The 93276-nt window shown below is 65.6% G+C and carries 94 protein-coding genes, 1 tRNA gene and 1 pseudogene (1 of these 96 only partly in view); 37 read left to right on the top strand and 59 right to left on the bottom strand.

Translation table 11 applies throughout. The features are described 5' to 3' along the window. The first annotated feature begins 49 nt into the window (after positions 1-49). Positions 50-126 (top strand) — tRNA-Met (locus tag EN846_RS09710). 285 nt (positions 127-411) lie between these two features. Beyond that, positions 412-1680 carry a DUF763 domain-containing protein gene (locus EN846_RS09705; RefSeq protein ID WP_127392040.1) on the top strand — a complete coding sequence of 423 codons (1269 nt, stop codon included), beginning with the start codon at positions 412-414 and terminating at the stop codon, positions 1678-1680. Positions 1681-1686: 6 nt separating this feature from the next. Here the strand turns inward: EN846_RS09705 and EN846_RS09700 are convergent, their stop codons facing one another. Beyond that, positions 1687-2130, bottom strand: a complete 444-nt coding sequence (locus EN846_RS09700) for a PPC domain-containing DNA-binding protein (protein ID WP_127392041.1) — start codon at positions 2128-2130, stop codon at positions 1687-1689. Between the two features lie 82 nt (positions 2131-2212). Then, a complete protein-coding gene (locus EN846_RS09695; protein WP_127309404.1) occupies positions 2213-3925 on the bottom strand; it encodes an HAD family hydrolase in 1713 nt (570 codons plus the stop codon). Between the two features lie 158 nt (positions 3926-4083). Here EN846_RS09695 and EN846_RS09690 point away from each other — a divergent pair, with 158 nt between their 5' ends. Further along, positions 4084-4491: a DUF427 domain-containing protein gene (locus EN846_RS09690; RefSeq protein WP_127392042.1), complete on the top strand. Its 408-nt coding sequence runs from the start codon at positions 4084-4086 to the stop codon at positions 4489-4491. Positions 4492-4516: 25 nt separating this feature from the next. On the opposite strand, the gene EN846_RS09685 is transcribed toward EN846_RS09690, so the two are convergent. The 3 genes from EN846_RS09685 to ftsZ all read right to left on the bottom strand — a co-directional run bounded on the left by EN846_RS09685 (position 4517) and on the right by ftsZ (position 7177). Beyond that, positions 4517-5731, bottom strand: a complete 1215-nt coding sequence (locus EN846_RS09685; protein ID WP_127392043.1) for an FAD-binding oxidoreductase — start codon at positions 5729-5731, stop codon at positions 4517-4519. 94 nt (positions 5732-5825) lie between these two features. Next, on the bottom strand, positions 5826-5990 hold the full coding sequence (locus tag EN846_RS09680) for a DUF3309 family protein (RefSeq protein WP_127283184.1): 165 nt from the start codon (positions 5988-5990) through the stop codon (positions 5826-5828). A 206-nt stretch (positions 5991-6196) separates the two neighbouring features. Then, positions 6197-7177, bottom strand: a complete 981-nt coding sequence (gene ftsZ / locus EN846_RS09675; protein WP_127283183.1) for a cell division protein FtsZ — start codon at positions 7175-7177, stop codon at positions 6197-6199. A gap of 268 nt (positions 7178-7445) precedes the next feature. Here ftsZ and EN846_RS09670 point away from each other — a divergent pair, with 268 nt between their 5' ends. Beyond that, on the top strand, positions 7446-8087 hold the full coding sequence (locus EN846_RS09670) for a ThuA domain-containing protein (protein WP_127392044.1): 642 nt from the start codon (positions 7446-7448) through the stop codon (positions 8085-8087). A gap of 120 nt (positions 8088-8207) precedes the next feature. Here EN846_RS09670 and EN846_RS09665 read toward each other — a convergent pair whose 3' ends face one another. Both EN846_RS09665 and EN846_RS09660 read right to left on the bottom strand, forming a co-directional pair. Continuing rightward, complete coding sequence (locus EN846_RS09665) at positions 8208-8558, bottom strand: hypothetical protein (protein ID WP_127311161.1); 351 nt, start codon at positions 8556-8558, stop codon at positions 8208-8210. Positions 8559-8849: 291 nt separating this feature from the next. Beyond that, positions 8850-9719 carry an aldose 1-epimerase gene (locus tag EN846_RS09660; RefSeq protein WP_127392045.1) on the bottom strand — a complete coding sequence of 290 codons (870 nt, stop codon included), beginning with the start codon at positions 9717-9719 and terminating at the stop codon, positions 8850-8852. 98 nt (positions 9720-9817) lie between these two features. On the opposite strand from EN846_RS09660, the gene EN846_RS09655 reads away from it, so the two are divergent. The 6 genes from EN846_RS09655 to EN846_RS09630 all read left to right on the top strand — a co-directional run bounded on the left by EN846_RS09655 (position 9818) and on the right by EN846_RS09630 (position 16236). Next, a complete protein-coding gene (locus tag EN846_RS09655; protein WP_127283179.1) occupies positions 9818-10561 on the top strand; it encodes a FadR/GntR family transcriptional regulator in 744 nt (247 codons plus the stop codon). Positions 10562-10650: 89 nt separating this feature from the next. Next, positions 10651-11814 carry a galactonate dehydratase gene (dgoD, locus tag EN846_RS09650; protein WP_245493395.1) on the top strand — a complete coding sequence of 388 codons (1164 nt, stop codon included), beginning with the start codon at positions 10651-10653 and terminating at the stop codon, positions 11812-11814. Positions 11815-11816: 2 nt separating this feature from the next. Next, positions 11817-12593: an SDR family oxidoreductase gene (locus EN846_RS09645; RefSeq protein WP_135858333.1), complete on the top strand. Its 777-nt coding sequence runs from the start codon at positions 11817-11819 to the stop codon at positions 12591-12593. Positions 12594-12675: 82 nt separating this feature from the next. Next, complete coding sequence (locus tag EN846_RS09640) at positions 12676-13668, top strand: substrate-binding domain-containing protein (RefSeq protein WP_245478385.1); 993 nt, start codon at positions 12676-12678, stop codon at positions 13666-13668. A 61-nt stretch (positions 13669-13729) separates the two neighbouring features. Continuing rightward, entirely contained in the window at positions 13730-15250 is a 1521-nt protein-coding gene (locus EN846_RS09635) for a sugar ABC transporter ATP-binding protein (protein WP_135913833.1), read from the top strand. Beyond that, positions 15247-16236 carry an ABC transporter permease gene (locus EN846_RS09630; protein ID WP_245493525.1) on the top strand — a complete coding sequence of 330 codons (990 nt, stop codon included), beginning with the start codon at positions 15247-15249 and terminating at the stop codon, positions 16234-16236. The genes EN846_RS09635 and EN846_RS09630 overlap by 4 nt, the downstream gene beginning before the upstream one ends. A gap of 131 nt (positions 16237-16367) precedes the next feature. Here the strand turns inward: EN846_RS09630 and EN846_RS09625 are convergent, their stop codons facing one another. From EN846_RS09625 to EN846_RS09615, 3 genes are all read right to left on the bottom strand, one after another. After that, positions 16368-17723: a glutamine synthetase family protein gene (locus EN846_RS09625; RefSeq protein WP_127286170.1), complete on the bottom strand. Its 1356-nt coding sequence runs from the start codon at positions 17721-17723 to the stop codon at positions 16368-16370. Positions 17724-17977: 254 nt separating this feature from the next. Further along, positions 17978-18676, bottom strand: a complete 699-nt coding sequence (locus tag EN846_RS09620; RefSeq protein WP_127286171.1) for a GntR family transcriptional regulator — start codon at positions 18674-18676, stop codon at positions 17978-17980. Positions 18677-18827: 151 nt separating this feature from the next. Further along, entirely contained in the window at positions 18828-19610 is a 783-nt protein-coding gene (locus EN846_RS09615; protein WP_127392734.1) for an SDR family oxidoreductase, read from the bottom strand. 175 nt (positions 19611-19785) lie between these two features. On the opposite strand from EN846_RS09615, the gene uxuA reads away from it, so the two are divergent. Beyond that, the gene (gene uxuA, locus EN846_RS09610) at positions 19786-20970 is read left to right on the top strand and encodes a mannonate dehydratase (protein WP_127392735.1); all 1185 of its coding nucleotides are present in this window, start codon (positions 19786-19788) and stop codon (positions 20968-20970) included. Positions 20971-21036: 66 nt separating this feature from the next. Here uxuA and atzF read toward each other — a convergent pair whose 3' ends face one another. The 8 genes from atzF to EN846_RS09570 all read right to left on the bottom strand — a co-directional run bounded on the left by atzF (position 21037) and on the right by EN846_RS09570 (position 29414). Next, positions 21037-22869 (bottom strand): allophanate hydrolase, encoded by a 1833-nt coding sequence (gene atzF / locus EN846_RS09605; protein ID WP_127392736.1) that lies wholly within the window; start codon positions 22867-22869, stop codon positions 21037-21039. Continuing rightward, positions 22866-23216: a cupin domain-containing protein gene (locus tag EN846_RS09600; RefSeq protein WP_127311056.1), complete on the bottom strand. Its 351-nt coding sequence runs from the start codon at positions 23214-23216 to the stop codon at positions 22866-22868. Before EN846_RS09600 ends, atzF begins: the two co-directional genes overlap by 4 nt. Next, positions 23209-23877 carry an isochorismatase family cysteine hydrolase gene (locus EN846_RS09595; protein ID WP_127392737.1) on the bottom strand — a complete coding sequence of 223 codons (669 nt, stop codon included), beginning with the start codon at positions 23875-23877 and terminating at the stop codon, positions 23209-23211. Before EN846_RS09595 ends, EN846_RS09600 begins: the two co-directional genes overlap by 8 nt. After that, positions 23877-25406, bottom strand: a complete 1530-nt coding sequence (locus EN846_RS09590) for an ABC transporter ATP-binding protein (RefSeq protein WP_128347026.1) — start codon at positions 25404-25406, stop codon at positions 23877-23879. Before EN846_RS09590 ends, EN846_RS09595 begins: the two co-directional genes overlap by 1 nt. Before the next feature lie 10 nt (positions 25407-25416). After that, the gene (locus tag EN846_RS09585) at positions 25417-26118 is read right to left on the bottom strand and encodes an isochorismatase family cysteine hydrolase (RefSeq protein WP_127285559.1); all 702 of its coding nucleotides are present in this window, start codon (positions 26116-26118) and stop codon (positions 25417-25419) included. 40 nt (positions 26119-26158) lie between these two features. Continuing rightward, the gene (locus EN846_RS09580) at positions 26159-27085 is read right to left on the bottom strand and encodes an ABC transporter permease (RefSeq protein ID WP_128275141.1); all 927 of its coding nucleotides are present in this window, start codon (positions 27083-27085) and stop codon (positions 26159-26161) included. Continuing rightward, a complete protein-coding gene (locus EN846_RS09575; RefSeq protein ID WP_127310459.1) occupies positions 27085-28209 on the bottom strand; it encodes an ABC transporter permease in 1125 nt (374 codons plus the stop codon). Before EN846_RS09575 ends, EN846_RS09580 begins: the two co-directional genes overlap by 1 nt. A gap of 77 nt (positions 28210-28286) precedes the next feature. Beyond that, positions 28287-29414, bottom strand: a complete 1128-nt coding sequence (locus EN846_RS09570; RefSeq protein ID WP_127393703.1) for a BMP family ABC transporter substrate-binding protein — start codon at positions 29412-29414, stop codon at positions 28287-28289. A gap of 306 nt (positions 29415-29720) precedes the next feature. Between EN846_RS09570 and EN846_RS09565 the strand changes: the two genes are divergently transcribed. Continuing rightward, complete coding sequence (locus EN846_RS09565; protein ID WP_127285555.1) at positions 29721-30404, top strand: GntR family transcriptional regulator; 684 nt, start codon at positions 29721-29723, stop codon at positions 30402-30404. On the opposite strand, the gene EN846_RS09560 is transcribed toward EN846_RS09565, so the two are convergent. Further along, positions 30382-31194 (bottom strand): LuxR C-terminal-related transcriptional regulator, encoded by an 813-nt coding sequence (locus EN846_RS09560; protein ID WP_127393704.1) that lies wholly within the window; start codon positions 31192-31194, stop codon positions 30382-30384. The two genes, EN846_RS09565 and EN846_RS09560, sit on opposite strands and share 23 nt — an antisense overlap. A gap of 110 nt (positions 31195-31304) precedes the next feature. On the opposite strand from EN846_RS09560, the gene EN846_RS09555 reads away from it, so the two are divergent. The 5 genes from EN846_RS09555 to EN846_RS09535 all read left to right on the top strand — a co-directional run bounded on the left by EN846_RS09555 (position 31305) and on the right by EN846_RS09535 (position 36104). Next, positions 31305-32441 (top strand): ABC transporter ATP-binding protein, encoded by a 1137-nt coding sequence (locus EN846_RS09555; protein ID WP_128276124.1) that lies wholly within the window; start codon positions 31305-31307, stop codon positions 32439-32441. After that, a complete protein-coding gene (locus EN846_RS09550; RefSeq protein WP_127394019.1) occupies positions 32422-33585 on the top strand; it encodes a spermidine/putrescine ABC transporter substrate-binding protein in 1164 nt (387 codons plus the stop codon). The genes EN846_RS09555 and EN846_RS09550 overlap by 20 nt, the downstream gene beginning before the upstream one ends. A 77-nt stretch (positions 33586-33662) precedes the next feature. Further along, positions 33663-34526 (top strand): ABC transporter permease, encoded by an 864-nt coding sequence (locus tag EN846_RS09545; RefSeq protein ID WP_127310467.1) that lies wholly within the window; start codon positions 33663-33665, stop codon positions 34524-34526. Beyond that, positions 34526-35332, top strand: a complete 807-nt coding sequence (locus EN846_RS09540) for an ABC transporter permease (protein WP_127310464.1) — start codon at positions 34526-34528, stop codon at positions 35330-35332. The genes EN846_RS09545 and EN846_RS09540 overlap by 1 nt, the downstream gene beginning before the upstream one ends. 10 nt (positions 35333-35342) lie before the next feature. After that, on the top strand, positions 35343-36104 hold the full coding sequence (locus tag EN846_RS09535) for a glucose 1-dehydrogenase (protein ID WP_127393755.1): 762 nt from the start codon (positions 35343-35345) through the stop codon (positions 36102-36104). Between the two features lie 23 nt (positions 36105-36127). On the opposite strand, the gene EN846_RS09530 is transcribed toward EN846_RS09535, so the two are convergent. The 9 genes from EN846_RS09530 to EN846_RS09485 form a co-directional block, all read right to left on the bottom strand. Then, positions 36128-37636, bottom strand: a complete 1509-nt coding sequence (locus EN846_RS09530; RefSeq protein ID WP_127393754.1) for an aldehyde dehydrogenase family protein — start codon at positions 37634-37636, stop codon at positions 36128-36130. Positions 37637-37657: 21 nt separating this feature from the next. Next, positions 37658-38002 carry a cupin domain-containing protein gene (locus EN846_RS09525; protein WP_127285932.1) on the bottom strand — a complete coding sequence of 115 codons (345 nt, stop codon included), beginning with the start codon at positions 38000-38002 and terminating at the stop codon, positions 37658-37660. 28 nt (positions 38003-38030) lie between these two features. Beyond that, on the bottom strand, positions 38031-38372 hold the full coding sequence (locus EN846_RS09520) for a cupin domain-containing protein (protein ID WP_127393753.1): 342 nt from the start codon (positions 38370-38372) through the stop codon (positions 38031-38033). A gap of 14 nt (positions 38373-38386) precedes the next feature. Next, the gene (locus tag EN846_RS09515; RefSeq protein WP_127393752.1) at positions 38387-38737 is read right to left on the bottom strand and encodes a cupin domain-containing protein; all 351 of its coding nucleotides are present in this window, start codon (positions 38735-38737) and stop codon (positions 38387-38389) included. Next, positions 38734-40008: a glycosyltransferase gene (locus tag EN846_RS09510; RefSeq protein WP_128346506.1), complete on the bottom strand. Its 1275-nt coding sequence runs from the start codon at positions 40006-40008 to the stop codon at positions 38734-38736. The genes EN846_RS09515 and EN846_RS09510 overlap by 4 nt, the downstream gene beginning before the upstream one ends. A 14-nt stretch (positions 40009-40022) precedes the next feature. Next, positions 40023-41096, bottom strand: coding sequence for an ABC transporter ATP-binding protein (locus tag EN846_RS09505; protein ID WP_127394251.1), 1074 nt, complete (start codon positions 41094-41096; stop codon positions 40023-40025). Beyond that, the gene (locus EN846_RS09500) at positions 41093-41884 is read right to left on the bottom strand and encodes an ABC transporter permease (protein ID WP_127394250.1); all 792 of its coding nucleotides are present in this window, start codon (positions 41882-41884) and stop codon (positions 41093-41095) included. The genes EN846_RS09505 and EN846_RS09500 overlap by 4 nt, the downstream gene beginning before the upstream one ends. A gap of 183 nt (positions 41885-42067) precedes the next feature. Next, a complete protein-coding gene (locus EN846_RS09490; protein ID WP_127312151.1) occupies positions 42068-42910 on the bottom strand; it encodes an ABC transporter permease in 843 nt (280 codons plus the stop codon). Between the two features lie 101 nt (positions 42911-43011). Continuing rightward, entirely contained in the window at positions 43012-44073 is a 1062-nt protein-coding gene (locus tag EN846_RS09485) for a spermidine/putrescine ABC transporter substrate-binding protein (protein WP_127285925.1), read from the bottom strand. 228 nt (positions 44074-44301) lie between these two features. Between EN846_RS09485 and EN846_RS09480 the strand changes: the two genes are divergently transcribed. The 4 genes from EN846_RS09480 to EN846_RS09465 are packed head-to-tail and all read left to right on the top strand — an operon-like array spanning position 44302 to position 49230. After that, entirely contained in the window at positions 44302-45240 is a 939-nt protein-coding gene (locus EN846_RS09480; RefSeq protein ID WP_127285924.1) for a GntR family transcriptional regulator, read from the top strand. 12 nt (positions 45241-45252) lie between these two features. Then, the gene (locus tag EN846_RS09475) at positions 45253-46536 is read left to right on the top strand and encodes a glycosyltransferase (RefSeq protein ID WP_127393280.1); all 1284 of its coding nucleotides are present in this window, start codon (positions 45253-45255) and stop codon (positions 46534-46536) included. 4 nt (positions 46537-46540) lie between these two features. Beyond that, entirely contained in the window at positions 46541-47926 is a 1386-nt protein-coding gene (locus EN846_RS09470) for a glutamine synthetase family protein (RefSeq protein WP_127311873.1), read from the top strand. Between the two features lie 2 nt (positions 47927-47928). Next, complete coding sequence (locus EN846_RS09465) at positions 47929-49230, top strand: FAD-binding oxidoreductase (RefSeq protein ID WP_128274196.1); 1302 nt, start codon at positions 47929-47931, stop codon at positions 49228-49230. Positions 49231-49254: 24 nt separating this feature from the next. Here EN846_RS09465 and EN846_RS09460 read toward each other — a convergent pair whose 3' ends face one another. The 6 genes from EN846_RS09460 to EN846_RS09430 all read right to left on the bottom strand — a co-directional run bounded on the left by EN846_RS09460 (position 49255) and on the right by EN846_RS09430 (position 55223). Continuing rightward, positions 49255-49761 (bottom strand): L-2-amino-thiazoline-4-carboxylic acid hydrolase, encoded by a 507-nt coding sequence (locus tag EN846_RS09460; protein ID WP_127393018.1) that lies wholly within the window; start codon positions 49759-49761, stop codon positions 49255-49257. Beyond that, positions 49758-50537: an ATP-binding cassette domain-containing protein gene (locus EN846_RS09455; RefSeq protein WP_127312005.1), complete on the bottom strand. Its 780-nt coding sequence runs from the start codon at positions 50535-50537 to the stop codon at positions 49758-49760. Before EN846_RS09455 ends, EN846_RS09460 begins: the two co-directional genes overlap by 4 nt. Further along, positions 50534-51541: an ABC transporter ATP-binding protein gene (locus EN846_RS09450; RefSeq protein WP_187331320.1), complete on the bottom strand. Its 1008-nt coding sequence runs from the start codon at positions 51539-51541 to the stop codon at positions 50534-50536. Before EN846_RS09450 ends, EN846_RS09455 begins: the two co-directional genes overlap by 4 nt. Continuing rightward, positions 51538-52368 carry an ABC transporter permease gene (locus tag EN846_RS09445; protein WP_127393017.1) on the bottom strand — a complete coding sequence of 277 codons (831 nt, stop codon included), beginning with the start codon at positions 52366-52368 and terminating at the stop codon, positions 51538-51540. Before EN846_RS09445 ends, EN846_RS09450 begins: the two co-directional genes overlap by 4 nt. Beyond that, positions 52365-53351 carry an ABC transporter permease gene (locus EN846_RS09440; RefSeq protein WP_127393016.1) on the bottom strand — a complete coding sequence of 329 codons (987 nt, stop codon included), beginning with the start codon at positions 53349-53351 and terminating at the stop codon, positions 52365-52367. The genes EN846_RS09445 and EN846_RS09440 overlap by 4 nt, the downstream gene beginning before the upstream one ends. 261 nt (positions 53352-53612) lie before the next feature. Next, a complete protein-coding gene (locus EN846_RS09430) occupies positions 53613-55223 on the bottom strand; it encodes an ABC transporter substrate-binding protein (protein ID WP_127393015.1) in 1611 nt (536 codons plus the stop codon). 382 nt (positions 55224-55605) lie between these two features. On the opposite strand from EN846_RS09430, the gene EN846_RS09425 reads away from it, so the two are divergent. Further along, positions 55606-56793 (top strand): Xaa-Pro peptidase family protein, encoded by a 1188-nt coding sequence (locus EN846_RS09425; protein WP_128346248.1) that lies wholly within the window; start codon positions 55606-55608, stop codon positions 56791-56793. Between the two features lie 173 nt (positions 56794-56966). Here the strand turns inward: EN846_RS09425 and EN846_RS09420 are convergent, their stop codons facing one another. The 3 genes from EN846_RS09420 to EN846_RS09410 are packed head-to-tail and all read right to left on the bottom strand — an operon-like array spanning position 56967 to position 59462. Continuing rightward, complete coding sequence (locus tag EN846_RS09420) at positions 56967-57383, bottom strand: cupin domain-containing protein (RefSeq protein ID WP_127393379.1); 417 nt, start codon at positions 57381-57383, stop codon at positions 56967-56969. A 4-nt stretch (positions 57384-57387) separates the two neighbouring features. Then, positions 57388-58254: a phosphoenolpyruvate hydrolase family protein gene (locus EN846_RS09415; protein ID WP_127393378.1), complete on the bottom strand. Its 867-nt coding sequence runs from the start codon at positions 58252-58254 to the stop codon at positions 57388-57390. A gap of 11 nt (positions 58255-58265) precedes the next feature. Then, positions 58266-59462 (bottom strand): Tm-1-like ATP-binding domain-containing protein, encoded by a 1197-nt coding sequence (locus EN846_RS09410; protein ID WP_127393377.1) that lies wholly within the window; start codon positions 59460-59462, stop codon positions 58266-58268. Positions 59463-59554: 92 nt separating this feature from the next. Here EN846_RS09410 and EN846_RS09405 point away from each other — a divergent pair, with 92 nt between their 5' ends. From EN846_RS09405 to EN846_RS09375, 7 genes are all read left to right on the top strand, one after another. Further along, on the top strand, positions 59555-60241 hold the full coding sequence (locus EN846_RS09405; protein WP_127393376.1) for a TetR/AcrR family transcriptional regulator: 687 nt from the start codon (positions 59555-59557) through the stop codon (positions 60239-60241). 356 nt (positions 60242-60597) lie between these two features. Next, positions 60598-61914, top strand: coding sequence for an extracellular solute-binding protein (locus EN846_RS09400; protein ID WP_127284650.1), 1317 nt, complete (start codon positions 60598-60600; stop codon positions 61912-61914). A 66-nt stretch (positions 61915-61980) separates the two neighbouring features. Then, a complete protein-coding gene (locus tag EN846_RS09395) occupies positions 61981-62886 on the top strand; it encodes a sugar ABC transporter permease (protein ID WP_127393375.1) in 906 nt (301 codons plus the stop codon). A 1-nt stretch (position 62887) separates the two neighbouring features. After that, positions 62888-63844, top strand: coding sequence for a carbohydrate ABC transporter permease (locus EN846_RS09390; RefSeq protein ID WP_127284649.1), 957 nt, complete (start codon positions 62888-62890; stop codon positions 63842-63844). Beyond that, entirely contained in the window at positions 63841-64062 is a 222-nt protein-coding gene (locus EN846_RS09385) for a hypothetical protein (protein ID WP_127284648.1), read from the top strand. The genes EN846_RS09390 and EN846_RS09385 overlap by 4 nt, the downstream gene beginning before the upstream one ends. Further along, complete coding sequence (locus EN846_RS09380) at positions 64059-65165, top strand: ABC transporter ATP-binding protein (RefSeq protein WP_127284647.1); 1107 nt, start codon at positions 64059-64061, stop codon at positions 65163-65165. The genes EN846_RS09385 and EN846_RS09380 overlap by 4 nt, the downstream gene beginning before the upstream one ends. Beyond that, positions 65165-66241 carry an ABC transporter ATP-binding protein gene (locus EN846_RS09375; RefSeq protein WP_127284646.1) on the top strand — a complete coding sequence of 359 codons (1077 nt, stop codon included), beginning with the start codon at positions 65165-65167 and terminating at the stop codon, positions 66239-66241. Before EN846_RS09380 ends, EN846_RS09375 begins: the two co-directional genes overlap by 1 nt. Positions 66242-66286: 45 nt before the next feature. On the opposite strand, the gene EN846_RS09370 is transcribed toward EN846_RS09375, so the two are convergent. Both EN846_RS09370 and EN846_RS09365 read right to left on the bottom strand, forming a co-directional pair. Next, positions 66287-66715, bottom strand: a complete 429-nt coding sequence (locus EN846_RS09370) for a DUF4437 domain-containing protein (protein ID WP_127393875.1) — start codon at positions 66713-66715, stop codon at positions 66287-66289. 105 nt (positions 66716-66820) lie between these two features. Further along, positions 66821-67798: an AraC family transcriptional regulator gene (locus tag EN846_RS09365; RefSeq protein WP_128272474.1), complete on the bottom strand. Its 978-nt coding sequence runs from the start codon at positions 67796-67798 to the stop codon at positions 66821-66823. Between the two features lie 172 nt (positions 67799-67970). Between EN846_RS09365 and EN846_RS09360 the strand changes: the two genes are divergently transcribed. Further along, positions 67971-69185, top strand: a complete 1215-nt coding sequence (locus EN846_RS09360) for an MFS transporter (RefSeq protein WP_127393344.1) — start codon at positions 67971-67973, stop codon at positions 69183-69185. A gap of 20 nt (positions 69186-69205) precedes the next feature. On the opposite strand, the gene EN846_RS09355 is transcribed toward EN846_RS09360, so the two are convergent. Beyond that, positions 69206-69796, bottom strand: coding sequence for a helix-turn-helix domain-containing protein (locus tag EN846_RS09355; RefSeq protein WP_187331321.1), 591 nt, complete (start codon positions 69794-69796; stop codon positions 69206-69208). Positions 69797-69889: 93 nt separating this feature from the next. Here EN846_RS09355 and EN846_RS09350 point away from each other — a divergent pair, with 93 nt between their 5' ends. Beyond that, complete coding sequence (locus tag EN846_RS09350; protein WP_127287323.1) at positions 69890-70798, top strand: SDR family oxidoreductase; 909 nt, start codon at positions 69890-69892, stop codon at positions 70796-70798. A 7-nt stretch (positions 70799-70805) separates the two neighbouring features. Here EN846_RS09350 and EN846_RS09345 read toward each other — a convergent pair whose 3' ends face one another. Next, on the bottom strand, positions 70806-71153 hold the full coding sequence (locus tag EN846_RS09345) for a GFA family protein (RefSeq protein WP_127393343.1): 348 nt from the start codon (positions 71151-71153) through the stop codon (positions 70806-70808). A 140-nt stretch (positions 71154-71293) separates the two neighbouring features. Here EN846_RS09345 and EN846_RS09340 point away from each other — a divergent pair, with 140 nt between their 5' ends. Then, complete coding sequence (locus tag EN846_RS09340) at positions 71294-72589, top strand: amidase (RefSeq protein ID WP_127393342.1); 1296 nt, start codon at positions 71294-71296, stop codon at positions 72587-72589. A 16-nt stretch (positions 72590-72605) separates the two neighbouring features. Here EN846_RS09340 and EN846_RS09335 read toward each other — a convergent pair whose 3' ends face one another. The 5 genes from EN846_RS09335 to EN846_RS09315 form a co-directional block, all read right to left on the bottom strand. Continuing rightward, complete coding sequence (locus EN846_RS09335) at positions 72606-72989, bottom strand: hypothetical protein (protein ID WP_135913832.1); 384 nt, start codon at positions 72987-72989, stop codon at positions 72606-72608. Positions 72990-73042: 53 nt separating this feature from the next. After that, a complete protein-coding gene (locus EN846_RS09330) occupies positions 73043-74023 on the bottom strand; it encodes a hydroxyacid dehydrogenase (protein WP_135913831.1) in 981 nt (326 codons plus the stop codon). Between the two features lie 64 nt (positions 74024-74087). Then, positions 74088-74804, bottom strand: coding sequence for a FadR/GntR family transcriptional regulator (locus EN846_RS09325; protein ID WP_127392125.1), 717 nt, complete (start codon positions 74802-74804; stop codon positions 74088-74090). Between the two features lie 2 nt (positions 74805-74806). Next, complete coding sequence (locus EN846_RS09320; protein ID WP_127392124.1) at positions 74807-75976, bottom strand: mandelate racemase/muconate lactonizing enzyme family protein; 1170 nt, start codon at positions 75974-75976, stop codon at positions 74807-74809. Between the two features lie 56 nt (positions 75977-76032). Continuing rightward, entirely contained in the window at positions 76033-76920 is an 888-nt protein-coding gene (locus EN846_RS09315) for a sugar phosphate isomerase/epimerase (RefSeq protein ID WP_127392123.1), read from the bottom strand. A 400-nt stretch (positions 76921-77320) separates the two neighbouring features. On the opposite strand from EN846_RS09315, the gene EN846_RS09310 reads away from it, so the two are divergent. The 3 genes from EN846_RS09310 to EN846_RS09300 all read left to right on the top strand — a co-directional run bounded on the left by EN846_RS09310 (position 77321) and on the right by EN846_RS09300 (position 80731). Next, positions 77321-78376: a sugar phosphate isomerase/epimerase gene (locus EN846_RS09310; RefSeq protein WP_127284120.1), complete on the top strand. Its 1056-nt coding sequence runs from the start codon at positions 77321-77323 to the stop codon at positions 78374-78376. A gap of 150 nt (positions 78377-78526) precedes the next feature. Further along, positions 78527-79714, top strand: coding sequence for a Gfo/Idh/MocA family oxidoreductase (locus EN846_RS09305; RefSeq protein WP_127392122.1), 1188 nt, complete (start codon positions 78527-78529; stop codon positions 79712-79714). A 165-nt stretch (positions 79715-79879) separates the two neighbouring features. After that, positions 79880-80731: a sugar phosphate isomerase/epimerase gene (locus tag EN846_RS09300; protein ID WP_127392121.1), complete on the top strand. Its 852-nt coding sequence runs from the start codon at positions 79880-79882 to the stop codon at positions 80729-80731. Between the two features lie 229 nt (positions 80732-80960). On the opposite strand, the gene phnE (EN846_RS09295) is transcribed toward EN846_RS09300, so the two are convergent. From phnE (EN846_RS09295) to EN846_RS09255, 9 genes and pseudogenes are all read right to left on the bottom strand, one after another. Next, a complete protein-coding gene (phnE, locus tag EN846_RS09295) occupies positions 80961-82325 on the bottom strand; it encodes a phosphonate ABC transporter, permease protein PhnE (protein WP_127392120.1) in 1365 nt (454 codons plus the stop codon). Between the two features lies 1 nt (position 82326). After that, complete coding sequence (gene phnE / locus EN846_RS09290; RefSeq protein WP_127284116.1) at positions 82327-83280, bottom strand: phosphonate ABC transporter, permease protein PhnE; 954 nt, start codon at positions 83278-83280, stop codon at positions 82327-82329. Positions 83281-83337: 57 nt separating this feature from the next. Then, complete coding sequence (phnD, locus tag EN846_RS09285) at positions 83338-84246, bottom strand: phosphonate ABC transporter substrate-binding protein (RefSeq protein ID WP_127284115.1); 909 nt, start codon at positions 84244-84246, stop codon at positions 83338-83340. A 162-nt stretch (positions 84247-84408) separates the two neighbouring features. Next, complete coding sequence (gene phnC / locus EN846_RS09280; RefSeq protein WP_127284114.1) at positions 84409-85266, bottom strand: phosphonate ABC transporter ATP-binding protein; 858 nt, start codon at positions 85264-85266, stop codon at positions 84409-84411. Between the two features lie 123 nt (positions 85267-85389). Then, positions 85390-86099: pseudogene (locus EN846_RS09275) on the bottom strand (DUF1868 domain-containing protein). A 401-nt stretch (positions 86100-86500) separates the two neighbouring features. Beyond that, positions 86501-87115, bottom strand: a complete 615-nt coding sequence (locus EN846_RS09270; RefSeq protein WP_127392118.1) for a DapH/DapD/GlmU-related protein — start codon at positions 87113-87115, stop codon at positions 86501-86503. After that, positions 87112-87819: a phosphonate C-P lyase system protein PhnL gene (phnL, locus tag EN846_RS09265; protein WP_135913830.1), complete on the bottom strand. Its 708-nt coding sequence runs from the start codon at positions 87817-87819 to the stop codon at positions 87112-87114. Before phnL ends, EN846_RS09270 begins: the two co-directional genes overlap by 4 nt. 149 nt (positions 87820-87968) lie before the next feature. Continuing rightward, positions 87969-88745 carry a phosphonate C-P lyase system protein PhnK gene (gene phnK / locus EN846_RS09260; RefSeq protein WP_126058225.1) on the bottom strand — a complete coding sequence of 259 codons (777 nt, stop codon included), beginning with the start codon at positions 88743-88745 and terminating at the stop codon, positions 87969-87971. Beyond that, positions 88742-89641 (bottom strand): alpha-D-ribose 1-methylphosphonate 5-phosphate C-P-lyase PhnJ, encoded by a 900-nt coding sequence (locus EN846_RS09255; RefSeq protein WP_127394078.1) that lies wholly within the window; start codon positions 89639-89641, stop codon positions 88742-88744. Before EN846_RS09255 ends, phnK begins: the two co-directional genes overlap by 4 nt. 65 nt (positions 89642-89706) lie before the next feature. Between EN846_RS09255 and EN846_RS09250 the strand changes: the two genes are divergently transcribed. Then, entirely contained in the window at positions 89707-89913 is a 207-nt protein-coding gene (locus tag EN846_RS09250; RefSeq protein ID WP_127394077.1) for a hypothetical protein, read from the top strand. Between the two features lie 2 nt (positions 89914-89915). On the opposite strand, the gene fosX is transcribed toward EN846_RS09250, so the two are convergent. Genes fosX through phnG form a run of 4 tightly spaced genes read right to left on the bottom strand, consistent with a single transcriptional unit; the run spans position 89916 to position 92512 of the window. Further along, entirely contained in the window at positions 89916-90335 is a 420-nt protein-coding gene (gene fosX, locus EN846_RS09245) for a FosX/FosE/FosI family fosfomycin resistance hydrolase (RefSeq protein WP_127394076.1), read from the bottom strand. Further along, positions 90332-91444, bottom strand: a complete 1113-nt coding sequence (locus tag EN846_RS09240) for a carbon-phosphorus lyase complex subunit PhnI (protein WP_128346116.1) — start codon at positions 91442-91444, stop codon at positions 90332-90334. The genes fosX and EN846_RS09240 overlap by 4 nt, the downstream gene beginning before the upstream one ends. Before the next feature lies 1 nt (position 91445). After that, a complete protein-coding gene (phnH, locus tag EN846_RS09235) occupies positions 91446-92051 on the bottom strand; it encodes a phosphonate C-P lyase system protein PhnH (protein WP_127394203.1) in 606 nt (201 codons plus the stop codon). Further along, complete coding sequence (gene phnG, locus EN846_RS09230) at positions 92051-92512, bottom strand: phosphonate C-P lyase system protein PhnG (RefSeq protein WP_127394204.1); 462 nt, start codon at positions 92510-92512, stop codon at positions 92051-92053. Before phnG ends, phnH begins: the two co-directional genes overlap by 1 nt. 134 nt (positions 92513-92646) lie before the next feature. On the opposite strand from phnG, the gene phnF reads away from it, so the two are divergent. After that, positions 92647-93276: the 5' portion of a phosphonate metabolism transcriptional regulator PhnF gene (phnF, locus tag EN846_RS09225; RefSeq protein ID WP_127394205.1), read on the top strand. 120 nt of this gene lie beyond the right edge of the window; 630 of the gene's 750 nt are visible here — the first part of the coding sequence; its start codon is at positions 92647-92649; its stop codon lies beyond the right edge, outside the window.

The raw sequence follows: 93276 nt of genomic DNA, 5'->3' as shown, positions 1-93276 counted from the left end.
CAAGCAAACGCTTGCTCGTGGTCGCAAGCAAACGCTTGCTCGTAGTTGACGCGGGGTGGAGCAGCCCGGTAGCTCGTCAGGCTCATAACCTGAAGGTCACAGGTTCAAATCCTGTCCCCGCAACCAAATCAAAAGGCCCGCTTGGCTCCTCGCCAGCGGGCCTTTTGCTTTGGCAGCCAACGATGGTCGCCCTACCCGCCAACCCGGTGAACTGCGGCGCCAAGAAAGTCGAGCGCTGAACGGCGCCGATGATCTTGACGCCGCGGGGTACCGTACCGATCTTCAGAAAGCCCTTTTGGGCTACGCGCCGTCGCCAGTTTTGCCGTCCCTTGCGTGATGATCGAACCGGCGGCTATGCATTCCTGACCGGAGCGAAGGCGCAGAAGCCTGCCGCGTATCTGGAGAAACTTGGTGGCACAGCGATCGGGAAGTGCGGATCTTCCGCTGCACGGCGGGCGCGTGCCGAAATGGCTCGGCGATCGCATGACCCGGCTTGGCGCCGTCATGTGCGAGGCGATCGTCCATCACTACGGCCGCGACGAATTGCTGCGCCGCCTGGCGCATCCGTTCTGGTTCCAGTCCTTCGGAGCCGTCATGGGCATGGACTGGCATTCGTCCGGGATCACCACCAGCGTTGTCGGCGCCCTGAAGCGCGGTCTGTCGCCGCTTTCCGGCGAGCTCGGCGTCCACGTCTGTGGCGGCCGTGGCGCGCACTCGCGCAAGACTCCGCAGGAGCTTGCCACCATCGGCGAGCGCGTCGGCTTCGATGGCGACAGGCTGGCGACCGCCAGCCGGCTGGTCGCCAAGGTCGACAGCGCCGCGGTGCAGGACGGATTCGATCTCTACCTGCACGGCTTCATCGTCACCGATGACGGCAACTGGGTCGTCGTGCAACAGGGCATGAACGGCGATAGCCGGGTGGCGCGCCGCTATCACTGGCTGGCGGAAGGCCTGAAAAGCTTCGTCGACCAGCCGCATGCCGCGATCGAGGGCGCCAACCAAGGGGAGATCGTCAACCTGACCGACCGGCGCGCCGATGCCTCGCGACAGCGGCAACTGGAGCTTCTGCACAATCTCGGACCGGACCGGATCGTGAGCGAGCTTTCGGCGCTGGAGCGTGGCACGCCGCCGCCGCCGGCGCAGCCGCTGCTGCCGCATCTGGTGATGCCGGCGCACCATGATGTGCGCGAAAGCGATGTCGTCATGCGCCGCCTGCACGGCAACATCGCGGCGGCGGCCGATCGCGGTCCGAAGGATTTTGCCGGGCTGCTGCTGGTGCCCGGCGTCGGCGCCCGCACGGTGCGGGCCCTTGCGCTGGTAGCCGAGGTTCTGCACGGCGCGCCATGCCGGTTTTCCGATCCCGGACGCTTTTCCCTGGCGCATGGCGGCAAGGACCGGCACCCGTTCCCGGTGCCGCTCAAGGTCTATGATGAAACGATCGGCGTGCTGAAGTCGGCGATGCAAAAGGCGAGGCTGGGTCGGGAGGAGGAGATCGGCGCCCTGAAGCGGCTGGACGACCAGTCCCGTCAGGTCGAACGCTACGTCACCGGTCCCAGTTTGAAAGAGATCGTCGCCGGCGAGTTCGACCAGTCGCACCTGCTTGGCGGCCGCAGCGTGTTCGGCTGGGAGAAGCCGCCAGAGGCGACGACCGGCAAGCCCGCCAAGGAAGAACAGGGCTGAAAGTCCTCATGCGTCAAGGTCGATGAGGGCGATGCCAAGTTCGGGGCGTGTCCTGCGCCGCAAGTGGCCTGGCGTTTCGACCAGCGTGACCTCCAGCGTCGGCCGCACGTGCCCGTTGAGCAGATGTCCGCCGCGCGTCGTGCCGTCCGCCAGGCCGAGCACGGCGTGGACATGGAGGCTCGGCTTGCCGTCGTCGCCCGTGGCGATATCGCCGATTGCGCTCAGCACTTCGCACTGTTCCAGCACCGGAATCCTGCGGTATTCGGTCTTTTCAAAGTCGAACCATCCGACGGTCGCCCTTTCGAAGGCGCCGATGGCGGTCAGCGAGGCGCTGCCGATATCGTGATCGGCGGCAAACGCCGTCAGTGCCGAGAAGGCCTCTTCACCCATGTCTAGGACCACAATGAAGGTCCTTTGTTCGGCACTTTCGGCAACGAGTTGGGATTTCATCCTGAGCCTCCTGGCGGCTTTCTTTTTCTGTTGGTCGACCGTGTATGACCGTTGGCGGCAACTCGGCGGTCGCGCCCCCGCGCTACTGTACCGGAGCGGTGGCGGGGGCCGTGTAGCGCCGGCGCACCGCGTCGAGCACGCGCTTGCGGCTTTCCTGCGCCGACAGCGTCTTGTCCTTCTCCGCGGTCTCGGTTTCGCGGGCGAGGTCCTTGTCCCTGATCTGATGGCGGAACCATTCCGAGTAGTCGCCGGCGCGCAGATGATGCTCCCAGGTCTTGTCGTCGATGCCCTCGGCCATCTGGGCGAAGATAATCAGATTGTGCGCCCTGAGGTTCATGGCATCGTCCGGGCCCCTGAAATAGAAGCTGCCGGCCTCGTCGAGTTGCCCCTCGGCATATTTGCGGCTGTGCCGTTTGAGCGACTGGCGCGGCTCGATCGCCTTGACCGACATCGGCTTCTTGCCATTGCGCGGCCGCCAGAACAGCACGCGGTCACCCTTTTGCGACGACATCGCGCCCGGCTCTTCAACGCCGGTCTCGTGACAGAATGTCCGCACGACGCTCTTCGCCTTTGGGCCAAGCGCGATGACCGCTGTCACCAGGCGCAAGGCATCGGTCGAGATCGCTTCCGGATGGACGGTGATGAGCACCGTGCCCGGCAATTCCAGCGACAGCACGGCGCGCGTGTCGTCGCGGCGTTTCGGCAGGAGATGATGGGCTTCGTCGATGACCAGCCAGTGCGGCCTCGCCGTGCGGTAGCGGAAGCTGCCGAGGCCTGGCAGCAGGTCGGCGAAGAAGTCGGGCCGTTCGTTGACCCGCAACGCCAGCCCATTGACCACCACATTGGTGTCCGGCTTCTCGATCAGGTCGAGCAGCTGTTCCTTCGTCGGCACACTCGACCCGTCGCCGAGCTTGACCGCACCTTGCAGGCCGTCATAGTCGCCTTCCGGGTCGAAGATGCAGAACTGATAGCCGGTCTCGACGAAGCGCTCGGTCAGGGCGGTGGCCAGCGTGGATTTGCCGATGCCGGAACTGCCGGCGATCAGGACAGTGTCGGTCGGCGACAGATAGACGTCCTTGCCGCCGGACGTACCAAGCAGGATGCCGTCGCGGGGCCTTTTGACGAGCCCGCGATCGTGCTTGATCAATTTGCCGATCAGTTCCTCCACGCCCTTGCCGCGTGCGCCGCGCGTGACGAGATCGGCGGTGTTCTTGACCGCCGGCAGCGCATTGTCGACAGCAACGCTGCAGCCACAGGCCTGCAGGAAGGCATGATCGTTTTCCGCGTCGCCGACCCCCACCGCGTTGCGCGGCGACAGGCGAAGATCGCCAAGCGCGGCGGCGAGCCCGGTCGCCTTGTTGATGCCGCTCGGCAGGATCATCACCGCGCCCTTGTTGAAGATGATCTCCAGTTCCAGCCCGAGTTCCTTGATGACGTCGAGCACCGTGGCCTGGTGCGGCTCCCAGGTGGCGACGATGGAGCGCCCGACGGAAAGCGGTTTCACGCCGCGCTTCTTCAGCCCGGCGACGAGATCGGCCGACGGCGATGGCGATATCGTGCGCTCCTCCTCGCTGGCGGGCGTGTAGACCAGCGCTCCGTTTTCGGCGACGACCTTGTCGAACAATGCAAGTTCCGGAAATACCCGCTTGAGGTCGGGCAACTCGCGTCCCGTCACCAGGATCAGCTTGCGGCCGGTCTTCTTCAGTTGCTCAAGCGCCGACAGCGTCTTTTTGGTGACGATGCCATCGTGCGCCAGTGTGCCGTCATAGTCCGTCGCCAGGGCAATGAAATACATCCTCTGAGCCTCCATTGCTCGACGTGGATGGCTGTCTGTTAGCCTGAAGAAGGAACAACGCCTGTGGGACGAAAAGGTTTTGCGCCAATTGCGCGCCGAGCCGGAACTGCCGTGGCTGAGCGACGTTTCCAACGCACATCGGGTCAAGGAGTTCGACAATGCAAACCCCAGTCGCCAGTCCAACCTATCCTGCCGCCGCCCTTGCCATCGTGCCCTTTGACGGCACGGTGACAGTCAGGTTCTCGGACGCCGTGGTGGCGTCCAGCGAGCGGGCGAAGGTGCTCCATGAAGACGGAGGCGATCCGGTCTTCTACATACCGTTCGAAGATATCTATTTCGAGCTTTTCGAGAAGACGAACACCACCACAAGCTCGCCCTTGGGCACGGCAAGTTACTGGCGCGTCCATGCCGTCGGCGGATCGGCCGATGATTTCATGTGGGCCTATGAGACGCCCGAAACAGCCGCTTTGGCCATCGCCCGTCACGGCGCCTTCGACCCGGACAAGGCGCGCATCGATGCCGACCCGGCAGAGGACGTACGGCATACGCCGCGCATCCCCGGATAATCTCCAGACGGTCCGATGGGGCCTATCAGTGCGCCGGGAATGCAAACAGATCTGAATCGACGTCCTCGAGGCCGTCAATCGCCGATGAAACCAACTCGGAAGCGATCTGCGAGAAGGTGATGCCATTGCCGCCATAGCCCATCACAGCGTGAATGCGCGGGTGGCGGGGCAGGGCGCCGATATAGGGCAGGCCGGAGGTTGTGGTTCCGAAGGAGCCGGTCCACGAGAATTCCGGCCTGGTGTCCAGCTTCGGCAACAAGCGGCCCAGCTTTGCTGCCAGGCGCTTGGACTTTTTGGCGATCAACGCATCGCGATGCTCCTCGTCGGTGAAATCCTCGTCCTCGCCGCCGCAGATGACGCGGCCATCCGCCGTCGTGCGGATGTAAAGGTAAGGCTCCGACGCCTCCCAAAGCAAAGCGGCGCCTGGCCATATGTCTTTTGGCTGGCGCGCTGTGGCGATTGCCCAGGTCGAAACGATGCTGTGCGCGGTGGCCGGGATGATGTCGGTCAACTCATAGCCGGTGGCGAGCACCAGATGTCGCGCGGTGATCGTCGGACCACCGCCGGTTTTGACAACGACCTCGTCGCGATCGCTCCTGATCTCGTCCGCCTCCACAGGGGCATAAAGGCGCGCCTTGCGCCCCACCGCGCTGAGCAGGAGCCCGGCGGTTAGCTTGCGCGGGTCGAGCGCAATGTTGTCGTGGCTGAGGATGGCAGCCGCGCGATCGATGCCGAAACTATCCGACAGAGCCCTGCGGGTAAGATAGGTCGCGGCGATCCCGGCCTGCCGGCGTGCATCGCTTTCGTCGCGCAGCTGCGCCGGCGCGAGCAGATTGCCGGCAAGATAGAGTGACGGCAAGCGTGCCAGGTTGCAGGTTATGCCGAGTTCGGCAATCCGCCCGCGAAGATTGACCACGGCCAGGCGCGAGCGCCGCCACGCGCGCACGGCGTCGATCTTGCCCTTGATCGCGGCAAGTTTGATCAGCGGTTGATCAAGTTCAAATTGCACCAGCGCCGTCGTCGCCGAGGTCGATCCCAGAAGCGGGCCGCGCCGATCGATGCAGACCACGCCATGGCCCGCGCGCGCCAGTGCGTCCGCCATCATGGCGCCGCTGATGCCCATGCCGACGACCAGCACCTCGGCCCTTATATCTCGTGTCAACTTTCCTGTGGGCACCGGCGGCGCGCGATAGGCGAACCAGACCGGCCGGCCGCTTCTGAGGTCGAGTTTGCGGACCAATGCTCCCTCCGCGCTATCCGACGGCGGTTCGCCACAGACAAAAGCCCGCCGATCGCTGCTCGATCAGCGGGCAATGCCAGGTCTGCCGGCGTCGCTACAGGCGGCCGAGGACAACCAGGATGATGACGATCAGCAAGACCAGCCCAAGGCCGCCGCCGCCGTAGTAGCCGGTGCCGTAAAACGGTCCGCCGCCAAGGCCACTGAAGCCGCCGAGCAAGATGAGAATCAGTAGAATGATAAGAATTGTGCCGAGACCCATGGGAGTTTCCTCTCCTGTTTGCGCTGCGGTGCATCCCGCAACGCCGACTGTTGATCAGAGTATCAACTCGAAGAGGGCTTTCCTGTTCCGGCAAACGCCGCCGCACGTATCGCTTGGGGCGAGCCGGGCAACAGGCCTGTTTTGACAAGAGTCGGTCGCGACAGCCAAAAAAAGGTAATAAAAACAGTCGTTTGTTATTGAAGCCGCTACATCGGCAGCTCAGGTCCCTGTCGCAATCCCGTTGCGACGACCGAGACCCTGAATTTCCCGGCGAGCGCCCGGTCGAATATGGCGCCGACGATGATGTCGGCATCAGCGTCGACCTCTTCGCGGATGCGGGTGGCGGCCTCGTCGACCTCGAACAGCGTCATGTCCGTGCCGCCCGAAATCGAGACAAGGACGCCCCTGGCACCGATCATGGACGCTTCATCGAGCAGCGGGTTTGCAATCGCCGCCTCCGCGGCGTTCTTGGCCCGCCCTTCACCGGTAGCTTCCCCGGTTCCCATCATTGCGCGGCCCATGTCGCGCATCACCGACTTCACATCGGCGAAGTCGAGATTGATCAGGCCCTCCTTGACGATGAGGTCGGTGATGCAGCCGACGCCCGAGTAAAGGACCCGATCCGCCATGGCAAAGGCGTCGGCGAACGTCGTCTTGGCGTCGGCGACCCTGAACAGGTTCTGGTTCGGGATGACGATTACCGTATCGGCGCACTCGCGAAGCCGCTCGATGCCTTCCTGGGCCGATTGCATCCGTCGCTTGCCCTCGAAGCTGAACGGTTTGGTGACGACCGCCACCGTCAGGATGCCGGCCGCGCGCGCGGCATTCGCGATGACGGGAGCCGCGCCGGTACCGGTTCCGCCTCCCATGCCCGCGGTCACAAAGCACATATGCGTTCCCGCAAGGTGATCCATGATTTCGTCGATCGATTCTTCAGCGGCTGCACGGCCGACTTCGGGCAGCGAACCAGCGCCCAGGCCCTCGGTGATACGGGCTCCCAATTGGATCAGCCTCGGTGCCTTGGACATGGTGAGCGCCTGCGCATCGGTATTGGCGACGATGAACTCGGCGCCCTGCAGGTTCTCGGCAATCATGTTGTTGATCGCGTTTCCGCCGCCGCCGCCAACACCGACGACCGTTATCTTCGGCCTCATTTCCGAGATTGCTGGCCTTGTCGCGGTGTTCATCGCCGTATCTCCTTGAAATGCACCTGGCGCTTGGATCGACGAAAAATCTTCCAGTCGGCGCGACATTCGAGCGCGCCAAAGTTCAAGAATCAGGTTCTATCGCTCCGGCAAATGGAATCAGAGCGTGGGCTTGGCCGCAAGACAAATGCGCCTATGGTCGTCGCTCACCCGCGGGCTCTGCCGTGCGCATGTGGCCTGCGGATCACTGTGCGGTCATATTGGCCGGATCCGGGGACACCCGGGCGAATTGCGAAGACAGGAGTGAAGGATGCGGCAGGCACTGATCGTTTGGGGCGGCTGGGAAGGCCACGAGCCGGAACTCGGCGCGCGCGCCGTCAAGGCGATGCTGGAGGAAGAGGGATTTGCCGTTCGCGTCGAGACCTCGATCGCGGCATTCGCCGATCCCGCAATCGCCGACCTCAGCCTGATCGTGCCAATCTACACCATGTCCAAGCTGAGCAAGGCCGAGGAGTCCAACCTCGTCAGCGCAATCGCGGGAGGCGTCGGTCTTGGCGGTTACCATGGCGGCATGGGCGATGCGTTCCGCGAATCGACCGATTACCAATTCATGTGCGGCGGCCAGTGGGTCGCCCATCCCGGCAACATCATCGACTACCAGGTCGACATCGTCCGCCGCGACGATCCGATCATGAGCGGCATCGACGATTTCCCCTACCGCTCCGAGCAGTACTACATGCATGTCGACCCGTCGAACGAGGTGCTGGCGACCACCACGTTCACGGGCGCGCACGCCCCTTGGATCGACGGCGTCGTCATGCCGGTGGTCTGGAAGCGCCGGCACGGCAAGGGCCGCGTGTTCTACTCGTCGCTGGGGCATGTGGCCAAGGAGTTCGAGGTGCCGCAGATGCGGACCATCCTGCGCCGTGGGCTGGCTTGGGCAGCGCGCTGAGACCCATGAGAGGCAGCGGGGCCGGTATGGTACGACCGGTCCCGCTTTCTTTGTCTTGCAGCCCCTGTGCCGCCGCAGGCGCGTCAGGTTGTTGACAGCCTCACGCTGCACGCAAAGGCTTCATCTTGCTGCAAATCGGACACCGCCGTCGTCGCGAAGGCGATCCACGCACAGGGCGCGAAGGACGAGCGCGGCGTCTGCATAGGTGATCGACCTTTCGCCGCCGGCGGGCAACATGCCGCCGACGGTGTCCAGGACATCGGCCTCGATGCGCCAAGGCAGGATGTCGGTGCAAGTCCGCATGCGGCCGAAGACCGAGCTGATCGGGATCAAATGGCCTTCGAACTCGACTTGCGGTTCGTCCGTGCCCGGAGTCCAGGCCTGGTAGGCTTCCAGAGCCTCGTCGAAGGCGCCATGCAACTGGATTGGGGCATGGCCCTCGTGCAGTGCGGGCAGCAGGCGTGTGGTCATCGGTCTCCTCCTCGATCGCGGCAGCAATGCCTGCCGTCCAACGCCCCCGCGCCCATGATGAGTTGATTGGTCTTCTACACCGGCCTGACGGTGGTGGGATCTGGAACGATCTCCGGAAATGTCTGCGTCATCGTCATCTCCTGATCATACGAACACGAATGGCGAAAAAGTCAGGCACTTGGATGGGCAGTATGACCTGCTCGGGAATAAATGTCTATAAAGTTTGTAGACATTCGTTAGACAGAGCTAAGATGAACGCCACCGCTTCGCTTGTCGAGGAGCCGGCGCGTGTCACTCCACGATGAACCGGCACGAGCCGGCCAACGTCTCGTCCGGCTCGAGCGCGACCAGTCCGCCGAGATCGGCTCGATGATGCGCGTCGACGCTGTGGGTCATCGGCTCGAAGCAGAACCAGTCATGGCGATAGAGCGCGTCGAAGGCTGCATGCGAAACGAAGATCATGCACCGCGAGAATTGCGCATCGGCCTCGATCCGCAGACGCGATCCGGTCTCCGGCCACATTATGGTCGCCGCGCCGTTCCAGCCTTCGAACTCGGTGTTCATCCAGGTCCCGGGCAGCCGGCGGCCGCCGGAAAAATCCATGCCGCCGCGCGCAGGATGGCTCTTCAGCGGCAGGAAAGCCGCGTCCTGCTCCCAGTAGCGCTCGGCGGTGAAGTCGACGATGGTGGCCGGCGTCATCGGCAGGAACGGATGCAGGCCGAGCCCGTAGGGCAGGCGCCGGCGCGCGCGGTTGGTCACCGAAAGGCTGACGGACAGCATGTTGTCGGAGAGGGCGAAACGCTGCTCGGCGCGGTAGGCGTAGGGTCCATCCTTGCCGGCATGATCGTAGGCGATGGTCAGCTCGTGATGGTCGTGAGCGATGGTCCGCCAATGGCCAAGCCAGGCGTCGCCGTGAATGTAGTGCGGGTCGCTCGCAGTGTTCGGTTGCAGACGATGGGTTCCTCCATCGAAGACAAAGGCGTTGCCGCGCAGCCGGTTGCCGAACGGGATCAGCGGAAAACACACATCCGCTTCCACCGCTCCACGGTGGAAAACGGGAACCGGACCGCTCGCCGCGTGGCGGTCGAAGCGATGGATCGCGCCGCCGGCAAGATCGACCGAAAGCGCCACCGTGTCATTGGAGATCTGCAGCATGCCCATTGTGGAGCCCGTTATAGATCGTATGAATGAAAGATTTACATAAGACCTAGCCTCTCATACAACAGCTTGCAACGGCGCTCTATCGGGAGAGGATCTGCGTGGAAACCATAGCTCCTTCAGATGCACTCGGCTGGATGCCATCGGTCGACCAGACCGGCGCCAGCGTGCACAACGCCGTGGTCAGCGTGCTCGGCAGCCGCATCCTGGGCGGAGAATACGCGCCGGGAGACGCCCTGCCGCGCGAAGAGGAACTGTGCGCCATGCTGGGCGTCAGCCGCACTTCGGTCCGGGAGGCGGTCAAGGTCCTGTCGGCGAAGGGCCTTGTCGAAGCGAGGCGCCGCGCCGGCGTACGTGTGCTGGCGCGCGACAATTGGCGGCTGCTCGATCCGGTCGTGCTCGGCTGGCACCCGTCCATCCAGGACGACGAAGAACTGGTTTCCGGCCTGCTCGAGGCGCGCAGGATCTTCGAGCCCGCCGCGGCGGAGCTCGCGGCCAGGCGCGCCACGGCGGCCGACCTCGCCGAAATCGAGCGCGCCGTGGTCGGCATGCGCGACAACATCCCGAATGATCTCAATGCAGTATGCCAAGCGGACCTGGCCTTCCACAAGGGCGTGATCGCCGCCAGCCACAATGTTGTGCTGAAGGGGCTGGTCGGCATGCTGGAGGCCGCCTTGCGCGCCACCTTCCTCGTCACCAATCCGCTGATGGAAGCGCAGTCGCGCGCGCTCTCGGCGCATGTCGCGGTGCTGGAAGCGATCCGCATCCGCGACACGGCCGGCGCCCGCGCCGCCATGAACCGACTGCTCGACATCGCCGCCGACGATCTTCACGCCAAGGGCTAAGATTTCCGCCTTGACGCCATTTTAGATCATATGATAACTCAATTTCATATGATCTAAGTGTCGCCTGGGAGGAGTAGCGCTTGAGAATCGTGGCGATCACCACGCGCGTCGTGAACGCGGACATGCGCAACTGGGTGTTCGTGCGCATCGAGACCGACCAGCCCGGCCTCTACGGCTGGGGCGAGGCGACGCTGGAGTGGAAGACCCAGGCCGTGGTCGGCGCCGTCAACGACCTGGCGCCGCTTCTGATCGGGCGCGATCCGCGCGACATCGAGCAGGCGGTGCGCATCCTCAAGAAGCATTCGTTCTGGCGGCTCGGCGTGATCGGCATGTCGGCCGTCTCCGGCATCGAGCTGGCGCTGTGGGATATTTTCGGCAAGTGGCTTGGCCAGCCGGTCTGGCGGCTGCTCGGCGGCAAGGTGCGCGACCGGGTCAAGGTCTACACCCATCTCGGCCTCGGCGACATGCGCGCCGTGTACGAGACGCTCGACGCCGAGCCGCTGGTGAAGCGCGCCTCCGAAGTGGTGGCCAAGGGCTATCGCGCGCTGAAGGCCGTCTTCATCCCCTACAGCCACTACCACGCGCCGCTCACCGAGGTCGAAAAGGTCGGCCGGCTGATGGAGGCGCTGCGTAAGACGGTCGGTCCCGAGGTCGAGATCATGGTCGATTTCCACGGCCGCCCCGCCTCGACCTCGACCGCGCTCGCGTATATCGACGTGCTTGCGCCCTACCGGCCGATGTTCATCGAGGAGCCGCTGCCGCCCGGCGAGACCGGCGCACTGACGCAGCTCGCCGCCAAGTCGCGCGTGCCGATCGCCACCGGCGAGCGGCTCATCGACCGTGCCGAATTCGACGATCTGTTCCGGGCAAGGGCGGTCGACATCGTGCAGCCAGACATCTGCCATTGCGGCGGCCTGCTCGAGGCGAAGAAGATCGCGGCGATGGCCGAGGCGGTGTCGGTCGGCGTGGCGCCGCACAATCCGCTCGGCCCGATCGCCGGTGCGGCGGCGCTGCATTTTGCCGTCTCCACCCCCAACCATCTGATCCAGGAAGAGATGGTCGGCGCGGTGCCCTGGTATTTCGAGGTGGTGAAAGGGCCGATCCGCATGGTCGATGGCTGCTGGCAGGTCCCGGAAGCGCCGGGGCTCGGCATCGAAGTCGACGAGGCGGTCGCTGCCCGGCATCCCTACAAGCCTGAGGTGATGCACACCACCAATGCCGTGCTCTCCGACGGCACCATCGTGGACTGGTGACCATGGCCGGGCGTCTCAAAGACAAGGTGGTGATCATCACCGGCGCCGGGCGTGGCATCGGCGAGGCGACGGCGCGCGCCATGGCCGCCGAGGGGGCGGTGATCGTCGTCGCGGAAAAGGACGCGGCGACCGGAAAGAGCGTCGCAGCGTCGCTTGCCGACAACGGCGTGAAGGCGCTGTTCGTTGAAACCGATGTCGCGGACGCCGGCTCCTGCGAAGCGATGGCCAAGCAGGTTCTCGACGCCTTCGGCCGCATCGACGTGCTGGTCGCCAATGCCGGCATCAACGTGTTCCACGAGCCGCTGGAAACCACCGAAGTGGAATGGCGGCGCTGCTTTGCCGTCGATCTCGACGGCGTCTGGTATTCGGCGCGCGCGGTGCTGCCGGCGATGCGCGACCAGAAACAGGGTTCGATCGTCGCGATCGCTTCCTGTCATTCCTTCGCGATCATCCCGTCGACCTTTCCCTATCCGGTCGCCAAGCACGGGCTGCTCGGCCTGGTGCGGTCGCTCGGCATCCAATACGCGGCCGAAGGCATCCGCGTGAACGCGATTGCACCGGGCTACATCGAGACGCAGATCGCGGTCGACTACTGGAACACGTTCCCAGACCCGCAGGCCGAGCGCCAGCGCACCTACGATTTGCATCCGCCGCGCCGCATCGGCCGGCCGGAGGAGGTGGCCATGACCGCCGTCTTCCTCGGCTCCGACGAGGCGCCGTTCATCAACGCGGCCTGCATCGTCATCGATGGCGGTCGCTCGGTTCTCTACCACGAATGAGGTTTCGCGCCGGCGGCCGGTCGCCGGGAACGTCTTCAAGCAAAATGGGATCCCGCCGGCCGGGATCCAGAGGGAGGAAACCATGAAACCAATGATCAAGGCATGCCTTGCGGTGGCCGCGACCGCAGCCGTCGCTCTGACGGTCCACGGCGCGGGCGCGCAGGACAAGATGAAATTCGGCTACATCAACAAGATGGGCGATCACCCGTGGTTCGTCCGCGAGGTGCAGGGCGCCAAGGACAAGGCCAAAGAGCTCGGCGTCGATCTCCTGGTGCAGGATGTCCAGTTCGACGCAAACCTCGCCGTCACCACCTTCGACACCTATGTCGGCGACGGTGTGAAAGGCATTGCCGTGGTGGTGCCCGACCGCTCGCTCGGCCCGGTCGTCGCCGACAAGGCCAAGGCCGCCAAGATCGGCCTGATCGCGGTGGACGACGACATCGCCTTCGCCGACGGCAGCCCGGTCGCCTATGTCGGCATGAACGCGCTCAACATCGGCAAGCAGGTCGGCGGTGAGATCGCCCGCATCGTCAAGGCCGAGGGCTGGGACAAGGACCTTTCCAAGGTGCGCGTCGGCTCGATCGAGGACCAGAAGGCCGATACCTGCATGCGCCGCAACAAGGGCGCCGAGGAAGCGCTCGTCGCGGCGATCCCGGAGATCAAGTCGCGCATCCTGTCGATCCCCTACGACAACACCATGGTCAATTCGATCGATGTGGTGTCGACGACGCTGACGGCCAATCCCGACGCCGAGAAGTGGATATTCTACTCCTGCAACGATGACGGCGTGCTCGGCGGCGTGCGCGCCACCGAGAACGCCGGCATGAAGCCGGAGAACGTCATCGGCATCGGCATCGACGGCTCGCGCTCCTGCGAGGCCTTTGGCTCCGGCAAGCCCACCGGCTTCCGCGGCACGATGTGGCTGGACAGCGCCAAGCATGGCGCCGCGGCGATCCAGGCGCTCTACGACCAAGCCACTGGCAAGGAAATGCAGAAGGACTATTTCCAGGACGCGACGCTGATCAGCGGCGAGAACTTCGCCAAGTTCAAGGACACGCTCGGTTGCAAGTCCTAGGCTTCCTTTTGGCCTCATTGTCGGCCTCGGGGCGCGCGGCCTCACAAGGAGCCGCGCGCCGATGACCGTGCCCGTCGTTTCCGTCGAGGGCGTCAGCAAGCGCTTCGGCGCGGTGCAGGCGCTGCGCGACGTCTCCGTTGCCTTCCATGCCGGCGAGATCACCGCTTTGATCGGCGAGAACGGCGCCGGCAAGTCCACGCTGATGCGCGTGCTGGAGGGCGAGCATCGCCCGGACAGCGGTCGCGTTCTGGTCGATGGTCAGCCGGTCCAGCTCAACTCGCCACGCGCAGCACACGGCTCGGGCATCCGGGTCATCCACCAGGAGCCGGAGATCATCCCGGAGCTGACGGTGGCGGAAAACATATTCATCGGCGACATCAAGGCGCGGGGCGGGATTTTTCTCGACCGCGCGGATCTGGAGCGGCGCAGCCTCGAGCTGCTCAACACCTTCGGCGTGGTCGACGTGCTGTCACCCGGGCAACGCTGCCATGGCCTGAGCCCGGCGCTCAGGCAGCTGATCGAGATCATGCGCGCGCTGCGCCCAGGGGCGCGGCTGCTCGCCTTCGACGAGCCGACCTCGTCGCTCACGGAGGATGAGGCGCAGCGGCTGTTCCGGGTCATCCGGCGGCTGAAGGCCGATGGCGTCGCGGTGATCTACATCTCGCACCGGTTGCGCGAGATCATCGAGCTTGCCGACCGTTGCGTGGTGATGCGCGACGGCAGCCGCGTCGCTGACGAGCCGATTGCAGCGCTCGACGAGCAGCGCATGGTGCGGCTGATGGTGGGCAGGCCGGTGAGCGACCTGTTCAACCGCAAGGAGCGCACGCTCGGACCGGTGCGGCTGGCGCTCGAGGATGTCACGACACGGCGTGTCCAGGGGATCAGCTTCGAGGTGAGGGCGGGCGAGATCGTCGGGCTGGGCGGGCTGGTCGGCGCCGGGCGCACGGAGGTCGCGCGCGCCATCGTCGGCCTCGACCCGCTGCTGTCGGGGCAAATGGCGGCCGGCGGCAAGCCCTACCGGCCGCGCGAGCCTTCGGATGCCGTGGCCACCGGTATCGGGCTGGTGCCGGAAGACCGGAAGCAGGAAGCGCTGCTTCTGATGCAGGCGGTGCGCGACAATGTCAGCCTCGTGGTGCCCGACAAGGTGTCGCGCTACGGCTTCTTCAGCCGCCGCCGCGAGCGCGCGCTGGTCGCCCATCACGTCGCCGAGCTCAGGGTCAAGACGCCGTCGATCGAACAGGCAGTGGGAAAACTTTCCGGCGGCAACCAGCAGAAGGTCGTGTTCGCCCGCTGGCAGGCGCGCGGGCCGGCGGTGCTCATCCTCGACGAGCCGACGCGCGGCATCGATGTCGGCGCCAAGGCGGAGATATACAGGCTGATCGAAAGCCTGGCCGACCGGGGTCTCGCCATCCTGCTCATCTCCTCCGAAATGCCGGAGCTGCTCGGCCTCGCCGACCGCGTGCTGGTCATGCAGGGCGGACGCATCAGCGGCGAGCTGCCTTGGCAGGTGGCGAGCGAGGAAGCGGTGCTGGCGCTGGCCATGCGCTCGGGGAAAGAGACAATCGAAAGGAGGGTATCGTGACCGATACCGCGACGACCGGCCGCGAGCGCGCGCCGGCAACCCTGCTTGGCCGCATCGGCGCGCAGAACATCAGCCTGCTGATCGCGCTGGTGGTGCTGCTGGCGATTTTTGGCGCGCTGAGGCCGGACGTCTTCTTCACCCCGCGCAACCTGATCAACATCGGCCTTGCGGTCACCCTCCTCGGCATCCTCGCCATGGCGCAGACCGTCGTCATCGTCTCCGGCGGGCTCGACATATCGGTCGGATCGATCGTCGGCCTGAGCACCATGGTGCTTGCCGTCGCCGCGCAGGAAACCGGTTCCATACCGATCAGCATTCTGGCCGGCCTACTTGCCGGCCTGCTGGCGGGCGCGATCAACGGGTTGATCATCGTCTACGGCCCGGTCAACGCGGTGATCGCCACGCTCGGAACGATGTCGGCCTTCCGCGGCCTCGCCTATCTGATGAACAACGGCAACTCGATCCCGATCACCGGCGACAGTCTGCGGGCGCTGGGCATCGGCACGCTCTTCGGCCTGCCCTTCGCCATCTGGCTGCTGATCGCGGCGATGGCGGCGTTCATCGTCTTCACCCGCGAGACGGTCGTCGGCCGCAACATCTACGCGCTCGGCGGCAATCCGACGGTGGCGCGGCTGGCCGGGATCCCGATCCGCCGCTACCAGATCTCCATCTATGCGATGAGCGGGTTCGCGGCGGCAGTGGCCGGCCTGGTGCTTGCCAGCCGCACCATGTCCGGCCAGCCTGCCTCCGGCAGCCAGGGGCTGGAGCTGGAAGCGATCACCGCCGCGATCCTCGGCGGCTGCGCGCTGCAGGGCGGCAAGGGCACGATCGTCGGCGCCATGCTGGGCGTGCTGATCATCGGCGTGCTCAACAACGGCATGATCCTGACCAGCGTGCCGACCTTCTATCAGCTGCTCGCCAAGGGCGCGCTGCTGATCCTGGCGGTCATCGTCCAGGAACGCCAGCGGGCGCGGACCGGAGAGTGAGCTGACCAGAGCAATTCACCGTTTCACGGAAACGGCGGCCTGCTCTAACTCTTTGTTTTGACGCAATTCCGGACGGAAGGCTACGGCGAAGTCGCCGAGCCCAACCGTTTCACACTTTTCCTGGAATTGCTCTAGACGCTCTCCAGATAGGTCTCGATCTCGAAGTCGCTGACATTGAGCGCGAAGGTGTTCAATTCCTGGCGCTTGCAGGCGACGAAGGACTGGCGCAGCGTGGCCGGGAAGATCTCGGCGACGAGCGGCCCGCTTTCGAAGCTGGCGATGGCCGAGGCCCAGTCCGGCGGCAGCTTCGCCAGCGTGAGTCCTTGTCCCTCGCCGCCGGTCGGCTCGCCGGGCGACAGTTCCTTTTCGATCCCGACGAGCGCCGCGCCAAGGATAGCGGCCAGCACCAGGTAGGGATTGGCGTCGGCGCCGGACACGCGGTGCTCGATGCGGCGCGCCGCGGCGGGGCCGCCGGGAATGCGGATCGCCACCATGCGGTTCTCGTAGCCCCACGCCACCGCGGTCGGCGCGTAGGAGCGCGGGCGCAGCCGGCGGTAGGAATTGAAATGCGGCGCGAACACCAGCGTGCTCTCGGCCATCGCCGCGAGCAGGCCGCCCACCGCGTGGCGCATGGTGTCGGAGCCCTGGTCGCTGCCGTCGTCGAAAATGTTGCGGCCGTCGCGATCGATGACGCTGAAATGGACGTGGAACCCGTTGCCGGCGCGCTCGCCATAAGGCTTGGCCATGAAGCAAGCGGCAAAGCCGTGCTTGCGGGCGATGCCCTTGACGGTGCGCTTGAAGAGCACGGCGTCGTCGGCGGCGCGCAAGGCATCCGGCACATGGTTGAGGTTGATCTCGAACTGGCCGACGCCGTTCTCGGCGATCGCGGTGTCGACGGGGATGCCCTGCATGCGGCAGGCCTCGTAGACGTCATGGATGAAGGCCTCGAAATCGTCGATCTCGTCGATCGAGAGCGCGGCATCGGAATCGAGGCGCCGGCCGGTGATCGGCGAGACAGGCCCTACGGGCCGCTGCGATGTCGGGTCGACGAGGTAGAATTCGAGCTCGGTCGCGGTGACCGGCGTCAGGCCGAGCGCGGCGTAGCGGTCGAGGATGCGGGCGAGCGCGCGGCGCGGGTCGCCGAGATAGGGCGCGCCGTTTTCATCGGCGAGCCACAGCGGCAGAAGCGCCGTCGGATGCGCCGTCCAGTTGACGGGCAGGATGCCGCGCCCGGTCCACTGGCAAAGGCCATCGGCGTCGCCGGTCGAGAAGACCTGCGCATTGCCTTCGATATCCTCGCCCCAGATGTCGAGCCCGATCAGCGAGTAGGGCATGCGCAGCTTGCCTTCGAGCGCCTTGCGCGCCTGCTCGACGGGAATGCGCTTCCCGCGCATGATGCCGTTGAGATCGCATACCGCGGCCCTCAGGCTCTGGATGTCCTCCCTGCTTTCCAGCCAGTTCAAAACGTCCGCAATTGCATCGCTCAATTTCCAACCCCTTGGTTCTTTCTGTAGCCATCGCGGCTACGATATCCATTTTTCAGCTTGTGAGTTCATGAAGGTCGCCATGGATGCTTCCAGGCAATTTTCCTTCATTTTTTCAATTTACTAGCTGGATATCGGGGGGCATTTCAGGTCCATATTGTGCGATCTGCGATCGCAACATAGCTGGATGACGCAGGAAAGCCAAGCCGGGATTTGGCGAGGCCTTCGATGCGCGCTCGAATGGCCCTGCGGTCTGCCTAGTGGCGCAGTTCCGGAAACTTCACCTGGCCGAGGATGTGTGTCGCCCCCTCGTCGATGTCGCGTACGATGGCCGCGCGGGCCCGTTCGCCGTCGCCGGCCTCGATCGCCGCGACGACTTCCTCGTGATAGTCGATGCCGAGAATGCCGGCGAGGCCGTCCTCGAAGCCGATCGCCAGGTTCCTGAGAAACGGGCCGACCTGCATCCACACCGTCTCGATCAGGAAGATCATCTGCTCGTTGCCGCAGTGGCGGTAGATCGAGAATTTGAAGTCGTGGTTCTTTCGCAGATAGTCGTCGATGTCACCGCTGCGGGCGGCTTGGGTGAGCTCGGTGCAATGGCGGCGGATGGCGCGCAGGTTGTTGCCGTTGATGCGGTTGGTGGCGAGCCCGGTGGCCGTACCTTCCAGGATCGTGCGCACGGCGGTCAGTTGCTGGAAGCGCTCGGCGGAGATCAGCGGCACCTCGACGCTGCCGTTCGGCATCGGGCTCAGCGCCCGCAGCGCCTGCAGCCGGGTGAAGGCGCTGCGCACCGGCATGTCGCTGGTGCCGAGCTCCTTGGCGAGCTTGCGCGAGGTCAGCTTCTGGCCGGGCTGCAGCTGGCCCGACATCAGTGCGCGCACGAGCTCCAGATAGACTTTCTCATGCAACGGAACGGTATCGACAGCGGTCAGCCCGAATTGCGATTTGTCGGCCATTGGCGATGCGTTGCTTCACTCGTCCTGAAAACTGCCCAGTCGCTCTGTCGGCGGGCCGGATGCGTTACGGGCTTTCGAACCACGATAGACGGTTAAAGCGCGCCGCCGCAAGTGCGGGCGGCGGCCATCCGTCCCGCTGCCGTCGATGCCCTCATCTGACGCCAATGCCGGCCAGCAGGCCGCCGTCGATCCTGTAGTCGGCGCCGGTGCAGAAGCTTGCCTTGGACGAGCACAGGAAGGCGATGAGTTCGGCCACTTCCTCCGGCTCGCCGATGCGGCCGAGCGGGTGCGCCTCGCCGAAGCGCTTGAAGGCGGCCTCGATGTCGGCGTTCGGGTCGTCGCCGCGCGCGGCCCTCTCGAGGATCGGCGTGCGGACCGACCCCGGGCTGACCGAATTCACGCGGATGCCCTGGCGGGCATAGTCGAGCGCCAGCGAGCGCGTCAGCGTGTGGATGGCGCCCTTGGTGGTGGCATAGGCGGCGACGTTCTGCTGGCAGGCAGTGCCTTGCACCGAGGCGACGTTGACGATGGCGCCGCCGCCGCGCTTGATCATCTCGGGGATGCCGTAGTGGGCGGTGAGGTAGATGGAACCGACATTGACGGACATCGCCCGGTTCCAGGTCTCGAAATCGGTGCCGGTGGCGGTGCCGTAGGGATGGACGGCTGCGGAGTTGACGATGACGTCCAGCCCGCCGAAGCGGCCGACACCGTCGGCGATCGCCTGGGCGACCTGGTCCGGCACGGACACATCGACAGTCGCCACCAGCGCGGCGGCGCCGTTGCGGTCGAATTCGGCCTGCATCGCCGCATTGGCGTGCTCGTCGATGCCGAGCGCGATGATCGCCGCCCCGCCCGCCGCCAGGCGCCTGGCGCTTGCCAGGCCGATCCCGGTCGTCCCCGTCACCAGGGCGACCTTGCCGTCGAAATCCTTCATTGCCAAACTCCGTGATTGTCCGCCGGGATTTTCTGGCGCGCGGCGCCGTTGCCGATCCTCATAATGCGCTGGATGACGGGCGACAAGAACGCGCGTCCCGTCGACTTTGGCTGCCCGATTTGACTCGCCGTCAAGGCCGACAATAAGGTCCGCCGGAATCAGGAAAGAGGCACTCATGGAACAATGCTGGCGCTGGTACGGGCCGGACGATCCGGTCACGCTCGACCATATCAAGCAGGCCGGAGCGACCGGCATCGTGACGGCCTTGCACAACATCTATGACGGCAGCGCCTGGCCGCTCGATGCCATCCTCGAGCGCAAGCGCATCGTCGAGGCGGCCGGGCTCACCTGGTCGGTGGTGGAAAGCATTCCCGTCCACAACTCGATCAAGATCGGTTCTGCGGAGCGGCAGCGCTATGCCGGCTGGTACAAGGACACGATTAGGGCGCTGGCCAAGGCCGGCATCTCCACCATCTGCTACAATTTCATGCCGGTGGTCGACTGGACCCGCACCGATCTCATGTACCGGCTGGCGACCACCGGCTACGCGTTGCGTTTCGATGCGATCGACTTCGCCGCCTATGACGTCTTCGTGCTTAAGCGCAAGAATGCCGAGGCGAGCTACAGCCCGGCGCGTCTCGAGGAAGCGGAAGCGCGGCTGAAATCGCTCAGCGACGAGCAGATCGAAAAGGTCGAGCGCAACCTGATCGCCGGCCTGCCGGCCACCGAGCGCAAGTACAATCGCGAGACGATGCGCGAGGCGCTCGCCGATTACGACGCGATCGGCCCGGCTGAACTGCGCGCCAACCTGGCCTGGTTCCTGAAGGAGATCATCCCGGTCGCCGAGGAGGTCGGGGCGCGCATGTGCATCCACCCGGACGATCCGCCCTTCTCGCTGTTCGGGCTGCCGCGGGTCGTCTCCACCGCCGCCGACGCGCGCTTCATCCTGGAGACGGTCGACAGCCCGGCCAACGGCCTGACCTTCTGCACCGGCTCCTACGGCGTGCGCGCCGACAACGATCTTGTCGCGATGATCGGGGAATTCGCGCCAAGGATCCATTTTGCGCATCTGCGCAACGTGACGCGCGAGGCGGACGGCTCCTTCTACGAGGCCGAGCATCTGGAGGGCTCGACCGACATGGCGGCGGTCATCCTGGCGCTGATGAAGGAGGGGGCGCGGCGGCGCAAGGAAGGCCGGTCCGACTGGCGCATCCCGATGCGTCCGGATCATGGCCACCTGCTTGCCGACGACATCGGCAAGACCAGGATCAACCCCGGCTATTCGCTGATCGGGCGGCTCAAGGGCCTTGCCGAATTGCGCGGCATCATGCGGGCGGTGGAGCGGTTCGAACTGGCCTGAGGCTGCTCCCCCGAACCCTTCAGCGAGGCGGGCCTTGAACCCTGCCGATCCGGCTGGCCCCTCCGTTCATCTGGAGGGAACGCTTTCCAGTTGCCGCCGCGCCTCGTGGGTCCTGGCGACGAAATTGCGCCAGCCGCCATAGGCGGAGATGTCCGTCGCAGCCAGCAGGCCGGCGGTTTCGGCCAGGAATCCTTTCGCCGATGTGCCGTCGTTGAGCTCGATGGTGCCGATGCCGAGCGGCGGCGGAATGGCGGCGACGAAACGGCCGAAGGCATCGGCGCAAAGCCGCCAGACCTCGACCTCGATCGCGGCGCCGCCGCTGCCGACCCGGATGAGCCCCGGTTTGGGTGTGGTCTGGCCGGCAAGCTCATAGAGCTTGTAAGAAGAGCTGGTCCGCGCCGCCCTGCAGAAGCGCGCGCCGGCCTCCTTCAGCTGGCCGTTGAGCGGCATTCCCGAAAGATGCGCGCCAACCACCACCAACTCGATCGTGCCGTCCTCGGCCGATGCGCCGACAGGCTGTGCGCTCGACTGCCGCCAACCGGTCGCGCCGAGGGCGAGGCCGCTCGCCGAGTGGAGGTCGCGCGCGACGGATGCCGCAAGGCCGTCTCGTCCGGCAGTCGCCAGCAGGGTCACGCTCATCGGCAGACCGTCGTCGCGCGTGCCGGTGGGCACGGCGATGCCGCACATGTCGAGCAGATTGACGAAATTGGTGTAGGTGCCGAGCCGGCTGTTGGTGGCGATCGGATCGGCAAGCACGGCATCGACGGTGTAGTGGGTCGGCGCGGTCGGCACGCAGAACAGGTCTACGGAGGCGATCACCGGGGCGAGCCGGGCCTTGTAGGCCTGCAAGGCATAGAAGCCGCGGAAGGCGTCGGCCGCCGACAGGTTTCGGGCGCCGCCGATGATCTTGCGCGTCACCGGATGGAGCGCTGCTTCATTCACCTCGAAGAAATCGCGGATCGCTGCATAGCGCTCCGTCACCCAGGCGCCTTCGTAGAGCAGATCGGCGGTGGCGTAGAAGTCGCCGAACGGGATCTCGACAAGCCGGCAACCGAGCCGCGACAGCATGGCAAGCGAGGCCTCGAAGCCGGCCTGCATCGCCGTATCGCCGAAGAATTTCAGGTCGGCTTTTACCGGGATGCCGACGTTCAGCACCGGGGCGTGCGCCACGAGCGGGTGGACGGCGACGTCACGCGAATACGGATCGGTTGCGTCGCGCGCGGCGGCGATGGAGAATACCGCGTAGGCGTCGTCGACGGTCAGCGCGAAGACCGACACGCAGTCGAGCGTCCGGCAGGCCGGCACGACGCCGGCCGTCGACAGTGCGCCGACGGTCGGCTTCAGTCCGACGATGCTGTTGAGGCCGGCCGGAATGCGGCCCGAGCCGGCGGTATCGGTGCCGAGTGCGAAGGAGACGATGCCGCGCGCCGTCGCCACCGCCGAGCCGGAGGAGGAGCCGCCCGGCACCAGCTTCAGATCGATCGCATTCCTCGGGATCGGCCATGGCGTGCGCACGCCGACGAGGCCGGTGGCGAACTGGTCGAGATTGGTCTTGCCCACGACCAGGGCGCCCGCAGCCTTGAGCCTCGCCACCACGGTTGCGTCGCTTGCGGGCGTGTAGGCAAATTCGGCGCAGGCGGCCGTGGTCGGCATGCCGGCGACATCGATATTGTCCTTGACGGCGAAGGGGATGCCCCAGAGCGGCATGGCCACGGGGTCGAACGGGCAGAGCGCTTCGGCCTCAGCCAGCATCTCGGCTCTCGTCGCAAGGTGGATGAAGATGCCGGGGTCGGCGGCCGCCGCGATGCGGGCCAGCACCGTATCGATCACCTCGGCGATGCCGATGCCGGCTTGGTAGGCCGCGTGCAGGCTGCCGATATCGAAATGGATGTCGCTCATCTCGTCTCCCCCAGAATGATCACCGGCAGGTCCCACTGGATCAGGACGACGCAACCGTCCTTCGTCCACACCGAATGCTCGGTGCCGACCGGATTGAGGATCACGCTGCCCGCCGGATAGTCGCCGTTCTCGTCGCTCTGGGTGCCTTCCAGCACGACGATGGTTTCCAGCCCGACATGACGGTGGCGTGGCACGCCGGCGCCCGGCTGGTATTTGAGGACCGCGACCGACGGCTCGACCGGCCCGCCCTTGAGCAGCCAGTGCACGCCGATGCCGTCGCGGAAAGGCTCGAACGCCAGATCGCGCCAGCCGCCGTCAAGCAGGCCGGCAAAACTGAGATTAGGCATTCGCAATCCCCTCGAGCACCTGATCGGTCGTCGCCGTCCAGCCGATGATCGCGCCTTGCGCCCTGATCATGGCGAGCGCGGCCGCCTTGAACTCGGGAAAATAGCTTTCCGTCGCATCCTCCGCGACCAGGCATTCATAGCCGCGGTCGTTGGCCTCGCGCATCGTCGTCTGCACGCAAACCTCGGTGGTGACGCCGGCAAAGACCAGTTGGCGGGCGCCTAGCCGCTTCAGGTCGTCGCCGAGGCCGGTCGCGTAGAAGGCGCCCTTGCCGGGCTTCTCGATGACGATCTCGCCGGGCAATGGCGCGAGTTCGTCGAGGATCGCCGTGCCGGGCTCGCCGGCGATCAGCACGCGTCCCATCGGTCCGACATCGCCGATGCGGATCGTCGGCTTGCCGCGGTCGCGCTTGGCGGGCGGCAGGTCCGACAAGTCGGGCCTGTGGCACTCCATGGTGTGAATCACCGGCAGGCCGGCGGCGCGAAAGCCCTCGATCAGCTTCTTCACGGTCGGCACGATCGCCACCACCCGGCCGACGTCATTGCCGAGGCTGGCGCCGAAGCCGCCCGACTCGGCGAAGTCGCGCTGCATGTCGATGACGATGAGCGCCGTCGTCTCGGGCCTGAAGGCAAAGGCGAAAGGCTGCGCCGCGATTTCCGCCATCAGTGATGCCCCGCCATGTGCTCGCCGATCGTCTGCACGCTCGCCTGCGCGATCGGCGTCTCGTAGACGAGCGCGCCGTCGGACATGACGAGGATGCGGTCGGAAAGCTCCAGCAACTCGTCGAGGTCCTCCGACATCAGCAGCACCGCGGCGCCCGCGTTGCGTGCCTTCATGATGCGGGCGCGGATCTCGGCGACGGCGGAGAAGTCGAGCCCGAAGCAGGGGTTGGAGACGATCAGCAGATCGACCTCGCCCGTCAGTTCGCGGGCGAGCACCGCGCGCTGCACGTTGCCGCCCGACAGCGAGGCGATCGGCGAGGAGAGCGATGCGGTCTTGACCTTGAACTGCTCGACCAGGCGGGCGCTGAAGGATTTGATGGCGCCAGCGCTGATCCAGCTCACCGGCCTGCCGCTGCCGTCGACGTCGAAGGTGCGGAAGGCGATGTTCTCGGCGACCGTCATCCTTGGCGCGCAGGCATTCTTCAGCGGTTCCTCCGGGATCAGGCGCACATTGAGCGCGCGCGCCTCGGCGCGCGTCGCCGCATAGGCCGTTCCTCGAACCATGACTTCGCCCTGGTCGCGGGCACGCTGGCCCGCCAGCACCTCCAGGAACTCCTTCTGGCCGTTGCCGGAGATGCCGGCGATGCCGACGATCTCGCCGGAGCGCACGCCGAGGTCGGCGATGTCGATCGATTTGAGACCGGTGCGGTCCAGTGCTTTCAGCGCTTTCACCTTGAGCACAATCTCGGCGTCCGCCCTGGGCTCGAGACGGCTGTCGAGTGCAGCGATCGGCTGGTCGCCGATCATCATCGCCGCCATCTCCCTGTGGGAAAGGTCTGACACTTTGCCGGTCCCGGTGAGCCTGCCCTTGCGCAGCACTGTGATGTCGTCGGCGAATGCAGTGACCTCGTGGAATTTGTGGGAGATCATCAGCACGGTGAGATCGCCGGCCTTCGTCATGCCGCGCACCAGGCCAAGCACTTCCTGCGCCTCGCCCGGGGTGAGCACGGATGTCGGCTCGTCCAGCACCAGGAAATTGCGGCCGAGGTAAAGCTGCTTGATGATCTCCAGCTTCTGTTTCTCGCCGGCGGCAAGCTCGGCCACCTTGACGTCGAGCGGCAGTTTGAACGGCATGCGCTCCATGAAGGCGGCGAGCGCGCCGCGCTCCTTGCGCCAGTCAATGACGCCGGGCACCTTTTCTCGCGAGATGACCAGGTTCTCGGCGCCGGTCAGCGAAGGCACCAGCGTGAAATGCTGGTAGACCATGCCGAGGCCCAGCGCCGAAGCATCCCTGGGGCTGGCGATCGCGACCTCCCGGCCGTCGACCAGCATGTCGCCCGACGTCGGGCGGTAGAAACCCATCATGCATTTGACCAGCGTCGACTTGCCGGCGCCGTTCTCGCCGAGCAGAGCATGGAAGGAACCTGCCGGCACCTTGATCGAGACGTCGTCGAGTGCAGTGAAGGCGCCGAAACGCATGGTCATGCCGATGGTCTCGACGCCGATCGCCTTTCTGTGAGTTCCGCTCATCGCCGGTTCCTCACGGCAGCTGGGCGACGAGCGCGGCGGAATTCGACACCGCGCCGAACACACCGCCCTGCATCTTGATCATCTTGATCGCCGCCAGATGGTTGCCGTGGTCGGTGGCTCCGCAGCAATCCTCCAGCATCACGCATTCGAAGCCGCGATCGTTGGCCTCGCGCATGGTGGTGTGAACGCAGACGTCGGTGGTGATGCCGGTAAGCACGATGTTGGCGATGCCGCGCTGGTTGAGGATCAGCTCGAGATCGGTTGCGCAGAACGAGCCCTTGCCCGGCTTGTCGATGATCGGCTCGCCCTCGGCCGGATAGAGGTCGGGGATGATGTCCCAGCCCGGCTCGCCGCGCACCAGGATGCGTCCGCAAGGACCGGGGTCGCCGATGCCGGCATTGATGCGGCGCGAGCGCCAGCGCTTGTTGGCGGGCAGGTCGGCGAGGTCGGGACGATGGCCCTCGCGCGTGTGGATGATGGTGTAGCCCTTGGCCCGCATCGCCGAGAGCACCGCCTTGATCGGCTCGATCGGCGCCCTGACCAGCGACAGGTCATAGCCCATGTGGTCGACATAGCCGCCCGGCCCGCAGAAATCGGTCTGCATGTCGATGATGATCAACGCCGTGTTGTCCGGCCTCAGGTCGCCATTGTAGGGCCAGGGATAGGGATCGGCGTCGATGTAGCGCTGGGTGATCTCGGCTCTGGCGTTCATGGCAAAAACTCCGGTCTCGCGAGCGGTTCCTGGGATGCGGTCACTTGGTGATCGACAGTTCGCCGGGCGCGCCGGCGAGTGTGCGGCTCGGTGACGAGGTGGCGATCATGATGACAAGGGTGAGGATGTAGGGCGCGGCGTAGAACAGGTAGTAGCCTTGCGTGACGCCCACCGACTGCAGCGCCGGCCCGAGGGCGCCGGCGCCGCCGAACAGCAGCGCGGCGGCAAAGCAGCCGAGCGGGTTCCAGCGCGCGAAGATGACCAGCGCCACCGCCATCAGCCCCTGGCCCGACGAGATGCGCTCGGTCCAGCTGCCGGGATAGTAGAGCGACAGATAGGCGCCGCCGATGCCGGCCAGCGCGCCGCCGGCGCCGGTGGCCAGCAGGCGCACCGTGTTCGGGTTGAGGCCCATGGCGCGCGCGGCATCGGCGCTGTCGCCGACGACACGCACGATCAGGCCGACACGGGTGTTGCGGAAGGCCCACCAGAGGAAGACGGCAAGCGCCGCGCCGATCAGGAACAGCACGTTGACGTTGAGCGCCGCCTGCACCTGCGGAATGCTCGACCAGGCGCCGAACGGGATCGCCGGCAGGTCGGGCGCCGAGGGCTGGATGAAAGGCTTGCCGAAGAAGAAGGCTAGCCCGGAGCCGAACAGCATCAGGGCGATGCCGATGGCGATGTCGTTGACCTTCGGGAACTTGCAGATCCAGCCGTGGAAGAGGCCGAAGCAGAGGCCGGCGAAGGCAGCGGCCAAAAGGCCGAGCCAGGGCGAACCGGTCACTACCGCCACTGCGTAGGCGCTCATGGCGCCGAACACCAGCGTGCCTTCGAGGCCGAGATTGATGCGGCCGGAACGCTCGGTGATGGCTTCGCCCAGTGAGACGAAGATGAAGGGCGTGGACACGCGGATGGCGCCGCCCAGCATGGCGAGCGGCACGCCCCACAGCCCGATGTCGGTCGTCTCCATCAGGTGCTCCTCTGCCACAGGTCGGGGTTGAAGAGCTTGAAGCGGCCGTAGAAGGTCTCGCTGAACAGGATGACGATGAAGAGCATGCCCTGCAGCACCAGCACGGTCGCGTCGGGCAGGTCCATGCGGCGCTGGATCAGGCCGCCGGAGGCGTCGATGCCGCCAAGCAGGATGGCGACCGGGATGATGGCGAGCGGATTGTGGCGGGCAAGGAAGGCGACGAGGATGCCGGTGTAGCCGTAGCCGGCGGCAAGCGAGCCATTCGCGCTGCCTTGCACGGCTGCGACCTCCAGCATGCCGGCAAGGCCGGCGAAGCCGCCGGCAAGCGCGGTGAAGCCGACGATCAGCGGCCCGACCGCAAGCCCCTGCACCTGCGCTGCCCTGACATTGCCGCCGGCGATGCGGGCGGCAAAGCCCCAGCGGGTCTTCTCGATCAGCAGCCAGGATAGCACGCAGGCGAGGATGCCGACGCCGAGCCCCCAATGCACCTCCATGCCCGGAATGTTGCCGATGCGGTAGATGTCGGCGAGCGGCTGGGTCGACGGCTTGTTGAGCGAGGCCGGATCGCGCAGCGGTCCTTCCACCAGGTGGTTCATCAGGGCGATGGCAATATAGGCCATCAGCAGGCTGGAGATGGTCTCGTTGACGGCGCGGTAATGGCGAAGCGCACCGACGGCACCAATCCAGATGCCGCCGGCGACCACACCCCCCACGCCCATGAGGAGGATGACGAGAAAAGACGGCGCGCCGTTCAGCGCCACGCCGATGGCGGCGGCCGCGACGCCGCCGAGCACGATCGCGCCCTCGCCGCCGATGACGACCAGCCCGAGGCGCGCCGGCAGCGCCACGCAGAGCGCCGCGAGCAAGAGCGGCGCGCCGCGCGACAGCGAGTTCTGGATCGAGAACCAGGAGCCGAAGCCGCCTCGCCACATCGTCTCGTAGAGCTGGAGCGGCGACTTGCCGACCAGCGCGACGAACACGCTGAACAGCACCATGCCGACGACCAGCGCCGCCAGCGGGATGACGAAGGCCTCCGCCCGCCTGGCAATCCATTCGAGCGCCGCCCGATATCCCCTGGCGCCGAGAAGGGCCGGCACGCCGGCGCTGCTCACGGTGTCCGTCATCGTCCCGTCTCCACTCGTCGTTGTTCCATGCGTGTCGCCCAAAACCGCTGCGCACTTTTGGGCGACACGCCGCCGGCTCAGGCGGTCGAGCCGACGACGCCCTCGACGAGATAGTTTATGCTTTCGAGCTCGATGGCGGTCTCGACGAAAGCCTGGCCTTCGGTGGCGACGACGACGCCCTTGTTGCTCTTCAGCGGACCCTTGATGACGGAGAAGCCGCCCTTCATCATTTCGGCCAGCGTGCCGTCGAACTGCTTGCGGGCCGCTTCGCTGACGGCTGGGCCGAGCGGGCTCATCTTGACGAAGCCGTCGGCCAGGCCGCCGCGGGTGAAATTGGGCAGCGGGGTGCCGGCGATGAGGTCGTCGACGAACATCTTGTAGACCTTGGCCCAGTTCCACTCCACTCCGGTCAGGTATTTCTCCGGCGCAAGCGGGCTCTGGTTGGCGTGATAGCCGCAGACGAAGGCGCCGCGGCCGGCGGCCGTCTCGACCACCACCTTGGGACTGTCGACATGGCAGGTGATGACGTCGGCGCCCTGGTCGACCAGCGCGTTGGTGGCCTCGGCCTCCTTGACCGCCAGCGACCATTCGCCGGTGAAGATCACCTGGCAGGTGATCGTCGGATCGACCGAGCGGGCGCCGAGCAGGAAGGAATTGATGTTGAGGAGGACCTGCGGGATCGGCTTGGCGGCGACGAAGCCGAGCTTCTTCGACTTGGAGGTGTGACCGGCGACGACGCCGTTGAGGTACTGGCCCATGCCGATATAGCCGAAATAGGAACCGGCGTTCATCGGGTGCTTGTCCTTGTTCCACATGCCGCCGCAATGGCGGAACTGCACGTCGGGGAACTTCGCGCACATGGCGAGCATATGCGGATCGAAATAGCCGAAGGAGGTCGGGAAGATCAGCGAGGCGCCGTCGAGGTTGATCATCGATTCCATGGTCTTCTGGACGTCGACCGTCTCGGGAACGTTCTCCTCCTCGACAACGGAAATGCCCTCGATGCTCTTCAGCGTGGCGGCGCCTTCGGCATGCGCCTGGTTGTAGCCGTAGTCGTCCTTGGGGCCGACATAGATGAAACCGACAGTCGCCGAGGCGGCGAACGCCCTGCGGATTGGAAAGGCCGCCGAGGCCAGACCGAGCGCCGCTCCGGCGGCAGAGGTCCTGAGCAGATCGCGGCGGCTAAGCATGAATCTCTCGGTCATATCGAATGCTCCCCTTTTTGGACCCCATCTCCGGGTCGGTTGATGTCTTCTGGAAAAGTGCATGCAATCACCGTGCCAGTTTCAAAGCTTGGTTTTTTGCAATAAAATCAATGCACGGCTTTAGACGCACTGCATAAAGGCGCGGCAAGTGCATGCACTTTTTGCCCGATAAATGATCAGTTTGACATCAAGTTCAAAATCTAGGCATACAAGGTGAAGCCTTGAGTCGAAATTCACCCGCCGGCCGTCCAACCTGCGGGTTGCCTGCATAGACTGGACGGAGGAGACGTGCCGGGAAAGCGCAGCTTGGTCAGGTCGGGCACGACCGTGGATCAGATGGTGAGGGCGATCGCCGACCGCATCGTCACCGGCTATCTGCGCCCCGGCGAGAGGCTCGACGAGGTCTCGCTCGCCGCCCGATTCGAGGTCTCCCGCACGCCCGTCCGCGAGGCGCTCGGCCATCTGAGCGCCATGGGGCTTGTCGAGAGGCGGCCCAACCGCGGCGCCATCGTCGCTGTGGTGACGCAGGAACATCTCGCCTCGATGTTCGAGAGCATGGCCGAACTGGAGGCGATCTGCGCGCGCTTCTCGGCCGAGCGCATGACTGGCGGCGAGCGCCGGGCGCTCGAGATGGAGCACCAGGCGTCGGCGCGCCTGGTGCAGCTCGGCGCGGAAGAGGATTACGAATACTTCAACACCGAGTTCCACAGCCGGCTTTATCGCGGCGCCCACAACGCGCATATCCAGGATCTGACGGTGACGACCCGCAGCCGGCTGGCGCCGTTCCGCCGCGCGCAGTTCATGCTGCCCGGCCGGTTGGCCAAATCCTGGCAGGAACACGATCTGATCGTCACCGCGATCATGCGCGGCGACGGGGCGGCGGCGGGCAAGGCGGCCAGGGATCATGTCTCGATCGTCAGCGAGGCGAGCGCGGTGTTCGCGGCCGTAGAGCCGGTGACCTCCGTGCTCAGCCGATCTGCGCGTCAATGATCTCGACGAAGCGCGCGAAGAGGCCGGCCTGCGATTTGATCTTGAGCTTGCGGTAGATGTTGCGGCGGTGGACCTTGACGGTTCCCGGCACGATCCTCAGCGCCCGCGCGATCGATTCCGTCGAGTGGCCCTGAAGCACGAGGTCGACCACCTGCTTTTCGCGTGAAGTGAGCGACAGGCTCTTCCAGATATGCGCGCGGTCGAACTCGCTGGGAACAGCCGCCGCCTCGCCGCGTGGCGAGGCCGCCGGCTCGTCGGCCGGCAGGCCAGGCCAGCGCAGCCTGACGAGGCTGATCACCGCCGGGGCCATGTCGCGCAGCAGCCTGGCGTCGGCGGTGCCGAACGGACCCGAGGCCCGGAGCCGCATCAGCGAGAGCACCAGCGCGTCCTTGCCCTGCAGCGGGACGAAGAAGCCGACCTCCTCGGCGAGCTTGGTCTGGCTGTAGTAGGAGCGGTAGTATTCGCTGGCATAGAAGCGGTCCGGCGCGAGCTCTCGCATGCGCCAGAAGCCTTCCTTGCGCTCGACCGCCGCGTGATGGAACGGGTCGAGCAGATAGGGGCCCTCCTGATAGAGCGCGACGAAGACGTGGCTCTCGGCCGGGGAGAACGTCTCGAACAGCAGCGGCGGGCGGGCAGCCCCGCGATAGCCGAAGACGACACAGTGATCGAAGCCGACATGGCCGCGCAGCCAGCCGACCATGGCGCGGCCGAAATGATCGCCGCCGGCCTCGCGCGTCGCGGCGATGACGGCGCCGAGCCCATTGTAGTCATCGCTGCGGGAAACGGCCATTCATACCCCTCTAAACGATAAAATAGATCAAATATACCACCTGCGAGGTATATACTAGCCGGCATTGGCTCTGGTAGCGTTTCGAAATCAACTCGCCCTGGAGCCCGCCTTTGACTGCAGTGCCCGATATCGAGTTTCGCGCGGTCACCAAGCGCTATGGCGCGGTTACGGCGGTCAGCGGCATCGACCTTGCCGTCCCGCCATCGGCCTTTGTCGCCTTGCTCGGGCCGTCCGGATGCGGCAAGACGACGTGCCTGCGCATGATCGGCGGCTTCGAGCAGCCGAGCGAAGGCCAGGTGCTGATCCGCGGCCGCGACATGGCCGGCACGCCGCCCTACCGGCGCCCGGTCAACATGGTGTTCCAGCAATACGCGCTGTTCCCGCATCTCGATGTCGAGGACAACATCGCCTACGGACTGCGCCAGGCGAGGCCCAGGCTGTCATCGCGCGAGATCAGCCAGAGGGCGGGCGAGGCGCTCGCCATGGTGCGGCTCGCGGGCTATGGCCGCCGCAAGATCCACGAGCTTTCCGGCGGCCAGCAGCAGCGCGTGGCGCTGGCGCGTGCGCTGGTCAACAAGCCGGCGGTGCTCTTGCTCGACGAGCCTCTGGCCGCGCTCGACAAGAAGCTGCGCACCGACATGCAGATCGAGCTGCAGAACCTGCAGCGCGAGATCGGCATCACTTTCGTTCTGGTCACGCACGACCAGGAGGAAGCGCTGTCGATGAGCGACCTCGTCTGCGTCATGAATGGCGGGCGCATCGTCCAGCTCGGACAGCCGAACGAGATCTACGACGAGCCTGCCGACCTCTTCGTCGCCGATTTCGTCGGCAAGACCAATCTGTTGAGCGGCACGGTGGCGGGCCTGTCGGGCGACCTCGTCGATGTCGCGCTGGCCGACGGCTCGGTGATTTCCGCGCGCAAGCGGGCGCCGCTCAGCCGAGGCGAGGCGGTGTCGTTGTCGCTGCGGCCCGAGACGCTCAGTCTCGGCGCGGCCGGAAGCGGCAGCCTGAAGGGCATCGTGCGTAACCGCATCTTCCTGGGCTCGACCGCCGAATATGCGATCGAGGTCGAGGGCATCGGATCACTGCTCGCCAAGGCCGATCACCAGATCGGCCGCGACAACCTCTTCAAGCCGGGCGAACCCGTCGCCATCGGCTTTGCCGCCGGGGCGCCGCTGGCGTTTCCGCAACCCAAGAACAACGGGACCAACCAGAGGGAAAACCACCATGTCGAAATCCTATCGTGACGGACTGCCGATAAGCCCCGAGAAATTCGTCGACCAGCTGATGCGCCTGAAGCGCGGCTCGATCGGCCGGCGCGAATTCCTTGGCCTCACCGGCCTCGGCGTCGCCACCGCGGTGATGGCGCGCGAGCTCGGCATCATGCCGACGCCGGCCTACGCCGCCGAAAACCTCGGCGACCGCATGTCGATCGCCACCTGGCCGAACTATCACGACCCGGCGACATTCGAGAGCTTCAAAGCCGAGACCGGCGTTGCCGTCGAGGTCAACGTCTTCGGCTCGAACGAGGAGATGCTGGCCAAGCTGCAGGCCGGAGGCTCGGGCTGGAGCCTGTTCGTGCCGACCAACTACACGATCTCGACCTACAAGAAGCTCGACATCATCGAAGCGCTCGACATGGCCAAGCTCGGGAATTTCGACGGTTCGCAGGAGGATCCGCGCTTTACCTCGGAAGGCACGATCGACGGGACGATCTACGCCGTGCCGAAGAACTGGGGCACGACCGGTATCGCGATCAACACCAAGAAGCTGACCAAGCCGATGACGAGCTGGAAGGAGTTCTGGGACACCGCCATGGCGGAAGGCGACGGCCGCACCATGGTGCATGACTATCAGCTCACCACGATCGGCAATGCGCTGAAATATTACGGCTACTCGTTCAACTCGCTGAAGCAGGACGAGCTCGCCAAGGCCGAGGAACTGCTGCTCAAGGTCAAGCCGCATCTGTTCGCGGTGTCGAGCGACTATCAGCCGTCGATGCGCGCCGGCGATGCTTGGATGACGATGTGCTGGACCAATGACGGGGCGCAGCTCCATCGCGACATCCCGGAAATCGCCTATGTGCTCGGCAAGGAAGGCGGCGAGATCTGGACCGACTTCTACGCCATCCCGAAGGACGCGCCGAACAAGCCGGCCGGCTACGCGCTGCTCAACTACCTGATGAACCCGAAGGTCGCGGTGAAGGAGCACTTGGCCAATGGCGCGCCCTCGATCGATGCGCGCGTCAACGCGCTGCTGCCGAAGGAGGTGATGGACAATCCGATCCTCTACCCAGCGGCGGACCTGTTGAAGCCGCTGGAGTTCGGCGCCGCCGCGACGCTCACCGATCCGGGGCGCGCCGAGCTGATGGCGCGCTTCAAGTCGGCTTGAGCGGAGCCGGCCACAAACCCGATCCAGGCAACGCGACCGGCGGGCAATGGCCCGCCGGCACCGAAGCGGCTTTTTCGATGCGCGGCACCCTCCTTCGCAAAAACCTCATGACGGCGCTGCTGCTCGCGCCGGCGACGCTGTGGCTGGTGGTATTCCTGGTCCTGCCGTTCGTCGCCATCGCTATCTTCAGCGTCGGCGAGCGGGCGCCCGAGGGAGGCTACCAGGCAGCTTTCACGCTTGCGCAATACGCCAACCTGCCGGCGCGGGCGACCGCGTTCTGGAACACGATGGTACTGGCGCCGGTCGGCGCCTTCGCCTGCCTGCTCGTCGCCTATCCGGTGGCCTACTACCTGGCGCTGCGCGCGCCGGAGCGCTGGCGGCTGATCCTGCTTGCGCTCGTCGTCATCCCGTTCTGGACCAGCCTTTTGATGCGCACCTATGCCTGGATGTATGTGCTGGGCGGACGCGGCATTCCGGCCCTGCTCGCCTATGTCGGCATCGAGGACGTCAGGCTGATCAACACGCCGGGCGCGGTGCTGCTCGGCATCGTCTACGGCTATCTGCCGCTGATGATCCTGCCGATCTATGTCAGCCTGGAGCGGCTCGACCGCAGGCTGCTGGAAGCCTCTGCCGATCTCGGCGCGACGCCGCTGTCGACCTTCCTCGGTGTCACGCTCCGGCTTTCGCTGCCGGGCGTGATGACCGGCTTCTCGCTGGTGATGATCCTCCTGCTCGGCGAATATCTGATCCCGACCCTGCTCGGCGGCGGCAAGGTGTTCTTCATCGGCAACGCGCTGGTCGACCTGTTCCTGCAGTCGCGCAACTGGCCGTTCGGTTCGGCCATCGCCATCACGCTGGTGCTGGTTTCGGTCGTGGTGCTGATCGCCGCCAACCGCATCTCGGCCCGTCTGTCGGGCGCGCGCCGGGTGGACCTGATCTGATGCGCGCCTTCGTCGTTGCCGTTTTTGCCTTCCTCTACCTGCCGATCGCGCTGGTGGTGCTGTTCTCCTTCAACGCCGGCCACCATGCCAGCGAGTTCACCGGCTTCTCGACGCAATGGTACGGCAAGGCGCTGTCCAACCCGTTCCTGGTCGAGGCGCTGAAGAACAGCCTGTTCATCGCCACCACCAGCGCGCTTTTGGCGGCGGTCGCGGGCACCGCCGCCGCGCTCGGCCTGCAGCGCGTCGGGGCGCGGACGCGGGCTGTCTTCGACGGGCTATTGGGCGCCGCAATCGTCGTTCCCGGCGTCGTCATCGGCATCTCGACGCTGGTGGCGCTCGTGCAGCTGTTCGGCGTCGTCAATCCGTTCCTCGCCGAGTTGTGGCCGGGCGACCAGCCGCCGCGCCTGGCGCTCGGTTACGGCTCGATCATCGCCGCGCATGGCCTGTTCTCGATGGCGCTGGTGGCGATGATCGTCGGCACGCGCCTTGGCAGTCTCGACCGCAACCTGGTCGAGGCGTCGAGCGATCTCTACGCCACGCCGCTGACGACGTTCCGCTCGATCGTGCTGCCGCAGATCATGCCTGCGGTGATCGCCGGCTTCCTGCTCGCCTTCACCTTCTCGTTCGACGACTTCATCATCGCCTTCTTCGTCGCCGGCGCGCAGACGACGCTGCCGATCTATGTCTTCGCCTCGATACGCCGCGGCGTGACGCCGGAAATCAACGCCGTCGCGACCATCGTGCTCGTCGCATCGGTCCTGCTCGTGGTGCTTGCCCAGTGGCAGCTGCGCCGAAGAAAACAGTGAAAGACCGATCATGATCCTGAAAGACCGCATTGCCGTCGTGACCGGAGCCGGGTCCGGCATCGGGCGCGCCGGCGCCACGATCATGGGCAGGGAAGGGGCGACAGTGGTGATCGCCGACCGCGATCGGGCCGCCGGCGAGGCCGTCGCCTCCGACATCCGCCAAGCCGGCGGCCGCGCCGAAGCGGTCGCGACCGATGTCGGCGACGATGCCGCGGTCGAGGCACTGATCTCCGGCACGCTCGGCAGGCATGGCCGGATCGACATCCTGCACAGCCATGCCGGCATCCAGGTCGGCGGCTCGCTCATCGAAGTCGGCGTCGACGGCATGGATGCCTCGTGGCGCATCAACGTGCGGGCGCAATTCCTCGCGGCCAAGACGGTCATGCCGACGATGATCGCGCAGGGCGGCGGCGTCATCCTCAACACCGCCTCGAATTCGGGGGTCTTCTACGACCGCGAGATGATCGCCTATGCGACGTCTAAGCATGCGGTGGTGGCGATGACCAGGCAGATGTCGCTCGACTATGCCAGGCACAATGTCCGCATCAACGCGCTTTGCCCTGGCTGGGTCGACACGCCGTTCAACGAGCCGTTCATCGCCCAGATGGGCGGGCGCGAAGCGATCGAAAACTATGTCCGGACCAAGATCCCGATGGGGCGCTGGGCAAGCGCCGACGAGATCGCCGAAGCGATCCTGTTCCTCGTCTCCGACCGCTCGTCCTTCATGACCGGGCAGGCGCTGGTGGTCGACGGCGGCGAAAGCATCGGCTGAGCCAGGGGGTCCCCCGGCTCGCCTTACACGTGCTTGCGGCCGCCGGTGTCGCGAAACCAGCTGTCCGGGTAAGGGTACCACCAGCCCTGGATCTCGGGTTTGTGGTCGATGATCACCATCTTCGAGCGGCGGAAGGCGTCGAGCCCCTGGCGGCCGAGCTCGCGGCCGAGGCCGGAAGCCTTCCAGCCGCCGAAAGGCAGCGCGTCGTTGTCGATCAGCGGGTTGTTGACCCAGACCATGCCGGCCTCGAGCCGTTCGGCCGCCTCGTGCGCTTCGGCGAGATCGGTGGTGAACACCGAGGCGCCGAGACCGAAGGGGCTGTCATTGGCAAGCCTGATCGCCTCGTCGAAATCCTTCACGCGGCAGATCGCGGCGACCGGCCCGAAACATTCCTCGCGCACGATCGCCATGTCCGGGGTGACGCCGCTCAGGATCGTCGGCTCGTAGAACCAGCCGGTGTTGTGCGCCGGCGGGATGCGCCCGCCCGTCACCGCCCTGGCGCCGTTGCGAACCGCGTCGTCGACCAGGCGCATGACCTTGGCGCGTGCGGCTTCGCTGACCAGCGGGCCGATCTCGGTCCTGTCCAGGCCGTTACCGATCCTCAGCGCCCGGGTCTTTGCGGCGAACAGATCGACGAAGCGGTCGTGCACGGCATCGACGACGAAGAAGCGCTCGGCCGAGGTGCAGACCTGGCCGGTGAGGTGGAAGGCTGCGGTGACGGAGCCGGCCGCCGCGACGTCGAGCGGGGCGTGTTCCGAGATGATCAGCGGATCGCTGCCGCCGGCCTCGATGACGCAAGGCTTCATGCGCTCGGCGCACGCCACCGCGACGGCCTTGCCGGCGGCAACCGAGCCGGTGAAGGCGACCGCATGGGTGCGGTCGGAGGCGATCAGCGCCTGCGCGGTGGCGGCTCCGCCGGGCAGGCAGGAGACGAGGCCTTCTGGCAGCGAACGGAACACCGTCATGTAGTCGAGCGTCGACAGCGTCGTCGCCTCGGCCGGCTTGATCACGCAGGCATTGCCGGCGGCGAGCGAGGCCGCAACCGTCCAGCACATCAGCAGGATCGGGAAGTTGTAGGGCATGATGTGGACCGAGACGCCGTAGGGCTCGTAGCGCGCATACTGGAACGAACCCGCCTGCGTCGTGCCGGCGACCTTGCCGGCCTCGTCTCGCGCCATCTCGGCATAATAGCGGAAGATCGGCGCGCAATTGGCGATCTCGCCGATCGCTTCCGGATAGGGCTTGCCCATCTCGCGCACCATCAGCTCGGCGCAGCGGGTGAAGTCCGCCGCCTCGATGGCATTGGCCACCGCGTGCAAATGTTTTGCGCGGCTCTTGGCGTCGAGTCTTTTCCACGCCGCCTGCGCCGTTGTCGCGGCGGTCAGTGCGGCATCGATCTCGCCGTCGCTGGCCGAAGCGATGGCGCCGACCGTCTCCAGCGTTGCCGGATCGATCACCGGTTTTTGCGCACCGGTGGTCGGCCGGTAGTCCGGATTGACGAAGTATACCGGACGGTCGGGCGAGAATTCCATGAAACAATCCTCCGGGTCCGCTCAGCGGATCATGTAGACCTTCTTGATCGTCTCGTGGACGGTGCAGACGCCTTTCCAGTCCTGCGGGAAGAACGCCGCCGTGTCAGGCTCGATCTCGATCACCTCGCCGGACTCATGCACATAGGTGCAGCGCCCCTCGAGGAAATGGCAGAACTCGTCGCGGGTGACGTGGCAGTGCCATTTGCCCGGCGTGCAGACCCATAGGCCGCATTCCGAGCGGCCTTCCGGCCCCTTGTAGAGCAGCTTGCCGGAGGTGTGGGACTGGCCCTCGATCATCGTCGGGATGACGCCCCAGTCGACGAGGTCGACAATAGTGAGCGGCGATTGCATGGTCGGCGTGGTCATCGATCTTATCCTGGATTTCGTTGGCTGCTTACCGGCACATGAAGGCCTTGGTCAGCGTTTCGGTGATTTCGGAAGTGCCGGTCCAGCCGGCTGGGAAGAAGACCAGTGTCCCGGCCGCGACCGGGATCGCCTCGCCATTCTCGTGGATGTAGCTGCCGCGCCCGGACAGGAAATGACAGAACTCGTCGACGGCGAAGGTGATGTGGCGCGTGCCGGGCGTGCAGGACCACAGCCCGCATTCGCTCGATCCGTCCGCATGCTGGAACAGGACCTTGCCCGACGCACGCGGTGAGCCGGCGATTGAGTTGGCGCCGGCGCCCCAGTCGTCCAGTTCCACGGTCGAGGCCTTCGGCCAGTGCGGTGTCGGCATGTCAAGTTCCTCGCTCAGGCCAGCATGTAGACGTTGCGCATGGTCTCATGCACGGTGCATTCGCCGCTCCAGCAGGCCGGGAACAGCACCACCGTCCCGGCTGTCACCTCTAGCACCTCGCTGTCGTCGGATTTGTAGGTGGCGCGACCTGAAACGAAGTGGCAGAGCTCGTCGCGCGGGATCTTGAGCCGCCAGCGTCCCGGCGTGCAGACCCAGATGCCGGATTCCGGCTGGTTGTTCGGACCCTTGTGCACCAGCCTGCCGGTCGAGTGCGAAGCGCCTTCGAGCGCGTCAGGCTGCGCGCCCCAGTCGACGAGATCGGCGCGGGTCGAGGCCTGGTGGAGGTGCGGGGCGGAGGAGGTCACAGCAACTGCTCCAGCAGCCCGGCAGCCTTCTCGGGGCCGTTCTGCGACTGCATCTGCGCCGATGCCTTGGCGAGCGTGGCCTTGATCGCCGGATCGGTGAGGCAGGCCTCGATCTTCGCGATCAGCTCGGCATCGCTCCAGTCGTAGCGCGGGATGCCGAAGCCGCAGCCGATCTCGCCGACGCGGGTGGCATTGTCGTGACCGTCCCAGACATAGGGCATGATGATCGCCGGCTTGCCGAAATAGAGGCACTCGGTGAAGGAGTTGTTGCCGCCATGGTGGATCACCGCGTCGACCTGCGGGATCACCGAAGGTTGCGGGAACCAGCCGTCGACGATGACGTTGCCGGGCACATCGGTGTATTGGTCCTTGTAGCCGCCGACATTGACCAGCGCCCGGTAGCGCGTCTTGCCGAGCGCAGCGATGATGCGCTTCAGGAGGTCGACGTCGCCGGCCCCCAGGCTGCCGAACGAGACGTAGAGCAGTGGTCCGTCATTGTTCCTGGCGAAGGTCGGTATTGCGTAGGGCTTTTCTTGCCGCACGCAGCCCTCGAGATACTGGAATTTCGCCGGGTCGAGCGGGTGCCGGCGTTTGAACTTCGCCGCTTGCGGATAGAGCAGCAGGTTGAGATAGGGCGAGGCCTCAAAGAACTGGCCGATCGGGTAGGGCGCCTCGCCATTGGCGGCGAGGAAGGCGTTGAAGTCGTCATGGATCGGCTTGATCACCGCGTTGAAATGGTCGCGGTAGCGCTTGTGGCCGGCATGGTCGTTCTCGGCGCAGCCGGAAAGATGCGGCGGGATGTCTTCGTCCTCGATCTCGTTTTCCGAGCAGGAGATGACCCGCACCCAGGGCTTGCCGTATTGTTTGATCGCCGGAAACAGGATGACGTTGTCGACCGATATGACGTCGGGCTTGATCTTGTCGAGCACGCCGGGCAGATCCTTCTGCGCCCATTTGGCGCTGTCGACGATCGCCGTCCAGCAATCCTTCACGTAGTTGTCGACCTGGTCGTAGGGCGACTTGCGGAAGTTCGGGATGTGGCCGTTGATGAAGTCCTCCCAGAATTTGGCCATCTGCTCCGGCGGCATCGGCTCGGAGAGGTTCACCGGATGCGCCTCGAAGCCGTAGCCCTTGTAGACGTCGACGAAGCCCGGATCGGACAGGAACACCGCCCTGTGGCCGCGCGCCTCGACCGCCTGGGCGATGCCGACGGAATTGAGCGCCGGTCCAAAGGCCGCTTCCGGGAAAAACGCGATGGTCTTCTGCCCCATGGTTTCAATCTCCATCAATCTGCGAAAATTCTGACATCGGCGGCGTCCCAGCCGAGCTCGATCCGGTCGCCGGCGGCAACCGGCCGGCGGTCGGCGGCATCGGCGGTGACGCGCACCAGGAACGGCTTTTGCGAAAGAGCGGTGCGGACATGCACCTGCAGGTCGAGGCCCTGATAGGCGAGCGCCTCGACCGTGCCGGCAACGCGGTTGGCGGTGTCGGGCGACGGAAACAGCCGGATGCGTTCGGGCCGCACAGCGGCGACAGCCGAGGCGCCCGACGAAAGTGTCGCCGGAACCTTACCGGTGATCTTCGTGCCATTCGTCGCCTGGACGCCGTTGGCGTCAGCACGGCCGGGGACAAAATTCATCACGCCGATGAAGTCGGCGACGAAGCGGTCGGAAGGATGCTCGTAGATCGCGTGCGGCGTGTCGCATTGCAGCAGCCTGCCATCCTTCAGCACCGCCATGCGGTCGGCCATGACCAGCGATTCCTCCTGGTCGTGGGTGACGATGACAAAGGTGATGCCGACCTCGTGCTGCAGGCGCTTCAGTTCGAGCTGCATGGCGCCGCGCAGTTTCTTGTCGAGCGCGCCGAGCGGCTCGTCGAGCAACAGCAGGCGCGGCCGCTTGACCAGAGCGCGGGCGAGCGCGACGCGCTGCTTCTGGCCGCCAGACAATTGCTCCGGCTTGCGGTCGGCGAAAGGCACGAGCTCGGTCGTCGCCAGGATGGCGTCGACGCGGCTGCGGATCTCGGCCGCCGGCAGGCGCTCCATTTCGAGGCCGTAGGAGACGTTGGCCCTGACGCTCATATGCGGAAACAGCGCATAGGACTGGAACATCAGGTTGACCGGCCGCTTGTTGGGCGGCGTGCGGGCGATGTCGCGGCCGTCGAGCAGAATCTGGCCGTCGCTCGGCGTCTCGAAGCCGGCCAGCATGCGCAGCAGCGTTGTCTTGCCGCAGCCGGAGGGACCGAGCAGGGCGAAGAACTCATTCTCGCGGATGTCGAGCGAAATGCCGTCGACGGCCCTCACGCGGCCGAAATTCTTCGACACGCGATCGATCCGGAGCAGCGTGCGCGGTTCGCTCATTGGCCGATGACCCCACGATTGAGCCGCTGCGAAAGGGTGAGCGCGGTGATCGAGACCGCCATGACGATGGTCGCCAGTGCGTTGATCTCCGGCGTGATGCCGAAGCGGATCATCGAATAGATCTGCATTGGCAGCGTGGTCGAGGCGCGCCCGGCCCCGGCGGTGAAGAAGGCGATGATGAACTCGTCGACCGAGAGCGTGAAGGCGAGCAGCGCGCCGGCGACCACCGCCGGCAGGATCACCGGCAAGGTCACCCGCCGGAAGGTGGTGAGCGCGGAGGCTCCGAGATCGGCGGAGGCCTCGACGATCGACCAGTCGAAGCTCTTCAGCCGCGCGCGTACCACCGAGCAGACGAAGGCGAGGTTGAAGACGACATGGGCGAGAATGATGGTGTGCAGGCCCATGGTGACATCAAGCATGGAGAAGAACGACAGCAGCGCGATGGCGAGCACGATGTCGGGGATGATCATCGGCGCGAAGATCAGTGCCTCGAGACCCTTGCCGTACTGCCGGCGCATCTCGATGCCGATCGCCAGCAGCGTGCCGAGCAGCGTGGCGATGGCGGTCGAAACCAGCGCCACGATCAGGGTGTTCAGCGCTGCCTGCAGGATCGCCGTATTGCCGGCGAGCGAGGCGTACCATTTCAGCGAAAACCCGGACCATGCCGTCGGCAGTCCGCCCGCATTGAAGGAGAGCGCCACCAGGACGGCGATCGGGATGTAGAGGAAGGCGAAGACGAGGACGAGGATCGTCCGCAGGCCGAGAAGGCGGGCAGGCGATGACGTCATGGCTGCCCTCCGACGGTCAGGAGGCGAGTGGCCGGACAGCCTCCTTCCCCCCGTTTACGAGGAGAAGATGCCGGCAGGCCGATGAGGGGCAGCGCTGAGCGTCGCAAAGGCTGGCGCCGCCCCTCATCCGCCCCTTCGGGGCACCTTCTCCCCGTGAACGGGGAGACAGAAGCAAGGCAGCGCTCAGCCATCGGCGCCTCCCTCGGCTTCCCTGGTTCGGCCGGCGGCGCGGTCGGCAAGCAAAGCCTGCGCCATCAGCACCGCGAGCATGATGGCGATCAGCGCCATTGCGAGAGCGGCGCCGAACGGCCAGTCATTTGCGGTCAGGAACTGGTCGTAGACCAGGTTGCCGATCATCTGGAAGCGGCCGCCGCCGAGCAGAGCGGGGGTGACGAAATTGCCGATCGACAGCACGAAGACGAAGACCGCGCCGGCGGCGATGCCCGGCACCGTCAGGGGCAGGATGACGCGGCGAAAGGTGGTCAGCGCCGAAGCGCCGAGGTCGCGCGAGGCCTCCGCCAGCTCCGGGTTGAGGCGCGACAGCGGCGCGTAGCAGGCGAGGATGACGAAGGGCAGGTAGTTGTAGACCAGGCCGGCGATGACGGCGCCCTCGGTGTAGAGCATCGACGGCGGCTCGCCGGTGTAGCCGATCCAGCGCAGCAACTGGGTGACGAGGCCTTCGCGGTTGAGCAGCACGATCCAGGCATAGGTGCGGATCAGATAGTTCGACCAGAACGGCAGCACGGCGAAGAACAGGAAGACCGGCTGCAGCCGGCGGGGCGCTGCTGATATCGCATAGGCAGCGGCGTAGCCGATGATGACCGCGATCAGCGTTGCGGTGCCGGCGATGCGCGCCGAATTGAGGAAGATGCCGGCATAGAGCGGGTCGAGGACCTGGCTGAAATTCTCCAGCGTGAAAGTGTATTCGATGCCGCCATAGATGCCGCGCCGGAAGAAGGCGAGCGCCAGCACCAGCGCGCATGGCACCACCATGAGCGCGGTCAGCCAGGCCAAAGCCGGCGCCATCAGCAGGTTGGAGCGAAGTCTGGTCTGGGACAATTTTCGATACCGCTCAGCGGCCGACGGCGACAGCCCGCCATCGGCCATTGTCTCTGGGCTGCAAGCGCCTACTGCGCGGCCTTGATCTCGCTGACGATCTTGGAATAGTCGCGCTGGGCGTCACCGACGTCGCGCAACTGCTCGAACTTGACGAGGTCGGCCACCGGCATCGCCATGTTGGGGAATTTGGCCAGGAAGTCGGCCGGCAGGCTCTCCATCGCCGGCTTGTTCGGCACCTTGTAGTCGATGTTCTGGGCCGCCCATGCGTGGTTCTTGGCGTCGAGCATGAAGTTGATGAACTTGAAGGCGGCGTCCTTGTGCTCGGAAGCCTTCATCACCACCATCGTGTCGACCCAGAGGTCCGAGCCTTCCTTCGGGATGACGTATTTGATCTCGGGTTTCTCGGCGATGCCGTAGTTGCACCAGCCGTCCCAGGCCTGCACCAGCAGCGCCTCGCCGGACACCAGCTTCGAATAGAAGGTGGTGTCGTCATAGGCGAGCAGGGTCTTCTTGGCCGAGATCAGCAGGTCCTTGACCTCGGCCATCTTGGCCGGATCGGTCTCGTTGACGGAGAAACCCTTGTCGAGCTGGCCGGCGGCGAGCAGCCAGCGGTCGGTCGCCAGCATGGTGGTCTTGCCCTTGAGGTCGTCGGAAGGCGCCAGCAGGTCGCTCCAGCTGGTCGGCGCGGCCTTGACCAGGTCCGAACGATAGCAGAGGCCGGTCGTGCCCCAGGTGTAGGGCACCGAGAAGGCGTTGCCGACATCGTGCGGCAGCTTGGTCGCTTCTGGATAGAGATTGGCGAGGTTGGGGACCTGGGCATGGTCGATCGGCTCGGTCAGGCCGAGCTTGTTCAGCACCTCGGCGAAGGGCGAGGAGACGAAGACCACGTCATAGCCCTTGCCGCCGGAGGCAACGAGCTTGCCCATGATCTCCTCATTGGTGGCGTGGACCACGACCTCGCCGGCAACACCGGTCGCGCTCTTGAAGGCGGCCATGGCGTCGGGCGCCATGTAGCCGTCCCAGTTGGAGATGACGAGGTCGGCGGCGGCCGCCGGCGCCGAAAGCGCCAGAGCGAAGCCGAGCGCGATTGAAGACGTTCTGAACGAACGATGCCGCAGGGCGGTGGTCATGACAGTCTCCCATTCCGGTTGGTCAAATTCGTTGGCGGACCGGCATTCGCGGTTCCCGCCGCGGCTCGATCCTGTTCCCCGGTCTTTTGTTGCCGATTGCAGTGACAGTACTATTGCAGAAAAAAGTACGTCAATCCATAATTTGGCAGGCGGCTCCGGAGTCTGGCCGATTGCCTCGGCGGGGACGATCGGCCAAACCGGGGTCGCACCGATCCACGAGAACAAGTCATGCAAGCGGCAGCCAGGCGACCTCGCACCAACCATCTCGATCTCGCGCAGCGCATCCTGGACGTTGCCAGGCAGCGCGGCTTCGCGCCCGGCGCCCACCTTCCCGAGCAACAGATCGCCTCGCTCTGCAGCGTTTCGCGGACTCCGGTGCGGGCGGCGCTGCGCCTGCTCACCGAACAGGGCGTGGTGCGCTGGGAAGCAGCCACAGGCTACCGCCTCGCCATCGACCTCGCGGCGCAAAGGGCTGTCGCCACCGAATTGCCGAATGCGGAGGAAGACGAACTGGCCGAGGCGATCCTGCGCGACCGCTCGGCGCGGCGGCTGGACCAGACGGTAACCGTCAGCGGGCTGATGCGGCGCTACGATGCGGAACGCAAGACGGTACTAAAAGCGCTTCAGAGACTGACTGAAGAGAATCTCGTCGACCGCGCGCCGGGCCAGTCCTGGCTGTTTCGCCGGGCGCCCGACGATCCCGAGGCGCAGGGCGAGAGCTACGACTTCCGGCTGCTGCTGGAACCCGCCGCCATATTGACGCCGGGCTTCAGCCTCGACGGCGCGCGGGCGGCGGCGCTTCGGCAGGGCATGGAGGCGCTGATGGCGCAGCCCGATGCGGCCTTCGACACCAGGGAATTCCAACGGCTGGACATCGAGTTCCACGGCATGATCGCCGACGGCTCGGCCAACCGGTTCATCACCGACGCGCTGTCCGATCATCTCCGGTTACGCCGGCTGCCCGGCATCTATGCGGGCGTCAACGTGTTCCGGCTCAAGCAGTCGCTGCGCGAGCACCTCACCATACTCGACCATCTGGAAAGCTGGCAGTATGAGGTTGCCGCCGATCTGTTGCGTGTGCATCTCAGGCTGTCGCGCAGCCAGCGGCCACGGGCGGCGAGCCGCGGCGCGCCGGCGCTGTTCGGCATGATCAGCCGGCCGGATTGACCGAGGACCATCGTGACGCGCAAAGCCAGCCCGACCATAGCGCTGTTTCCCGAAGCGAGCTTCGGCGCGGCGCTCAATTGCGTCGGCATCGCGCAGGCCTTGCGAGCCAGGGGCGCCCGGCCGGTCTTCATCTGCCATGCCGGCTTCTCCGGCGTCTTTGCCGATTACGGCTTTCAGGAATACCAGCTGCCGACCAACGACCCGCTGAGCGACAGCGAGCGGCAGAGCTACTGGCAGGCTTTCGTGCGCCGACACCTGCCGCATTTCCGGCTGAGCCCGGTCGACCAGCTCGAAACCTATGTCGCGCCGACATGGCAGGCGATCGTCGACACGGCGGCCCAGGCCGAGGCGCCGCTCAGGCAATTGCTGGCGCGGCTGAAGCCCGACGCCGTCGTGCTCGACAATGTCATCATGTTTCCGGCGATCGCCGGCGCAAGCTGCCCGTGGGTGCGCGTCGTCTCCTGCGCCGAGACGGAATTGCCCGACGCCGAGGTGCCGCCCTATCTTTCCGGCCTTGCGGCCGACGACCCCGGGCGCGCCGCCTTCGAGGCGCGCTATCTCGCGGCGGTCGCCCCGGCGCATGAACGGTTCAACCGGCTGCGCGCCGATTCAGGCCTCGCGCCGCTGCCGAGGGGCCTGTTCCTGGAGGCATCGCCCGATCTCAACCTGCTGCTGACGCCGGCCATCGTGCGCCGCGAACGCGCCGAGCCGCTCGACCCCGCGCGCTTCACCTATCTCGAGGGCTGCGTCCGCTCCGAGGGGCCGTTCGAGGTGCCGGTCTTTCCGCGCAACGGCGGGCCGCTGGTCTATCTCAGCTTCGGCAGCCTGGGCGCCATGGATGTCGGGCTGATCCAGCGCATGCTTGCCGTCTTCGACCGGCTGCCGGCACGCTTCATCGTCAATGTCGGCGGCCTGCGCGATGCCTATCGCGCGGTGCCCGACAATGTCTATCTCGGCGCCTGGTTCCCACAGCCCTCGGTGGTGGCGAAATCGGACCTCTTCATCCATCACGGCGGCAACAATAGTTTCTGCGAGGCGCTTCGCTTCGGCGTGCCGTCGCTGATCATGCCCTATTGCTGGGACGGACACGACAATGCGCGGCGCGCCGAGGAGACCGGCGTCGGCAACCATATCGGCCGCGATGGCTGGACCGAAGGAGTACTGGAGCGAGCGATCCTCGGCCTGCTGGCCGACGATGCGATGCGCGCCCGCCTGAAGGACAGTGCAGCGCAGATGGCGCTGAAGCCCGGAACGGATGTGGCCGCCGAAGCGATCCTCTCTTTGATACGGACATGACCAAATGCCTGAAAACCACCTGACGACCCTGCCGCCGACGAGCGGCGCCAACGATCCGAAAAGCTGGCTGGCCGCGCACGCGATCAGCGAAGTCGAATGCCTGGTGCCCGACATGAACGGCGTGCTGCGCGGCAAGGCGCTGCCGGCGGCGAAATTCCTGAAGGCGCTGGAAGACCGCGCGCTCTATCTGCCGAGCAGCGCCTTCCTGGTCAGCATTGACGGCCGCTATTCCGGCTCGATCGACGAAGGCTTCGCCTATTCGGACCCGGACATGCGCATGGTGCCGGATGTCTCGACACTTTGCCTGGCGCCCGGCGGCGGGCCTGGCAAGGCCTATGTCTTTGCCGATGCCTTCCACATGGACGACCGCCCGTGGATGGCCTCGCCGCGTCACGTCCTGCGGGCGGTGCTCGATCTCTATCGCCAGCGCGGCTGGCGGGCGGTGGTGGCGCCGGAGCTCGAATTCTATCTCACCGCGCCAAATCCCGATCCGGACCAGCCGCTGACCGCCCCGGCCGGGCGCAACGGCCGCGCCGAAAGCGTGCAGCATCCCTACGACATGGCGGCGCTGGAGGAGTTCGAGCCGGTGATCCAGCGCATCTACGCGCATGCGGCGGCCGCGGAGCTGCCGCTCGATACGCTGATCCATGAGTCGGGCACGGCGCAACTGGAAATCAACTTCCTGCATGGCGATGCGCTGGCGCTGGCCGACAAGGTGCTGTTGTTCAAGCGCCTGACCAGGCAGGCGGCTCAGGCGAGCGGCATGCACGCCACCTTCATGGCCAAGCCGATCGCGGCGCAGGCCGGCTCCTCGATGCATCTGCACATGTCCATTGTCGACGAGGCTGGCAACACGCTGTTTGCCGGCGGCGACGATGCCGACACCGCGATGTTCGGCCACTTCATCGGCGGCTTGCAGAGATATGTTCCGGAAATCATGCCGCTGTTTGCGCCGAACGTGAATTCGTACCGGCGCATTCGTCCGAACCACAGCGCGCCGGCCAATATCGAATGGTCGCACGACAACCGCTCCTGCGGCCTGCGCGTGCCGGCGGGCGGCCGCGCCGCGCGGCGGGTGGAGAACCGGCTGCCGGGGGCCGATGCCAATCCCTATCTGGCGATCGCCGGCTCGCTGCTCGCGGGCTATCTCGGCGTGGAGGAGAAGATCGCGCGCTCGGCGGAAGCGTCGGGCAATGCCTACAAGATCAAGAGCACGCTGCCGAAGACCATGGAGGAGGCGCTCGACCGTTTCACCGCCTGCGCGCCGGTGCGGGCGCTGCTCGGCGAGGATTTCTTCCAGACCTATCTGCGCGTCAAGAGCGTCGAGCTCGACCTGTTCCAGAGCGTGGTGACGTCCTGGGAACGCGACCACCTTTTGCTCAAGGTGTGACCATGGTTTCCAGTTCGACAGGTTTCAATTCCGGTCTCGATATCGGCAAATCCTACTATGTCGCCACCGCCAATCCGGCGCCGGATCATCCGGCGCTCATCGGCGATATCGAGGCCGACCTTGTGGTGGTCGGCGGCGGCTGCACCGGGCTGTCGGCGGCGCTCCACGCCGCGCAGCGCGGGCTGAAGGTGGTGCTGCTCGAAGGCGGCAAGATCGGCTGGGGCGCATCGGGCCGCAATGGCGGCCAGATGATCCCCGGCCTGCGCAAGGGCGCCAAGGGCCTGGTCAAGGCCTTCGGACCGGAACGGGCGAAGGCGCTGTTCGACCTCGCCTTCGAGGCGCGCGGGCTGGTGCTCGACATCATCGAGCGGCACGCCATCGACTGCGACCTCAGGCTCAGCGGCCATCTGGTCGGCGCGGTGAACAGTTCCGACCTCAAGGACCTGGAAGATGAGGCCGAGTGCCTGGCCCGCGTGATGAATTTCCGCGACGTCGAGATCCTGTCGGCGGCGGAAGCGCGCGGCAAAGTCGACACGCCCTATCACGGCGCCATGTACGAGCCGCTCGGCGGCCATATGCATCCGCTGAACTACACGCTTGGGCTTGCGCGCGCGGCCGTCGCGGCCGGTGTCACCATCCACGAGAATTCGGTCGCCGCGCGGCTGGAGCGGGAGCCTTCGATCAGGGTCTCGACGGCGACAGGATCGGTGCGGGCGAAGCATGTCGTACTGGCGGGCGACGCGCTGCTGCAAGGACTGGAGCCGCGCGTCAACAGCCGCATCATGCCGGTCGGCAACTACATCGTCGCCACCGAGCCGCTGGAGGGCAAGCGCAATGTGATCCCGGCCAACGTCGCGGTGTCCGACACGCGCTTCGTGGTCAACTACTACCGGATGTCGGCGGATGGGCGGCTGCTGTTCGGCGGCGGCGAGCGCTACACGCCGTCGCCGCCGGCCGACATTGCCGGCTTCGTGCGGCCGCATATGGAACAGACCTTCCCGCAACTGAAGGGCTGCCGCATCGACCATGCCTGGGGCGGGCTGGTGTCCGTGACGACGTCGCGCCTGCCGCATGTCGGGCACTATGGCGAGGTCTATTTCGCGCATGGCTATTCCGGCAAGGGCGTCATCCTGTCGACGCTGTCGGGCAAGCTGCTGGCCGAGGCGATCACGGGAGACGCCTCGCGGCTCGACCTGTTCTCGACGCTTAGCCCGCTGCCGTTCCCCGGCGGCACGGCGCTGCGCGGTCCGCTCTATGTGCTCGGCATGCTTTGGTATGCGATGCGCGACCGCATCAAGCACTGAGCGCGCGGGACGACGGCAAGCTGGCTAACCGGCATCCCTGTTGGTCAGCGCGATGTGGCAGCAGCCGGAGCCGTGGCCTGGCGTCCAAGTGACGTTGGCGAAGCGCACGCCGGTCGCCTCGAACAGGCCGCGGTCGAAGGCGCCGGCGATGCGGCAGAGCGTGGCGAGCTTCTCCTCGCCGACGCCGGCCTCGACCCAGGCGTCCTTCAGCGGACAGCGCTTCACCTTGAAGGCGATGTGGGTCGCGTTGCGCTCGACATCGGTCGGGTACATGCGGCCGCCATCCGGGCTGACGGCCAGAAACGCCTCGCCGATCGCCGGCGCATCGTTGGGGCCGAAATCGGCGAAAGCCGCGGCTGCGACTTCCTTGCCGCGCTGCTCGATGGTGCGGATCATGACAGCCTCGGCTCTCTCGGCGCCGAGTTCGGCCGTCAGTTCGTCGAGGAAGAGACGGTAGAGATCGGCCCGGTTGCGGAAAGCGGAATCGAGCTCGCGGGACAGTTTTTCGGCTCTGACGTCGGGGTCGGTCATGGTGCGGTGGTCCTGTTCAATCTCGGTGCCGCCGCCACCAGCGCCCTGCCGATCGCCGATTGCGGATTGCCGATGACGGCACGGGCATCGCCGCTTTCGGCGACCCGGCCGGCATCGAGGATGACGAGGCGGTGGGCGACGGCGCGGACGACGCCGAGATCGTGCGAAATGAAAAGGTAGGCGATCCGTTCCGTGGCCTGAAGGTCGAGCAACAAGTCCAGGATCCGGCCGCGCACCGATACGTCGAGCGCCGACACGGCCTCATCGAGCACGATCAGCGACGGTTTGGTGGCGATGGCGCGGGCAATGGCGACGCGCTGGCGCTGGCCGCCGGAGATCTCGTGGATGGCGCGCGGCGCGAGATCGGCGCCAAGGCCAACGCGCTCCAGCAGGGCGGCGATGCGGCGCGGGCGCTCTGTGCGCGAGGCAATGCCGTGAATGCGCAAGGGGTCGTCCAAGACACGCGCCACGGTGGCGCGCGGATTGAAGGCGGCGAGCGGATCCTGGAACACCATCTGCAGGCGCGCGCGCCTCGCACGCAGGGCAGATCCGCCCAGCGAGCGGAAGTCTGCGCCCTCGAACTGGATGGTGCCGGCGTCCGGCTCGGTCAGCCTGAGTACCAGCCGCGCGATGGTCGACTTGCCGCTGCCGGACGGGCCGGCAAGCGCCAGCGTCTCGCCGGGCTCGATCGCAAACGCAACGCCATCGACGGCGGCGACGGTTCCGCCGCCGCGACGATAGCGCTTGGTGAGACCGGAGACGGCGAGCAGGCTCATGCCGGCGCTCCGGCCTGCCGCAGCGGTCCGGCGTCGAGGCCGAGATGAGCGTCGAGCAGCGCGCGCGTGTAGGCGTGGCGCGGGGCGTTGACGATCTGCGCCGTCGTGCCGAGCTCGAGCAGTTCGCCATAGCGGAACACGGCGATGCGCTCGGCAAGCTCGGCGGCGAGCGCGATGTCATGACTGATGAACAGCAGCGTCATGCCGTCCTCGGCGACCAGCCGCCGGATGAGCGACACGATCTCGGCCTGCACGATGGTGTCGAGCGCGCTGGTCGCCTCGTCGGCGATTAGCAGTTTTGGTCCGGCAGCGATGGCGGCGGCGATGGCGACGCGCTGCTTCTGGCCACCCGAGAGTTGATGCGGATAGGCGCGCATGGAGGCGTCGGGATCGGGCAGACGGACGCGTTCGAGCAGGGTTTTGGCATGGGCGTAGGCTTGCGGCCAGGAGAGGCCGAGATGGGTCAGGGCGACTTCAGCGATCTGCTTGCCGACGGGCATGACCGGGTCGAGGCTGGAGGAGGGGTCCTGGAAGACGAAGCCGATGTCGCGGCCGAGGCGGGGTACTGCGCTGCCAAGATGAAGAGGTCGGCGCTCTACGGCGCCCCCCTCTGTCCTGCCGGACATCTCCCCCACAAGGGGGGAGATTGCCTTCTCATTACCGCTTTCGCCGATCATCGACGTTGAAAAAGAAGTGCCGGCGACGGAACTGCTGATCTCCCCCCTTGTGGGGGAGATGTCCGGCAGGACAGAGGGGGGCGCGAAGGAATGAGGCATTTGCAAATTCGGCATCGCCCATTCGATCGCACCTCCAATCCTGGCACCCCTCGCCAACAACCCCGCAATCGCCAGCGCCAGGGTGCTCTTGCCCGAGCCGCTCTCGCCGATGATCGCCAGGCGCTCACCGGCCTCGATCTCAAGGCTCACGCCCCTCAGCGCCGGCACCTCGCGGCCATCGCCGCGATAGCTCACCGTCAAATCGCGGATCGAAAGCAGCGCCGTCACGACAGGCTTCTCCGCACCGCCGTCGTCTCGACGACGCCTTCGCCGGCGAGGTAGACGCCGAGCACGGTCAGCACCAGGGCGATGCCGGGAATGATCGACAGGAAGGGCGTGGTGCGCAAGACGGCGCGGCCTTCGGCGATCATGGCGCCCCAGGTGACGCGGTTGGGGTCGCCCAGGCCGAGAAAGGACAGGGCGGCTTCCGTCAGGATCGCCGCCGCGACGATCACCGAGGACAGCGCCAGCACCGGCGGCAGCGCGTTGGGCAGCACTTCGCGAAAGGCGATCTCGAGCGGATGCATGCCGATGACGCGGGCGCCGGCGACATAGTCGCGCTCGCGGATCGACAGCACCTCGGCGCGTGCGACGCGCGCCGGTCCGGTCCAGGCACCGAGCGCGATGGCGGCAACGACCACGCCAAGCGAAGGGCCGACGATGCTGACGAAGGCCAGCGCCAGCAGGAAGCCGGGCACGGTCTGGAAGGCATCGGTGATGCGCATCAGCACCTCGTCGATCAGGCCGCCGGCAAAACCGGCCAGCGTGCCGACCACCGCGCCGATCAGGAGTGCTGCGCCCGCCGCCGACAGCCCGACGGCCAGCGAGGTGCGGGCACCGTGGAACAGTTCGGCCAGCACGTCGCGGCCGAGCCGGTCGGTACCGAGCGGCAGCGACCAGTCTTGGAATGGCGGCAGCAATGCCGGGCCTGCGATGGCCTGCGGGTCGCCGGGAAAGAGCAGCGGCGCGGTAAGCGCCATGGCGAATAGCAAGGCGAGGATCGCAGTTCCGGCGATCGCTTCCGGGCTGCGAAGGAAACGATGCAGCCGGCTCATGCGCCGGCCTCACTGGCGCCGACGCGCGGATCGAGCAGGGCGTAGGCAAGGTCGACCAGGAGGTTGATCACGATGACGAGCACGGCGCTGGTGAGAATGATGCCGAGCAGCAGCGGCGTGTCGCGTCCGGCGACGGCTTCCTGCGCCAAACGGCCGAGGCCGGGTACGGCAAAGACGCTTTCTATGACGACGCTGCCGCCCAGCGTCTGCGCCGACTGCAGGCCGAGCATGGTGATGAGCGGCAGCAACGCGTTGCGGGCGACATGGGCAAGCACGATGCGTCGGCGCGACAGCCCCCTGGCGCGGGCGGCGAGGACAAAGTCCTGCCGCCAGGCCTCGGCCATGCCGGCACGCATCATGCGCAGGTAAAGCGCGAGGTAGATGAAGCCGAGCGCCGAAACCGGCAGCACGAGATGGGTGGCGATGTCGGCGGCCCGCGAAAGGCCGGTCTTGGCGGAGGCGATGGTCTCGATGCCGCCGATCGGCAGCCAGCGCAGGTCGACGGCGAAGACGACGATCAGCACCAGGCCGAGCCAGAAGCCAGGCACGGCATAGAGTGCCAGCGAGCCGATCGACAGGAAGCGGTCGCGAAAGCTTCCGGGCTTTGCACCGGCATAGATGCCGAGCGCCGAGCCGAGGCCGAAGGAGAGCGCGGTGGCGCTGCCCATCAGGATCAGCGTGGTGGGCAGGCGTTCGAGGATGATGTCGCGGATAGGTCGCGAGAAGGTGACGGACTGGCCGAGATCGAGATGGCAGAGCGCCCAAAGATAGTTGGCGAGCCGCGTCAGTTCCGACTGGTCGAGGCCCCAGCGGTGGCGCAGCACCTCGATCAGGCCGGCGTCGCCGCCGGTCGAGACGATGTAGGCGTCGACCGCGTCGCCAGGGGCAGCTTCGAGCAGGAGGAATGTGCCGATGATGACGATCGAAAGCACAAAGACGCTGCCGACGAGACGGCGGCGGATGAGGGCGAGGGCGCGGGTCATGGCGAAGCCGCTCCAAGGCCAAGCCATGAACGCCGAGTTCTACGGCGCCCCCCTCTGTCCTGCCGGACATCTCCCCCACTTGGGGGGAGATCAGCTGGCACCGCGGCTTTCGCCAACCTGCAACGCTGCAGGAAAGTGCGAGGCGCCAAAGCCGCCAATCTCCCCCCTTGTGGGGGAGATGTCCGGCAGGACAGAGGGGGGCGCGAAGGAGCTCTCATTCTCGAAGCTGAGCACCCGAGCTGTCGATGCGCAAGTATGGGATCAGCCCGCCAAATAGGTGTCCGCCCAGTTCGATACCGCCCAGCGCGGGTTGTTGGCGATGTTGCCGACCGTATCGCGCGCGACGCTGATGAAGCTCCATTCGGCGACGTTGATCAGCGGCAGGTCGGCGGCGACCTTTTTCTGAAATTCCTTGTAGAGCTCGGTGCGGGCGGTGGTGTCGAGCGTCTCCGATGCCTTGGCGATGAGCGCGTCGAGCTCCGCGTTCTTGTAGCCGCCCTGGTTGGAGAAGGGCACGCCGTCCGGGATGCCGCTCTGCACCAGGATGGTGGTCGAGATCGCCGGGTCGCCGCGGAACACCGGCGGGCCGACGGCGAGGTCGAAGGCATGGTCTGTGTAGACGGCCTTGATATGCGCGGGAGAGTCGTTGTTGACCAGTTCGGCGTCGATGCCGACGGCGGCGAGCGCCTGGCGCAAATAGTCGCCGAACTGCTTGGTCTCGTTGAAATAGGGCGCCGGCAGGAGCTTCAGCGAGAAGCGATTGCCGTCGGGGCCTTTCTTGTAGCCGGCCTCATCGAGAAGAGCATTGGCCTTGGCGACATCGAAGGCATAGGTCGGCACGTCGGCGGTGTAGAACTGCGGGTCGTTCTTCGGCACCGGGCCGGTCGCGGTGGCGGCATAGCCGAGGAAGATCGTCTTGACGACGAAGTCCTTGTCGATGGCATGGGCGATCGCCTGGCGCACCTTGAGGTCGGCGAGTTCCTTGCGCCGATGATTGATCTCGACCACGAGCTGGTAGGTCAGCCCCTCATAGCCCTTGGTGATCACCTTCAGGCCCGGCACCTTGGAGATGCGGTCGAGATCGGCGAGCGGCACGGCGGAGAAAGCGGCAAGCTGGATCTCTTCCGCCTCGAGCGCCGCGGCCGCCGAGGTGCGATCGGGGAGCACCTGGTAGACGATCTCGTCGAGATAGGGCTCGTCCTTGCCCCAGTAGTCGGCGTTCTTCGCCAGCCGGTAGTACTGGCCGGCCTTGTATTCGGCGAATCTGTACGGGCCGGTGCCGACGGGCGCGTTGTTGGCCGGGTTCTCCTCGATCTTGCCGTTCTCATAGACATGCTTCGGCACGACGCTCGACAGCGCCGGCAGCGCATTGCGGATCAGCTGGAACGGCGTCGGCTTGGCGAATTTGAACACGGCGGTCAGCTCGTCCGGCGTTTCGACCGTGCTGAGATCCTTGAACACGGTGCGGCCGAGATTCTGCAGCGGCTTCCACAGCTGCAGCGCCGAGAAGGCGACGTCGGCGGAGCTGAACGGCTTGCCGTCATGCCACTTGACGCCGTCGCGCAGCTTGAACGTCACCGAGAGGCCGTCGGCAGCACCTTCCCAGGACAGCGCCAGGCGTGGCTGGAGCCCGTCCTTGCCGTCGAAGGAAGCCTCGGCCAGCGTCTCCACGACCTTGCTGGAGATGAAGAATACGCCGTTGGAGGCGACGATCGCCGGGTTGAGGTTGCGCGGCTCGGAATCGGCGGCAACGACCAGACGGCCACCCCTCTTCGGCGTCTGCGCGCGACCGATCACCGGCATGGCGGTGGAGGCGAGCAGCGCCGCCGAGCCGGCAAGCACGGTGCGCCTGGAAATGGTGAAAGCTGACATGATCGACCTCCGTCCTCCGCGCCACCCGGCGGGCGCCAATTCCCCTCGACGCCAGCGGGTCCGCGAACGTCCTTGCGGCGGCGATTATGGCCCTTGCCGAGGGTTTCGCCAGAGACGGAATTGGCGCATGGTGGCGTGGCTTTGAAATTTTCGTCCGCTGGACCAGTAGCCAGGAAGCGGCCCAATCAACCAGACTGGTAGGACCAGATATGGCGATTGGCTGCGAGATTTGGCTTTGAGAAGTCTCTGCAGGCCAGGGGCTCCTATTTCTGGCTGGACCAGAGTGGTGAGCTGGTGCAGATTTGGCCGACAGCCAGACGATCAGCCACAAGACCAGCCGGCGAGCCGGCCCGATCGGCGGGCACATTCAGGGAGAGAAAAAATGAACATCGCCCCGGGCAAGAATGCGGTCGCCATTCCATTCGACCAAGCCAGGTTGGACGGGCTGATGGAGGAAGCGGGCATCGACGTGCTGCTCGCCACTTCCAAGCACAACACGCAATATCTGCTCGGCGGCTACAAGTTCATCTTCTTCGCCGCCATGGATGCGATCGGCCACAGCCGCTATCTGCCGATCGTCGTCTACGAGAAGGGCGGACCGGACCGTGCCGCCTATATCGGCAACCGCATGGAGGGCGCCGAGCACCAGAACAACCCGTTCTGGACACCGACCCTGCACGCTGCCTGCTGGGGCACGCTGGACGCCGCCAATCTTGCCGTCGAGCATGTGCAGAAGATCGGCAAGGGCGGTGCCCGCATCGGCATCGAGCCGGCCTTCCTGCCGTCGGATGCCTACACGCTGATCCGCAAGGCGCTGCCGGACGCGAAGCTCATCGATGCGACCGGCATGCTGGAGCGCATGCGCGCCATCAAGACAGACGCCGAGCTCGAAAAGCTGCGCATCGCCTCGGAGCTGATCACCGATTCCATGCTGGCGACCATCCAGTGGGCGCGTGAAGGCACGACCAAGACCGAGATCATCGAGCAGTTGCGGCGCGAGGAGACCAATCGCGGCGCGCATTTCGAATATTGCCTGCTGACGCTGGGCTCAAGCCACAACCGCGCGGCCTCGCCGCAAGCGTGGAAGCAGGGCGAGGTGCTGTCGATCGATTCCGGCGGCAATTATCACGGCTATATCGGCGATCTCTGCCGAATGGGCATCCTCGGCGAGCCGGACGCCGAGCTGGAGGATCTGCTGGCCGAGGTCGAAGCCGTCCAGCAGGCGGCGTTTTCGAAGGTCAGGGCTGGCGCGCTCGGCGGCGATATGATCGCCCATGCCGAGGGCGTGCTGAAAGCCTCTAAGGTCGCGCCTTACACGGATTTCTTCGCCCACGGCATGGGGCTGATCACGCATGAGGCGCCATTCCTTATGACCAACCATCCGGTCACCTATGAAGGCACCTACGCCGGGAAGCCGCTGGAACAGAACATGGTGCTGTCGGTCGAGACGACGATGCTCCACCCGACGCGCGGCTTCATCAAGCTGGAGGATACGGTCGCGGTGACGGACACCGGCTATGTGATGTTCGGCGACCGGGCGCGGGGGTGGAACAGGGGCGGGGTTTCATAAGGCTGAAAGTCGGCGCCGCCCCTCATCCGCCTGCCGGCACCTTCTCCCCGTAAAACGGGGAGAAGAAGGCAGCTTCGGCCATTTGCGAAATCGTTGACGAAGGCATCTTTCTCCCCGTTCTACTGGGAGAAATGTCCGGCAGGACAATGAGGGGCGGCGCCAGCCTCGAAGGTTCACTCCCCTGCCGGAACCAGCCTGAAATCCGGCAGGTCGCGCAGCACAAGCTCCGGTCCGGCCGGCGAATAGACGACAAAAAGCTGCATCGGCTGGTCGCCGGTGTTGAGCGTCGAGTGGAAGCGGCTTTCAGGCACGTAGATGGTGCAGCCGGGGCCGACCTTGGCCACCACCGGATTGCCTTCTTCGTCTTCGACCATCTGCTCGCCATGACCGGAGATGACGAAGATGATTTCTTCGGCGCCGGGATGATTGTGGCGGGTGTGGCCCTTGCCGGAGGGCAGGTCGACGACGCCGCCGGAAAAACGCTCCGCGCCATTCACTTCGGGCGCGACCGTTAGGGCCAGCCTGCCCCAGTCGAAGCCGAAGGCGCTGACGTCCTTCGGATACACGAACACCTTGCTCTTGTCGGTCATCGTCTCATCCCTTCTTTTTCTTGATGGTCGCCTTGCCGCCGCCGACCGCGACAGCCTTGAAGTCAGCCGTCTGTTTGGCGATTGCGGCCTCCGCCGGCAGCCGTTCCATCGAACTCGCGCCATAGAAGCCATGCAGCCCTTCGCAGCGCTCGAGGATGTAGCGGGCATCGTCCGGCATCGAGATCGGCCCGCCGTGGCAAAGCAGGATGACGTCCTTGCGCACCGAGCGCGCGGCCGCCGAGATGGCATCGATCTCCTTCACACAGTCGTCGAGCGACTTCGCCGAAGTGGCGCCGATCGAGCCGCCCGTCGTCACGCCCATATGGGCGACGACGATGTCGGCGCCGGCTTTGGTCATGGCGCGCGCCTCGTCCGGGTTGAAGACGTAGGGCGTGGTCAGGAGGTCGAGCTTGTGCGCTTCGGCGATCATGTCGACCTCGAGCCCAAAGCCCATGCCGGTTTCCTCGAAGCTTTGCCGCATGGTGCCGTCGAACAGGCCGATGGTGGGGAAGTTCTGTACGCCGGAAAAGCCCATCGTCTTCAGTTCGGCCAGGAACAGCGGCATGATGACGAACGGATCGGTGCCGTTGACGCCGGCCAGCACCGGCGTCTTCTTGACCACCGGCAGCACCTCATAGGCCATCTCCTTGACGATCTCGTTGGCATTGCCATAGGCGAGCAGGCCGGCGGCCGAACCGCGCCCGGCCATGCGATAGCGGCCGGAATTGTAGATGATGATGAGGTCGATGCCGCCGGCTTCCTCGGCCTTGGCCGACAGGCCGGTGCCGGCGCCGCCGCCGACGATCGGCACGCCGTCGGCGATCATCTTGCGGAATTTCTCCAGGATTTTCTTGCGCGGAATGGCGGCCATGCGTCCGGGTCTCACTTCTTGGCGATATCGAGGAAGGCCGCTGTCGCGGCCCTGGCGAATTCGGGATCGTTGATGTGCAGCGGCAGGCGCGTCACGTGCCGCGTCGCGTTGGGGCGGATCGAACGCTCGACGGCATCGAACAGCGCCGCGTCGGCTTCCGGGTCGAAGAAGGCGCCGCCTTCGATGTCGAGCGCCGAGACGCCCTTTTCCGGAATCAGGAAGTGGAGCGGACCCTCGCAGCGGCTCAGCCTTTCGCCGATCCATGCGCCGATCGCGCGGCATTCGGCCGGCGTCGTGCGCATCAGCGTCACGTTGGAATTGTGCTCATAGAACAGGCGCCCGCGATAGCGCTCCGGAATGGTCGGCGGCGCCCAGAAGTTGACCATGTCGAGCGCGCCGACCGAGCCGACATAGGGCAGCTTCGTGCGAGCGACGGCGCCGAAGCGATCCTCCGTCGCCGGCAGCACGCCGCCGAACAGTAGATCGCAAACCTCCGTCGTGGTGATGTCGAGGAGGCCGGCGAGCAGCCTCGAATCGGCGAGCTTCTCCATGGTGCGGCCGCCTGTGCCGGTGGCGTGGAAGACCATGCAGTCATAGCTGGCGCGCAGCTGGTCGGCGATCGCGGTCACGCAAGGCGTGGTCACGCCGAACATGGTGAGCCCCAGGGACGGCTTGCCGTCGGAGGCGGGTGCGGGTTTTGCAGCCATGCCCGAGATCGCCTGGGCGGCATTGTGCAGCACGACGCGCGACAGCCGGTTGAGACCAGCCATGTCGGTCACCGACGGCATCATGACGATGTCGGAGACGTCGACGTAAGGCGCGGTGTCGCCGGAGGCAAGCGTCGAGACCATGATCTTGGGCAGGCCGAGCGGCAGCGCGCGCATGCCAGAGGTGACGATCGAGGTGCCGCCGCCGCCGCCAATGCCGATCATTGCGGATATGTCGCTGCGCGACTGGACGAAGCGGGTGAAGGCGGCGGCCATCGCGGCGACCGACCTGCCGCGGTCGTCGATGCCGAGCACGGCGTTGCGGCCTTGGGGATGGTGGTCGGCGATCTCCTCGGCCGTGACATCGATCGGGACGGCGGCGGCGCGCGTTCCGACGTCGACGCGGGTCACGGCGGCGCCCGTGGCGACGATCGCGTCCGCCAGGAAGGCGAGTTCCTCGCCCTTGGTGTCGGCGGTGCCGACCACATAGATGCGCTTCATCGCGTTTCCCCGCTCCCTGGCGTTGTCGCCCGCCGCTCCTTGCCGGCCGTCAAGACCATTGCAATTTTTTGAGACGCGCGTATCGTATTGACATGGATGTCTCACGTCAACAAGCCGCGCCGAACGACGACACCGGACAGGGGGCAGGTCGCGCGGCCGAGCGCGGCGCGCGCGCCCGCACCAGGCGGCTTATGCTGGAGACGGCAACCAGGCTGATGCAGGCCGGCGCGACGCCTTCCGTCAGCGAGGTGGCGGAGGCGGCCGAAGTGTCGCGAGCGACCGCCTATCGCTATTTCCCAAGCCAGGCGGCACTGGTGCAGGCGGTGGTCGACGAGGGGCTTGGCCCGATCCTCACCTGGAAATCGACTTCCGACGATGCGGAGCGTCGGGTCGCCGAACTCTTCGCCGACGCCATGCCGCGCATCGAGGCCTTCGAGGCGACGTTCAAGGCGGCGCTGAAACTGTCGCTCGATCAATGGGCCAGGCGGCAGGCCGGCACGCTGGGCAGCGAGCCCGCCTTCACGCGCGGCCATCGCGTCGACCTGCTGAAGGACGCGATCGCGCCGCTCAAGGGTCAGTTGCCGCCGCGCGAATTCAAGCGTCTGGCGCAGGCGCTGTCGCTGATGTTCGGCGTCGAGGTGCTGATCGTGCTGAAGGACATATGGGGGCTGGACAGCCGCCGGATGATGACGGTCGCGCAATGGGCGGCGGGCGCGCTGGTGCGGGCTGCCCTGGCGGAATCGGAAGGTGGCGGCGCGTCGGCGGTAATGGCCAAATAAAGCAAATCTGGTTGGACCAGATGGCGTGACCAGTTGTGCATAATAGGCCCGATGAGGTGACCGGAACAAGGTGCATACGTATCAAGGAGTAGGAAAATTAAGGGAAAACAGGCAGATACCGCTGCAAATGGCCTGTCCGGCGATTCTTGATCGCTCAAGAAAGGGCTTGACGTCCGTCCGAAATTGGTAATACCAGATCAGAATAGTCGAAGCGGATCGAAAGTGAAGGTGGCGATCCATTTTCGGCCGGGCGAGGAGGCCCAAACCGGAAAGTGCCATCACGGGAGGAACTACCAGGGCCGGCCTCGTTGGCGGCTCGCATGACACGGTAGAATGCGCACAAGGGAGGAAACATTATGCGCAAGTTAGTGACCAGCGTGCTTGCTGGTATCGGCCTGACGCTTGCCTGCGGAACGTCCGTCTACGCGCAGGAAAAGGAACTCACCATCTTCTGGGCGGAATGGGATCCGGCCAACTATCTGCAGGAACTCGTCAACGACTACACAGCCGAGACCGGCGTGAAGGTCACGGTGCAGACGACGCCATGGCCGGATTTCCAGACCAAGGCTTTCACCGAGTTCAACGCGCACGGCGACGCCTACGACATGGTGGTCGGCGACTCGCAATGGCTCGGCGCCGGTTCGACGCAAGGCCACTATGTCGACCTCACCGACTTCTTCAACAAGCACAAGCTTGGCGACGTGATGGCGCCCGCCACAGTCAAGTACTATGCCGAATACCCTGGCGGTTCCGGCAAATACTGGGCGATCCCGCTCGAAGGCGATGCGATCGGCTGGTCCTATCGCAAGGACTGGTTCGAGGATCCGAAGGAGAAGGAAGCCTTCAAGGCGAAGTACAATTACGACCTCGACGTGCCGAAGACGTATGCGCAGCTGCGCGACATCGCCGAGTTCTTCCACCGTCCGGACCAGAAGCGGTACGGCGTCGCCATCTACACCGACAATTCCTATGACGCGATGGCGATGGGCGTCGAAAGCGCAATCTTCAGCTATGGCGGCGACCTCGGCGACTACGCAACCTACAAGGTCGACGGCATCACCAATTCGAAGGAGGCCGCCGCCGGCCTCGACATGTACAAGGAACTCTACAAGTTCACGCCTCCGGGTTGGGGCAAGACCTTCTTCGTGGAAGACAACCAGGCGATCACCGGCGGCCTCGCCGCGATGAGCATGAACTTCTTCGCCTTCTTCCCGCCGCTGGTAAACAAGGCCACCAACCCATTCGCCGACGCGACCGGCTTCTTCGCCAATCCGGCCGGCCCGGACGGCAAGCGCTTCGCCGCTCTCGGTGGCCAGGGAATTTCAATCGTCTCGTACTCGAAGAACCAGGAAGAGGCGACGAAGTTCCTGGAGTGGTTCATCAAGGACGAGACCCAGAAGAAGTGGGCCGACCTCGGTGGCTACACCTGCAGCCAGGCCGTGCTGAAATCGGAAGCGTTCCAGAACGCCACGCCTTACAACAAGGCGTTCTATGACACGATGTTCATGGTCAAGGATTTCTGGGCGACACCGGAATACGCCGAGGTGCTCGATCAGCTGAACCAGAACATCTATCCGTTCGTGGTCGGCGGCAAAGGCACCGCCCAGGAAGCGCTCGACAAGACCGCCGCCGAATGGAAGGCGACGTTCACCAAGTACAATCGCTACAAGTAAGCATCACATTCAGAATGCCGGAGGAGGGTTTTCCCCTCCGGCATTCCTGTTTCAGGGAGACGCTCGTTGGCTTCGGTAGCCCTCACACATCTCGATCCTGCCTCAAGGGCCGCGGCGCGCGGCTGGTCGGATCTGACCATCCGCAATCTGTTCATCATCCCGACGCTGGTGTTCCTGATCATCTTCAACATCTTCCCGCTGATCTATTCGCTGGGCTATTCCTTCACCAACTTCGCGGCCAACCGGAGCGAGCCCTGGCAATTCGTCGGCCTGCAGAATTACCGTGAGCTGCTCAGCGACGATCACATCTGGTCGAACTTCATCATCACGGCGAAATACGTCATCGTTTCGGTGGCCGGCCAGATGATCGTTGGCTTCGGCCTTGCGCTGCTGCTCAACCGCAGCTTTCCGATGAAGGGCCTGATCACCACGCTGCTGCTGTTGCCGATGATGATGTCGGCCGCGGTCGTCGGCCTGTTCTGGCAGCTGCTCTACAGCCCGTCCTGGGGCCCGATCAACTACGTCTTCGGCCTCGGCGATTTCGCCTGGCTGTCCAACCCGGACAGCGCGCTCTACGCCGTCGCGATCACCGATATCTGGATGTGGTCGCCCTTCGTCATGCTGCTTTCGCTCGCCGGCCTGTCGGCCGTGCCGCAGCATCTCTACGAGGCCGCGGCGATCGACCGCGCCGGCTGGTGGTACACCTTCACCCGCATCACCTTGCCGCTGGTCTCGCCGATCCTTTTGATCGCGCTGATCTTCCGCACCATGGAAGCCTTCAAGACCTTCGACATCGCCTACACGATGACGACCCAGCCGACCGCCGAACTGATTGCGATCCGGCTCTACAAGCAGGCGTTCCAGCAGTGGGATACCGGCAAGTCCTGCGCGCTGGCCTACATCGTGCTGATCATGGTGCTGGCTATCACCAACCTCTACGTGAAGTACCTCAACAAGGTGAAGGAGCGCTGAGATGGCCGCCGTCCGCACTTCTTCCGAGGTCGCCCTCAACCGCGCGGCAATCGTCGCGGTGCTGGTCGCGACGCTGATCTTCCTCGCGCCGATCTACTGGATCGCCTCCACGGCGTTCAAGCCGAAGGAACTGGCGGTCAGCGTGCCGCCCACCGTCCTTTTCCAGCCGGAAGTCACGCCCTTCATCCGTCTGTTCACCAAGCGCGTGCAGATGCAGAAGCCGGTCGACCCGCAAGTCTACGAAGCCGCGCCCTGGTGGGAGAAGCGCATCTATGACGGCGGCGAGCGGGTGCTGAAGGTCGGCAAGGACGTGCAGCTTTCGCAGTATCCCAACCGCTTCATGAACAGCCTGATCGTGGCGGTCATCAGCACGGTGCTCGCCGTCGGCATGGGAACCTTCACCGCCTACGGCTTCTCGCGCTTCAAGGTCGCGGGCGAGGCTGACCTTCTCTTCTTCATCCTGTCGACGCGCATGCTGCCGCCGGTGGTCGTGGCGATCCCGATGTTCCTGATGTACCGGATGGTCGGCCTCAACGACTCGCATATCGGCCTGATCATCCTCTACGTCGCCTTCAACCTGTCCTTCTCGGTCTGGCTGATGAAGGGCTTCATGGACGAGATCCCGAAGGAGTACGAGGAGGCTGCGCTGGTCGACGGCTACACGCGCATGCAGGCTTTCTTCAAGATCGTGCTGCCGGAAGCGGCGACCGGCATTGCCGCCACCGCGGTGTTCTGCTTCATCACCGCCTGGAACGAGTACGCCTTCGCGCTGATCATGACCAACCGGCGCGCCCAGACCGCGCCGCCGTTCATTCCCAGCCAGATCGGCTCCGGCCTGCCGGACTGGACGACGATCGCGGCGGGCACGTTCCTGTTCCTGCTGCCGGTCGCGATCTTCACCTTCCTGCTGCGCAACCACCTGCTTCGCGGCGTGACTTTCGGAGCGATCCGCAAATGAGCTTTCGCGCGGTCAACGAGAAGTACCTTTTGCCGGCCTCGCAGATCCTCATGGTGCTGGGCATCATCGCGCTCTGCCAGCCATGGAGCCTCAGCCTGCATTCCTATGGCGTGACGATCATCCTGATCGGGCTGATCGGCTTCAACATCACGTCGAAGATAGCGCCGGAGCGCCCGGAGGAAACCGGCGCCGCAATGCACGAGGGGGCCCGGCAGTGACGCAGATCGAACTTCGCGGCATCGAGAAATTCTTCGGTGCCGTCCAGGTCATCCACAATCTGAACCTCGCCATCGCCGACAACGAGTTCATCGTGCTGCTCGGCCAGTCGGGCTGCGGCAAGACGACGACGCTGCGTGCGATAGCGGGGCTCGAGACGATCGACCAGGGCGACATCCTGATCGACGGCAAGGCGGTGCAGCACCTGAAGGCGGCGGACCGCGACATCGCCATGGTGTTCCAGTCGTTTTCGCTCTACCCGCATATGACGGTGTTCGAGAACATCGCCTTTCCGTTGCGCGCGACGCGCATGGACAGCGGCGAGGTCGACAAATCGGTTCGCGAGGTCGCCCGGGTCCTGCGCATCACCGAACTGCTCGGCAAGAAGCCGTCGGCGCTGTCCGGCGGCGACATGCAGCGCGTGGCGATCGGCCGCGCGCTGGTGCGGCGTCCAAAGGCGATGCTGATGGACGAGCCGATCGGCGCGCTCGACGCCAAGCTGCGCGAGGAGATGCGGGCCGAGATCAAACGGCTGCACATCAAGCAGGGTTCGACCACGATCTATGTCACCCACGACCAGATCGAGGCGATGAGCCTCGCCGACCGTATCGTCATCATGCATGAGGGCTTCATCCAGCAGGTCGGCACGCCGGACGAAGTTTATTCGCACCCGGCCAATTTGTTCGTCGCCCAATTCGTTGGCAGTCCGGTGATGAACATCACCGAGGCCAGCGTTGCCGAAGCGGCCAGCCTCGCCACCGTCACGGTCGGCGATGCGCCCGCGGGGTTCGAGTTCCCGAGCGCGCTCTTGTCGAAGCTCAATGGCCACGCTGCCAATGGCGGCCTGACGCTGGGTATCCGGCCCGAAGGCGTGCTCGTCCGGCGCGAGGCCGCGCCGGGCTACTTGCCGGTGGAGGCGCATATCATCGAACCGCTCGGCTCCTTCGACATTGTCGACCTCAAGGTCGGCTCCAAGATGCTGCGCGCCCGCACCAAGGCCGGCTACGTCGCCGGCCCCGGCGAGAAGGTGCATGTCCGCATCGATCCCGAGCAGGCGCATTTCTTCGATACGGCAAGCGGCAAGTCATTGGGGGTGAGGCTGTAATGGCCCATATCGAACTGAAGAACATCACCAAGAAGTTCGGTGGCCACACCGCGCTGACGAGCCTCAACCTCGAAATCGCCGACGGCGAGTTCTTCGTGCTGCTCGGCGAGACCGGCGCCGGCAAGACGACGACGCTGCGGCTCATTGCCGGGCTCGAGAAGCCTACCGAAGGCCAGGTTTTCATCGACGGCGTCGATGTCGCCGACTGGGGCGCGGCCGAGCGCGACGTGGCGCTGGTGCTGCAGCAATATTCGCTCTACCCGCGCTACACGGTGCGCGAGAACCTCGAATTCCCGTTGAAGCCGAAGATCCGCCGGCTGCCGGACGCCGAGATCAAGGATCGCGTCGCCCGCGCCGCCCGCACGCTCCGGATCGAGCATCTGCTCGACCGCAAGACCGACCGGCTGTCCGGCGGCGAGATGCAGCGCGTCTCGATCGGCCGGGCCATCGTGCGCAAGCCGCGCGTGTTCCTGATGGACGAGCCGCTGTCGGCGCTCGACGCAAAGCTGCGCGAGGCGCTGCGCACGGAACTGAAGAACCTGCAGATGCAGCTCGGCGCCACCTTCCTGTTCGTCACCCACGACCAGATCGAGGCGATGTCGATGGGCGACAAGGTCGGCGTGCTCAATCATGGCCGCATCGTCCAGACCGGCACGCCGCAGGAGATCTACAACAACCCGCGCGACACCTATGTGGCGAGCTTCGTCGGCTCGCCGCCGATGAACCTCATCGACGGCAAGCTCGTCGACAATCGCGCGGTGATGGCGCCGATGAATTTCGAACTGCCGCTTTCAGGAGCCGGCAATGCGGCCGACGGTCGTCCGCTCGTCTTCGGCATTCGTCCGGAGGATGTCTATCTGGAGAGCGGCGCGCCGGTGGAGGCCCACGTCCACGATGTCGAAAACCACGGCGTCGAGAAGATCCTGACGCTCAGGGTCGGCGACACCATGCTGCGCGCCACGGTGCCGGCGAGAACCGATGTCGAGATCGAGCAGCCGGTCCGCTTCGCCTGGAACCCGGACAAGGTGGTGCTGTTCGACAAGGGCAGCGGGGTCAGCCTGCGGCACGCCAGCTAGCCTGACGATTTTCAAGCAACCGGGGCTGGCAGGCGCATCGTCTGGCTACTTCGGCAGATAGGTCTCGTAGGGCGTGTCGTTGATCAGCAGGATCACGCACTCCGTGTCCGACAGGCAGGCATCGTCATGCATCTCATTGGCCTTCTGGGTCCAGTAGGACCCTGGCGGCAACTCGACCCTGTTCGCCTCGCCGCCATCCATCTGCCAGTGCGCCCACAGCCCCTCAATGACCACGGCGCGATAGTCCGCGGTATGCGCGTGGACAGGCGCGCGCCAGTTGCCGGGAACTTTGAGCAAGGTTCCCGCCGGGCCCTTTGCACGCTCGCCTAGCGGGCCGAGGCGCTGCGGCTGGTCCGGCGCTTCGACAGCGTAAGGGATCTTGTTCGCCGGCAGGTAGCTGTCTTCGAGGGCGAATGCCCGCCCCGGAAAGACGGTGAGCGCGGCGAGCGCAAGCAAGGCTGGGTGATTGGCCATGGCGGGTTCCTCCGCCGGCCAGCTTAAGCCGCCCCCGCCGGCAGGGAATGACGCTGCGTCCAAAACACTTGGCAATTCCTCCAGGCGACAGGAGCCGACCCGCGTTCAGGCGACCGGGCTGTCGTCGCCGTCGCCGGTGTTGCGCAGATGGCTCGGCGCCACGCCCATGACGCGCTTGAAGGCGCGGCTGAAGGACGCCTCGGAATCATAGCCCAGCCTGCTCGCGGCCACCGAAACCCGCATGCCGTCGCGGGCCAGCCATTGCCGCGCCTGGTGCATGCGAACGCTGAGCACATATTTGGCCGGCGTCTCGCCGACCACGGTGGCGAAGCGCTGGGCGAAGGCGGAACGCGAGGCTCCCATCATCCGCGCCAGCGACTCGACCGTCCAGTCGCGGTCCGGGTTCAGGTGGATGGCGGCAAGCACCTTGCCGACATCGGGATTGCGGACGGCGGCGATCCAGCCGGTGGCGTCGCCGCAGCCGTTCTCCACCCACGAGCGGATGATGGTGGCGGCCAGCACATCGGCGAGGCGCGCCAGGATGCCGCCGGAACCGACCCGGTCCATCGTCACCTCGCCGGCCATCGCATCGAGCAGGTGCTGGATGCCCGGCGCGTTCGCCATCAGCTTATGCGCCTGCATCAGGTCCGGCATCATGTCGAGCAGCGGATGCGAGCCGTCGAGGTTGAAATGCATGCTGCCGCAGAACAGCAGGGTCTTGCAGCCATCGCAGCCATTGGAGACGTCGTAGATGTTCTCGCAAACCGGCTCGATGCTGTAGCGGCCGATCGGCACAGCAGGCACGCCCGGCGCGCTGGCCAGAACGTGCTCGTCGCCGCGCGGGATCAATAGCGCGTCGCCGACCGACAGCTCGATCCATTCCTTCGCCGGCGAGAACAGCCAGCATCCCTGCTGGCCGATGAAGTGGAAGCGCGCCGCCTTCTGCGCGGGAAAGGACACCGCCCAGGGTTCCCCCAGCACGCAGCGGCCATAGTCGACGCCATCGAGGCGCAGTCCGCGCAGCATGTCGGTCAAGGGATCGCCGGAAGCCGGCAGTGCGGTTTTGGACGAATTGTAATTCATTTCGGCGTTTCTAGCATGGAAACTCCATCTGGTCACTTCCTATGTTGCATTGCAGCCAAATGTTGCGCCGCAAACAAATCGGACTGACGGAGCGCGCCCGCGAAGCATGTAGCGGGTGGAGGCCGAGCCGGTCATTTCCTAAGTGGCGCGCAAACAGATCGGAGATCTTGCCATGACCGAACCCGCCACGGGCGTCATCGACGCCGCTGTTCTGGACAGCCCCGACTCTCAAGAACGATCTGAGCCTGCCTGGGGCGCGGTGGTGTCGCTGGCGCTGGGCGTGTTCGGCCTGGTGACGGCGGAATTCCTGCCGGCCAGCCTGCTGACGCGGCTGGCGCAGGACCTCGGCGTCAGCGAGGGCGCTGCCGGGCAAGCGGTGACGGCGACGGCGGTGGTCGGCGCGATCGCGGCGCCGACCATGGCCATCGTCACCAAGCGGCTGGACCGCCGGCTGGTGATGTGGATGCTGACGGTTCTGCTCATCGTCTCCAATCTGCTCGCAGCCTTTGCTTCCTCGCTGACCATGCTGCTTCTGGCCCGGGTGGTTCTCGGCGTCGCGCTCGGCGGCTTCTGGTCGATGTCGGCGGCGATGGCGCTCAGGCTCGTGCCGATGCGGCTGATGCCGCGCGCCATGTCGATCATCCTCACCGGCGTTTCGGTCGCCACCGTCACCGCCGCGCCGGTCGGCGCCTATGTCGGCGACGTCTGGGGCTGGCGCACCGCCTTCATGATCGCGGCCGTCGTCGGCGCACTGGCGCTCTTGGTGCAGCTTGCCACCATCCCGCGGCTGCCGCCGGCCGGCGTGGCCAGCGTGCGCACCTTGCTGGAGGTCTTGAAGCGGCCGATGATCAGGGCGGCGCTGCTGGTCGTGCTGCTGGTCGCCTCGGGTCACTTTGCCGGCTTCACCTATGTGCGCCCGTATCTGGAAGTGGTTCCGGTGCTGCCGATCGAGACGATCTCGCTGGTGCTGCTCGGCTATGGCATCGGCGGCTTCTTCGGCAACTTCGCCGGCGGCTTCATGGCCGAGCGCAACCTGAAGGCCGCGGTCGCCCTGGCGCCGCTGCTGATTGCCCTGTCGGCGCTGGTGCTGCTGACGCTTGGCGCATCGCCGGTGACGGCGGCGATCGCCGTCGCCGCCTGGGGCTTCGCCTTCGGCGCGGTGCCGGTCGGGCTGCAGACCTGGCTGGTGCGCGCGGCGCCAGACGAGGCCGAAAGCGCCGGCGGGCTGATGGTCGCCACGTTCCAGGTGGCGATCGCGCTCGGCGCCGTCTTCGGCGGCCTGCTGGTCGACCATGCCGGCGGCGCCAGCGCCTTCGCCTATTGCGGCATCGCAACGCTGCTGGCGGCCCTGGCGGCGGTGCTAATGGGGCCGAAGCGCGCGGGCTAGCCGGCCCCCGCGCGATCATCCTACATCGGCCCGGCAGCCGTCCGGGCCGATGTCGCCGTGATCGCCGCCACGAAGCGCTTCAGGCTGTGCTCGACATAGGCGGTCAGCTCCATTTCGGGATCGAAGCTCCACCACAGCAGCGAGCCCTGCCAGTGCGACGCCATCAGCAGGCCGATGTCCTGGGGCATGCCCGGCATACCTGCGAAACAGTCGACGAGCACCTTGCTCAGCGCCGCTTTCCAGGCGCCGCCGCGCGCCCGCAGCACGGGATCGCGCAGGTCCTCGCGCAGCACCAGCAAACCTTCGGCATAGGATTCGATGTCGCCATAGCCGCTGGATAGACCACCCAACAACTGGATCGCCCCGGCCGGGGTCCTCGGCGTCGAGGCGGACAGCGCTTTGGTTTTCCGGTCGAGCCCATCCCAGGCATAAAGCAGCGTGCGTTGCTTCAGCTGCGCCTTGCTCCCGAAGCGCTGCACCAGCGTCGACCCCGATAGGCCGCATGCCCGCGCCAGCCGCTCGAAGGTCAGCGCCTCCGGGCCTTCGGCGTGCATCAGCCGGTAGGCGACCTCCAGCACCTGCTCGTCGGGCTGCGTTTTCGGCCGGGTCATCTTGACATCCATTTATAAACGAATGATCATTTATAAACGAGGAGCGTGGCAAGCGCCAGCCCTCGTTGTGGTGTTTTGGTTCGGGAGGTTGCGATGATGCTTGAAGGAAAGGTCGCCCTTGTCGCCGGCGCCACGCGCGGTGCCGGCCGTGGCATCGCGGTCGAGCTCGGCGCCGCCGGCGCCACCGTCTATGTCACCGGGCGCACGACGCGGACGCAGCAGTCGCCCTATGGCCGTCCGGAGACGATCGAGGAAACGGCTGAGCTGGTCACGGCGCAAGGCGGCAAGGGCATTGCCGTCCAGGTCGATCATCTGATTGCCGACGATGTGCGCGCACTGGTCGAGCGTATCCGTGCCGAGCAGGGCCGTCTCGATGTCCTGGTCAACGACCTGTGGGGCGGCGAAAGGCTGTTCGAATGGAACAAGCCGGTCTGGGACCATGATCTCGAGAACGGCTTGCGCCTGCTGCGCCTCGCCATCGACACGCATCTGATCACCGCGCACCACGCGCTGCCGCTGATGATCGAGCGGCCGGGCGGGCTGCATGTCGAAGTCACCGACGGCACGGCCGAATACAATGCCGACCACTACCGGCTGTCGCCGTTCTACGACCTCGCCAAGGTGGCGGCGACGCGCATGGCATGGGCGCACGCCAAGGACCTCGCGCCACATGGCGCCACGTCGGTCTCGCTGACGCCCGGCTGGCTGCGTTCCGAAATGATGCTGGAGGCCTTCGGCGTCAGCGAGGCGAACTGGCGCGACGCGACCGCCAAGGTACCGCATTTCGTCATTTCCGAGACGCCGCGCTTCGTCGGCCGCGCCATCGCGGCGCTGGCCGCGGATCCGGAGCGGTCGCGCTGGAACGGGCAGTCGCTGTCCAGCGGCGGGCTGGCGCAGGTCTATGGCTTCACCGATCTCGATGGTTCGCGCCCGGATGCCTGGCGCTATGTCCCGGAGGTCCAGGATGCCGGCAAGCCGGCCGATGCGACCGGGTATCGCTAGAATTGCGCTAGGCCGAGCGACCGTCGAAGTCGAAGATCTGGACCGCGGCAAGGTCGATGCCGTCGAGGCAATTGATGTTGACATAGGCGCTGCGTTCGCTGCCGTCGCCGACGTCCTCGGCGAAGGGATGGATGCCGCAGGAGCGGCAGAAGCGATGGGCGATGGCGCCCTTGCCAAAGGTGTAGCGGCCGAGGTCGTCGCCCCAGGCGAGCAGCCGCAGGTTCCGATGCGGCACCGCCCAGAGCAATGCAGCCTTGCGGGCGCAGATCGAGCAGTTGCAGCGCACGACCCCGCCGATCTCGCCCTCGACCTCGTACGCCACCTTGCCGCAGTGGCAGCCGCCTTTGTAGAGCATCGTTGCTTCTCTCCCTTCGGCCCGGCAGTGCAAATATGCCTGATCCAACTTGTTGGAGCATGATCTTTCCGAAAACCGGTTCCCGCTTTTCGGGATCATGCTCTAAAGACGTTGCAGCCTTGCGGAGTCCGACACCGAACATGCACCCAGTCCGCGATCATCTCGAAATTCTGCTGTCGCGTCTGGCGGCCCGCGCGAGCAACGAGAGCGTGTTCGTGCGGCTCTACCCGGAAGCAGCGCGAGCCGCCGCCGACGCCAGTGATGCGCGGCGTAAGGCCGGCGTGACGCTCGGGCCGCTCGATGGCACGATCGTCTCGATCAAGGATCTGTTCGACGTCGCCGGCGAGCCGACCACGGCCGGCTCGCTGATGCTCAGGACAGCGGCCCCCGCCTTGCGCGATGCCGCGATCGTCGGCCGGCTGCGCCAAGCCGGCGCGGTCATCCTCGGCAAGACCAACATGACCGAATTCGCCTTCACCGCGATCGGCGACAACCAGCACTACGGCACGCCCGGCAATGCTACCGACGCCAGCCTGATACCGGGCGGCTCGTCATCGGGCGCCGGGGTGTCGGTGGGTGAAGGAACCTGCGACGTCGCCATCGGCTCCGACACCGGCGGCTCGGTCCGCATCCCGGCATCGCTGAATGGCGTGGTCGGTTTCAAGCCCACGGCGCGGCGCATACCATTGGCCGGTGCCTATCCACTATCCGCGACGCTGGATTCGATCGGGCCACTGGCGCTGAGTGTCGCCGCATGCGCCGTCGCCGACGCCGCGATGGCCGGCGAGGAGATGCCGCCCCTGCACCTGCCGTTGCCGCTTGCCGGTCTTCGTGTCGGGATCCCGCGCGGTGTTCTTTTCGACGACACCGAAAGCGAGGTGGCGACCGCGTTCGATCGATGCCTGGGCAAGGTCGAGCAGGCCGGCGCGCGGATCGCGGACCTGTCGGTCGAGGACCTGCTTGCCGACATGCGCGCGGCGACCAGGCGCGCCACGATCGCGTCGATGGAGGGCGCCGAGGTCCATGCCGACTGGCTGGCGACGGGCGCATCCGTGCCGGTCGATCCGCATGTCAGCGGGCCGTTATCGCGCGCCCTGGCTATCCCCGCATCGGTCTATATCCGGACACTACGCCGCCGCGCGGCGCTGGCCGCCGCGATGGACGAGCGCCTGGCCAGCGTCGACGTGCTGGGCCTGCCGACGACGCCGGTGACCGCGCCGACCATCGCTTCGATGGCAAGCGACGTGGCGTTGCGTGACCGGATCGAAGGCCTGCTGCTGCGCAACACCCAGGTCGCCAACCAGTTCGATCTCTGCGCGATCTCGCTGCCGATGCCTGGAACGGCACGCCCGGCCGGGCTGATGCTGGTGGCGCGCAACGGCCAAGACCGGCATCTGCTGCGCATCGCGGCAGAAGTGGAGCGGCTGCTCGGTTGATGACCGGCGCGCCGTGTCAGCGCGACGAACAGTGCCGGCGCTCGCTTGGCCTCGCGGTCCGTTCGATGCCGGTCGCGACCAGCGTCCGCACGATCTGCCGCTTGCCGTTGATGGTCTGGGTCCTGGTCTCGATCGAGCCGGCAATCACGATCGTGCCGGCGTAGAGCTTGTCCTGGAGATCGAGCGCCTTGTCTTCCTGCGGCAGGCCGTCGATGTCAATCACGACGCCCCTGATGATCTCGCCGGTGGCGAGCTCGAGCGCACTGTTGGAAGGGCAGGGCGCCGCGATGCAGCGCAGGCCGTTGTCGCAGAACACATAGCCGTCCTGCCCGTCAGCCAAGGCCTGTACGGCCGTGGCGCAGAGGCTCGCGGCTAGAAGGGAAAGGCGGGCGATGAACATGGCGGCAATGTCCCCGTCGAATCCGTGAAAATTGAGGCGCCGCCGGTGACGAGCTACAGGTCGACCGGGAAGCGCCGCCGGTAGTGAGCGGTCACTTCCGGGTTGCGCAGATTGACAGGCAATTTGTTGGCGAGCACCTGCAGCGCTTCGCCGGCGGCGCCGACGCCCATGCGCATCATCGATTCCTCGGTGATCCCCGCCATGTGCGGGGTGACGATGACATTGTCGAAGCCGAAATAGGGATGGTTCGGCGGCAGCGGATGCGTTGCAAAGACATCGAGCGCGGCACCGCCGATGCTGCCCTTGCGCAAGGCCTCGATCAGCGCGTCGTCGTCGACCACGGGCCCGCGCGAGACATTGATCAGCAGCGCGTTGGGCTTCATGCGCGAAATGCGCTCGCGGCTGATCAGGCCGCGTGTCTCCGGTGTCAGCGGGCAGCAAAGCACGACGATGTCGCTCTGCTCGACCAGGGCGTCGATCGATAGGAAGCCGACCTTGTCGGGCGCCGGGCGCATGCTGCGCGTCGTCGCCACCACATTGAGGTCGAAGCCGTGGGCGGCGATATGGCCGACCGCCTGGCCGACCGCGCCGAGGCCGACAATGCCGATGGTCTTGCCGGCGAGCTCGGTGTTGGCGTTGGCGTGGTCGCGGCCGGCGAGCCAACCCTTGGCGCGCAGGTCGCGGTCGACCATGCGAAAACGCCGAAGCAAGGCCAGCGTCACGAACATCACGTGCTCGGCGACCGAGCGCGCATTGACCGCCGGCACGTTCGCCACAAGCACGCCGGCCGCGGTCGCCGCCTCGACCGGGATCATGTCCAGCCCGGCGCCATGCCGGATCGCGGCGCGCAGCTTCGCGGCGCCATCGAAAAGCTCTGCCGGCAGCGGCGCACGGACGATGACGATATCGGCATCCTTCGCTTCGGCGGCAAGCGTCCTGCCATCGAGGGCGGAAGCGACGACCAGCCTGCCCGCCCCGGCCAGCATGGCGGAGGCGCGCGGATGCAGCGGATGCGTCGACAGGATTCTGGGCATGTGGCTCCCGTTTGTTTGCCGCATTTCCGCGACGCCAGGCGATGCCGCCTGGCTGCAAAATGCTCTAGGCCTTTTCGAGCGCCGGGCTCGTCGGCTCCGTCCCGTGGCCCTCGATCAGGCCTTTCCAATAGCTTTCGGCGCCCTGCAGATGGGCGTTCATCAGCGCCTGAGCGAGGTTGCCGTCGCGGCGCAGCAGCGCCTCGTAGATCTGGATGTGCTCGGCATGCGAGCGCACGCTGCGTTCGGGGTCGTTGAAATAGATCGGCAGGCGCTGCTCGCCCATCAGGTAGTAGACGCTGCAGATGTTGTGGAAGATGCCGTTCTTGGTGGCGCGCACGATCTCGAGGTGGAACTCGCGGTCTTCCTTGGCCAGGCCCTCGCCGGCGGCGATGCGCTCCTCCGAGGCTTTCAGGATCTCGCGCAGCCGCTCGAAATTCTCCTCGGTGGCGCGCGAGCAGGCAAGCTCGGCGGCCTTGATCTCGTGGATCTTGCGCAGCTCGACCGTTTCGTAGATCTGGATCGGATCGAGCGGCAGGCCGGCGCGGGCGAACAGAGCCAAGGCTTCGACGCTCGCCTGCTTGGTGTCGACATAGATGCCGGATTTGGCGCGGCGCTCGACGATGCGCATGGCCTCGAGAATGGCCAGCGCCTCGCGGATCTGGCCGCGGCTGACCGAGAAATGCTCGGCCAGTTCACGCTCCGACGGCGTGCGGCCCGTCTCCTTGTCCGAGCTGGAGAACAGAAAGGCGGCGAGTTCCGCGAGAAGGTTCTTTTCTTTCATCGTCAGCAGCGTTGCGCGTGCGCCTCCAGGAACCGTTCCGAAATTGTGAATCCCAATCCGGGCTTTTCAGGGATCGCTATCATACCGTCCTTCGCTTCGACAGTCTCTTCGACAAGATCGTGGATCATGGGGTTGGCGCCGAGCGAATATTCGACGGTGAAGCTCGCCGGCGACGCCGCGCAGACATGCAGACCGGCAAAGAAGCAGGGCGCGCCGGCCCACAGATGCGGCGCAAAACGCAGGTTGAAGGCGCTGGCGATGGTGCCGATCTTCATCGCCTCGCTGATGCCGCCGCAGAATGCGGGGTCCGGCTGGAAAATGTCGGCCGACTTCAGAACGGCGAGATCGCGGAAGGCGTAGCGGGTCGCCTCGCTCTCGCCGGTAGCGATCGGGATGGTGGACGAGGCTCGGACTTCGGCCAAGCCCGGCTTGTCGTCGGCGATCACCGGCTCCTCGAACCAGGCGAGGTCGAGGTCGCCGGCGAGCTGGATGAAGCGCTTTGCCTCGGCCACCGTATAGGTGCCATGCGCGTCGACCATCAGCTCGACCTCGGGGCCAAGCGCCTCCCTTGCCGCGCGGACGCGGGCGGCGGAAGTATGCGGGGCGCCATCCATGGCGCCGATGCGCATCTTCAGCGCCTTGAAGCCGCCCTTGGCGATGTAGGATTGGAGCTGCTCGCCGATGGTCTCGGCCGGCGCCCAGCCGCCGGAAGCGTAGGCCTGCATGCGCTCGACCTTGCGGCCGCCGAGCAGTCGCCAGACAGGCTGGCCAAGCGACTTGCCGAGGATGTCCCAGAGCGCGATGTCGACGGCGCTGATGGCGGCAACGCTCATGCCGCGCCGCGCCAGCTGCGGCATGGCGTGTCCGGCATGGGCCGCGGTGTGGTGGCGCACGCCGTTGTAGAGCATTTCCCAGATGACGCCGATGTCGGCCGGGTCGCGGCCGACGAGCTGCGGCCCGACCTCGTGGTTCAGCATATGGACCAGTGCGCCATAGCTGCCGGCGCTGCCGGCGGCGTTCTTACCCTCGCCCCAGCCGACCAGGCCGTCATCGGTTTCGACGCGCAGGATGGCGGCGTCGAACGTCGTCACCTGACCGAAATCGCTGCGGTGCTGCTTCGCCGCTGCGATCGGTATGCGAACCCACCAGGCTTGGACCGTCTTGATGCGCATGGCCATCCCCGGCCCCGCCGCCCGTTCGGGCGGAAGGGCGTCTTCCTTTCGACCGGCTATTTGATCAGCGGCAGCAGCGTTTCGGCGGTGATGCGCATCTGGTCGGTGTAGAACTTCTCCGTCAGCACGCTGGAGCCGTGATCCTGGATGAACTTCAGCTGCTCGGGCGAGATGTCGACCGGATGGCGCTCGACCATGTCGGGATAGGGCGCGGCCGGCGTGCGGTCGACGGGGGCCACGAACTCGTTGGTCAGCGCGCCGTCGTAGCCGATCTCCTTCAGCGTGCGCACGATCCGCGGCCAGTCGATCTGGCCGAGGCCGGCGGCGAAGCGGTTGTTGTCGGCGACGTGGAAGTCGAACAGGCGTTTGCCAACCTGGCGGATGGCGTCATAGACGTTAAATTCCTCCATGTGGATGTGATAGGCGTCGAGGCAGACGCCGCATTCCGGGCTGACCGCGTCGGCAAGCGCGAGCGCCTGCGCGCCGCGGTTGAATAGATAGGTCTCGAAGCGGTTGAGCGGCTCGACCGCGACCTTGACGCCGACTTTCTTGGCGTGCGCGAAGCACTCGCGGGTGGCGTCGACCACCCAGCCCCATTCCTCCGCCTCGGTGCCGTCGGGCACCACCTTGCCGACGGTGGCGGGAACCAGCGTGATGATCTCGCCCTCGAGCTCGCTCACCATGGTCAGCACGTCCTTGACGTATCGCACCGAGCGCTCGCGCTGGCCCTGGTCCTTGGCGGCGAGGTTGCGTTCGCCCAGCATCAGCGTCACCGAGCCCCAGCAGCGGATGCCGTGCTCCTTCAAGAGCGCGCGCGTCTCCTTGGTCTTGTACTGCTCGGGCTCGCCGGAAATCTCGATCGACTCATAGCCGAATTTCTTGATGCGCTTCAGCGTCACCTCCAGCGGCTCCGCCCGCATCCAGTTGTGCGTCGAAAGATGCATGGTCTATCCTTCCCAGAATTCGCCTGTCACGTTCTCCCGCGGCGCTCTCCCGCGGAGCCCGCCGCCAGTTTCCTCCCCAAGGCGTTCCAGCATTTTTTGGCAAACTGGTTCGACCAATTGGGCCTTTTTGATGGTCTACAGCAATTTCGGATGGACGGCAAGAAGTCGACCAACGCCGCCCGTTTACGAAGTTACCATATTGAATAATATGTAATTTTCCCACCGCGACGGATTGCCGGCGGCGCCGTTTTGCCATGCTCGGCCGCTTGACCAAACAACATTATTTGGTAATACCAGAATTGCGGCGTGTTCAAATCGCCGACATGAAAGACCAAAGAGACTGGCCCCGTCCGCAATCGGCGCTATGCTCGGTCGCGATGAAAAAAGAGGGAGGATGCCGATGCCGTCGACGATGAAGGGTCCCGGTCTGTTTCTGGCGCAGTTCGCGGGCGATGCCGCGCCGTTCAATTCGTTGCCGTCGATCACCAAATGGGCCGCCGGTCTGGGCTACAAGGGCGTGCAGATCCCGACCTGGGACGCACGGCTGTTCGACCTGGAAAAGGCGGCGACCTCCAAGGCCTATTGCGACGAGGTGAAAGGCATCTGCGCCGATGCCGGCGTCGAGATCACCGAACTGTCGACGCATCTGCAAGGGCAACTGGTGGCGGTGCATCCGGCCTATGACGCGCAGTTCGACGGCTTCGCGCCTGCTTCGGTGCACAACAATCCGAAGGCCAGGCAACAATGGGCGGTGGAGCAGATGAAGTTCGGTGCCAAGGCGTCGAAGAACCTGGGGCTGAAGGCCTCGGTCTCATTCTCCGGAGCGCTGGCCTTCCCCTACCTCTACCCATGGCCGCAGCGCCCGGCCGGGCTGATCGAGGAGGCTTTCGCCGAACTCGGCAAACGCTGGAAGCCGATCCTCGACGTCTATGACGAGAACGGCGTCGATATCGGTTACGAGATCCATCCGGGCGAGGACGTGTTCGACGGCGCCACCTTCGAGATGTTCCTCGACGCGGTGGGCGGCCACAAGCGCTGCAACATCAACTACGACCCGTCGCACTTCCTCTTGCAGCAGCTCGACTATCTCGAATTCATCGACATTTACCACGAGCGCATTAAGGCGTTTCACGCCAAGGACGCGGAGTTCAATCCGACGGGGCGGCAAGGCGTCTATTCCGGCTATCAGGGCTGGACCAACCGGGCCGGGCGGTTCCGTTCGCTCGGCGACGGGCAGGTCGATTTCGGCGGCATCTTTTCCAAGCTCACCCAGTACGGCTACGATTCCTGGGCGGTGCTGGAATGGGAATGCTGCCTGAAGCATCCGGAGGATGGCGCCGCCGAAGGCGCGCCCTTCATCCAGCATCACATCATCCGGGTGACGGAGAAGGCGTTCGACGACTTCGCCGGTGGCGCGACCGACAAGAAGGCGCTGCGCGCGATGATGGGAATCTAATACCGCTTTTCCCTCCCCTCGAGGGGAGGGTGGCCCAAAGGGCCGGGCGGGGTCGGCTCATGCCGAGCTTCACGCTCGGCAACCCCACCCGATCCGCTGCCCGGATCGACCTCCCCTCGAGGGGAGGCAAGCACCAACGAGGAGACAGGAATGGTCGGCGCATCGAAGTCGGAAACGGGAGGCGGCCCGATCCGCTATGGCATGGTCGGCGGCGGGCAAGGCGCCTTCATCGGCGCGGTGCACCGGATCGCGGCCAGGCTGGACAACGACTTCGTCCTGGTGGCCGGCGCGCTGTCTGCCAACCCGGAACGCGCAAAGGCATCGGCCGCCGAGCTCGGGCTCGATCCGGCGCGCAGCTACGGCTCCTACGCCGAAATGGCCAAGGCCGAGGCGAAGCGGCCCGACGGCATCGAGGCGGTGGCGATCGTCACCCCCAACAACGTGCATGTGCCGGCGGCCAAGGCGTTTCTCGAGGCCGGCATCCACGTCATCTGCGACAAGCCGCTGGCGACCACGCTGGCCGAGGCGAAGAAGCTTGCCGCCCTGGTCGAGAAGACCGGCAAGGTGTTCGTGCTCACCCACAACTACACCGCCTATCCGATGATCAGGCAGGCGCGCGAGATGGTGGCCAAGGGCCAGCTCGGCGACATCCGCATCGTGCAGTCGGAATATCCGCAGGACTGGCTGACCGAGGATCTCGCCGCCACCGGCCAGAAGCAGGCTGCGTGGCGCTCCGACCCGAAGCAGGCCGGCGCCGGCGGCGCGCTCGGCGACATCGGCACCCATGCCTACAACCTGGCGCGCTTCGTCTCCGGGCTGGAGCTCGATACGCTGTCGGCCGATCTCGACGCCTTCGTGCCGGGGCGGCAGCTCGACGACAACGTCAACGTCATGCTGCGCTTCAAGCCGGTCGGCAAGACGCATCCGGCCAAGGGCATGATCTGGGCAAGCCAGGTGGCGCCCGGCCATGAGAACGGGCTGAAACTGCGCATCTACGGGTCGAAGGGCGGGCTGGAATGGGTGCAGGCCGATCCGAACTATCTGTGGTATACGCCGTTCGGCCAGCCGAAGCAGCTGCTGACCCGCGCCGGCGCCGGCGCGCTGCCGTCCGCCGGGCGTGTCACCCGTGTTCCCTCGGGCCATCCGGAGGGCTATCTCGAAGGCTTCGCCAACATCTACCAGGAAGCGGCCCGCGCCATCCGCGCGGCGCGCAGGAAGGGCGGCAAGCCGGCAAAGGATGTCGTCTTCCCGACGATTGCCGACGGCGTCGAAGGCATGGCCTTCATCGAGGCCTGCGTGAAGTCGTCGAAGAAGAATGGGGCGTGGACGAAGCTCTAGGGGTGTCGATATTCAGGTGAGGCCGGTCTGCGAACGGCGGCTTCCTGCGCTTCCGGTGCTCGCGTACTTAAGTGCGCTCCGCTCCGGTTCTCGGAAGCCACCGTTCTCGACTCGGCCTGACCTGAATCTCATCCCCCCTTGATCGAAGGTGATGGGGAGGGGTCGATGAAAATCGGCATGTGCATGTTCCTATGGACGACCAGCGTCTCGAAGAAGCATGAGGCGCTGCTGAGAGACATCAAGTCGACCGGCTTCGACGGCGTCGAGATCCCGGTGTTTTCCGGCGCGCCCGACGACTACAAGAAACTTGGCGACCTGCTCGATCGCATCGGCCTGGAGCGCACCGCGGTCTCGGCAATGGGCGATCCGGCGATGAACCTGATCTCGACGGACGCCGCGACGCGCAAGGCCGGCATCGACTACATGAAATGGGCGATCGACTGCAGCGCCGCCCTTGGCGCCGACAGGCTGAGCGGGCCGCTTCATTCGACGCTCGGCGCCTTTTCCGGCAGCGGGCCGACGGCCGCAGAGAAGAAGCGCTCCGTCGCTTCCCAGCGCGCCATCGGCGACCATGCCGGCAAGACGGGGGTGACCATCGGGTTAGAGGCGCTCAACCGCTTCGAATGCTATCTGTTCAACACGATGGACGATCTGTCCGAGCATATCGACGCGATCGACCGGCCGCACATCAAGGCGATGTACGACACGTTCCACGCCAACATCGAGGAGGCCGATCCGATCGGCGCCTATACGCGCAATCGCCGGAAGGTCGTCCACATCCACATTTCAGAGAATGATCGCGGCGTGCCGGGCCGGGGCAATATTCCCTGGAAGGAGACGTTCTCGGCCATCCGCAAGAGCGGTTACGACGACTGGCTGACCATCGAATCCTTCGGGCGTTCGCTGAAGGACCTGGCTGCGGCGACCAAGGTTTGGCGGGATTTTGCCGAGACGCCGGAGGCTGTGTATCGGGAGGGGTACCAGCATATCAGGGATGGGTGGAAGAAGGCGGCTTAGAATGGCCGTCCGACGAGCGCCGCGATCCTTCGCGCCCCCCTCTGTCCTGCCGGACATCTCCCCCACAAGGGGGGAGATTGGCGGCTGCGGCGCTTAGCTCAATTCGGCAACGTAGGAGATTGGCGAAAGCCGTGGTCGTGGCTGATCTCCCCCCAAGTGGGGGAGATGCCCGGTAGGGCAGAGGGGGGCGCTGTCCCGTCGACCTCTCGCAAGATTCTGCTAGCGAGGACTAACCCCGCTCAGCCTGCAGCCTATTATAATCATGCAGCGTGCGGCTGAGCCGGCGACGCAGGAAGTTCGAGATGTTGTCGAAGACGAAGACGACGGCCAGCGTCAGCAGCACCATGTAGAAGACGTTGGCCCAGTTGGAATTGGTGCGCATCGCTTCCCAGAGCTTCAGGCCGATGCCGCCGGCGCCGACGGCGCCGATGATGGTGGCGCCTCTGGTGTTGGATTCCCACTGGTAGAGCGTCTGGCTGATGAAGACCGGCAGCACTTCCGGCAGCACGCCGTAGCGCTGCACCAGCAAGCCATTGGCGCCGGTCGACTGCACGCCTTCGCGCGGCTTGTCGTCGATGTTCTCCAGCGCCTCGGAATAGGTTTTGCCGAGCGTGCCGATCTCGGTGAAGAAGATCGCGGCACTTCCCGCCAACGGGCCGGGTCCGAAGGCGCGGGTGAAGAACAGCGCCCAGATCAGCATGTCGACCGAGCGCATGAAATCGAAGAAGCGTTCCAAGACCTGGCTGAGCAGCCCGCTCGGCGTGATGTTGCGGGCGGCGAAGAAGGCGAGCGGGAAGGCGACGATGCCGCCGAGCAGCGTGCCGAGGAAGGCCATGACGATGGTCTGCAGCAGTTTCGTCCAGACATCGCCATGCTGCCATTGGGCGTTGTTCCAGATGTTGTCGGCGGCAAGCGCGATGTTCGATGTTCCGGGCTTGAGCTCCGGGCCGGAAACCAGCAGCGAAGCCACTTCGCCGGCCGGCTTGCCGAAGAAGGGCGAGCGCGTGTCGAAGACGAAATTCGCCCAGCCGAGGAAGCGCTTGCGCACCTTGACGCGGTCGACGGTGACGCGCACCTCGCCGACGAAGCCCATCCTGGCGACAATTTCGTCGTCATGCGCGGTGATCCAGTCGGGCACCGGGCCCGAGATCACCGGCTTGCCGCCGGTCAGCGACACGGGCACCGTCTGGCCGTTGGCGACAATCACGGCTTTGGTCTTGTCGAAGGTGACGGATTTGGCCGGTCCGTCGATCAGCACGGTGAAGGTGCCGTCCGGGTTCCTGATCACCCAGTCAGGATTGGGGTTCTCGCCAAGCGCTGAGAAGCGCGGATATTTCGGCGTGATCTCCGGCTGGTCGAGGCGAAACTCCGGCTGCAGGTCGTAGCTGATCCATTGCGCCAGAAAGAGCGGCAGGCGCTCCCAGTGCGACTCGCGCAGCACCTGCGGCATGCTGAAGAACCACAGGGCGTAAGCGAGATACAGGACAGTTCCAGCGACCAGGAACAGCGGGCCGAAACGCTGGTAAAGCGGCCGGCGGAAGACGTGCGGGTAGCGCGCCTCGATCGACAGAATGTCGTCGGCGGTTATGGCCATATCAGGCGCTCATCAGGAAGGCCTGCTCGCCGACGAGCTTGCGGCGCAGCCAGGCGGAGAACTGGTCGACGATGAAGATGGTGGTGAACAAGAGCAGCACTAGCGCCAGCGTTTTGGCGCCGAAGCCGCGCGAGATGGAGAGCTTCAGCTCCTCGCCGATGCCGCCGCCGCCGACCGCGCCCATGATCGTCGAGATGCGCACGTTGATCTCGATCCTGAGCAGCGTGTAGGACATGAAATTGGGCAGCACCTGCGGCAGGGCGGCGAAGCGGATGCGCTCGAACCAGTTGGCGCCGACCGCCCGCAAGCCCTCCTCGGCGCGCATGTCGATGTTCTCGTTGATCTCGTAGAACAGCTTGCCCAGCGCGCCGATCGAATGCAGGCCGATGGCGATGATGGCGGCGACCGGGCCGATCGAGACGATGGCCGCGAACAGGCCGGCAATGACGATCTCGGGGAAGGCGCGCAGCAGTTCCATGAAGCGCTTGACGACGAGCCTGAGCGCCGGGCTCGGCGTCAGGTTGCGCGCGGCGATGAAGGAGAAGGGCACGGCGAAGACGAAGCCGACGAAGGTCGAGACCAGCGCCACGTTGACCGTGGTCAGCATCAGCTCGAAATATTCGGGGATGTAGAATCCGCCCCAGACAGGGACGCGGCCGAGCGGGAAGTTGAATTCCTGGGTGCCGGTGTCATGCGGCGAGGCGACGTCGAACAGGGCGCGCCAGACGTCGTTCCAGTCCTTGGGAATCAGCCAGCTCAGGAAGTCCAGTATGTGCGGCAGCCGGTCGAGGAAATGGCCGGCATTGGCCTCGTCGGCGAACCACATGGTCGCGCACATGGCGACAAAAAGCAGGCCGACACCGAGGCCGGTGTAAAGCCGGCGCAAGGACGTCTGGCGCCGCCAGGCATCGGCCGCCAGGCGCGTCGCGTCAGAGTGGATTGTCGCTGAGGTCATGATCGGGAGATGCAAAAGGGGCGGCGTTTTTTGGCGCCGCCCCTTTTCCTGATGCCGTCAGCCGCCGATGGCGGCTTTGCGGGCTTCGACGATGACGTTGTAGAAGTCCGGCTTGACCGGAACGTAGCCGGTGAAGTCGCCGCCCTCGACGCCCTCGAAGCAGGGCTTGTCCTTCGTCGGCAGCGCGGTGAAGAACGCGGTCAGCTTGGCCTTCATGTCGTCGCCGAGCGCGGTGCGCACGACCAGCGGGCCGTTCGGGATCAGGCCGGAGCGCCAGACCTCGACGAAGTCGTTCGGGTCGACGGCGCCCTTGGCGACTTCCTTGTGGAAGGTGCCGGAGGTGTAGCCGTTCTTGAAATCGCCGATGCCGGAGGAATCGTCCACCGCGACGTCGACCTTGCCGTCGCGGACGGCGAGAACGTTGTTCTCGTGGCCGCCATTGAACTGGGTCGAGGCGAAGAAGGCTTCGTTCGACTGGCCGGTGTCCTTAGGGATCTGGGTCAGCGGGATCAGGTAGCCGGAGGTCGAGTCCGGATCGGCATAGCCGAGCTTCTTGCCCTTGGCCGACTTGATGTCGGTGATCCCCGACGACTTCAACGCCAGGCCGATCGAATAATAGCCGGTGGCGCCGTCGGTCTGCTGGGTGGTGAGGATCGGGGTGACCGCCTTCGGGTCCTTGATGTAGACGCTGGCATAGCCGGAAGCGCCGAGCTCGGCGAAGTCGAGCGTGCCGCCGAGCAGGCCCTGGATGACGCCGTCATAGTCGGCGGCCGGGAACAGCGAGACCTTCTCGAAGCCGAATTCGGCCTTCAAATGGTCGGCCAGGCACTGGTAGTTGCGCAGCCGGTCCGTCTCGTTCTCGCCACCGAGGATGCCGACGCGGAATTCCTTGACGTCGGCGGCATGAGCGGCGCTCGTCGCGATGGCGAGCAGTGATACGGCGCCAAAAACCATCTTCCTAAACATTTGGATCTCTCTCCTGTTGTTCCGGCCTCGCGCCGGCGACGTTCGAATTTTGACAGCTGCCTTTGACGCGGGCGGGCGATCCGGGTTGCTCGTTTGCTTGGCCATGATCCTTGCCGAACCGGTTGCCGCTCTTCGTCAGCGTGGACGGTTCGAAAGCATCGACTAGTAGCCGGGGAATGCGGGCTCGAGCGGTCCGGCGGATGCGGTGATCTTCGGCTTGAAGGTGACGCTGGTCGACGTGATGGCCTCGGAGATATCGGCGCCATTCGCATCCGCGCCATAGACGAGGCGCACGGCGTCGCGGTCGAGGTCCTCGGGCGCGCCATCGAACACGACCTTGCCGGCGGCCATCCCGATGATGCGGTTGCAATAGGCCCGCGCCGTGTCCAGCGTGTGCAGATTGGTGATGACGGTGATGCCTTCGCGTAGGTTGATGTCCTGCAGCGAGTCCATCACCACCTTGGCGTTGAGCGGGTCGAGCGAGGCGATCGGCTCGTCGGCGAGCAGCACCCTCGGCTGTTGCATCATGGCGCGCGCGATCGCCACGCGCTGCTGCTGGCCGCCGGACAGCGTGCCAGCCGGCTGCAGCGCGGTGCGGGCGATGTCGAGGCGTTCAAGCGCCGCAACCGCCTCGGCGCATTCGGTGCGCGAGAAAATGCCGAACAGATTGGACAGCGTCGAGCGGTGGTTTAGCCGGCCAAGCAGCACGTTGGTCAGCACGTCGAGGCGCGGCACCAGGTTGAACTGCTGGAAGATCATGGCGCAGTCGCGCTGCCAGCGCCTAAGCGGCGAGCCCTGCAGCGCCGAGACTTCGGCGCCGTCAAAAAAAATCGACCCCTGGCTGGGGTCGATGAGACGGTTGATCATGCGCAGAAGCGTCGACTTGCCGGCGCCGGAACGGCCGATGATGCCGACCATCTGGCCCTGCGGGATCGACAGGTCGACGGCGCTGACGGCGGTGTTCTTGCCGAATCGTCGGCTGACACCGCGGATTTCGAGCGTGGCAGAGGCTGCTGACATGGGGCTAGGCTCCAGTCCAGTCGGTTACAGGGTCTGTTAACCTTGGCTAGCGCAGCCCCATGAACCTGCGGTGTCGGATTGATGTCAGTTTTGTTACCGCCCACAGCTGCGCGGTAGCAGTCATCAGCCGAGGACCAGGAGCTCCTCGAAATGCTCCATGTCACGGAAGCTGCAAAAGGCCGCCGGGTGGAGTTCGATGACCGGCGCCTCGCGGTCGAGGAAGGACAGGCAGTCATCGAACAGATCCTGCCACGCCGCCGCCCGCTCGTCGGCAAGGCGGCGGATCTGGTAGGCGAAGGTGATGTGGAAGACGTAGGTGTCATGGTCGGGATGGCGATAGCCGAAGGGCACCGACAGCGCGTCGCGCCAGGCCTGGAGGATGCGCCGGTCTTCCTCCGAGGCGCCGGCGACGGTGAGGCCGTTCGGGGTGATACCGATGGCCTTGACCCTGAACGCGCCGCTCCCCGCGAAGCCCTTCAGGCGCTCCAGATAAAGGCGGGTCATGTCGTCGATGCTGGTGTCGAGCGGCACATCCCGAGGCCAATAGGGGAGCCGGCGGCGGCGCTCGATGATGCCCTGGAACAGCGTCATATGCAGGCTGGAGACCGGGGTGAAGACAAGCCGGTCGGCGTCGGGCATGGCGCGCATGCGCTCGCGCACTGCGACTACAGCGGCTTCGGAGGGTGAGCCGGCTACGAGATGGGAGACAACGGTGTTGCCAGGCTCGAACAGGAATTGCCCGCCGTGTCGTAGCGGGTGCCGAGATGCACCGGCGGCGCGGGGTTGGTGCCTTCGAAGAAGCCGGCGAGCGAGGGTCTGGCTTTGTCGAGCATGGCGATCTCCCTGGCGAGATCGCCTCTTGTCCGACTCGTATGTCAAAGATGTGAATCTAGGGGCGTCGTCCTGGGCATAGGTATCGAAGCTAGCGGTCTCACTAGCAGTTGAGGCAGTTCTACCGGGAGATGGGCGCCAACACGAAGAGAATTAGCACCCCTACCGCTGCCAGGCCCAAGCCCAAGATGGTCAAGACAATGGACGAGACTCGGTCGGACCGACTCCAGCGGTTTACCTGGCTCCGAACGACCCAAATCCCCAATACAACCAGCGCCAACCCAATGCACGCCGGTATAAACAGTATAGCCACGAAATGATCTCCTTCCACACGACTGGCCTAGGAGATGTTTGATATAGCGAGATTAAATTACTGTACGACCACACCACGTTCCCGTGAATGTCAACCATACCTCTCCAGGAAAGCCTCTGCCGAAAGCGCGCGAAAATCGTCGAGCGACGCGCGCAACCGGGCATGGTCCCAGTCCCACCAGGCGAGCGCCTGGTAGCGCTCGGCGGTGCGACGGTCGAAGCGCTCGCGGATCGGCTTCGCCGGCACGCCGCCGACGATGGTGTAGGGCGCGACATCCTTCGACACCACGGCGCCCGCGCCGACCGCCGCGCCGTCGCCGACGGTGACGCCGGGCAGGATTGTGGAGCCATGCCCGAGCCAGGTGTCATGGCCGATGGTGACGCGCTTGGCGCGGCGCTGCGCGAAAAACTCGTTCTCGTGCTCGGCATCGTCCCAGTAGTCGGAGGCGCGGTAGGTGAAGTGGTGCAGCGTCGGCCGCCAGGTCGGATGGTTGGTGGCGTTGATGCGCACGCTGGCCGCGATGTTGGAAAACTTGCCTATGGTCGCGCACCAGACGGCGCAGTCCTGCATCATATAGGAATAGTCGCCGAGCTCGCTTTCCGAAACCCGGCTGCGGTCGGCGATCTCGGTCCAGCGGCCGAGCGTCGAGTTCTCGACCTGCGCGGTCGGGTGAACCAGCGGCGTCTCCGACAATTTCCTTGTCATGCGGCAATCCTGCCTGCGGCGAAAGCGGTGACGTCGATGACGCGGTCGGCGACCGCCTCGCGCACGTCTTGATCGTGGAAGATGCCGAGCAGGGCGACGCCGGCCGCCTTCTTGGCGGCGATCAACTCGACCACCACGTCGCGGTTCCTGGCATCGAGCGAGGCGGTCGGCTCGTCGAGCAGCAGGATCGGATGCTCGGTGATGAAGCCGCGCGCGATGTTGACTCGCTGCTGTTCGCCGCCGGAGAAGGTCGCCGGCGGCAAGGTCCAGAGCTTTTCGGGCAGGTTGAGGTGGGTAAGCAAGGTGCGTGCCTTGTCTCGTGCTGCCTCGCGTTCCTCACCGCGCTCGACCAGCGGCTCGGCGACGACGTCGAGGGCCGAGACGCGCGGCACGGTGCGCAGGAACTGGCTGACATAGCCGATCGTTTGCCGGCGCACGGCAAGCACCGTGCGCGGGCTGGCGCTGGCGAGATCGATCAGGCCGTCCTCGTGCTGGACGATGATCTGGCCTTCGTCGGCGGCGTAGTTGCCGTAGAGCATCTTCAGGATCGAGCTTTTTCCCGCGCCGGACGGGCCGCCGAGCACGGCGCATTCGCCGGCGCGGATCGAGAACGACACGCCGGCGACGACAGGCAAGCGGATGCCATCGCGCAGATGCATGGTGAAGCTTTTGGCGACGTCGGAGACAACGAGAGGGGTGGGCATCAGAAGATTCTCCTATTGTCGCCGATCGGCGGGAGAATATGGCACTTCTCCCCGTATAGTGACGGGGAGAAGGGGCGGCCTCGTGCGGTTTCGCCAATCTCCAACGTTGCAGATAGCCCGTGACAGAGGGGGGTGGCTTGGCGCCATCATCACACCTGCAAAATCGAAGAAACAAGCAACTGCGTATAGGGCGCACGCGGGTCGTCCAGCACGCGGTCGGTGAGGCCGCTTTCGACGACATGGCCGTCCTTCATCACCATCATGCGCTGCGACAGAAGTCGCGCCACGGCGAGGTCGTGGGTGACGACGATGGCCGCCAGGCCAAGGTCGGTAACCAGCCCGCGCAGCAGGTCGAGCAGGCGCGCCTGCACCGAGACGTCGAGGCCACCGGTCGGCTCGTCCATGAACACCAGGCGCGGCCCAGTCACTAAGTTGCGGGCGATCTGCAGGCGCTGGCGCATGCCGCCGGAAAAGGCGCGCGGCTCGTCGTCGATGCGGTCCTCGTCGATCTCGACGCGCGACAGCCAGTCGACGGCAGTGGCGCGGATTTTTCCGTAGTGGCGGTCGCCGACGGCCATCAGCCGCTCGCCGACATTGGCGCCGGCAGACACCGTCATGCGCAGCCCATCGGCCGGGTTCTGGTGGACAAAACCCCAGTCGGTGCGCATCAGGAAACGACGCTCGGCCTCGCTCATGCGGTAAAGCTCGCGCCATTGGCCGTCACGCATGCGGTAGCTGGCGGTGCCGGAAGAGGGCAGCAGCCGGGTCGACAGGCAGTTGAGCAGCGTCGTTTTGCCGGAGCCGGATTCACCGACCACCGCCAGCACCTCGCCCGGCCAGAGGTCGAAACTGACAGTCTCGCAGCCGACGCGCGAGCCGTAGAATTTGGACAGCGCCGAGACGCGCAGCAGCGGTTCGTCGGTCATTCGGCCGGCTCCGTTCTTTCGAGAGCAAGTTGGGCGTCAGGCGCTAGGTGGCCGCGATGGCCTTCCTCACGCCGCTTCTCGCAGTGGTCGGTGTCGGAGCAGACGAACATGTGGCCGCCACGGTCGTCGAGGATGACCTCGTCGAGATAGACATTCTCCGCCGCGCAGAGCGCGCAGGGCTGGTCGAAGGTCTGCACCTCGAACGGATGGTCCTCGAAGTCGAGGCTGACCACGTCGGTGAATGGCGGCACGGCATAGATGCGCTTTTCGCGGCCGGCGCCGAACAACTGCAAAGCCGGCGACCGATGCATTTTCGGATTGTCGAATTTCGGCGTCGGCGACGGGTCCATCACATAACGGCCCTCGACCTTGACCGGATAGGCGTAGGTGGTGGCGATGCGGCCGTGCCTGGCGATGTCCTCGTAGAGTTTGACATGCATCAGGCCGTATTCCTCAAGCGCATGCATCTTGCGCGTTTCGGTCTCGCGCGGCTCCAGGAAGCGCAGCGGCTCGGGGATCGGCACCTGATAGACCAGAATTTGGCCTGCGTTGAGCGGATGCTCGGGGATGCGATGTCGGGTCTGGATGATGGTGGCGCTGGCGGTGTCGGTAGTCACCGCGACATTGGCGACCTTCTTGAAGAAGGCGCGGATCGAGACGGCATTGGTGGTGTCGTCGGCGCCCTGGTCGATGACCTTCAGCACGTCGTCCGGGCCGATGATCGAAGCGGTGACCTGAACGCCGCCGGTGCCCCAGCCATAGGGCATCGGCATCTCGCGCGAGGCGAAGGGCACCTGGTAGCCGGGGATGGCGATGCCCTTGAGGATGGCGCGGCGGATCATCCGCTTTGTCTGTTCGTCGAGATAGGCGAAGTTGTAGGTGGCGATGTCGGTCATGGCTATACCATCCGCTCCGTGCTACCGAATTGACTTGCAAGGCGTGGAAACCGGACTGGATCGACATGAACTCTGCCGGCTGGATGCACCTCGGGATCGTGTTGCTGGCGTTCGCCGGCGCGGTCGTCTTTTTTCTTCGGCGCACGATTTTTCCGGCGCCAAGGGAAGGTTCCAACAATTCCGAAGGTTGGTACGGCGGCGGTGGTGGCTACGAGGGCCACAGTGGACACGATGGCGGTGGGCACGCCGGTCACGGTGGCGGAGACAGCTGAGCTCATTGCACGACCTCCAATTCCCTGGCGTAGCGCGTCAGCCGCTCGGCCAGCGTGCCGGTGTGCAGCTCGAACAGATGGTTGTCATGGTCGTGGAAATAGATCGAGCGGCCTTCGCCCTCGACACGCGGGCGCGGCGGGCGCATGTCGAGCCCGAGCTTTCTGACACGGTCGACGTAGCGGTCGAAATCGCTCTCGTCGATCTTGAAGCCGACGTGGTTGTAGCTCCGATCGTTGAGTGGCTCGCCTTGCATGATGGCGATCCAGAGATCGCCGATCAGGAAGAATTTCTCGCGCGATAGCGAGAACTGCCGGGCGCCGCTGTCATAGACCTCGCGCGCGCCGAAGACGCCGGTCAGGATCTCGCCCATGCGGTCGAGGTCGCGCACGACGAAGGTCATGTGGGAGAGGCCCTCGATCATTCGGCGGCCTCGCGCTTCTCATCGCCAGTGCGGTGATTTTCACGCGCGTCGTGCTCGGCGCGCATGCGGCGCACCAGATCGAGTTCGGCCTGGAAGTCGACATAGTGCGGCAGCTTCAGATGCTCGACGAAGCCGGTCGCCTGGACATTGTCGGAATGCGAGATGATGAACTCCTCGTCCTGCGCGGCGGCGACGACGTCCTCGCCGAGTTCGCTGGCCCGCAAGGCACGGTCGCAGAGCGCCATCGCCATCGCCTTGCGCTCGCTCTGGCCGAAGACCAGGCCGTAGCCGCGGGTGAATTGCGGCGGCGCCTTGGCCGAGCCCTTGAACTGGTTGACCATCTGGCATTCGGTGACGCGGATCGCGCCGAGCGGCACGGCGAAAGGCAGTTCCGGCACGTCGAGCTCCAGCTCGACCTCGCCGACACGGACCTCGCCGACAAAGGGGTGGTTGCGGGCATAGCCGCGCTGGGTGGAATAGCCGAGCGCCAGCAGAAAACCCTCGTCGCCGCGCGACAGCGCCTGCAAGCGGACGTCACGCGCCATCGGGAACTGCAGCGGCTCGCGGGTGATGTCGCCGGGAACATGCTCGCCGGGCATGTCGCCATCGGCCTCGATCAGGCCCTCGCGGGCGAGGATCGCCGAGACGCGCGGCATGGGCTCGGCCTCGGTGGCACGTTGCATGGGCTCGGCGACGTCGCCGCCGGCGGCAAGCTCGGGATCGAGCAGCCGGTGGGTGTAGTCGAAGGTCGGGCCGAGCAGCTGGCCGCCGGGCAGGTCCTTGTAGGTTGCCGACACGCGCCGCTCGATCAGCATAGCGGCGGTATCGGCCGGCCTGGTGTAGCCGAAGCGCGGCAGCGTGGTGCGATAGGCGCGGATGAGAAAGATCGCCTCGATCATGTCGCCGCGCGCCTGGACGATGGCAAGTGCTGCCAGCTCGCGGTCGTAGAGCGAACCCTCGCTCATCACCCTGTCGACGCCGAGCGCCAGCTGCTCGACGACCTGGTCGAGGCGCAGCGCCGGCACCGTGCGGTCGCCGCGACGGCGATCGGCGAGCAGGCGGTGCGCATTGGCAATCGCGGCCTCGCCGCCTTTCACCGCGACATACATGTCAGGCCTCCATCGTCTTGATGCGCGTGGTGCGCGGCAGGCAGGCGACCCCGTCCGGTGCTGCCAGGATGATGTCGACGCCGCGCGGAAAGCGCTGGCTGTTCTGCTTCCACTGCTCGATGAAGTGGCGCGGCATCTCGGCCGGCGCGAGCATCGCCATCTTCTCGATGCCCGGGCCTTCGAGCAGCAGGGGAACGCCCGAGGCGAGATCGCTGACGACGAGGATCAGCGTCGTCGAGCGGTCGGGATATTCCTGCGTGCCTTGCGAAAAGCCATCCAGCGCCATCATCTCGGCCGGCCTGGCTATAATGGCGAAATGCGCGTCGGCCGGCGTGTTGGCGAGCGGCGCGCCGGTGTGGAAGCCGAGCCAGGATCTGACCGGCGCCTCGGCCTGCAGGGCTGGATCGAGCCAGAGCGGCGTGTCGTTGTCGCAGAGCGCCAGCGCCACGGCGCCCGATGTCGCCGACAGCGGCGCCGGCGGGCGGGCGAGGGCCGGCAGCGGCTGCACGCTGCCCGGCCGCGCCATGGCGTCCATGACGGCGCGAAACACGGTCTGGGCATTGAAGACCGGATCGGCGAAGCCGCCCTCGATCGCTTGCGTCTCCATCAGTCCTCTCCGCGCACCATGGTGAAGAAATCCACTTTCGTAGCCGCTGTCTCGGCGCGACGTTTTTCGTGCGCCTCGGCAAGCACCGTACGCAGCGGCGCGATCACCCTGGTCTCGACAACGTCGCGATGGGCCGGGTCCTGCCAGAGCGCGTCGGCGATCGCGGCCAGCTTCGCCTTCTGCCTGTCGCGTCCGAGCGCATAGCTATGGCCGACCTGGCCGGAGGGCAGGCGCACCGTGGCGCGGGTGACCGTCGCCTCGCCGACATTGAAGGGCGCGCCGCCGCCGCCGATGCGGCCGCGCACCGTCACCAGGCCGGTTTCGGGGCCGCGCAAGAGTTCGGCCTCCAGGGGCAGGCCGGCCTCGTTCCAAAGCCGGGCGAGCTCGTCGCCGCCGGACTGCGCCAGCGTCGCCATCGCCGCCTTGCGCCCGGCCTGCTCGCGCGCTTCCTGTCCTCGCATGGCAGCACTCCGTCGATTGCGTAAATTTGTCTATTGATATAGACAACTATACAAATTATACGCATTAGCTAGCGCGAGTCCATGACAGCTGGATGACATCGGCGAAAAGTCTGGGCGGTGAACCGGGGGCTGACATGAGTGGGCAGCAGGCAGCCAGCATCGAGCGGCGCAGCGGCGTTTCGCTGTGGCGGCAGATCGCCGACCGGATCCTGCAGGGGATCGCGGCCGGCGACTTTGCCGAGAACGCGGCCCTGCCGCCGGAAATGGCGCTTGCCGAACGTTATGGCGTCAATCGCCATACGGTGCGCAGCGCAATCGCAGCGCTGGTTCAGGAGGGCGTGCTGAGGGCCGAGCAGGGGCGCGGCACCTTCGTCTTGTCGCGCAAGCGGCTCTCCTACCCGATCGGCGCCCGCACGCGCTTTTCGACGGGCCTGCAGGGGCAGACGAGCGAGCGGCATATCGCGCTGCTCGCCTCATCGGTCGAGCCGGCCAGCCGGCGCATCGCCGATGCCTTGAAGCTCGCCAGGGGAGCCGCCGTGCTCCGCCTGGAGACGCGCGGCGAAGCCGATGGCCATCCGGTGTCGCGCGCCACCGCCTGGTTCGACGCCAGGCGCTTCGCCGGCATCGATGCCGCCATGGCGGAGACGGGATCGGTCACCGCATCGCTCAGGCGCTTCGGCATAAACGATTATCTCAGGCAATCGACGGTGCTGTCGGCGCGCCATGGCGATGCCGCCGATCTTGCCGATCTCGACCTGCAGCCC

Source organism: Mesorhizobium sp. M4B.F.Ca.ET.203.01.1.1 (genome assembly GCF_004791025.1).
GTDB classification, from domain to species: Bacteria; Pseudomonadota; Alphaproteobacteria; order Rhizobiales; family Rhizobiaceae; genus Mesorhizobium; species Mesorhizobium abyssinicae.
This window is presented reverse-complemented; position numbering and strand designations above follow the sequence as displayed.

Bases quoted from the DNA above. Each gene is read 5' to 3' on its own strand.
- EN846_RS09700 (WP_127392041.1), bottom strand. From the start codon at position 2,130: ATGAAATCCCAACTCGTTGCCGAAAGTGCCGAACAAAGGACCTTCATT.
- EN846_RS09695 (WP_127309404.1), bottom strand. From the start codon at position 3,925: ATGTATTTCATTGCCCTGGCGACGGACTATGACGGCACACTGGCGCAC.
- EN846_RS09690 (WP_127392042.1), top strand. From the start codon at position 4,084: ATGCAAACCCCAGTCGCCAGTCCAACCTATCCTGCCGCCGCCCTTGCC.
- EN846_RS09680 (WP_127283184.1), bottom strand. From the start codon at position 5,990: ATGGGTCTCGGCACAATTCTTATCATTCTACTGATTCTCATCTTGCTC.
- ftsZ (WP_127283183.1), bottom strand. From the start codon at position 7,177: ATGAACACCGCGACAAGGCCAGCAATCTCGGAAATGAGGCCGAAGATA.
- EN846_RS09670 (WP_127392044.1), top strand. From the start codon at position 7,446: ATGCGGCAGGCACTGATCGTTTGGGGCGGCTGGGAAGGCCACGAGCCG.
- EN846_RS09665 (WP_127311161.1), bottom strand. From the start codon at position 8,558: ATGACCACACGCCTGCTGCCCGCACTGCACGAGGGCCATGCCCCAATC.
- EN846_RS09660 (WP_127392045.1), bottom strand. From the start codon at position 9,719: ATGGGCATGCTGCAGATCTCCAATGACACGGTGGCGCTTTCGGTCGAT.
- EN846_RS09645 (WP_135858333.1), top strand. From the start codon at position 11,817: ATGGCCGGGCGTCTCAAAGACAAGGTGGTGATCATCACCGGCGCCGGG.
- EN846_RS09640 (WP_245478385.1), top strand. From the start codon at position 12,676: ATGAAACCAATGATCAAGGCATGCCTTGCGGTGGCCGCGACCGCAGCC.
- EN846_RS09635 (WP_135913833.1), top strand. From the start codon at position 13,730: ATGACCGTGCCCGTCGTTTCCGTCGAGGGCGTCAGCAAGCGCTTCGGC.
- EN846_RS09620 (WP_127286171.1), bottom strand. From the start codon at position 18,676: ATGGCCGACAAATCGCAATTCGGGCTGACCGCTGTCGATACCGTTCCG.
- EN846_RS09615 (WP_127392734.1), bottom strand. From the start codon at position 19,610: ATGAAGGATTTCGACGGCAAGGTCGCCCTGGTGACGGGGACGACCGGG.
- uxuA (WP_127392735.1), top strand. From the start codon at position 19,786: ATGGAACAATGCTGGCGCTGGTACGGGCCGGACGATCCGGTCACGCTC.
- atzF (WP_127392736.1), bottom strand. From the start codon at position 22,869: ATGAGCGACATCCATTTCGATATCGGCAGCCTGCACGCGGCCTACCAA.
- EN846_RS09600 (WP_127311056.1), bottom strand. From the start codon at position 23,216: ATGCCTAATCTCAGTTTTGCCGGCCTGCTTGACGGCGGCTGGCGCGAT.
- EN846_RS09595 (WP_127392737.1), bottom strand. From the start codon at position 23,877: ATGGCGGAAATCGCGGCGCAGCCTTTCGCCTTTGCCTTCAGGCCCGAG.
- EN846_RS09590 (WP_128347026.1), bottom strand. From the start codon at position 25,406: ATGAGCGGAACTCACAGAAAGGCGATCGGCGTCGAGACCATCGGCATG.
- EN846_RS09585 (WP_127285559.1), bottom strand. From the start codon at position 26,118: ATGAACGCCAGAGCCGAGATCACCCAGCGCTACATCGACGCCGATCCC.
- EN846_RS09580 (WP_128275141.1), bottom strand. From the start codon at position 27,085: ATGGAGACGACCGACATCGGGCTGTGGGGCGTGCCGCTCGCCATGCTG.
- EN846_RS09575 (WP_127310459.1), bottom strand. From the start codon at position 28,209: ATGACGGACACCGTGAGCAGCGCCGGCGTGCCGGCCCTTCTCGGCGCC.
- EN846_RS09570 (WP_127393703.1), bottom strand. From the start codon at position 29,414: ATGACCGAGAGATTCATGCTTAGCCGCCGCGATCTGCTCAGGACCTCT.
- EN846_RS09560 (WP_127393704.1), bottom strand. From the start codon at position 31,194: ATGGCCGTTTCCCGCAGCGATGACTACAATGGGCTCGGCGCCGTCATC.
- EN846_RS09550 (WP_127394019.1), top strand. From the start codon at position 32,422: ATGTCGAAATCCTATCGTGACGGACTGCCGATAAGCCCCGAGAAATTC.
- EN846_RS09545 (WP_127310467.1), top strand. From the start codon at position 33,663: ATGCGCGGCACCCTCCTTCGCAAAAACCTCATGACGGCGCTGCTGCTC.
- EN846_RS09540 (WP_127310464.1), top strand. From the start codon at position 34,526: ATGCGCGCCTTCGTCGTTGCCGTTTTTGCCTTCCTCTACCTGCCGATC.
- EN846_RS09535 (WP_127393755.1), top strand. From the start codon at position 35,343: ATGATCCTGAAAGACCGCATTGCCGTCGTGACCGGAGCCGGGTCCGGC.
- EN846_RS09530 (WP_127393754.1), bottom strand. From the start codon at position 37,636: ATGGAATTCTCGCCCGACCGTCCGGTATACTTCGTCAATCCGGACTAC.
- EN846_RS09525 (WP_127285932.1), bottom strand. From the start codon at position 38,002: ATGACCACGCCGACCATGCAATCGCCGCTCACTATTGTCGACCTCGTC.
- EN846_RS09520 (WP_127393753.1), bottom strand. From the start codon at position 38,372: ATGCCGACACCGCACTGGCCGAAGGCCTCGACCGTGGAACTGGACGAC.
- EN846_RS09510 (WP_128346506.1), bottom strand. From the start codon at position 40,008: ATGGGGCAGAAGACCATCGCGTTTTTCCCGGAAGCGGCCTTTGGACCG.
- EN846_RS09505 (WP_127394251.1), bottom strand. From the start codon at position 41,096: ATGAGCGAACCGCGCACGCTGCTCCGGATCGATCGCGTGTCGAAGAAT.
- EN846_RS09500 (WP_127394250.1), bottom strand. From the start codon at position 41,884: ATGACGTCATCGCCTGCCCGCCTTCTCGGCCTGCGGACGATCCTCGTC.
- EN846_RS09490 (WP_127312151.1), bottom strand. From the start codon at position 42,910: ATGGCGCCGGCTTTGGCCTGGCTGACCGCGCTCATGGTGGTGCCATGC.
- EN846_RS09485 (WP_127285925.1), bottom strand. From the start codon at position 44,073: ATGACCACCGCCCTGCGGCATCGTTCGTTCAGAACGTCTTCAATCGCG.
- EN846_RS09480 (WP_127285924.1), top strand. From the start codon at position 44,302: ATGCAAGCGGCAGCCAGGCGACCTCGCACCAACCATCTCGATCTCGCG.
- EN846_RS09470 (WP_127311873.1), top strand. From the start codon at position 46,541: ATGCCTGAAAACCACCTGACGACCCTGCCGCCGACGAGCGGCGCCAAC.
- EN846_RS09465 (WP_128274196.1), top strand. From the start codon at position 47,929: ATGGTTTCCAGTTCGACAGGTTTCAATTCCGGTCTCGATATCGGCAAA.
- EN846_RS09460 (WP_127393018.1), bottom strand. From the start codon at position 49,761: ATGACCGACCCCGACGTCAGAGCCGAAAAACTGTCCCGCGAGCTCGAT.
- EN846_RS09455 (WP_127312005.1), bottom strand. From the start codon at position 50,537: ATGAGCCTGCTCGCCGTCTCCGGTCTCACCAAGCGCTATCGTCGCGGC.
- EN846_RS09445 (WP_127393017.1), bottom strand. From the start codon at position 52,368: ATGAGCCGGCTGCATCGTTTCCTTCGCAGCCCGGAAGCGATCGCCGGA.
- EN846_RS09440 (WP_127393016.1), bottom strand. From the start codon at position 53,351: ATGACCCGCGCCCTCGCCCTCATCCGCCGCCGTCTCGTCGGCAGCGTC.
- EN846_RS09430 (WP_127393015.1), bottom strand. From the start codon at position 55,223: ATGTCAGCTTTCACCATTTCCAGGCGCACCGTGCTTGCCGGCTCGGCG.
- EN846_RS09425 (WP_128346248.1), top strand. From the start codon at position 55,606: ATGAACATCGCCCCGGGCAAGAATGCGGTCGCCATTCCATTCGACCAA.
- EN846_RS09420 (WP_127393379.1), bottom strand. From the start codon at position 57,383: ATGACCGACAAGAGCAAGGTGTTCGTGTATCCGAAGGACGTCAGCGCC.
- EN846_RS09415 (WP_127393378.1), bottom strand. From the start codon at position 58,254: ATGGCCGCCATTCCGCGCAAGAAAATCCTGGAGAAATTCCGCAAGATG.
- EN846_RS09410 (WP_127393377.1), bottom strand. From the start codon at position 59,462: ATGAAGCGCATCTATGTGGTCGGCACCGCCGACACCAAGGGCGAGGAA.
- EN846_RS09405 (WP_127393376.1), top strand. From the start codon at position 59,555: ATGGATGTCTCACGTCAACAAGCCGCGCCGAACGACGACACCGGACAG.
- EN846_RS09400 (WP_127284650.1), top strand. From the start codon at position 60,598: ATGCGCAAGTTAGTGACCAGCGTGCTTGCTGGTATCGGCCTGACGCTT.
- EN846_RS09390 (WP_127284649.1), top strand. From the start codon at position 62,888: ATGGCCGCCGTCCGCACTTCTTCCGAGGTCGCCCTCAACCGCGCGGCA.
- EN846_RS09385 (WP_127284648.1), top strand. From the start codon at position 63,841: ATGAGCTTTCGCGCGGTCAACGAGAAGTACCTTTTGCCGGCCTCGCAG.
- EN846_RS09375 (WP_127284646.1), top strand. From the start codon at position 65,165: ATGGCCCATATCGAACTGAAGAACATCACCAAGAAGTTCGGTGGCCAC.
- EN846_RS09370 (WP_127393875.1), bottom strand. From the start codon at position 66,715: ATGGCCAATCACCCAGCCTTGCTTGCGCTCGCCGCGCTCACCGTCTTT.
- EN846_RS09365 (WP_128272474.1), bottom strand. From the start codon at position 67,798: ATGAATTACAATTCGTCCAAAACCGCACTGCCGGCTTCCGGCGATCCC.
- EN846_RS09360 (WP_127393344.1), top strand. From the start codon at position 67,971: ATGACCGAACCCGCCACGGGCGTCATCGACGCCGCTGTTCTGGACAGC.
- EN846_RS09355 (WP_187331321.1), bottom strand. From the start codon at position 69,796: ATGACCCGGCCGAAAACGCAGCCCGACGAGCAGGTGCTGGAGGTCGCC.
- EN846_RS09350 (WP_127287323.1), top strand. From the start codon at position 69,890: ATGATGCTTGAAGGAAAGGTCGCCCTTGTCGCCGGCGCCACGCGCGGT.
- EN846_RS09345 (WP_127393343.1), bottom strand. From the start codon at position 71,153: ATGCTCTACAAAGGCGGCTGCCACTGCGGCAAGGTGGCGTACGAGGTC.
- EN846_RS09340 (WP_127393342.1), top strand. From the start codon at position 71,294: ATGCACCCAGTCCGCGATCATCTCGAAATTCTGCTGTCGCGTCTGGCG.
- EN846_RS09335 (WP_135913832.1), bottom strand. From the start codon at position 72,989: ATGTTCATCGCCCGCCTTTCCCTTCTAGCCGCGAGCCTCTGCGCCACG.
- EN846_RS09330 (WP_135913831.1), bottom strand. From the start codon at position 74,023: ATGCCCAGAATCCTGTCGACGCATCCGCTGCATCCGCGCGCCTCCGCC.
- EN846_RS09325 (WP_127392125.1), bottom strand. From the start codon at position 74,804: ATGAAAGAAAAGAACCTTCTCGCGGAACTCGCCGCCTTTCTGTTCTCC.
- EN846_RS09320 (WP_127392124.1), bottom strand. From the start codon at position 75,976: ATGCGCATCAAGACGGTCCAAGCCTGGTGGGTTCGCATACCGATCGCA.
- EN846_RS09315 (WP_127392123.1), bottom strand. From the start codon at position 76,920: ATGCATCTTTCGACGCACAACTGGATGCGGGCGGAGCCGCTGGAGGTG.
- EN846_RS09310 (WP_127284120.1), top strand. From the start codon at position 77,321: ATGCCGTCGACGATGAAGGGTCCCGGTCTGTTTCTGGCGCAGTTCGCG.
- EN846_RS09305 (WP_127392122.1), top strand. From the start codon at position 78,527: ATGGTCGGCGCATCGAAGTCGGAAACGGGAGGCGGCCCGATCCGCTAT.
- EN846_RS09300 (WP_127392121.1), top strand. From the start codon at position 79,880: ATGAAAATCGGCATGTGCATGTTCCTATGGACGACCAGCGTCTCGAAG.
- phnE (WP_127392120.1), bottom strand. From the start codon at position 82,325: ATGGCCATAACCGCCGACGACATTCTGTCGATCGAGGCGCGCTACCCG.
- phnE (WP_127284116.1), bottom strand. From the start codon at position 83,280: ATGACCTCAGCGACAATCCACTCTGACGCGACGCGCCTGGCGGCCGAT.
- phnD (WP_127284115.1), bottom strand. From the start codon at position 84,246: ATGTTTAGGAAGATGGTTTTTGGCGCCGTATCACTGCTCGCCATCGCG.
- phnC (WP_127284114.1), bottom strand. From the start codon at position 85,266: ATGTCAGCAGCCTCTGCCACGCTCGAAATCCGCGGTGTCAGCCGACGA.
- EN846_RS09270 (WP_127392118.1), bottom strand. From the start codon at position 87,115: ATGACAAGGAAATTGTCGGAGACGCCGCTGGTTCACCCGACCGCGCAG.
- phnL (WP_135913830.1), bottom strand. From the start codon at position 87,819: ATGCCCACCCCTCTCGTTGTCTCCGACGTCGCCAAAAGCTTCACCATG.
- phnK (WP_126058225.1), bottom strand. From the start codon at position 88,745: ATGACCGACGAACCGCTGCTGCGCGTCTCGGCGCTGTCCAAATTCTAC.
- EN846_RS09255 (WP_127394078.1), bottom strand. From the start codon at position 89,641: ATGACCGACATCGCCACCTACAACTTCGCCTATCTCGACGAACAGACA.
- EN846_RS09250 (WP_127394077.1), top strand. From the start codon at position 89,707: ATGAACTCTGCCGGCTGGATGCACCTCGGGATCGTGTTGCTGGCGTTC.
- fosX (WP_127394076.1), bottom strand. From the start codon at position 90,335: ATGATCGAGGGCCTCTCCCACATGACCTTCGTCGTGCGCGACCTCGAC.
- EN846_RS09240 (WP_128346116.1), bottom strand. From the start codon at position 91,444: ATGTATGTCGCGGTGAAAGGCGGCGAGGCCGCGATTGCCAATGCGCAC.
- phnH (WP_127394203.1), bottom strand. From the start codon at position 92,051: ATGGAGACGCAAGCGATCGAGGGCGGCTTCGCCGATCCGGTCTTCAAT.
- phnG (WP_127394204.1), bottom strand. From the start codon at position 92,512: ATGCGAGGACAGGAAGCGCGCGAGCAGGCCGGGCGCAAGGCGGCGATG.